Here is a 115,343-nt window from a genome sequence, read left to right as displayed (position 1 = left end):
ACATACTATTTCCCGGGAAATAGTTATATCAAACAAGAAATTGCAAAACGATCCCTTAACAGTGTAAAATATTGTGTGAATCGATATTGATTTATCGTATCGTCCAATTTATAAAAGGATGTGATTAGGGTGGGATATGAAAAGTATTTACCAGCTACTACAAGAACTCATGCAAAGCCTTTTAATAATAATTTGGCGATTCTTTGCATGGGGTGATTAAAGTATCATCGCCGTTGCATGTCATATTATTCATTGAAATGCTTTGCCCTTAACTTCAATTATGATAGTGGAGGAGCGAGTTCCAATGAGATATGTAAATGCACAAGATATTATTCCGCAAAAACTGTTAGCTGAACTTCAGCAGTATGTACAAGGAGATTTACTCTATATCCCCAAGCCAGAAAAAAACAGGGTCAAATGGGGAGTTCATTCTGGTGAGCGTAAACGGCTATCTATACGCAATGCACAGATACGAGATGCATTCCGAAGTGGATCATCTTTAACAAACTTAGCTGAGGAATATAATTTATCTGTGGAAACTATAAAAAAAATCATCTATACAAAATAAGTCGTAATAGCTGCTATGATAACTAGCAGCTATTTTTATGTAGAGTTTAATTATAAAAATAATCCCCAATTGTAAACCTGAAATATATATAGTAAGTTGAATAAAAAGGAAGTGATACGAATGGAACGCTTTATGAATGTAGAACAATACCAGTTCGTCAAGAAGCAGGCTAAGAAAATAGCTAATGCTTATGCGAACACTAATGATAAGAATGTCCTTCAGGCAGTACAGGCGCTAGTAATGGAGAGTATTAATGAGAAACTCATTGGATTAGATGAAGATAGCAGTAGCATTGTGAAGCAAATCATAACTATACAAACGAAGGAGCAGCTTGAAAATTTTATTGAAAAAATAAAAGGTTACGTTACTCCATTTGAAAAGTTAACTGAAAAGGAACTGAAAAAGCTCTTCCCAAAGGATAAAAAATTGAAAGTCCCAGATTTGAAAAATGTAGATTGGACTGAAGTTTCTTATTTAAGTTGGTTCGATTCAGGAACTAACCGTAAATATATTGTTTATAGAAATGATAACAACATTAAAAGTATCCGAGGAGTCTTTAGTCAATCTAGTAAAAAGGGAATATGTACTATTTGTAACCAGCATCAATCAGTTGGAATGTTCATGAGCTCTAAAAAGGGTAAAGCAGTAGGCACATATGTAAAAAGAGGAAACTATATTTGCGTAGATAGCACGGTTTGTAATGAAAATTTAACAGATTTTACGAGGCTAACTGATTTCATTGAAACGATTAATGACTAAATTTTAACTAAAGCAAATTATCTAATTTAGATGATTTGCTTTTTTTATACTTAAGAAGATATGTGTTAGGGTATAGGTATTTCTAAAAAACCTTAATTTAATAAGCTGTTATTTGAAGCGAGGCTATCTCGATACAGATACGAATATTAAACCGAGAGGCAAGAAAATAATTATGGTACAATCAAGTAAATCCATTATTAATATACCGTTGTAAGAAAAGAAGGTGACAATATGTCAAACCCGTCAGAAGAAGTAAAAATTACACATCGATCAACAAAGGAAAAAGATGATATTTTAAATCGACTTAAACGAATTGAAGGACAAGTTCGTGGTATTCAAAATATGGTTGAAAACGATCGTTACTGCGTAGATATCTTAATTCAAGTATCTGCTATCAATGCAGCATTGAAGAAAGTAAACATGAATTTATTAGAAAAGCATACTAGCCATTGTGTATCGGATGCGATTAAGAATGGTGAAGGGGAAGAAGCGATTAAAGAATTAATGGACGTTTTCAAACAATTTGCAAAGTCCTAATGAGTGATAGTCAGCTATGTATGCTGGCTTTTTATCTCCTTATTGACATACCTAACGGGGGTATGGTAAATTGTTTGTAGGGAGTACTTAAACTCCAACGAAGATTTGGAAGGAGAGATAAAAGAATTAGCCGAGTTATGAAAACTGATAGTAATTATGCTGGAATGCCAAGTTTTCAATATAGATGGATAAAAAAATGATTATAAGAAAAACTTAAAGTGAAACTCAGATTTAGAACACTTTAATTATTTGAACAGTAATAGTTTTTCATGTAGCTATTAGTACAGTAGAAGTATAGATAAGAGTACAAACAAGGTGAAAGAGTTTTGTAGTATTTTTAGTTAGATAAATAAAAGTTTTATTTTACCCTACGAGGGTATAGTAAATTTTTAAAGTAAATGAAAACACATTAGGAGGAATTATTTATGCAACAAGTAACTTTAAACGTACAAGGAATGTCTTGCGGACATTGTGTTAATTCAATTGAAGGAAATGTAGGTAAGTTAAATGGAGTTGAATTAGTAAAAGTACATCTTGATACAGCAAAAGTAGATATATCATTAGATCCAAATGTAATCAGTTTAAAGGAAATTAAAGGTGAAATTGAAGATCAAGGCTATGATGTAGAGTAATCTACATCAAGAAAAAGTGCCAATAAAAAATCGTGCTGGGTTCAGCACGATTTCTTTTAAAAACAAAGCATTTATAATTGCAGTGAAGTAAGGAGTGAGAAATGATGAGTCAAAAGAAAGCGACTCTACAAATAACAGGTATGACATGTTCTGCCTGTGCAAATAGGATTGAAAGAGGTTTGTCCAAAATAGAAGGTGTTGAAGAGGCGAATGTAAACTTTGCACTCGAAAAAACACAAATTGTCTACGATTCAGAAAAAACTGATGCTTCGAAATTTAAGGAGAAAGTAAAAGCGTTAGGATATGACGTAGTAAGTGAAAAAGTTGATTTTAATGTCACTGGGATGACTTGTGCAGCCTGTGCAAATAAAGTTGAAAAACGCTTAAACAAATTTGACGGAGTTGAACTAGCAACGGTTAACTTTGCTTTAGAATCAGTTCACGTGGAATATAACTCGGAACAAGTGAATATCTCCGAAATGCAAGAGGCGATAAAAAAACTTGGTTACTCTCTTGAAGAAAAACAAGAAAAAGCTGGTGATCATATTGACCATCGCCAAAGGGAAATTCAAAAACAACAAGGGAAATTTATTTTCTCGCTTATTTTGTCTATCCCTTTATTATGGGCAATGGTAAGTCACTTCGAATTTACAAGCTTCATCTGGTTACCGGATATGTTGATGAATCCGTGGGTTCAATTCGCTCTAGCAACACCCGTTCAATTTATTGTTGGTAAACAATTTTATGTTGGCGCTTATAAGTCATTAAGAAATAAGAGTGCAAACATGGATGTACTTGTGGCATTAGGGACATCCGCTGCTTATTTCTATAGTTTGTATTTAAGTATCAAGTCAATTGGATCAAATGCTCATATGGTGGAGTTATATTATGAAACAAGTGCGGTTCTTATCACCTTAATTATTTTAGGTAAGCTATTTGAAGCCAAAGCAAAAGGTCGTTCCTCTGAAGCTATTAAGAAATTAATGGGGCTACAAGCGAAAAACGCTACTGTTTTCCGTGACGGCAAAGAGATAATTATTCCTATTGAAGAAGTATTAAAAGGCGATATTGTCTACATTAAACCGGGCGAGAAAGTACCTGTTGACGGTGAAATTGTGGAAGGTCAATCAGCACTTGATGAAGCTATGTTAACAGGTGAAAGTATTCCTGTAGATAAAACAGTGGGCGATACAGTTATTGGTTCAACGATTAATAAAAATGGTTTCTTGAAAATTAAAGCAACCAACGTTGGGAAAGATACAGCTTTAGCGCAAATTATTAAAGTTGTTGAAGAGGCACAAGGCTCAAAAGCACCGATTCAACGTTTAGCTGATGTGATTTCAGGTATATTTGTTCCGATTGTAGTAGGTATAGCTATAATTACGTTCCTAGTTTGGTACTTCATGGTGAGTCCAGGAGATTTTGCAGAAGCGCTCGAAAAATTCATCGCAGTATTAGTTATTGCTTGCCCATGTGCACTTGGCTTAGCGACACCTACTTCAATCATGGCTGGGTCCGGGCGTGCAGCAGAATTTGGGATATTGTTTAAGGGTGGCGAACATCTTGAAACAACACACCGTTTAGATACGATTATCCTTGATAAAACAGGAACTGTTACAAATGGTAAACCATCATTAACAGATGTTTTGTTAGCACAAGGTGTTGATGAGGCAAACTTCCTTAAGCTTGTTGGTACGGCGGAGAAAAACTCTGAACACCCACTTGCAGAAGCAATTGTTTTAGGAATTAAAGAAAAAGGTATTGAACTTGGGTCTTCTGAGATATTTGAAGCAGTCCCTGGTTACGGTATTCAGTCTAAAGTGGATGGTAAACAATTATTGATTGGTACACGTAAACTAATGGCGAAACACAACATTCAAGTGCAAGATGTATTAGTACAAATGGAGAATTTAGAGAAGCAAGGTAAAACTGCTATGTTAGTTGCTATCGATGGTCAATACGCGGGTCTAGTAGCTGTAGCAGATACAATTAAAGAAACGTCAAGTGATGCTATTGCTCGTTTACACAAATTAGGGTTAGACGTAGTAATGATTACAGGAGATAACACTCAAACAGCAAAAACAATTGCGGCTCAAGTTGGTATTAAGCATGTCATTGCTGAAGTTTTACCAGAAGGAAAAGCAGATGAAGTAAAAAAACTTCAAGCTGCTGGGAAAATTGTTGCGATGGTAGGAGATGGTATCAATGATGCTCCAGCATTAGCGACAGCTAATATTGGGATGGCAATTGGTACAGGTACGGATGTAGCAATGGAAGCGGCAGATATCACGCTAATTCGAGGCGATTTAAACAGTATTGCCGACGCAATTTTCATGAGTAAGAAGACCATTTTGAATATTAAACAAAACCTTTTTTGGGCACTTGCATATAACAGCTTAGGTGTACCAATAGCCGCAGTCGGTTTATTAGCTCCGTGGTTAGCCGGAGCAGCAATGGCGTTTAGTTCTGTTTCTGTTGTTCTAAATGCTTTAAGACTACAACGTATTAAGCTAAAAGCTTAGAGGAGGCAATATATATGAAACGTAGTACTGCAACTTGGGCTATTTCTGCAATTGTCTACTTAGGAATTATCATAATAGGTTACAGTGTATATGCCAATATGAACCCAAAAACAGAAGTAACAGACGATCATAATAGCAAAAAGTCAGATCAACATAATAGTAAAAATGAACATACAGATCATGAGGAAAGTGACATGAGTGAAGTTATCCCTAAAGTAGCTTACGCTAATGGAATCACAACAGTAGAATTAAAAGACAAGAACAATAATGCACCAGAATTAGATGTTTCTCATGAAAAGCTAATGCATTTAATCGTTGTTAGTTCAGACTTAGAAGAATATCATCATTTTCATCCCGAGGAAGCGAATGAAGGAATCTATCAAAATAAGTTTGACTTAGTTGATAGTTCTTATAAAGCATTCGTAGATATAAAACCAAAAGGGCTTTCGTATTCAGTGCAACCAATTGAATTTCACGTTGGTAAAATACATCAAAAGAACAATGGAAATAATCTTGTTGTAGATAAAAATTTTACAAAAACGATTAACAATCAACCAGTGGAACTTAAGACTACAGAATTTGATGTAAATAAGGAAATAACTTTAGATTTCGATTTAAAAGGTGCTAAACCTGAACCATATTTAGGTGCTTTAGGTCATGTCGTCATTTTAGATGAAAACGCAGAGAACTTTATTCATGTACATCCTGTTTCGGATGACCAAACAGTTTTTAAAACAGAATTCACTAAGCCTGGTGTATATAAAATGTGGGCTGAATTTAAGTTTGGTGAACAAGTAAATGCGTATCCATTTGTAATCGAAGTAAAATAAGAGTTTGAAAAGGGGGTATTTCTAAGTCAGAAAAACGACTTACGAGAAACCCCTTTTGATCAGGAAGCGAAAGCATTCCTTGCAAACAATAACATTTCATATATAAATTATGATCTAACGCAACAACCGTCAAAGGAAAAAGAGTTAATCAAGCTAAGCGGCGCAAGAATGGTTCCTACCCTTGTGTTCAAAAATAAATCTTTGTTTGGCCTGGCTAGCAAACCAACAGTAATGATTGGCTTTGAACAAAATATTGATGAAGTAAAAAGATTATTAATGATTAATAACTAAAAATCGAGAACCTGTTGCAAAAGTAAGCAGGTTCTTTTTTACATCCAAATATAAAGGTTAATCTTTTCATATACAAAGATATTTAAATTCTACATCAATGATGGGGGAGGAAGAGTAAAGAACATAAATCATTGTATCAAGCAAAATGAGTATAGAATTTCTATATAGTTGAGATAGCTTAAATAGAAAAAATGCACACGCTTCATTCAGTGTGAAATGAAGCGTGTGCAAGTGGAATTACAGTGTAACTTATAAATATTGATATATTACTCTTGAATTTTAAGTTTCCTATATTTAATGAACAAGTTGCGATTTAAGATTGTCTAATCCAAAGCGTTTAATGAATTTAAATAGCGGTTCACGCTTTTTACCATTCTCAGCATAAATATCAACGATTTTCTCTACAACCTCATACAGTTTTTCAGGAGTAAGTTGCTCCATTAGTAAAGTACCAATTTGAGCATCAAAACCTTTTGCTTTTCCTCCTATATATAAATCATAGCCATTTTTGCTTTTCATGACGCCGATATCATTGACTAAAGGTTCACCACAGCCGATGGGGCAACCTGTATAGGCTGGGCGAAGCGTAAAGGGAACTGTTTTCCCTGCAATACGTTTATTTAGCTCAATGGCAACGGGCATACCTTCTTGTTCTGACCCTTTGCAGAAATTACAAGTTCTTAGGCTTTTGACGAAATTTCCTACAGGTTAGCAGGACAGGCCAACTTCTTTAAATTTCTCTTTTACGAATTCCACATTACTTTCAAGTACATCGATGTAAAGCTGCTGGAAAGTTGTCAATTCCAGTTCATCCCCGTCATTCATGTACTGAGCAATGACAGCCAACTGTTTGGCATTTAGTTTAGCACCAAATGAAATGCCCCCATTAACAGCTAATTTCACTGTACTTTCATTTTGAGTCATATCTATTTTCACAACCTTCTAATCTTTTATAATATGGATTATACATTTATATAATACCATACCACGGGAGGGTATAATAAAGTTAAATAAAATAATTCCTCGGATAATTTTTCACGAAATTATTTTCCATTAGGAAACAGGATAGAATTGATTCATTTTATAGAACCTCTCTAAAATGAACGAGTTCTTAATACCTTCTACATTTCTAGACTTTCATATTTCCATGTTGTAGCATGGATTTTTCAACTTGAATAGTAGTGTGTCCAATATGGAATTCTTTTTCGATTACATGAATAGCTTTTTGAAGAATCACTTGTTCATTCTCTTCATCTTTAATTAGTAAATGAGAACTTAAAGAATGTAATCCAGATGTTATTGTCCAGATATGGAGATCGTGTACATTGATAACACCATCTATACTCTCTAATGCTCTTTTTACCTCTTGTTGATCAATTGCAGCAGGTGTCCCCTCCATTAAAATATGAACGGTATGCTTAATAATTCCCCATGCACCTTTTAGGATTAATAATGCAACAACAACACTAATAATCGGATCAGCAATGTACCAGTCGAAGAAATACATGACAATACCAGCAATGATAGCTCCGACAGAACCTAATGCATCTCCAAGAACATGAAGATAAGCACTTCGAAGATTAACATTATCTTTTACGTCACCTTTACTCATTAAAGACCATGCGCTAATAAGGTTTGCTAATAATCCAACTAGAGCGATTAACATCATAGAACCACTAGCAACAGTTGGAGGTTCAAAGAATCTTCCATAAGCTTCATAGATGATGAAACCTGCAATTAAGAATAAAGTGATACCGTTAAAAAAGGCTGCTAAAATCTCAAATCGATGGTAACCAAATGTTCTCTTTGGAGAAGCGGCTTTAGCAGCAAATCCTATCGCGACTAAGCTTAGAATTAAAGAAGCTGTATCACTCAACATATGTCCAGAATCTGCGAGTAAAGCTAAGCTATTTGTAATTAAGCCTCCAAAAAACTCTAAAATCATTATTCCTGCTGTAATTGTCAGGGCCATAATGAGCCCTTTTTTATTGCCCTCTCTACCATGATCATGCCCGTGGTCGTGTCCGTGATGATGCATATAAATTCCTCCTAATCATGTAATGAGTGGTCAATTACTTGTTTGAGTACTCCAATAACATGCTCGTCATCATAGCTATAAAATAATGATTTACCCTGACGACGTGATTTCACTAAACGTAAATTTTTCAGAAAGGATAGTTGATGGGATACAGCAGATTGAGTCATGTTCAGAACATCTGCAATATGTCCAACTGAACATTCTTCCTGAGAGAGTAAATATAAAATTTTCACTCTTGTAGGATCTGCTAATGCTTTGAAAGTTCTTGCTACATCTTCAACTGTAGATTCATTTAAAAAGTGATGTTCACTTTGCTCCAATTAATTGACCTCCTAATATTATTATATGAACACATGCTCATATGTTGATATTACAATAGTATATGTGGTTTGTAAACTACGTGTTCATTATTTTGCATTAATTTATGAATTTAATTCGTCTAAATATAATAATCCATCATCCATCAATATTATAAGTGCAGAAGATGTTTAATTTAATATCACAGTAAATATATTCTCTTCACAATAAAGCTCTAGCCCTTTTCCAAAAAAGAGTCATATAATAATTACTTGTATAATTAGTTATTTAAAAGAATTTATTTCTTTAGCGTGCTAGTGGTTGTTAGGTGATGTTTTATGATTTCTAGAATCAAAATGGCTATCGGTTTGGATTTAAGGAAATTTTGTTATAATAAAAGATTAGAAAGAGTGGTGAATTTACAGAATGTCGAATTGGTATAGTATTTTTCCGAAAAATCCATTGCTTAGTATTTCGACTTGGGTTCTTTTCTGTTTAGTCCCTCTTTACTTCGTTTTTCGTACAAAATCTACACTAATTGTATCTATTGCAGTCGCTATTTTGATTGTATATATCATTTGTTTTCGTTTTTCTTATAGTACTAATAATGCTCTGGTTTATGTGTGCATTTCCTTAGAGATGGTTATAAATGCAGTGATGACAGTTCTTTTTGGCTACATTTATTTTGCCTTTTTCACTGCTTTCTTTATTGGCCGAATTCGCCATACTGTTGGGTTTTATATTATGTATGGACTCCATATTGCAATGACTGTTGGTTCAATTATAGGTGGTTTCTTTATCGAGACAGAGCTATTTATTAAAGAGATTCCTTTTATCGTTATTGTCGTATTTGGTGTGATTTTAGGGCCCTTTTATATTTATAGCACGAACAAACGTGATAAATTACAAGGACAATTAGCAACTGCTAATGAGCGTATTTCTGAACTTAGTGTTTATGAAGAACGCCAACGAATTGCTAGAGATTTACACGATACTCTAGGGCAAAAGCTTTCAATGGTTGGTTTGAAGAGTGATTTAGCTATTCGTTTAGTAAAAAAAGATCAAGATGCTGCAATAGAAGAGCTTCGCGATATTCGTCAAACAGCTAGCATTGCATTAAAAGAAGTGCGGGAAATGGTGTCGAATATGAAGGCTGTGAAATTACAGGATGAACTACAACATGTAGAAAAAATTTTAACAGCAGCAGATATAAAAATGATTATTGAAGGTAATTCGGAATTCGATCATATTCCTGCAATTACTGGAAATACATTAAGTATGTGTTTGAAAGAGGCTGTTAATAACGTTGTAAGACATAGCAAAGCGACTGAATGTAAAATTATCATTATACAAAAATCCGATGTCATCCAATTGACTGTATTAGATAATGGTATAGGTATTTCTAATATGAATAGGAAACCATCGAGTAACGGTTTGAATGGTATGAAGGAAAGAGTCGAGTTTGTAAATGGTGACCTAGAGATTTCTGGACAAAATGGTACGTTAGTGAAGGTTACTTTGCCAAATGTGATTATGTATCAAAAGGAAGTTTCTCAATACGAGTAGATTATATAAAAAAGCGCCATAGCAGCCAAGTGCTTTGCTTCAATTAATTAATCCATTTTAATTTTATTATTTGAGAGATTATTCATATATTGATTATACAATGTAATAATTTACTTATAGGTACAAATGATTAAAAAGTATAAATATTCTGAATTTATATTGGAAAATATTTAAATAAAAGTTATAATATATTAAATCAACTTGTAATATATGGAGTTGGTTTGGAAAGGGGAGGAAAAATATGAAGAATCAAATGTTTGATTTAGATTTAAAAGTATCTTTAGAAACTTCTAAACATCGCGAGGAAATGCATGTAAACGGGAAATCCCAACAAGGACAATACCAGCCACAAGCACTGCCTAGTACTAAACAGGCTGGTTGTTCATTTATTCCGCCTTGTCCTATATCTATTTAGAATAGGGTCCAAATTTGCGATGAAGGAAATGAAACTTTCCTTCATCGCATTTTAAGTATGAAAAGATGTAATAAATAAGAGAGATATAAAATGTATATTGAGAGGTTTATATATGAATAATAAATGGAATGTTTTAGATATTTCTGTATTAAGAAGCCCACTTTTACCCCTTTCCTTCTTTTTAGAAAATTTATTAGAAGAAACAAATCCAGAGGAAATTATTAGTTTCGTATTAGGGAATTCTGCCATCAAAGAAGCAATATATTTTGCTAATCCTCAATTTATTATTGAATTAGAACAGTATTCAAACAAAAATAACAAAAAAAAGAATAATATTATAGCCACTTTGTATAAATATTTATCTAGAATTTCTACACGGGCAACTCCTTTTGGATTATTTTCAGGAATACAAGAAGTGTATTTTGCGACGGATTCAAAAGAGATAGATAAACAATATAAAAAGGAATTTGAAAAAAGAATTAGAGTAGACTCTATGTGGTTATTAGGGGTAATAAAAAAAATCGAACAACAAGAAGAACTATGGGCGTATATTACGGTGAAATTTTCTAAATTAGTATTAGAAGAGGGTAATAGAATCGTTTTCCCATATAGAGCAATGTATGGGCAATTTAATACATATAAAGAGCAAAAGGGAGCTTTCGAGTTTTCTGTAAAAAACACAACAGTTCTGCAAGAGATAAGGGAATTTACTACAGAACATATATCTATTACAAAATTAGTATCAAAATTAGAGGAACTATATCCTGATATACAAAGAGAGGAGTTCTCTTCTTATATAAAAGAGATTATTTCTCTAGAAATTCTTCAAAGTAATCTTCGGCCACAACTAACTAGCATTAATCATTTAGATGATTTACTTGTTTTATTTCAAAATATGGATTTAATCGATCATCCGTTCTATATAAAACTTTTTGACATAAAAGAACTGATTAAATCCTATTCAGAAGTTCAGTTAGGAGAAGATATTGGAATTCTCTTATTAGATAAAATTAAAAGAAGTATGAATGAGATTTATGAATCTAAGGACTTTTTACATATTGATCTAAAATCTTCTGAAGAAGCGTACTTACCAAAAGAAATAAAGGCTAGTATTTACAAATCTATTGAAATTTTAAGATTGTTTTTAGTGAATTTTTTTGGTTCTACTAATTTAAAATCGTATAGAAAAGAGTTTATCGAAAAATATGGATATAATTCAGAGGTTAATGTAATTGAATTGTTGTATTCATTAGAATTTGGGTCGCCTAAAAATTATGAATTTCCTCAAGGGAGAGTGGGGGAAATTCACAATAACGAGCAAATTCATAATGAAGCACTAAAATATATAGAAGCGTTAATTTCTGAAGCTTTGTTTAATGGAAGCGAAGAAATTGTAATCACAGATGAACAACTAAATAAGTATAAGAAAAATCATACAATAAAAGATGAAAACTTAAATGAATCGTTTGATATGTTGTTTACTATTGTGCAAAATGAGACCGGTTTTTATTTGAATGTTAATAATGATATAATGACTGACTCTGCTGGACAATTAATCGGTAGATTTGCTTATACTTTAAATGATAGATATCAGGATGGTTATAAAGAAATCGGTATTTTTGAAAAAGAATTATACGGACCAGATTATTCTATAGCTGAATTGTCATGCCAAAGTGTTTATGGACGTGCATCAAATATTAGCACGACGATCAATATTAGAGATTACGAAATCCCCATAATGAGTAGTTCTTCAAATTGTAAAGAACAAATAGATATTAATGCAATTTTATGTGGCGTTAATAATAATGGGCATTTTTACTTGAAAAATAAAAATACGGGGAAATTAATAATTCCTAAAACGACAGATATGCTACACGGAAATAATTACTTTCCTAATATATATAGATTTTTATTAGATGTTGAAAAAGAAGGAAAATTTCCATTCCAAACCTTTTTTTATTTCTTTTATAATAAGAATCCATATACACCTAGAATAAGGTATAAAGATATCATTTTATCTAAGAGACATTGGAATATAGATAAATTTATTCTTAATTTAGAAGATACTTTCACATTAAAAGAATGGATTCTTTCCATTAAAACTTGGAGAAATACTTATAACGTGCCAAATATTATAGAGATGAAGCAGTTGGATTCTACAATAACTTTTAATCTAAACAATGATCTGCATTTAGAAATTCTAAAAAAAGAATTTTTGAAGAATAGAAAACTACAATTTATTGAATTGGACTATGGCATTAATCAAGAAATCATGAGTAATGGGATTTATAAAGAAGAGGTTACAGTTACCATTTTAAATAATAGCAGTATAAAAAAAGAATATATGGTTCCTAAGAATAATGAAATCGCAAAAAGAAAAATAGTTCCTGGTGATGGATGGATATATTATAAGTTGTATATAAAAAGTAACAATCAAGATAATTTTTTAACAGATATTATTGGAACATCTATGAGTGATTTGTTAAAAGAGAAAAAAATAAATTCCTTCTTCTACGTGAGGTATGAAGATGTATATCCCCATATTAGACTTAGAATAAAGGTGGATCAGTCTCAATTAGCTTTTGTATTTGATTATATGATTAATTTAACAAAGAAATTAACGGATTCAAATGTTCTATCAGATATAACAATAGATACCTATTATCCTGAATATAGCAGATACGGTGGACCAGAGTTAGGGGAGATTATTCATTCATATTTTTTCCTTGATAGTCAAGTTAGTATAGATTTATTGAATTATAAAGAAAAAACAAAAGAATCAATAGAAAAAATAATTTCACATTCTATTTATAGACTATTACGTGATATGGGTATTGATAAAAGTGAACAAATAAATCTTATAAATAAATATATAAAAAACCACGGTTTAAGTAAGAAAATTTTAAAAAGACTTACGCATGACATGGATAAAAATTTGATGAATGAGAGTGAAGGGGAACTAAAAGGGATTTTAGATGTACGAGTCACTATATTACGAGAATTATATACAGAAATAGAAACAAAAACAAATAAAGATAGATATGAGTATATGGATGACATTGTGTTATCTTTGGTTCACATGAATGTAAATAGATTAATGGTTATTGATAGAGAGAAAGAACATAAACTGATGTATTGTTTATTACAAGCTTTAGAAAAAAACTAATAAATTGCTTTTACTATTAACACTAAATATGATGTGCTTACATGAGAGATACTTTTCGAATAAATGTTTGTTCTCACTTTCATTTAACAAAAAGTATCTCTTTTATTAGTCTACGAATACCTTTAATCTATCAAGTGATATTCAATAGTTTTTTACTTTTTTATACAGAATAAAGGAGGGGACATTATTGATACAAATCTTAGAACTGAGAGAAAAATGTACAACGCTGTTTGAAAAGGATGTTATCAATTTTGCAAAACAACAATCAGATATCGAGTTTGATTCTAGTATTGAGCATACTTTAAGTTATGGAGTACCAGGTCTATGCGTGTTGTTTTCCAGTTTACATAAATTAGACCCTTCCGGCGAGTGGGATATATTAGCACATGGACATTTAGAGAAACTGAACAGTAAAATGGAACTTAATCATTTAGATATCTCTTTATTTCAAGGACTCTGTGGACTAGGAGCTTCTGTTTTAACTATGTCTAGTGAGGGCGGGTATAACAAATATTTAACATCATTAAATGATTTAATAGAATTTCGAAGTGTAGCGCTATTAAAGAATTTTGATGGTAATCAGCATCTTTCAAATGAATCTAAATACGATATTTTCTCGGGTATAGTGGGTATTATTAGGTACATGCTGCACTTTAAAAATCATAAAAATTTTGCAACACTGATCAATAAATTAATTGTTAAAGTAATTGCATATGCAAATTCGGAGATGAAAAAAGCATCTTGTTTACCATCAAAAAGTTCTGATTATGTAAATCTAGGAACTGCTCATGGTTTATCTGGAATACTTTCTATTTTGTCTATAGCAAAATTAGAGTTGATAGAGGTAGAGGATTTAGATCTTACAATATTAAAGTTAATTTCTTTTTTCGAAGATCATTCATTTGTCACAATGGGTGTTACGACGTTTCCCGAGCGTTTACCTTTCACCCACAATAATCAATATAATGTATCGATTAACTCATCTTGGTGTTATGGACTGACTGGTGTTAATAGATCATTAATTTTAGCAGCAGAAGCTACAGAAAATTTTGAGATGAAGAATTTTTATATAAATAATTATTTGGCATTTCTAAAGGCATTTAGAATCACAAGTAAAAGGACATCGACAATTTTTTGCCATGGAATTGCTGGGATTATGTATGAAGCGTTTTTACTATATAAAGATAGTAAAGAAGATGAATTTATAACTCATATTAACGTGCTATTAGATTGTCTCATTGATAATGTAAACTGGGATAATGCAAATCATTTTCCAGATTGTACTTCGGATTTAACATACTTAAAATATGAAACTGGTATAGTAGACGGAGCTATTAGCGTATATTTGGTTTTATTGAGTCTTATGAACAATAAACGATTTGATATAGATTGGATTTTTTTGAAACGTTAATATTTACCTGTAGAAATATACTAACTATGATTGATTATTAAATGATAGTGAAAATGAATATATTAGATAAATGTAAGGGTGTAAAAAAATCCCATGAGCCACATCTATCCATTGTAATTAACTCATGGGACTTGTACTTTTATTTCACTGTAAATGTTTTTTCTTCATGGAAATGAAGCTCTTTGCCTTTTTCAACATGCAGAGTCACTTTATAAGTACCTGCATCATTGAATGTATTTTTGACTTCGTAAGTACCGTCTGCTTTTTCCTTTAGAGTTAACCATCCTGCTTCTTCAGTAGCATTATTAGTAATTTGGAAACGAACTCTTGCATCTGTCAGTGCTTTACCGTCATGCTGTATAGTGACACTAAAATTAGTGTTCTCACCTTTTTTAGCAGTTGTTTGAGAGAAAGTAGCAGTAGTATCTCCATGTGCATGTTCATGTGCTTCTGTTGAATCGTGATCATTGTCTTTAGTTTTTGCAACTTCTCCTGCAACCTTCATATCTGCATCGACCATTTCATGACCCTCGCCATTTGTTACATGTGCTGTAATTTCATAATTACCAGCTTCTTTAACTGTCATTTCAGCTACATAGTCATTATCTTTGTTTACTTTAGTTTCTAACATTTTATCTGAATGGGTATCAGCATTTTCTACTTCGAACGTTACTTCTGAAGCATTTGTTATAACTTTTCCATCTTCTGTTACTTTTACTTTAAATTCAACTTTGTCACCGACTTCAGCTTTTTTAGGAACAGTTACATCAGCTTTAAGAACAGCAGCTTTAACCTCCTGTTTTTCGACTTTATCTGTATTTTTTTCTTCATTGTCATTACAAGCTACAAGTGCAACACTTGAAATTAATGCTAATGCTGTTAGTGCAATTTTGCGCATAAAAAAAGCTCCCTTCTATTCAATACGATTGATTGTACCAAAAAAGAAGAGAGAGTTTGCAAAATAAGTGTGAAGTTTTGTCTAAATTGCTTTATTTCTTGTCAATAGAGTAGGTAAAGTCATACCGATTAATACTAGAATAATCCCTATAATTTGTATCCAAGTTAAAGATTCATGTAGCACAACAACCGAAACGGTAATTGCTACAGGTAGTTCCATAGCACTTAGAATAGAAGCCATACCACCACCTACTTTAGGGACAGCGATTGTGAATAATAAAATCGGTAAAATTATACCAAATACCCCAAGTAGTAAGCCGAATTTCCAAAGTCCAGCACCAAATAATTGTCCATTCCAAACAATTTCAGGTGATAAGAAAATAGATATTAAAACAAGTGCAAAGAATGACATAATCAACATCCGTGCAATTGTTGAAATTTCTTCAGTTGGTCTTGAATTGATTTGGATGAAAATAGAGAAGCTGACTGCAGCAGCAAAACCAAATACCCAACCTTGCCAAGCAATACCGCTTAAATCAACGTCCAAAATCCCGGCTGCTAAAATTGTTCCCGCGAAGAGGAAAATAAGAGAAATGACTTCCTCACGCTTTGGTAAGCGACGATGTAGTAAACAATCGATCAGCATGCCAACCCAAGTGAATTGGAATAACATAACAACTGCTAAAGAAGCAGGTAAATAATTTAAAGATTTTCCGTAAACAATCCCTGTCGTACCAGTGAAAATTCCGGCTAAAAGTAATATAATCAGACTTTTTTTAGATAGTCTAGGTAACTTACGTTGTGTAAAAATAAAGAGCAGCAAGGCTAGTGAAAATCCAACAACATATTGGCTAGTAACTGCCTCAGCTGAATCAAATCCGTGTTGCATAGCTACCTTTATAATAGTGGACAATATTCCGTAACTACTAGCCGCAAGTACAACTAATAGTGAGTAAAATAAATTTTTATTCATATAAACAACTCCTATTATTGGCCAGATTAGAATCAACCAAGAGGATAGTATAACATTTTTTTTGAATTTGTGAAGAGGGAAGTTTACTATGTAGTATTAATTTTTACACAAAAAACATGAGCATCTTTTAAAGAAACTCATGTTTTTATTTTAGTTGTAGTGATAAGGAAATTTTAAGAATACAAATTGTATTTGTATGGCATCTTGAAAGACAATAGAAAGTCGATAATTTAGGCTATCCAGCTTCAGCAGCCAGCCCCTCGAGGTCACTTCAGTCTCTCGGTCAAAGTCAAAAAGCGACTTTGATTCGAGCCTTGCTTGTCGGGGTTAAGCTGACCGCTTCAGCATTAAGTGTATCCAGCTTCAGGCGCTAGACTCTTAGGTCGTTTCGGTCTCTCGGCACAAGACAAAAAGCGTCTTGTGTTCGAGCCCTCCAACGCCAGTCGAGTCTGGACGAGCGCCTTCAGCATTAAAGTGTTTTAACCATATGGTGGAATGGTTCGTCTATGATTGTCCATGGTTCTGTGACGACGTATCCCATACGTTCGTATAGTTTGCGCGCTTTTTCTTTTTGAGTTTCTACGTTTAATGATATTTTTTTATAACCTTTTTCACGTGCTAGTTGTTCGGAGAATTCTAGAAGAATTGTTCCAATTCCTTTACCACGGAAGTCAGGATTGATGCAAATTGTGTCGACGTAATATTCGTCTTCATGAGCTTCTTTATCCACTTTTGGTATTTCAGCACCTTTTTCTTGTAGCCATGTTTCTAAGTTGGCATCCATTTGCGGTGCGGCATCGCCTGAATAAATTACTAGAGTACCGACTACTTGACCATTATGTTCTGCAACATATGTATTGAGGTATGAGTGACGGTTATCTGTGCGCTCAAATAAGGTAATTAATTCGCTTTCGATAGCTTTAGGTTCTGTTTCCCCTGTCATACGATTTGCGATATCTCCTATTGCCTCAATAATAAGTGGTGCGACAAATTTGCCGTCAGCTAGTTCAGCATTTCTTACAGTAATCATCATTTTTTATCAAACTCCTTCGGCTTAAGTATAGCAAATAGAGGCGTTAATTTCCGATTATAAGTGTTTGTGCCTATGACGAATTAAAGGTTGAAAGGGAGCTTCTCCTTAATTTGACGAAAAATGTCGAAAAATACGGAAAGAAACTTTTTCGATGGGTGATTTCATGGTACGCTAGGGGTAAGATATTTTGTGGAGGAGTTTGTGAATGTTAGACTCAAAAAAAGAATTCGTTCTCGTATATGGAGATGCGTTTGTAGATTTTATTGCCAATGATATGACTAACACGTCGTTTACTAAGTTTTTAGGTGGTGCTACTGTAAATGTAGCTGCAGGAATTAGTCGCATCGGTGCGCCTTCTGCATTAATCACTATAACAGGGGATGATGAAACATCTGAATTCGTCCGTAATGAGTTAGACAAAGAGGGCGTAAACATGAATTATGCTAAAATTGTCCCTGAAAAACGTGTAAGTGGTGTACATGTCCATCTAACTGAAGGAAATGATCGCATTTTCACGAATTATATTGATGAAACACCTGATTTACAAGTAGAGCCTGAGCATTTACAAGAAGAAGCATTTAAACGTGCTTCTATATTTAATATCTGTTCAAATACTATGTTCCATCCGACTGCACTTGAAACAACTCGTGCAGCAGTAGCATTAGCTAAAAAACATAATGCATTACTTGCGATGGATGCCAATATTCGCCCATTACGTTGGGAAAGCCAAAAAGTTTGTTATGATACTATAAATACATTTTTACAAAGTGTGGATATGCTAAAGTTGGCTGATGAAGAATTGCTCTTCTTAACAGAAACCACAACACTAGAAGAGGGAATTGTAGCGTTAGCAAAATACAATATTTCTTTTATAATGATTACGGTTGGTGCGCAAGGCACATATGTCGTATTGAATGGTGAAGTGAAACATGTACCGTCAATCCCTATTACATGTGTGGATTCTACTGGTGCTGGTGATGCCTTTATGGCAGGTGTTTTACGACATGCACATTTATATGGAATACCGAAAACAATGGAAGATGCTTACAACTGTGTATTCTTTGCCAATCAATTAGGCGCAATGGCTGCTACAAAAGCAGGTGCGATTACAGCAATGCCACGTTTCGAGGAGATAAAATCACTTATTAAAGAAGGTGTTTAATGGTGGAGAAAAAATATCAGGCTTTATTAGGTGATCGAATTTTCTTCGGAGGAGCAGCAGATGCAGAAGAAGCTGTTATGAATGAAAAAATTGATGTTGTCATCGATTTACGTGTGAAAGAACCAGAAAAAGTTACTTATAATAGAGTACATGCCCCAATTGCAGAAGAAGCGGAGAGGATTGAAGCTTCAATTCAGCATGCAGTTGATGAAGTATTATCTGCTTATCAAGATGGCAAAAGGGTGTTTTTCCATTGTGGCGGTGGTGGGGGCCGTGCAGGTACCGTAGCGGTTGGTACGCTAATTGAACTAGGGCAAGCATCCACTATCGAAGCAGCTGAGCAAAAAGCAAAGGCTATTCGCGAAAAGGTAAATGTCCGAGAGCCGATGAGGAAAGCATTGCAAAATATATATGAAAAATAAACGACATTCAGATCCTTGTTGCATTAGCAGCAAGGTTTTTTATTTATTTTCTTGAATGAAAATATACATTTCGGTATATCAGATAAAAGGAGTTATATTTTTGATATGTGAGTTTGTTAAAACAAGATGAACTTCTACTTTGAAGATAATTTCTAAATGAATAAAAAGCTGCGTTTTTTTAGGAAGTAAAAGTCGCAGCTTCATATATATTGTAAATTAAGTATTTGAATTGAGAAAGAAATGTTCCTTTTACAAAAATGACGCAAAGAGCAATAGAAAGTAGACACTGAATTGAAGTACTTCCTATGACAGAGCATGGTAAACGAAAGCTACTAGGTATCGTCACGCCACTTGATTTTATGCAAATTGAATAACAGATTACTTCAATTTATTGAGTAAATTCGAGTTTTAGTTATAGTTTTAGCAAGGAGTTCAGTTTTCATGGATATGGCTTTTATAAATCCTTATCACGGACGCAAATATATAAAGAGCCATTGGGTTGTAGCTGAGCATAATAGACATCTTGAACAGCTTCAACTTCTTTTTTACGAAGCTTTTTCATAAGCCATTCCTCCGACAAGTTTAATTCCTCCATAGTGTTCCAAACGATCGCCCCATCTGCAATTACTTCCATTGGCATATGCGGGGGAATCGATACATCTGCTTTCACATCTTGCTTGGTCGACCCTTGCTCTGCAGGTTTCTTCAATACGCTCAACTGCCCGTTTGTCTCCAAAATAGCATATTGTACATCTTGAATTGAAAAGATGGATTGTTCTCGTAGCATCATGACTAAATCATCCATGTGTAAACGTGCTGATTTCAATGCCTGCACAGATAGTTCCCCGTTTTTTATAATGACAGTTGATGAGTCATTAATGAGTACACGCATTTTAGGAGATTTGAGTGCAATGTAACTCATAATCATCGTCAAGACTGCCCACCATATAAGCGAAATCAGACCGTCAATAAAGGGTGTTTCATGCTGTGCGGCAATCTCCGCTGCGGTTGATCCAATTGTAATGCCGGTAATGTAATGGAAAAACGTTAACTGGCCCAACTGTTTTTTTCCGAGCCAACGAGCTAATAAGAGCAATACAATAAATGATGTTGTAGTTCTTAGCATCATCTCCCAAAAATGAATTTCGATAACTTTATCCATTTAAATCAAGCTCCTTTTCAAATCATATCCGTTAGTGTTCCCTAGAAGATTAGAGATATTCTCGAAAATTTTGAAACCTATTGGATGATTATTGTTATAATGAATAAATTGATTATTTCGTAAACAGAAGGAGTTGTAATGAAAGAATATGACAGTAAATAAAACGCACTCATTAGGGAATCCAGTGTATCCGATAATGTTTGCAATAGGGCTTTGTCATTTGTTCAACGATACTTTACAAGCTGTTATTCCAGCTATGTTTCCAGTATTAGAAAGTGAGCGAGGTTTAACATTTACTCAACTTGGTTTTATAGCATTCGCATTAAATATGGTGGCTTCGGTTTTACAGCCGGTTGTTGGTTATTTTAGCGATAAAAAGCAAAAACCATATGCATTACCACTTGGTATGACTAGCTCATTTATTGGTATGGCAGGTTTAGCCTTTGCCGCAGATTACTGGATGATCTTAGTTTCAGTAATATTTTTAGGATTTGGTTCGGCTATTTTCCACCCAGAAGGCTCACGTGTTTCTTTTATGGCTGCAGGTTCAAAACGTGGTTTGTCCCAGTCTATATATCAAGTTGGCGGTAATTCAGGACAAGCGCTTGCGCCTTTAATTAGTGGCTTTATTTTAGTGCCATTTGGTCAAAAAGGAGCAGCCTGGTTTTTAATTGTTGCCGCTATAGGAATTATTGTTTTATCGAAAATTTCAGCATGGTATAAAAAACAGTTAGAGGAAGAGCGTTTATCTAAAAAGAAAAGAGGGATTGTTTCTTCTTTACCACAAATGACGAAAAAGCAAGTAGGAATAGCACTTGGCTTATTAATGATGGTCATATTTGTTCGCTCATTTTATGTGACGAATATAACAAGTTTTTATATCTTTCATTTGATGGATAAGTATGGTTTAACAATACAAAAAGGACAGCTAATTATTTTTGTATTCCTAGCAATAGGAGCAGTAGGGACTTTCTTTGGGGGACCGATGGCAGACAAGTTGGGGCGTAAAAATATCATCTTATTATCGGTGCTTGTACCGATGCCACTTGCCTTAATATTGCCTTATGTTCCGTTGTGGGGTGTTATTGTGCTACTTATTTTAATAGGGTTTTTCATTATGCTAAGTTTCTCTGTGACAGTAGTTTACGCCCAAGAGTTAGTGCCAAGTAAAATTGGCACTATGGCAGGATTAACGGTTGGATTAGCTTTTGGGATGGGAGCGATCGGAGCAGTAGTTATTGGTATTATGATGGACCATTATGGAATTTTTAAAACAATGGTTGTAATATCTGTATTGCCAATATTTGCTTTAGTTGCTTTTGCATTACCGACAGATCGTAAATGGAAATTGAAAAGTTAAAGGTGTTTATAAGTGAAAAAGCTGTCTAATGGGTCATTAAATAACCAGTTAGACAGCTTTTATTATTGGCGAGATTTACTTGGGATTTTCGTTGAATCTGTTACATGATTTTCAGAAATATGAACCTCATGCATTTTGTTGTCATGCATAAACTTGAATATACCATTGTCAAAATCAGTACCAACTTCTTTGAAGAAAATACCTTCGTAATAAATGTTTTTAGAGCATGTAAAGCTTACTTTATAATCGTTACCGTCTTCTAGTAAATATGCTCGAACACCTTTTTCGAACATCGCATCTTCTTCATTACGGACGTGACGTTCAACAGAAACGACATGTAAATCGACAAAGGAGATTGTTTTAAGAAGTAAGTTCATAAATGAACCTTTCGTAATTTCCTCCCAGCGACTTTGTGCAGTTTGTCCAATAACGACTTGTGTAATATTGTATTGGTGTGCAATCTCTGCAATAACATTTTGTATTGGCTTTTTTTCGTTGTCGCGAATGATAAATTCCTCTACCTCTAGCTCTTCCGCAAGTTGTTGCCAATTGTTAAGATATTCAACCTTCTCAGCATCGAAATTATCAAATGGCTGAGGATCAACCGTTAGAATATAGAGTGGACAATCTAGCATTTTAGCCATTTTATGCCCTCTGCGAATCAATCTTTCTCCATTTGCTCCGTAGTATGCACATACTAAAATACTCTCGTCCATACGTCCTCTTAAATGTTTCACGGCAGTTCACACCTCGTGTTTAGTATTTTGTTCCTTTATATGAAAGTGTTTAAATTTTATACGATTAGTTGAAGCATGAATATAAATGGCAGACTGTGTCAGTGCAATGATTTCACAAATAGTTTATACAGAAAATCTTTGTTTAACAGCATAGTTAATATAATCGTCTTATTACTTATCCTACGTTTCTTTACTCATATAGGAATAATCCGTTATTTATCACTTATAGAGTTGACTCTTTTTGTTCGAAAAAATCACGAATACCTAATATGCATCCATATGGCTTCTTATTATGATGCCACATACATTTATAGTCAAGTGCCCAAATATGTAAAAAATTATTATTGAATAAGAGGTTTTAAGGAATGGACCTCTCTTGATAAGAAACATAGACAATAAATTTAGTTGAAAATTATCTAGGCAATAAATCTTTATATTTTATGCAATATGGTTGTATCGTAAATGAGCTTGAACAAGAATGTTCAACAATCGATGAACTGAAAAAAGTAATCTTTGTAGGTAGATATTCGATTGAGGTATCTTCAGAACTATATGATAAGGTTAAAACAGCAAAAGAAATGAAAGAAATAGAGAAGAGAAAGATGGAAAAGTTAATCAGAAATTAAGATAAAGAGGATTTATTATTACGGCGGGTTTTTTATGACATGATGGAGGTTATGTCTATAGAAAATTCGTCTTTTTTTAATATTGATAAAGAAAAATTAACAATTTTATGACTATTTATCGTGTTAAGGTTGTCTATTATGATGATTCGAGTAGCATAAAAGTGAAATAACCGAGAAAATATTGTATAATTTACAGGTAATCTCGTTATATCCTTTTAAATATATTATCGCCATAATATGCGTTCATAGATATTAAATAGATGTAATATTAGTTTTTTACCACGTATTGTTTTACCTCTAATTCTGCATTCTTTCATTAATAAAGCACTATAAGAGCCTTAGTCGGCCTCTTAATATGGTGGTATGTATTTTGCCATCGATTAATCATTTCAAGTTAAAATTCACATGATTTTAGAATACTGCAACAAGGAGGTTTGGAATTTTGACAATAAATTTGGCAATTGTAATACCGTTTTTGATGGCAATACTTATTCCAATACTATATAGGCGTTTTACAAAACTACATATAGGCTGGCTTGTATTAGCTGTACCTGTCATTATTTTTATAATGCTAGTTCGATTAATCCCATTTGTGGCGGAAGGTCATACTTATTCTCATACGTATAACTGGATTCCTTCTTTAGATATAAACTTTACAACATATTTAGATGGATTAAGTATGATTTTTGGACTTCTTATTACTGGTGTAGGTAGCTTAGTTATTTTATATTCCATTTTCTATTTATCTGCTAAAGAATCCCTTCAACATTTTTACTGCTATTTACTCCTTTTTATGGGCGCTATGCTTGGCGTCGTATTTTCCGATAATTTAATGGTGTTGTATGCTTTTTGGGAGCTTACAAGTGTTTCTTCATTCCTGCTAATTGCGTTTTGGCATCATCGTAAAGCTTCGCGTGCTGGTGCACAAAAAGCGATGCTCATTACAGTTACTGGCGGCGTTTCAATGCTTGTTGGTTTTATTATGTTGCATATGATGACTGGTTCATATAGTGTGCATGAAATCATACGTAATGTAAGTCAATTCACGGACCATCAGCTGTTTGTTCCTGCAATGATATTAATATTATTTGGAGCATTTACAAAATCTGCACAGTTCCCATTCCATATATGGTTGCCAGATGCAATGGAAGCCCCAACGCCCGTTAGTGCATATTTACATTCAGCTACGATGGTGAAAGCTGGAATATACTTAGTTGCACGGTTAACTCCTATTTTCGGTGGAGATGCGATATGGTTTTGGCTTGTAACTGTAGCTGGGCTTGTGACGTTGTTCTGGGGTTCGTTTAATGCGGTGAAACAAACGGATTTAAAAGCATTACTCGCATTTTCAACCGTCAGTCAATTAGGACTTATTATGAGTTTGTTTGGTATGGGATCAGTCGCCTTTAAGCTGGGTTATTCGGACTCTACTATTATTTATACACAAGCAACTTTTGCTGCACTTTTCCATTTAGTAAACCACTCAACCTTTAAAGGTGCATTATTTATGATGGTAGGAATAGTGGATCACGAGTTAGGTACACGTGATGTGCGGAGGCTTGGAGGCTTGATGTCACTAATGCCTCTGACGTTTACGGTGGCTGTCATTGGTAGTCTGTCGATGGCTGGAATGCCACCATTTAATGGCTTCTTAAGTAAAGAGATGTTCTTTGCGGCAGCGATTCATATGCGAGATCTTGATATCTTTTCAATCAGTAGCATAGGGATTTTATTCCCTGTTGTAGCATGGGTAGCGAGTATTTTCACCTTTGTATATTGCATGATCATCATCTTCAAAACATTCTTCGGTAAACCTTATGAGAAAAGTGAGGGTAAACCTATTCACGAGGCACCAATAGGAATGCTTGTCTCTCCAATTATTTTATGTGTATTTGTTGTAGGAATTTTCATTTTCCCAAATGTTCTTGGTCAATATATTTTGAAACCTGCAATGGCAAGTATTTATCCAGGATTTGCTCCTGCTGAAGTACTGACACCTAAAATCCATGCTTGGCATGGTATTAATATGGAATTACTCATGACGATTGGAGTCGTTATTGTTGGGGTAATGTTGTACAGAAAATTAAAAACGTGGAAGCCTGTGTATCGTTTATTCCCATATCGTTTTTCGTTTAATGAGCTATTCAGGCATTTATTAGAGGGACTAGAAAGTGGTTCAAATAAGGTGACAACTAGTTATATGACGGGTTCATTAAGGAAATATGTCCTTTATATCTATTTATTTTTCATTGTAGCGGTTGGAGGTTATTTCTTATTTAGTGGTGGATTTGCGTATAGTAGTGCAAATGATGCACCAGTTGAGATTTATGAATTGATGTTAATCATTGTGATGTTGTTAGCTGGCATATCTATGCTTTTTGTGAAGTCACGATTAACGGCTACTTTATTAAACGGGGTTATTGGCTTCGGTGTATCCATTTTCTTCGTTATATTCAGAGCACCAGATCTTGCTTTGACACAGCTTATTGTGGAGTCCGTGACGACAGTGTTATTTTTACTTTGCTTTTCATTCTTACCTGAATGGAAACGAGAAGATTCTCCAAAATCAGTGAAGATAAGTAATGCAGTAATCGCTGGTGCAGTAGGCGCGCTTGTTGTGGTGATGTCATTTGCTGTAATGTACTATGATGAATTTGATTCAATTTCTTCATATTTTGAGAATGCATACGAGCTAGCCGGCGGCGCCAATATCGTTAATACGATCTTAGGTGATTTCCGTGGTTTTGATACGATGCTTGAAGTGGTTGTTCTCTTTATTGCCGGCTTAGGTGTTTATACACTGATTAAACTGAAGGCGAGAAAGGAGGATACAGACAATGAAAATTAATGACGTAATTTTGCGGACGGTAACAAAAATTGTCGTCTTTATCATTTTGACATTGTCCGTTTATCTATTCTTCTCAGGACATTATTCTCCAGGTGGAGGATTTATCGGGGGGCTAGTACTTGCATCTGCAATTGTATTAATGTACTTAACTTCAGATATTGAGACAGTCCATAAAGGCATGCCGTTTGATTTTAAATTAGTTGCGGCATTGGGCGTGTTGATAGCTACAGGGACGGGTTTTGCCTCAGTCATTTTCGGCAAAGATTTCATGACACAGGCTGCTATGAAATTGAATTTACCAATTTTTGGTGAAACAGAATTAGCCTCTGTTGTGTTATTTGAAGCAGGTGTGGCAATGACCGTTATTGGTGTCGTTGTTACCATAATTTTAAGCATAAGTGAGGATGAGTAGACGATGGAAACATTAATGATTTTATTAATCGGTGTGCTAATTGCAGTCGCTACGTATTTAATCCTCTCGAAAAATTTGATCCGAGTGATTTTAGGAACTGCTGTATTATCGCATGCAGTCCATTTATTAATATTAACAATTGCAGGTGTTAAAAAGGGTAATGTACCGCTGTTGAAAGAAGCTGAAGCTCCGTATACAGATGCTTTGCCACAGGCATTAATTTTAACAGCGATTGTTATTAGCTTTGCTGTAACAGCTTTTGTTTTGGTACTAGCTTATCGCACATATCAATCCAATGGAACAGATGACTTGGAAGGATTGCGAGGGCAAGAGAATGAATAACATTGTAGTAATTCCTTTAATTTTACCAATTATGCTTGGTATCGCACTCGTGTTTTTACGTCCATATGTGAAGACACAACGTGTGATTAGTCTGTTGACGATGGTAGCAATTGCTGTTGTAAGTGTGATAATGCTTGGAAGAATTCAAGAGACGGGTATTATGCGACTCGATTTTGGTGGTTGGAAGCCACCGTTCGGTATTTTGTTTGTTGCAGATTCATTTGCTGTGTTACTTGTATTAACAACGAGTATTGTAACAGCCATTTGTTTGCTTTATGCGTTTTCGTCTATTGGTGAGAAGCGAGAAAATATGTTTTTTTATCCATTCGTACTATTGCTAGTAGCGGGTGTAAATGGTTCGTTTTTAACAGGAGATATTTTTAACTTATTTGTTTGCTTTGAAGTGATGTTGTTAGCATCGTACGTGCTTATTACGCTTGGTGGGGAAAAGGCACAGCTACGTGAGTCATTGAAATATGTACTGATAAATGTATTGGCTTCTTGGTTTTTCTTAGTAGCACTTGCTTATTTATATGGCACATTAGGAACATTGAATATGGCACATTTGGCTGAACGAGTTGCTGAAGCTGGGCAAGATCCTATTTTGACGACAATCGCTTTACTGTTTCTAGTTGTCTTCGCATTAAAAGCTGGTCTACTTTTATTTTTCTGGTTGCCAGGTTCATATAGTGTGCCTCCTACTGCTGTAGCAGCTTTGTTTGGAGCTCTTCTAACGAAGGTTGGGATTTATGCATTGTTCCGTATGTTTACACTTATTTTCATACATCAGCCGGAAGTGACGCATATGCTCATAAAAGGTATGGCTGCAGTGACGATCATTGCTGGTTGTTTAGGTGCTTTAGCGTATAAAGATATACGTCAAATTGTTGCGTATAATGTTGTGATTGCTGTGGGCTTCGTATTAATTGGGCTTAGCGTTTCGACAGAAGCTGCTTTTGAAGGGGCTATTTATTATTTAATGCACGATATGATAGCGAAGGCTATGCTGTTCTTACTTGCTGGTACGATGATTTATTTAACTGGAGAGACGCGTTTTGACAAGATGAGTGGTTTGATAAGAAATTACCCCGTCTTTGGTTGGATGTTCTTTGTTGTAATGGTATCACTTGCTGGGATTCCGCCCCTTAGCGGCTTTGTAGGAAAGGTACTTATTGGACAAGGACTGATTGAGACAGGTTCTTACGTATTATTAGCACTGGCGTTTATATCGAGTGTCGTTGTGTTGTATTCTTTATTGCGTATTTTCTTAAATGCTATTTTTGGCGAAACAATTATAAGTATTGAAGATGAAACGCCTTTGCCGAAAAGAATGCTTACTCCAATTGTATTGTTTGCAATTTGTACGATCGCACTAGGCTTTGGAGCAGAGGGGTTGTCCAGTTATGTAAGTGATGCGGCAAATACTTTAGCTAACCCATCAATTTATATTGATGCAGTGCTCGGCGGAAAATAAGAAGGAAAGAGGTGAGACGTGATGCCCGCACAGTTTTTATTGAATATATTTATCGCGGTGCTATGGATGTTATTGAAAGATGAAGATGCCCCGTATTTCTCTACATTTATGACGGGATTTGTTGTTGGAATCGGAATATTGTATTTGATGCATCGCTTTTTTGGAACTCAATTTTACTTAAAAAGGCTATTTGCACTCATTAAATTACTGTTTCTTTTTATATGGGAACTGTTATTATCTAGCGAGCTTGTTTTGAAACAGATTTGTAGTCCGAAGTTGAAGATAAAGCCTGGGATTTTCACATATAAAACAGCCTTAAATGGTGATCTGGAAATTACAACTCTTTCAATTTTATTAACGCTGACACCTGGTTCGGTTGTGATGGAAATATCGCCAGAAGGGGACCTTTTCTACATTCATGCGATGGATTTGGAGAAGTCAAAGGCAGATGTATTACGCTCAATTGGTAACTTTGAGAAAGCAATTATGGAGGTGACACGCTAATGAAGGAGACAATATTACTCATTTCACTAACATTATTTGCATTGACGATTATGGTTGCGTTTTTCAGAGTTTTACGTGGTCCTTCAATGCCAGATCGCGTAGTAGGTCTTGATATGATTGGTGTTAATTTGCTTTCGATGATAGCGATTATTTCAATTGTATTGAAGACGAAGGCGTTTCTAGAGGTTATTTTGATTTTGGGGATTTTGTCGTTCATTGGGACGATTGCATTTTCAAAATATCTAGAGAGGGGCACTATAGTTGAACGTAAATCCGATCATTGAGTGGGCAGGTGTGTTATTGATCTTAGGTGGTAGTCTGATGAGTTTAATTAGCGCATTTGGTTTGCTTCGCTTGCCAGATGTGTATACTCGTTCACATGCCGCCACGAAGAGTTCAACATTAGCTGTACTACTATCGCTTCTTGGTGCGTTCTTATACTTTTGGGCGCATGAAGGCTATATAAGTGTTCGTTTAATACTTGGTATTGTATTTGTGTTTTTAACAGCTCCTGTAGCAGGGCATTTGATTACTCGTGCTGCGTATCGTTCCGGTGTTGAGTTATCGGAGTCTTCGGATGATGATGAACTTGAGGAGGTCTTGTTCCCTGAAGGGCGTAATAAGGGGAGTTAGGAATTGAGTTTTATAGGGAGCAAAAGGCTATCTGATTAAGTGGAATTACTTAATTAGATGGCCTTTTTAATGTATTAGATGCTAAAGCTCTACCTATAGATTAAATGTTTTCTCTACATTATTCTTCCTCATAACGAAGCATTCGGTATCCGACCCGTACATGAGTTTGAATATACTTTGGATTTGCAGGGTTCTCTTCAATTTTCTTACGTAAAGTTGCCATGAAAACCCGCAAACTGGGTACATCAGATGGTAATACTTGTTGCCAAACTTCTTTCAACAGAAAATTGTGCGTCAATACTTTTCCAACATGTTTGGCCAATACGACCAATAATTTATACTCAATCGGTGTAAGATGTACTTCTTCTCCACGAATAAATACGGTATTCGCTAAATAGTCAATTTTTAAATTACCATTAGTAAATATGGGAAGTTCCATATCTAGAAGACTGTCTTTTTTTACTCTCCTAAGAGCTACCCGAATTCGAGCAAGTAGTTCATCTACGCTAAATGGTTTCGTCACATAATCATCTGCCCCTGCATCGAGAGCGTGAATTTTATCATGCTCCTCGCCACGCGCGCTGACAATAATAATTGGAGTTTGGGACCATCCACGAATTTTATTAATCACTTCAATGCCATCCATATCTGGTAGGCCAAGATCAAGAATAATTACATCAGGTGGCATTGAAAGTACCTTTTGCAATGCTGATTTACCGTCAATAGCAATATCGTATTCATAGCCTTGCGTACTCAATGTCATTTTAATCAAATTTCCAATAGCTTTATCATCTTCTATAACAAGAATTCGGTTATTCATCGACATTGACAACTCCTTTTTGAAGTACAAAACTAAAAACGGTACCTTTTGGTTCATTGTCTGAAACAGTTAATTTACTATCGTGTACTCTTAGGATAGTTTGGCATAGTGCTAAGCCGAGCCCTAGACCTCGTCGGCTATCACTCCGATAATTTTTACCTATTGTAAAAGGTTCAAATAGTCGTGTTTTTAGAGCATCATTAATGCCAGGGCCATTATCGCTAATACTTATATGCACATAGTCTCCCTGTTCCTTTGCAGATAAGATAATCTCACTTCCTGCTGGAGTATATGTCAGTGCATTATCAATAATATTGATAATCACTTGAATGATAAGTCGTGCATCCATCACAGCGAATAACAAATCTGGCTCGACATGACAATGAATTTGATGTGTATGTTCATTACGAACTACATGCATTAGCGACTCTTGTATAATATCTTCAACAAGTTCTGGCCTCATCTCAATCGCAAGTTGCCCATCATCTAGCTTTGAAACGGCAAGCAGATTCTCCACCATTTGTACAAGCCATTTTGAGTTGCTATAAATATCTTGGTATAGTTGTTTTTTTTGCATATCGTCAATTTGGCCGCTTTTGGTCAATAGTATATCGGCATTGCCTGAAATACTCGTAAGTGGCGTCCTTAAATCGTGGGAGATGGCACGTAAAAAATTTGCTCGCATTTGCTCAAGTTCAGCTTCTCGTGAAACTTGCTCATTGGATTTCTGTAAATACCATTTATCAATAGCAAACGAAAAATCATTCATAATCGCATGCAGAATATGTCGTTCAAAGGCAGGGAGTGGTGTTTCTTTCGACAACATAATACCAATTACTCCTTTGACGTCATCACCAGAAAGAACTGGTAAATAATAAGAACTTGCTCCAGGAAACGTATCAGTAGATACACCAGCTACCTGCTTATTATTGGAGACCCATGCTACTACAGCACGCTCGTTTCGATTATTAAATAGATTTTCCAACTCTTTATTTTTTGAATTAGTCATCACATCAGTTGGGAAAAATGATGTTTTCATAATCTGTTGATTGTTTATCTCAAAAAACATCGCTGGCTTTTCGACAAGCTTTACAACTTGTGACATACCCTCTGTAACAATTTCTTGTAACGATTTTGCTTGTTGTAGCTTACGGTTAGTTTCAAGCAAAACCTCCATTCGGTAAGACTTCTGTACAGCACTTAGAGCTTGTTTTTTTACTTTCCTAGTCAAACTGCTTGTGATTATCCCAGAGATGAACATGATGAAAAATGTCATAGGATAATCTCTGTTGTACGCTTCAAATGAGAACCTTGGTTCAGTGAAAATAAAATTGAAAATAAGAACAGCCATCAATGAACTAATTATGCTAAATATCCAGCTTGTCGACCAAATGGCAAGTATTAACACGCCTAAAATGTATATTGTTATGATATTGGCTTCACTTACGCCTATTCTTGCAAAGAACAAACCAATTAAGGATGCCAAGCTAAAAACGAATAGCATTTTTAGTAAGTCATACCAATTAAATTTTAGTTGTGATCGTACATCTGGGAAACGTATTGATTCGTTTTCTTGGTCAGGTACGATATACATGGCTAAATTAGGCACAAATTCGTTGAGCCGATCTCCGATTTTAGAATTAGGTTTCCACCACTGTTTTTTTGTAGTTGTTCTACCGATAACGAGTTTTGTAACACCACTCATTTGAGCATAATTGGCTAGCGCTGCAGCAACGTCATCTTCTTGTACAGTCACTATATGACCTCCAAGTTGCTCCGTTAGTTTAATATGCTGCTGTAACCTTTCTAAATTAACCTCGTTTTCATCCTTCATATCTTTGTTATGTACATAAAGTGCAGTGAATTTCCCGTGTAAGGCTTGAGCAAGTCTCGCTGCAGTTCGGATTACTTTTGCATTTGTAGGTGAACTGCTGATACCTACTAAAATATGCTCCTCAATTTGAGAGGTATGGAATAGTGAACAGCTTTCTTGCGTTTTCTGATAATCAATTGTATCGGCTGTCCTACGCAAAGCTATTTCACGGAGTGCTATTAAGTTCGCTTTTTGAAAAAAATGTTGCATGGCTTTTTCGGCCTGTTGAGTGTAATAAATTTTGCCTTCTTTTAATCTTTGAATTAGATCATCAGGTTCAATATCTACGAGTTTAATTTGTGTAGCATTATCAATCAGATAATCTGGAATACGTTCATTTACTTTCACACCCGTAATTTCTTCAACCAAATCATGGAGACTCTCAATATGTTGGATATTAACAGTTGTATAAACATGAATTCCTTTTGCTAATAATTCTTGAACATCACCAAATCTTTTTAAATGGCGCATTGTTGGAACATTTGTATGCGCTAGTTCATCAATCAGTACAAGATCAGGTTTACGTTCAAGCACTGCATCTATATCCAATTCTTCAAATGACTTTCCTTTATAGTTAATTTTTTTAGTGGGAATCATCTCAAGTCCGTCGAGTAAAGCAGCTGTTTCTGGTCGGGGGTGTGGTTCAACATAGCCAACAACTACATCCAAACCTAGCTTTTTGACTTGATGGGCAGTATCGAGCATTGAATACGTTTTACCTACTCCAGCAGCATACCCAAGAAATATCTTTAGGCTTCCCGATGCTTCTTTTGATTCCAGTCTTTTTACCTTAGCTAAAATAGCATCAGGATTAGGTCGCATGTATTCCATCAATCTTCACCTCCTTCTTATTATAGCCTCAACTAGCATTAAGACAGTATTAAGATTGAATCTTAATACCATTTTAATACAATTAGCTCCTTTTCTAACACTACATTAATTTTAACTGCATTATGATTATCCATGAAATCAATAGAAGGAGTGATTGACTTGATGGATTTATATATGGTCATTGCATTAATCCTAAGTTTTGCTAGTCTCTATTGGCTAACGGCTTGGTGTTATAAGCAAGTAGATAATTAAGGGGGTCTTATTATGTGGGTTGTAATAGGTATCATTATTGTTTCATTGTTTGGTTATTTAGGTTATGCATTGCTCTATCCAGAAAACTATTAATAAACCTATAGGGGGAAATAAATATGTGGCAGATTGCCTTAGTGCTAGTCATTTATTTACCGCTTGTCATTGTAGCAGGTCATTATTTGTATCAAGTGACGATGCAGCAAAAGACATGGCTTGATCCGGTAATGAATCGGGTGGATAACATTATCTATAAATTTTGTGGAATCAAGCAAGTTGATATGACCGGTAAACAATATGTAATAGCGCTCATTCTATCAAACGCAATTATGATATTCATCGGCTATTTGATATTACGGATTCAGTCGACTTTATTTCTTAATCCAAATGATATCGATAACATGGAAGCCACGTTGTCATTCAATACGATTATTTCATTTATGACAAACACAAATTTGCAACACTATAGCGGAGAATCAGGGTTAAGCTATTTGGCTCAGATGCTTGTCATTACATTCATGATGTTCACATCGGCTGCGACAGGTTATGTTGCATGCATGGCATTCTGTCGTAGATTGGTAGCAAAATCGGATACAATCGGAAACTTCTTTGTGGATTTTGTACGTGTGATAACACGCTTATTAATACCTCTTTCATTTATAGTGGCGTTAATTTTAGTAGCCCAAGGTTCGCCACAAACTTTAAAGGGTAACGAAACAGTTCATACAATAGAAGGGAAAATGCAGGATATTGCACTAGGCCCTATTGCATCGCTTGAATCGATTAAGCACATCGGTACAAATGGTGGAGGTTTTAACGGAGCCAATTCAAGCACGCCATTTGAAAATCCAACAGTCATTTCAAACATTGTGGAGATGCTATCTATGATGTTATTGCCTGGTGCTTGTGTTGTGACATTCGGTTTAATGGTAGCAAAGCGACGTCAGAAAACGCTATTTGGCAAACAAGGCTTGGTTATTTTTGCAGCAATGAGCATTCTTCTCCTCATTGGTTTAGTTACTTGTTACATAGCAGAAAGTGCAGGTAACCCCATAATTAATAATCTAGGTATCTCTCAAGATATAGGTAGTATGGAAGGAAAGGAAATGCGCTTTGGTATCCCCCAATCTGTGTTGTTTACAGTGGTAACTACGGCCTTTACGACAGGTTCAATAAATAATATGCATGATTCTTTAACGCCGCTTGGTGGTATGGTGCCAATGTTTAATATGATGCTGAATGTCGTGTTTGGGGGTAAGGGTGTTGGATTAATGAACATGATGATGTATGTCATGTTAACTATTTTCATCGCGTGTTTAATGATCGGACGTACCCCACAATTTTTGGGCAAAAAAATCGAAGAGAAAGAAATGAAATTAATTGCACTATGCATTTTAATCCACCCGGCACTTATATTGTTATTCTCAGCTCTTGCTGTAGCGACGACTGCTGGTATCGCAGGAATTACAAATCCGGGAGCACATGGATTATCACAGGTTTTATATGAATATGCCTCATCCTCAGCAAATAATGGTTCAGGGTTTGAAGGTTTAGCTGATAACTCGCCATTTTGGAACATGACCACTGGCTTTGCTATGTTCTTTGGACGCTATCTATCTATCATTATTCAACTAGCCATTGCGTCGCTTCTAGCGAAAAAGTTATGGCACAGTGATTCGGTGGGGACATTGAAAACCGACAATCCGATGTTCACATTCTTGCTTATTGCTATTGTCTTGATGATTGGTGCATTGACCTTCCTGCCAGCCTTAGCATTAGGCCCGATTACAGAACATTTACAAATACGTTCTTAATGAGGAGAGACATAAATGGAAACCGTAACGAAAAAGAGTTTTATAAATCGTGATATTATGAAGAGTTCAATTTTAGGCGCATTTAAAAAATTAAATCCTTTATATATGATAAAAAATCCGGTTATGTTCGTAGTGGAAGTAGGTTTTGTTTTTGTCGTTTTGTTAACCATTTTCCCGAATATGATGGGTGATGTCACAGAAGAGTCGGCCCGACTTTATAATGCGATAGTAGCTTTCATCTTGTTCATTACAATCTTATTTGCGAATTTCGCTGAATCCATTGCAGAAGGGCGTGGAAAAGCGCAAGTTCAGTCACTTAAGAAAACAAAAACAGTGACAGAGGCTTGCGTTTTACTTGCTGATGGAACGCAGGTCAAAAAACAAGCCGATGAACTTAAGAAAGGTGATATTGTCTTAGTTCAGGCAGGAGAAGTTATCCCAAATGACGGGGAAGTAATTGATGGAATTGCAACAGTTGATGAATCTGCAATCACTGGCGAATCAGCGCCGGTTGTGAAAGAACGAGGAGGAGACTTTTCATCAGTTACAGGTGGAACAACGGTGACGAGTGATTGGCTGGAAATCGAAATCACCTCACTTCCTGGGGAATCATTCTTAGATAAAATGATTGCTCTTATTGAAGGGGCTAGTCGAAAAAAAACACCGAATGAAATTGCCCTAAATACGTTATTAGTCAGTTTAACGATCATCTTTTTACTTGTTGTTGTTACACTTTATCCTATGACTACTTATCTACAAGTGCATATTCCAATCGCCACACTTGTTGCTTTAATCGTCTGTTTAATCCCAACAACAATTGGAGGGTTGTTATCGGCAATTGGAATCGCAGGCATGGATCGTGTAACGCAGTTTAATGTGATTGCTATGTCAGGAAAAGCTGTGGAATCATGCGGTGACGTGGATACATTGATTTTAGATAAAACAGGTACTATCACTTATGGAAATCGTTTTGCTTCCGAATTTTTACCTATCCAAGGTGTTGGGAAGAAAGAATTAATACGTGCGGCATGGTTAAGTTCATTGACAGATGATACGCCTGAAGGGAAATCTATTTTAGCTCTTGCAAGTCAATTAGATGTGGATAGTACTGATGAAAAGAAGATCATTGATACGAGCGAACATATTGCATTTTCAGCATATACTCGCATGAGTGGTCTAGACATGAAGGATGGAACGAAAATACGTAAAGGTGCTTATGATTCGATAAAAAATAAGAGTGTAAATGCTGGTTATGAAGTACCGAAGGATCTAGAAAGTCTAGTTCATCAAGTATCATCTTTAGGTGGTACACCATTAGTAGTAATGAAGAATGAAAAGATTCTTGGCGTTATATATCTCAAAGATATCGTAAAGCCTGGTTTAAAAGAGCGTTTTGAAAAACTTCGTTCAATGGGGATTAAAACCATCATGTGTACAGGTGACAATCCACTCACTGCAGCTACAATAGCAAAAGAATCTGGAGTGGATAGCTTTATTGCTGAAAGCAAACCTGAAGATAAAATCAAGGTGATTAAGGATGAACAATCTCAAGGGAAGATTGTCGCTATGACAGGTGATGGCACGAACGATGCACCCGCTTTGGCACAAGCGAATGTGGGGTTAGCTATGAACTCGGGTACGAATGCTGCGAAAGAAGCAGCAAATATGGTTGATCTAGATTCTAATCCTACAAAAATTATTGAAGTTGTTGAAATAGGGAAGCAATTACTCATGACTAGAGGTGCATTAACGACGTTCAGTATTGCAAATGACGTAGCAAAATATTTCGCTATCATACCCGCTATGCTAATGGTTGCAGTTCCGGAAATGAGTGCTCTAAATATTATGCAGTTAAATTCACCAACAAGTGCAATCATTTCAGCACTAATCTTTAACGCTGTTATTATACCTCTCTTAATCCCAATAGCAATGAGGGGAGTGAAGTATGAGCCAATGAGTGCCTCGAAATTATTAAGAAGAAACTTGCTAGTTTATGGGCTAGGCGGTATTATCGCACCCTTTATAGGTATTAAACTAATCGATTTAATGAGCGGACCAATATTGAATTTAATGGGTTTATAGGAGGGATAACATGAAAGCATTTTTTAGCGATTCTAAACAAGCGCTGAAGGTTACATTATTAATGTTTGTATTGTGTGGCTTACTTTACCCATTTGCTGTCACTGGAATGGCACAAGTGTTATTCAATCATGAGGCGAACGGCAGTTTAATTGAGATGGATGGCAAAATGATAGGCTCGGATAAATTGGGGCAGGCTTTTACTTCACCTGAATTTTTCTGGGGGCGTGTTTCAGCTATCAATTACAACGTTTATACAAAAGAAGATCTTGTACCAAATGCTAAGGGGGAGACAAATTATAATGGCGTCAGTTCAGGTACCTTTAACTATGCACCGTCTAATCCTGAGCTGAAAAAACGAATGGAAGCAGATATTGAAACATTTCTAAAAGCGAACCCAGGGGTACAACGTGAACAAATTCCAGCTGATTTAGTTACGGCATCTGGATCGGGACTTGACCCACATATCAGTGTCGAGTCTGCAAAAATCCAAATAAAACGCATAGCACAAGCAAGCGGTCTCTCTGAAGACGAAGTGAATGACATTGTAAAAGCAAATACTGATAGTCGCACATTTAATGTTTTTGGAGAGGATAAAGTTAACGTCCTTAGCGCAAATTTAGATATTTATAAAAAAATGAAGGGAAAATAATTAGGAAATAATAATTGTGATAAATAGGATGAAATAGCCATTTAGTTAACGTGGTTTATCGGCGCTCGATGGCTAATTCTTTTGTAGTTGATTTGGCTTTTAAGAGTTTGCAATAAACCTTATACAAACAAAAGCTTAATAAAATGAAATTTTTATAAGCAAATTAAAGCAGGTATTTGCCGATCTATCAAGAACAAGTATATGAAACCGAAAAAGGAGGAATTGTATATGGAGATGCAAATTATTAAAGAAAAAAATAAAAGTAGTCACGATTATATAAATGACCAGCTATATAAATATAATTTGGCTCACTTCCCAGTAGATTTAAGAGGCAGGTATCAAGAGATTAGTATTTTTCTTAAAGATGAACACGGCAACGTTCGAGGTGGCATTATAGGTCAAGTGTGTTGGAATTGGTTAGAAATACATTCATTAATCGTTGATGAAGATTTACGTGAATATGGATATGGTACAAAACTTCTATTAGAAATAGAAAAGATTGCAATAGAAACAAAATGTGATTTTATCAAAGTAGATACACTAAGCTTTCAGGCATTAGGCTTTTATGAAAAGCATGGCTATGAGGTATTTGGTAGCATTGATAATGTTGGCAGAGACTATCAGCATTACTATTTGAAAAAGGAATTATAAAAAATACAAAAGAGCTGTCCCAAAGTAGGTTTTTATCGACTTTGGGACAGCTCTTTTATAGCTAAACATATTTTATCACGTTTGGTAAAACCATAAATTATAATATCATCTTCTCCACATAAACTTCCTCATATCTATTGATAGACTCCTAGATAACTTCATACTAGCTCCAGACAAGTGCTATATATTTTAGATATCAAGGAGGTTATGGAAATGAATTTTATTAAACGAGCATTTTTAAGTGTAAGAGCAAGAAAGGGGAAATCCCTTATCCTATTTACTGTATTTTTAGTCGTTGCTAATTTAACCTTAGCAGGTTTCGCCATGCAAAATGTCACAGAGACAGCGAGTGATCTTGCTAGAAAAAAGTTGGGCGTTGACGTAACGCTAGGATTAGATCAAGAAAAGGTTCAAAAACATATAGAAAAACAGTATGAAGAAAATCCAAATGAAAAAATAAATCTTCCAGAAATTTCTACAAAGGAAGCAGATAAGTTTGCTAAATCACCCTATGTAAAAAATTTCAACTATATAAAAGAAGCTTATGGTTTAGCGGATGGCTTTACTCCCATTGAGGTTGATGAAAATGAAAATGAAGGCTCGGTTAGTTTCGTTGGTGGAGGCCAAAATGATAGAGAAATGCCAAATATATCATTGGTCGGCGTGAGAAGCTCTGATTTATTGAAAGGATTTACAGAAGGAACGGAGAAAATCATTGAGGGACGTACCATAACAGCAGAAGATAAAGGTAAGAAAGTAGCCTTGATTGAAAAACAGTTAGCTGAACAAAACAAGCTAAAGGTTGGTGATAAGGTGAAGATCAAAACAGACGATGGAAAATCGAAAATAAAGGTAGAAATAATAGGGATTTATGAAGCATCCGATACAACTGGCCAAAACATGCCAATAGCGTTCTTGAAGCAATCTAACAAAATATATGTTTCGTGCGAATCGTTAAAAGAATTTTCTGGAAATAAGAATATGAAGGGCACACCTATTGATAAAGCCATTTATTACTTAAATGATCCAGATCATATCGATGCTTTTAAAGCACTGGGGAAGAAAACAAACATTGATTTTGACCTATTTAAACTAGATGCTCATGATGCCTTATATAAAAAAATGATCGGCCCTATTGAAAACATGGCAACCACTTCAAAATGGATTGAATATATGGTTTCAATCACTGGATCAATTATTCTTGGTCTTATCATAATGTTGACTATAAAAGAACGTCGGAAGGAGTTAGGTATCTTACTGGCGATTGGTGAGAAGAAAGGGAAATTAATAGGTCAACTCTTAGTAGAAGTATTATGTATAGCTGTTTTAGCATTTAGCCTTTCTATATTTACGGGTGGGGCAGTTTCTCAAAAAATGGGAGACAGTTTATTACAGAAAGAAATTACGGCTTCTGAAGAGCAAGAAAATAATCCAGAGGAACAAGGAAAAGCGGTGATGATTACGAGTGCGATGGATGGCGATCTAGGTAAAGATGTAGATCCTATTGATAATATTGATGTAAGTGTAACATCACAAGATATTTTGAATTTAGGTGGGTTCGGTCTATTAATTGCAATTTTAGCAACACTTCTTCCGGCATTATCGATTCTTCGATTGAATCCAAAAGACATTTTATTAAAAGACGAATAGAGGGATAGACATGGATACTATATTACAATTCAAAAATCTAAATTATTGCTATCACAGCAATAATAAAAAAATCAATATTTTAGATAATGTAAACTTCTCGTTTCAAACTGGCTGCTTATATACCATTTTAGGACCATCAGGATCCGGGAAAACAACTACCCTTAGTTTAGCAAGTGGATTAGATGTTCCAAAAGGTGGTTATGTATTATACAACGGAAGAGATATACGGAAGATAGGTCTAGATACTTATCGAAACAAACATGTTTCGATTATCTTTCAATCTTATAATCTTATAACGTATATGACTGCTCTTCAAAATGTAGTCACCGCGATGGAGATTACAGGGGTCGATGTAAAAGACAAAAAAGAAAGAGCACTTGAGTTATTAAGTAAGGTAGGATTAACAGAAGTAGAAGCAAAAAGAAAAGTATTACAGCTTAGCGGTGGTCAGCAACAGCGTGTAGCGATTGCTCGCGCACTATCTTGTAACGTAGATTTATTAATTGCTGATGAACCAACTGGAAATCTAGATCAAGAAACTTCTATGGAAATTATCGACCTATTTAAAGAACTTGCTCATAAAGAAAATAAATGTATCATTGTCGTTACTCATTCCCAAGAAGTGGCCAAGCAATCAGATAAAGCGTTGTATCTAGAAAAAAGAAATTTAGTACTTAAACAATTATAGGGAAAACGAGTATTAAAAGCTAAAAAATATGACGGTAACGCTATAAAAAAAGAAAAAAACCATGTAAACTAGTCAGCAATTTTACATAGAAAAATCCATTTTGAATTATCTCTTTCAAAATGGATTTTTTCTTCTTCTTAAAAATGATCTTTTGAAAAAAATTATAGAAATTTCTTTCAAAACTAAAATCTAAACTATTTTGTTGTTCACTTTGTGGATAAAGGAATGGTAACTAAAAATTGTACGCCATGTTCAGTGTTATTTAAAGAATAGGTAATAGAGAGGGTTTCAAAAACTTGTTTTACAATATATAACCCTAAGCCACTTCCACCAGTATTTCGATTTCGTGATTTTTCGATTCTATAAAACGGTTCGAAAATTTGCTGTAAATCCTCTTCTTTAATTTTAATACCTGTATTAATGACTTTAATTTGAATGTGTTGTTTTGAGTCCGCAGTTAAAGTTATATATACTTTCTCTCCATGAGGTGAGTACATAATTGCATTATGAACAATATTTTTGCAGGCTTTTTCTAAAAGAACCCGGTCTGTATAAATAAGATGGTGAGAACCAATTTGTTTTATCATTTGAATGTCTTTTTGAGAAGCAAAAAATTCAAGATCTTTTGTGATTGTATTAATTAATTCCGAAAGATTTACTTCTTCCAATTGTAGTTTAAAAGTATGTTGCTCTAATTTTGACATGCTTAAAATCTCGCGAACAAGTTGTTCCATACTTTCGATAATTTGGTGATTCTTCTTTAAGTATTGGTCACGATTTTGATACGGGCCAATATTATAAATCATTCCTTCTAAGTATCCTTTCATGACGGTGAGAGGAGTTTTTAATTCATGTGCTACTATTGAGAAAAATTCCCTGCGTTTTTGTTCTATTTTTCTTTCTTTTTCAATATCGCTTTTTAACTGTTGATTTGCTTTCTTTAAATCATGCATAGTATGTTGTAAATTAACTGACATATCATTTAAGCTATTGGATAATTCCGCTAGCTCATCATTGGATCGAACCTCGATCTTTTCAGAGAAATCCAAGTTCGCCATCTTTTGTGCTCCTTGATTAATATAAATGAGAGGTTTTGTGATGAATCGTGAATATAAATAAGCACTACCTAAACCAATAACAATCACAATAATACTAATATAAGGAAGGAAAAGGGCCAATACCTGTGAAGCTTCATTAATAGGTTGAAATGTTGCGAACACCACAAGTGTTAAGTTAACGTTTAGGAATTGAATAGGTATGGTAGCATTATACGAATTAGAAAGGTTGTCTGAATTCTCCAATGGACCTTTAGTAGTAGCTGGCGTTACTGCTACACCTTTACTATTACTACCGGTAAAGGAAAAAGTAGGAGAATAAATAATTCTTCCTTCTTGATCTTGAAGGTAGATTATTGCGTTATTTTTTTGTGCATATTTATCAAGAAGCGGTATTGCATTTTGAAAAGTAAGATCCTTGGATTTATCAATTATTTCTTCTATTCCTGTTTGAAGTTGATCTGTTTTATACTGTTCATAAAACGCAGGTAGAAAGAAGTATAAAGTTAGATACATAACTAATGCAAAGGCTAACAAAATAAGTGAAGTAATCCAAAAGAGTTTATAAGTAATTCGATTCATCTTTGTGATTTTTAATATTTTATTCATCTATTTTGTAACCAATGCCTTTTACTGTTTTAATATAAGGTATATCCAATTTTTTTCGTATGTTTTTAATATGTGTATCGATAATACGTGTTTCACTACAATATTCGTAGCCCCAAGCCTTTTCTATAATTCGCTCTCTTGTAAGTACTTTTTTTTCATTTTGAAGTAGTAGTTGCAGAATTTCGAATTCTTTTGTAGTTAATAGTATTTCAACCTCATTAACATATACTTTATATGCATCACAATCAACATGGACTTCTTTAAATACTAAATGATTATCCGTACTTTGATCATAGCTTCTTCTCAGTACTGCTTCGACTCGTCTAATCAGAACATGGAAAGAAAAAGGTTTAGTAATATAATCATCGATTCCAATATCAAAGCCTTTCATTTGATGTTGTTCTTCTTCTAATGCGGTTAGCATAATAATTGGTACATTAGACTGTTCTCGTATCATTTGTGCCATTTCAAATCCCCTAAGGTTTGGCATCATCACATCCAAAAGAATTAAATCATAGGATTGCTTATTAAATTTTCTCATTCCTTCTAATCCATCTGATGCAGTTTCAACAATATAGTTTTGTGTCATTAAAAATTGTTTTATTAACTCTTGAATTTCTTTGTCATCCTCTACTACAAGAATTTGATAGTTTCTCACTATATCACCTCTTAAAGCATTATAACCGTGTTATCTGGAGTTTATGTGAAGAAACATTGGTATGATACTTAGAGACAATATAGAAAATATAGAAAATTAATAGGGAAACTATGTTTATTTCTATACTAACTCTCCAAAACCCGTATACGAATGTATGGAAATCTTCGTATACGGGTTAATTTATGTTTCTTAGAAAGTATCTTATTGATCATTACTTTTAAGAGCTTAAATGCTCATGAACTAGAAGCCATTTATCCGCTTCTTTTACAAAAATATTAGTGGCTCTTCCTTTGCCACATAAATACTCATCATTAATATATCCCTCATAGAAATATGTATAAATACAAGTTGCAGAGCTTTCTTTTTGATCTAACCATACAACATCATGTGCTTCGTAATTTTCATTCTTTACTATTGACCAAGCATTTTCAAAGTATTGTTGGATTTCTTCGTGACATGTGCAAGTCTGGTCTGAGAAGAAATATACAGCATTAGGATGTAACAATTTTTTTACTTGTTTAAAATCGTGCGTATTTGTAGCTTGAATATAATTATCTAATATTTGCATGTAAGCCCTCCTATAGATTGTTAAAAATAGTATACTAACCCCTAAATCTCTTGTCTAATTTACACAAATAAAATTCCCCATCGTAGAGCATTCTATTATTTCGAACAAAACAAACAATGCTAAACTATAAAGAAGACGAAAAAATAATAAACCATCTCATAAATCACCAATTATCAAAAAGGGAGCCTTACCATATGAAAATCACAATCTTCGGTGCAACCGGACGCGTAGGAAATGAAGTATTACAACGTACCTTAGCTGAAGGGCATGAAGTTAAGGTACTCGTACGTTCACTAGAAAAATTGCCAGCACATCCAAATCTCCAAAAGATTAAAGGTGATGTTAAAAATTTTGAAGATACTGTCCAAGCTATGGAGCAGGCAGATGCAGTAATAAGTGCCATTGGTACGGACAAATCGACAACATTATCAGAAGGCGTCCCAAATATTATTAGGGCGATGGAGCAACTAAATGTAAAAAGAATCGTCACAATCGGTACAGCCGGCATTTTAGATAGCCGCGCTGAAAGAGGAAAACTACGCTTCCAATCATCTGAATCTAAACGAAAGCTTACTTTTGCGGCAGAGGAACATGCGAAAGCATTTCGTGCATTAGAAGCATCGGATTTAGATTGGACAATTGCTTGTCCAACCTATTTACCTGATGGATCAGCTATTGGTGTATATCGTACAGAAAGAAATATGCTACCACTAAACGGTGAGAAAATTACAGTTGGTGACACCGCTCACTTCGTTTATAAGGAATTATTCCAAAATGAATTTAAACACTCACGTGTCGGTTTGGCATACTAATTTGGAAAAATAGTTTCACAAAGAGGAATGGTGAAATCATATGGGAATGCGTAATAAAGCAATTTTTGCGGCTGTATCATTAGGGTTAGCGTTTGCAGGTTATGTGACAGTTAAGAAAGTAGGGGTACAGATGTCATTATTTGAAGCTGTTGAGAAACAAGATAGTAATGCTGTAAAAAAAGCGCTGAAATCTGAACAAGATATTAATACACAAGATAGTAAAGGACGCACAGCGCTAATGATTGCGACATATAATAACGACGTGAAATCGGCGAAATTTCTAATTGAAGCAGGAGCCGATGTAAATATTCAAGATGATATGCAAAACTCGCCATTTTTATATGCAGGAGCAGAAGGTTATTTGGATATTTTAAAGCTAACTACAAAAGCCGGTGCGGATCCTAAAATTACCAATCGCTATGGTGGTATTGCTTTAATTCCAGCTTCTGAGCACGGCTATGTTGATGTTGTGAAATTTTTATTAACAGAAACAAATAGTGATGTGAATCATATTAATAACCTTGGGTGGACGGCATTATTAGAAGCAATTATCTTAGGCGATGGCGGTAAAAAACAACAAGAAACTGTTCGTATTTTGTTAGAGCATGGAGCTAATCCAAACCTTGCTGATAGAGATGGTGTCACACCACTTGAGCATGCAGAAAAGCTGGGCTACAAAGAGATTGAAAAACTATTAAGAAAAGCTCGATATTAATATATTTATTTCGATTAAGTAAGACTCGTCATAATGACGGGTCTTTTTTTATTTTTACAAATACTTGTTTACTTTACCTAAATAATCCAGTATAGTACATTACAACAGTAATGTACTGATGAGCATTGAAGGAAGGAGGGCTTCGATTTGCAATTAAATAGTGATGGCACAAAGCCGATTTATGTACAAATAGCTGAGTGGCTTGAAAATGAAATCATTGCGGACCATTTAAAGACGGATGATAAAGTGTACTCTCAATACCAGTTGGCAGAACTATTCAACATCAATCCAGCAACGGCTGGTAAAGGCTTAACCTTACTTTTGGAAGAACAAATAGTGTACAAGAAGAGGGGGCTTGGCATGTTTGTAACAGCAGAAGCGAAGAAAATGATTTTAGAGAAACGACGTAATGAACGACTAACATTAATGATCCAAGAGATTGTGTTAGAAGCGAAGCGCCTCATGGTATCAGAGGATGAGTTAATCACTTTAATAAAACGAGCGAGTAGTAAAGAGGAGGGAAAATAATGTCGGTTATCCAATGCGAAAATATAGAAAAGAAATTCCGTAAAAAGAAGGCCTTACAAAATATTACTTTCCAAATTGAGGATGAGAAGATTACTGGACTAGTTGGCCGCAATGGGACGGGAAAAACAACATTGTTGCGTATTTTAGCTGGTTTTACGAAGCAAACTTCGGGCACAGTTACAGTCTTTGATAAAACACCGTTCAATAACCTCTTTGTTTCAGCAAATAGCATTCTCATCAATGATCAAATGCAATTCCCTGGTTCATTTAATCTACAAGACATTCTGAACTATGCAACCGAATTTTACGGGAAATGGGATGCAGAGCTAGCAGCTCGTTTACTACAATACTTCCGTTTAAACCCACAATCCTATCATTCGGATTTATCAAAAGGGATGAAAAATACCTTCAATTTTATATTTGGTTTAGCTACACGCTGTGATGTGACGTTATTCGATGAGCCGATCAATGGTATGGATGAAGCAGTTCGCAAGGACGTTTATCGTGCATTATTAAAAGATTATCTGGCTTATCCAAGAACGATAATTATTTCGAGTCACTTCCTTGATGAAATGGAGCATTTACTTGAAGATATTTTACTTCTTGATGAAGGAAAAGTGGCTTTGCATAAATCTTTAGATGAGCTGCGTGAGTATGCAGTAGGTTTGCTAGGACCAACAGAAGCAATAAAGAGGTGGACAGCTGGACTTGAAGTATTACATGAAAAGCAAGTAGTTAGTAATCAGATGTACACCGTTCTAAAAGCACAGGATTGCACGTTTAATGAACAGCAACTACTGCAAGAAGGAATTGCATTTATGCCTGTATCTGCAAATGACCTTTGCTTGTATTTAACGAACTCACGAACGGGGGATATTGACGATGTCTTTAACGAATAAAACCTTTGCAGAGACGCTACAGGTTCAAGTGAAATTTAAACTCCATGCTTATTTAGGGATGATCGTATACTTAATCATGGTGCAAATTGTTGGCATACTAATGTCACTTATGGGTCCAACAGGGATGTCGTCTGTCTCAAGTTTTATTGATATCAATGCTGAGATGTATACACCAACTGTTTTGATTTTTCTATCCAATTTATGGGCGTTTTATGTAGGGTTACTTATGACACGCCATGATCAACGTGCAGATATAATGCCATTTGTTTCGACACGTATTATGAGCAGTATAGGCGATGTAGTTGTATTGGTAGCGTTGGCAGTTTACGCGGGTATTACGGCAATGCTATCTAATTATGTTGTACGAATAGTAATCTTGTTGAAATCGAATAAGCATATGCTATCTGATGAAAATATGTTCAGTGCACCAGAAGTATTTATAGAAAATTTAGTGGCTTTTATATTCTTCATTTTATGTTTTGCTGCAGTCGGTTATTTTTTAGGTATGATAGCTCAGAAATCTAAAAAAGTGTTGTTTATAATCGTAGCTGTATTCTTTTCAATGTTGTTTACATCATTTGGTCAAGAGATTCTACTAGGTACTATTAAGATTGCCCAATTTGGTTTGTTCTCATTTATGGGTGTGATGATTATATTGAGTGCTTCTTGCTTTATAGTAGCAACATTTTTGGCGGGGAATTTGGAGGTGAAGGGATGACTAACTTTGGTATACTTTCAATCCTATTTCTACTTTTAATTATTTTTATAGTGGTGTTATTTATAAAATCAATGTCTAAACATATGAGATTAAATCAAAGGCCACTTAAAATTTTTATCGCGTTTTATACTACTGTTCTTATTATTGCACCAATCATTTATCTTGTTTTGCCAAAAACAGAGGTGACAATACTAACAGATAAAATGCAAAAAAAGTTAAGTTTAGAAAACCAAATGCTGTACAATGCACTATTCGAGAATAAAACTGCAGAATTTGATGAGAAATTTTTAGTTAATGAATGGTCTCGTGAGATTAAAGAAAAAGAAATATTTTTGAAGATGATGAATCCAGAAGAAGGCTCTCAAGTAGGTATCATAGTACAACAATCAGATGCATTAAGTAATCAAATAACCGGGAAATTATACCGGAAAAATTATTTTGTCGAAGAAATACATTTAAGAAATTTTGATTCAGTAAATATCAATATTGTAGATACATTAAACGAACCAATAATAACATGGGAAGATGCAACAACATTGGTTGTTAAAAATCCACCAAACAAAAAGTTATCTTTTGTCTCAGTGAGTGATGCGACTGATATAATCGCATTTAATAATGAGGATAGTAGGAAAAATGAGTCGACAGTAGTAAAGATAAAAGAGTGGGAATATGCAGGTCCGTATTATTTACTTATTACTGTCCCTAAAAATATAAAAGTGTGGTCGGACGAAGGACTACGCATCTATAAATAAGTTTGTAAGAAGGGGGAATCGTAATGACTTTGACGACGAAGGCTATCAAGAATCAAATAAAGTTGAAGCTTACTGTCCATGCTGACATGCTTGTCTATTTAATTGTATTACAAATAATAGGTATGATACTTTTCGCGTTTAGTGGTTCTGGCTCGATGGGGAGGGGATCAGTAAATTTCTCGTTAAAATTTATTATTTATTCACCTGCTGGACTTTTCATGCTTTCTGCACTCTGGATATTCTATGTAGCAATCACATTAACACGAAAGGAAACACGTCGTGAAATATTGCCTTATATACGAACTCCGAAGATCAATAGCATAACGGATATTATTATTTTAATATATATGAGCGCATTTTTAACTTTTACAATTATGTTATCAAATTATCTTTTATATGCCATATTAATTTTATTTACTAAGAAAGAATTTGTTGAAGGTATGACTATCTTTAATGAGCCGAAAGTGTTCTTTATCAATACAGTTGCTGTTTTTATAGTGAGTATGGTTATTGCAGCTATCGGATATTTAATCGGAACACTGATACAAATTTCGAAGCTTTTTATCTTAGTATTTATCGCGCTTTTTATTGGTTATAATAGTTCGAAACTTAGCATGTTCATCGTTAATTATTTTTACGAGCAAAATCCAACCTTTTTTCCATTTGCCATTTTTAATATTGTTATCATCACTTTTTGCTTATTCATAGCAAATGTCATCGGTTCTCGTATGGAGGTGAAGGGAACATGAGTTTATGGTTTATAACAATGATGCCGTTTATTATCTATTTGCTAATTACGATTATAGTAGTTCGTTTTATTTTCAAAAAAGCGAAACATTTCCAGTTAACCAAACGTCCTACGAAAATAATCATAGGTATATATATTGTATTACTCGTTGCATCCGTAGCTTTATATCCAGCTCTTACATCATCAAATTCTTTATATTTAACAGATGAAAAGGCGAAAAAACAGCTCAAGTTAAATAAAGTTTTCGAACAAAATGCTTTAGCAAATAAGCTAACCGAGGAAGACGAAAAATATTTAGTAGATAAGTGGACGTATATTTTAAAAGGGGGAGAATTGTACTTAAAACAAGTATCTCCTGACGAATATATTAATGAACAAGTAATTGTTCATTGGACTGATAATCGAAAACAGCAAATTGAAGGTAAGGTCTATAAAACACGGAATATCCTGAGCAATATGGATTTTTCAGAGAAAGTTAAACCAACTATGATTAGCTGGTCAGATGAGCATACATTAAATTTTGAAAATCCTGATTCATATACATTCGAAGGTAATCTTTTCACAGATGAAATTGGTCTTTTCCCATTTGCTAACAGAGGTTTTGACCCATTTGATTTTGATAAAAATATCGGTGCTGATGGTTCTACTTATGTTATTCTGAAAGTTCCGAAACATATTAATGTAATAGACGAAAATGGTTTGAGAATGTACCCACCAGTTGAATATTGATGCCAAGTGAATACAGTTGATAGTGTTGTGGTAATAATTGTAATGAAGAAACAAGAAATTAAAGAAACGAGCGATGACCATTGAAAAAGATTTTACGTATTATTATCGGATTAGTACTGGTTGTGATTTTTTGTATTATAAACAATAAATGGCTAGTCACAACAACGTATAAAATAGAGTCTAAGAAATTACCAAAATCTTTTGATGGTATGCGTATCGTTCAAGTTTCTGATTTACATGATGCTACATTTGGCAATAAGCAGGATCGCCTTATTAAAAAAGTTCAAAATGCAAAGCCTGATGCTATTTTCTTAACAGGAGATGTCATTGACCGCAATCGCTATGATTTAGAGGGCAGCATACATGCTGTCGCTGGTTTTGTGGAAATAGCGCCGGTTTATTATGTTACAGGTAATCATGAAATAGCTGTAAATAAAGTTTCTGAAATTAAAGGAGCTCTTACTGAACTGGGCGTTAATGTATTATCAAACGGTACCCTGCCATTTGAAAAAGATGGAGAAATAATTCAAATTGTAGGCATTGAAGACCCACTAGCTGGAACAGATACACAAGCAATGTTAGATACTGCACTTCTCCAACAATCAAAGGGTAGTTTTAAGCTTTTACTAGCTCATCGACCTGAATACATGAAAATCTATGCTGAAAATAATATTGATATAGCTTTTTCCGGCCATGCACATGGCGGACAATTCCGTTTGCCAGGTGTTGGTGGTCTTATCGCACCAGGGCAAGGATTCTTTCCGAAATATACAGCTGGTACAGTTGAGGTCGATCATATGACACAAGTTATTAGTCGGGGACTTGGTAATAGTCTAATGCCTGTTCGCTTACTAAATTTACCTGAGATTGTTGTGGTGGAATTACATTCGATATAATAAAAAAATTGCTAGGTACTGATAAGCATTTCAGCGCTTAGCGATTTTTTTATTTTAATTTCACATCAAATAGGAATTTTAATCTCCACAGTAAAGCCTTTGACGGTATAAATGGAAAGGCTATATCTCGTGCTTTAGCTAAAATCGGGGAAGAAAATTGAGCGCTCCAACCAATTTGACGCGAAAGTGAGATTACTTTTGCTGTACGAGCTACGCGTTCGTTTTCATAGTGTTGGAGAGCGTCTTTAAAATCAGTGAATTCAGCAAGAGCTGTCGATAAAACAAGTGCATCCTCAATCGATTGCCCAGCACCTTGGCCCATATTTGGCGTTGTAGCATGTGCAGCATCTCCCAACAAAACAATACGTCCATAAGCGAACTTCTTCAGAGGACGGATATCTTTTAAATCATGATGTAAAATAACATCTGGCTTTGTATCAAGTATAAGGTCAGCTACGTGAGCAGGAAATTTTTCAAACAAACGAGCGATTTCTTTCCGACCTAAGGTGTGATAAAAAGTATCATTTTCGTGTGCATTGACACAGGCAAACCAGTAAACTTGTCCATTTTTCAAGGGGGCATAGCCAAAACGTCCAGAAGTTGCCCATATTTCACAAGATGTATGTTCATCAACACCCCCATTGTTTTCAGCTACACCACGCCAGCACATATAACCGGCATAACGTGGAGCAGAGTCAGGTATAAGTTTTTGCCGAATAGGTGAGTGAATGCCATCTGCCGCAATGAGCAAATCAGCTGTCACATATGTTCCATCTTCAAAAAAAGCTGTTACTTGAGTATCTTCAGACACAACGTCTATACATTTCTTACTATATTGCACTGTTCCTTCAACTAAAGTTTCTAATAAAGTACTATGTAAATCAGACCGTTGAATCGTAATGTTTTCCTGTCCGTAAAGTCGTTTAATAGCACTAAAATCAATTGTGTTCAATATCTTTCCACTGCTGTTTTGAAACACTTGAGTTGTCAAAGTCGTCCCATTTGTATAAACCTTTTCTCCAACGCCCATTTTCATAAGTGCCTGCATGGCATTTGAACCAATGCCAATACCGGCACCAACGGGTAGGAAAGTAGGTGCGGCTTCGAAAACTTCAACTTCAATTTGTCTTTTTTGAAGACCAACTGCAGCACATAAACCTCCGATGCCGCCACCAATGATTGCAATTTTCAACTATACTCAGACCTTTCAGAAAAGAATTATGTACTATAATTATAGGTTATAACAGAGACAGTTGTACCTATTATGCTTTCGTTTCATAAATAGGACTAGTCGCAACTACATTAAATTGTTAAAATATTCATACAGATGGAGTCGGTAGTTATACGTTCACATAACCGATAATTACTACTAAAAGGAGGGCGACATGTAAAGTGAACAATTATTATGTACAAAATAGAGTGTCCCTACCTGAACAACACCCAAATCAAACTGGTGAAAATAACATATTAGAGCCTTTTTTAGATGTGGAAACGGTAAAACACTTAAAGAAAAAATATATTGCGGAAGTACAGGAGCGTTTACCAATGTATTTTTCTGCAGATAAGAGAATGAAAATGCAATCGCTTACAGAAGAGCAATTTCAACAACAGGGGCTGCCAAAAGAAATTTTTTGGAAGATGGTCGAATTTAATGTGAGTACAAAAGGTGGGATTTCTTTTGAGCGACTTCCTGCTATTGGCGAGCATCTCGATTATTTAGCTTCCGAATATATCACATATAAAATGCGCATCGAACGTGATTTTGAAAGCGAAGACCAAGTAGCACAGCTTGCTAAACTGGATGAAATTTTTGGCCGTGGGTTTACAAGAATGTCGAATGCTTTTATTGATTATGTCGGCGCTTTTTTTGAAAAAAATGAAGTAGTAGGAGAATCAGCTTTAATGGAGCAATCGATTAAAGGGATTTATCAATATAAACTTGCTAAATACGGAAATTTTGTCGTAGCAAATCCGGATTACGCATTTATTAAAGGTACACCAGATGCGTGGTTGGAAAGAGACTCATATTTTATGGGGGATATTCTACGATTAGTGATAGCTAAAATAGATGAGAATCGTATTAAAATTAAAGAAAACCCGTATACAACATTGGAATTAAATGCAGTAGCGACTTTTTATCAAGCAGTTCAACGCAGGTTAGCTAACCAAAAATCAACTTCCGTTAGCGAGGAGCAACTAGGAATAGAGCTTGGATTTTTAGGTATGAAATTAGAACTGCTGATTCAAAAAGACGGCGTATCTCCTGAGTTAGCAAGTAAAATGGAGACTGCGTATGTATCATTTTTCAACTACAAAATAGAAGACATAAATCAACGTCAAGAAGAGACGAAAAATAATCCGTATACTAGAAATCGAGAAGCATTTAGCGAGTTGAATTGTGAAATGGTTGAGAATTGGGCAAAACGTTTGCGTAATAGCTTACAAGAAGAAAGTCCTCAGCAAGTATTTGAAGCAACAGTTTTATCAGCCTACAATGTATTCCAAGAGAAAGTGCAACAAGTGAGTAAATTAGAACGCTACCAAGAGCAAAATGATTGGAATACGTTTTATGAGGAATCGCCAACGAATAATTACCAAGTTGCGCTACCAGATGTATTTTGTTATAACGCATTAATAGCCGATTGGAATAAATTCATATCTGAAATAATCGTCGATCAGAAGATGCTTTTCATTAAAGATAAAATTAAAAAATAGTCGTTTCTCTTTGTAGATTTTTTATTTGAAAAAAGTTTAGGAATTTGAACTAGAGGGTAGTTGTTAATTACCCATTTAAAAAATTCCTTTTGCCAATCGTTAAGTTTTAAGTAAATAGTTAGTTAAAATGCCCGCATGTGAAAATAGTCAACTCTATATCACAGCGGGCATTTTCTATAATTTTTATTTAGAAGTTTGTATTCCATTAAATGAGGAGGGAAAAAGATGAAGCTAGCTCGTAATATTATTATTGCTCTCATATTAGGTGCGTTAGTTGGTATAGGGATGAATATGTGGGCTGAGGATATCTTTCCTAAGGTCGATCAATACTTCTTTAGCCCATTAGGTACCATTTTCTTGAGTCTTATTAAAATGCTTGTAGTGCCACTTGTGTTTTTCTCCATTATTTTAGGAACTGCGAATATTGGTGATCCGAAGAAATTGGGTCGTATAGGTATTAAAACGATAGTCTTTTTCTTATTGACCACAGCAATAGCTATTATTTTAGCGATTGGCTTAGCATCGATAATTCAACCAGGGAATATCGGGCAGTTCGAAACAACAGGCTTAGAATATAAAGCAGACAAAGCCCCGCCTATATCAGAAACGTTTCTTTCTATTATTCCAACAAACCCTATACAAGCAATGGTAGAAGGAAATATGCTGCAAATTATTTTTTTCGCTGTCTTTGTAGGTATAGCTATTAGCTACCTTGGAAGCAAAGCAAATACTTTATTGAAAGTGATAAACCAGGGAAATGAAGTCATGATGACTTTAGTGAACATCGTGATGAAGTTTGCTCCATACGGTACATTTGGTTTACTTGCTTCTGCCATCGGTAAACAAGGGTTAGGTGCCATCAAAGCTATGGGACTTTATATGATTGTGGTTATACTCGCACTTATTTTGCATATGATCATTGTTTATGGTACAGCTATATCGTTATTAAGTCGTAGAAATCCGGTTCAATTTTTCAAAGACTTCTTCCCAGCTATGACCGTGGCCTTCAGTACATCAAGTAGTAGTGCAACATTGCCTGTATCAATGGAGATAGCTCAGAAGAAGATGGGGATTCCTAAGGCTATTAGTAGTTTTGTCCAACCTTTAGGTGCGACAGTGAATATGGATGGCACCGCTATAATGCAAGGGGTAGCAACGATCTTTATCGCTCAAGTATTCAACGTGGATTTAACTTTTGGTCAACTTGTGACGGTCGTTATTATTGCTGTACTAGCGAGTGTTGGAACCGCAGCTGTACCTGGAGCGGGACTGATTATGCTGGCAATGGTTTTACAATCTGTTGGGCTTCCAGTTGAAGGAATAGCTCTTATTATTGGTATCGACCGTTTGCTCGATATGGCACGAACCGCAGTTAATACAACAGGTGATATTACTTGTGCAGCTTATATAACAGAAAGTGAAAAGCGTAAAGGTGAAAATTTTGAAGACAGCAATTCAAATGAAGAGGATTCCTTTGAATTAGAGGGTAATAGCTCATATTAAAATGAATGGTCATCCTATGGGTGGCCATTTAATATTTACATTTATTGTTATGGCGACTTCGTATAAAATGGAAGTAGGTTGATAAGATGGAAGAAGGGGTCTTGTGTCATTTTTTATCTTCATTGTGATTGGCTTTGCTGGAAACTTTATTGGCACATTAAGCGGGGGAGGTGGATTGATTTCTTTACCTACGATGCTTCTTTATGGTTTACCCGTGCATTCTGCTATTGGAGCAAATAAAGTAGCGAATACAGTTAGTTCATTTACTAGCTTTCTAGTAATCTTTAAAGAAAAGGAAATTACATTAAAGGAAGCAGCCATCGTACTAGTCACTTGTTTATTAGGCGGAGCAACAGGAGGACTGGTTGCATCGTTGATGAGTGGAGATACATTGACCATAGTAGCCATTTTTTTATTAGGCTTTGCTTTTGTAACTTCATTATTAAAGAAAAGTAATTTTGAAGGGGAAGAACAATTTAAGCTGAATATTAAAACAGGTTCATCGTTATTTGGAATTGGTATGTATGATGGGATGTTTGGACCCGGCAGTGGTACGTTACAGATGTATTTATATGCAAGTCAGAAAATCGCTTATATCCGTGCAGTAGGCTTAAATAGGGTAGGTGTTTTTGCAGGGTGCTTTGGTAGTTCTATCACATACATTTCGACGGGGAAAATTGAATGGCCGCTGACAATTGCTTTAATGTTTGGTGGGATAATTGGTGCACAAGTTGGCATTAAAGTGGCACGTAAAATGAATGTGAAATATGTTAATCCGCTATTACGGGCTATTACGCTCTTATTAATCGTACAAATTGTTGTTAATTATTATAAGTAATTACTAAATTCATAAGTTATTTCTAATTTGCGCGGAGTGGCTATTAATCTATTAATTGGTTTAACCTATAATATAAATCCACCTCTTTATAGAAAGAGGTGGATTATTTTAATTGTAAAAAAGTGAGCTAACCGATTACCTGTTTATATAATATTGCTCATCTTCTCTAGTAATTCAGAACCCGTCATCGTATGATCGCCGCCGCCCTGTACGAAGGCATCGCTACCGCCACCTTTGCCATTTAATAGTGGTAGAACTGCTGAAGATATATCTTTCATACTCATATCAACTGCATTTGTACCACGAGCAGCGACAAACTGTAATTTCTCTCCTTGCTCAGCAACGAGAAGCACTACAGTATTTTCATTTTCAGCTATTACTAGTCGAGCTAATTTTTGCAATTCTTGAATGGAACGCTCTGCATAAACAGCACCAGTTACACCGTTGTTAGTAGCTGCTGCAAGTTCTAATGCTTCATAGGATAGTATTTGTTCTTTTGCTGCGGCTAAAGCTTTCTCTAACCCTTTTTGGACAGTTAATAGTTTAGAAACTGTATCAGCCGATTCATTTTCAGGCGTACTTGCAAGTTTAGCTACTTTGTTTAGTTCATTTTTGCGCCAGTGTAGTTCACTAAGTACGCGCCCTCCGCAAACGAAATGCACGCGTATTTTCCTTTTTTGTTTTTCAGTATGCATAATTTTAATGGCGCTAACTTGTCCAGTTGAAGTGGGATGAATACCGCCACAGCCATTATAATCGTAATTTGGAATGATAACTAGACGAATTTCCTCTGTCACACTAAGTTCTTTACGTAAGTTATATTGTTCTAATTCATCTTCTGTGACCCATTTTGTTTCAATTGGTCGATTTTCTAAAATAATTTTGTTGGCTAGAGCTTCTACTGCTACAAGTTCGTCTTCACTAATGTTTTCAATATCCAAATCAATTGTTACAGTTCCTCGCCCTAGATGGAAGCTAATGGTTTGGTAGCCGAATAGCTCAACAAATGCAGCAGTCAAAATATGCTGACCTGCATGTTGCTGCATATGATCGAATCGTCGTTCCCAATCGAGTACGCCCATTACCAATTCATCATCGTTAGGTAAAGACTCTGCAATATAATGACGAATTTCGTCGTCTACTTTCTCTACATCTACTACGGCGATACCATTTAAAGTACCTGTATCATGAGGTTGACCGCCACCAGTAGGATAGAATGCGGTATTATCAAGCACGATAAATTCGCGTCCGTCATCTTCAATCCCTTTTCTTATAATTTTTGCTGGAAACTCTTTCATCATCGCATTTTGATAGTAAAATAATGTCTGCAACGTCACCACTCCTAAATTTTTTATCGAAAAGTACAGGTAAATCAGCTAAAAACTTTACTAATCGCATTTTTGCTTTAATATTAATGATTGATACATGCAAAAGAGGAGCGATTCTTTATGGACATTTTAGCATATACAATGGATGAAATTTTAGATCCGACAAATATTATTGAAGGACAACGCTTTGAATTCTTATTAGATATCGAAGTAGATGAAGAAGACGAACTATTTGTAGAAGGTGGTCTTGAAATTCGCGCAATCGTAGGAAAAAAAGAGGACGACTATAAACTTGCGAATTACTTCATCATCGATAAAGGTACTGAAAAAATGCTTGAATTTGGATTAGAAGAAGATGAAGAAGAATTGATTTTGAGTTTTTGTAAAGAGCGTATTATAGCGGGCCAATAACAAATTGATTATGTAGCAGAAGGCATTCGATTATAGTTTAAATACTTTTAATCTGAGTGCCTTTTTTGATATGATGAGAATTATTTTAAGAATTAATGACGAAAGAGGTAGGAGCATGTCAGCATATACACAGCCAATTTACGTCGCAATGATAGTATTTCTCCTTTTGGCCGTTATTATTTTTGTACCATGGCTGATTTACACATATCGTAAATATGGATACTTGCCATTATCAACGACGCTAATTGCATTTTCATTTATTTTTTATTTTATTAGCGCATTATTTTTAGTTCTACTACCATTGCCAGAATCACGTAATACTTGTATTACACAACAACCAGGTACACAGCATTATTCATTGATGCCGTTTACCTTTATCTCAGACATGTTTAAAAATAGTGGTGTGGTTTTATCTCAGCCAAGTACATATGCATTATTGGTTAAACAGTCTGCCTTTTATCAAGCCTTTTTTAATTTCTTATTACTATTACCGTTTGGGGTATACTTACGTTATTTCTTTCAACAAAGAAAGTACTGGAAAAGGGCACTTGGTTTAACTTTTGCATTAACATTATTTTATGAAATCACACAAGTGACAGGGATTTACGGTATTTATAATTGTGCGTATCGTATTTTTGATGTGGATGATTTAATGCTTAATACATTAGGCGGCATACTTGGCTTCTTCATCGCACCTGCTATTTTGGCGATGTTCCCTTCAAAAGAGAGCATTAATGCAAAAGCGGAAAGATTGATTGCGCTTGATGATGTTCGTGCAATGTCTGTATTAATCGCATTACTTATTGATATTTTCATTATTAATCTGGTTGGGCAATTTAGCACCGCATTTACAGAATCAAATTTAATTGTGAATTTCTTAATTAATTCTATAATTATTTTTATCGCATTTTTTGCCATTCCGATTGTTTGGAATGGACATACAATAGGTTCAAAAATTATGCGCTTCCGCTATGATAGTAAAATAAGCACTATAGATACAAATAAACGTTTGTTCAAACGCTTTGGTGCTATTTATCTCACATACTTTTCTTTCTTTATACTAAGCATTTTCGCTCAAATGAACTTACAAATTGGTTCACCGTATTATAAATTAAAGGTATTTTTAGCACTGGGTACTAATTTACTTGAAATAGTATTAATAGTTGCTTTGTTCTTCCATGCATTACTAGTCGCATTTGGTAAAGGTAAAAGACGATTTTACTTTGATGAAGCATCAGACTTATACACAACGAGAAAATAAAGATAGAAAAAGACTTTCTGTAATTCGGGAAAGTCTTTTTTTATTTGAGAAAATAACAATTAATAATACCCGAAAAAGATTTAAGGTTCCTGTAAGGTTACGACAATTATGCTGTAAGGATGAGGAGATATAGTATGTATATCAACAAATGACAGCAGAGGTGACGCAAATGGAATCATTATTAAAAGTAGAAAACGTCAAAAAAATATATGGCAAAGCATCAAATGAATACACAGCGTTAGAAAATATATCATTTCAAATTGAGCATGGTGAATTCGTTGGGGTTATGGGCCCATCAGGAGCAGGGAAATCTACATTATTAAACCTTCTTGCAACAATAGATTCTCCAACAGAAGGCAAAATCTTTATGAATGATAAGGGTATTCATGATATGAAGGAAGCCGAGCTTTCAGATTTTAGACGCGATAATCTTGGTTTTATCTTTCAAGATTACAACTTGCTAGATTCACTAACTGTAAAAGAAAATATTTTATTACCGTTAGCAATTGCAAAAGTACCTGCAAAAGAAATTGAGCAACGCGTTCAAAAAATAGCTAAAGTTTTTGGAATTGAATTATTGCTTAGTCAATATCCATATCAAATTTCAGGTGGTCAAAAGCAACGTACAGCTGCAGCAAGAGCAATTGTGACAGAGCCGGCGCTCATTTTAGCTGACGAGCCAACAGGTGCATTAGATTCAAAATCCGCAACCGACTTACTAGAAAGCTTAAGTTCGCTTAATGAGAATAACGAATCAACGATTATGATGGTTACGCATGATGCATTCGCTGCAAGTTTTTGTCGCCGTATTATATTCATTAAGGATGGCCGACTTTCAAAGGAAATCTACCGTCGCAATCAAACGCGGAAAGAATTTTTCCAAGAAATTTTAGATACTTTATCTGCAATTGGGGGTAAGGTTGATGACATTATTTAGTTTAGCGAGAAAAAATATAGCACGAAATTTCTCGCAATACTTTTTGTATATAGCATCGATGGTATTCAGTATCGTCATTTACTTTACCTTCGTTACTTTAAAATATAGCGATATTGTCTCTGAGATGACGAAGTCTTCACAGAAGATGGGGTCTCTTATGAGTGGAGCGGCAGTAGTACTAATTTTCTTTGTCGCTATTTTCATCGCATATTCAAATTCATTTTTCATGAAAAAGAGAAAAAAGGAAGTAGCACTTTATGCATTATTAGGTGTTAGAAAACGTCAAATTGGTTTCATGTTATTCTTTGAAAATTTATTGCTTGGTGTATTTTCATTAGTGATAGGTGTTTTCCTAGGATTCCTTAGCTCGAAATTGTTCGTTACCGTTTTAATTCGTTTAATGGGTTATGATGTTGTCGCTCCATTTACGTTCTCAACGGAAGCAGTTATAAATACAGCATCTGTTTTCCTAATTATCTTCTTCATCACTTCATTCCAAGGATATCGTTTAATCTATCAATTTAAATTAATCGATTTATTCCATGCATCGAAAAAGGGTGAAGTAGCACCCAAACCTTCATGGGTTATAGCCATATTAGGAGTAATAAGCATTGGAACGGGTTATTGGTTAGCTTTACAGAATTTATTAACATCCGAGGCATGGCGTATTTTAGGAATGTTTACACCGCTTATTATATTAGCAACAGTTATTATAGGAACATTCCTTTTGTTCCATAGTGTTACAGGCTTTGTCTTAACTTTATTCAAACGTCGTGAAAAATGGCTTTGGAAAGGTCTACATTTAATGACCATTTCACAATTGCTTTACCGGGTTCGAGGTAACGCCCGTACATTAACTGTTATCGCTATTTTGAGTGCAACAACAGTAACTGCTGGAGGAGCGGTCTACAGTCTTTATTACAATATTAATGACAATGTAAAGCTTACTGATCCAAATACGTTTATGTACGAGCAAACAGCGAATGTCGATAACGACAAAGTAACATCTTTACTACCAACTACAAAATATGATGAAAATATCTCAGCATTATTTGTTACATTTGAAGCAAAGCAGCTAGAATCTGCAATGAGCATAGACGAAGATAAACGTATTTACACAGTAATCAATGAAACAACATACAACAAGTTAGCGAGACTTCAACAAAAAGAGGAGCTCAATTTAAAAGGCAATAAAGCGACTATTATTGATGTTCAATATCATGAAAGTCTATCGCCGAAATATGCGGGTAAGACGATTACATCGAAAAAAGGAACCGCAATTACATTAGAAGGATATCATGAAGTTCCAGTCTTAAATCTAATGGCAGGTATGACACTTGTAGTTACAGATGCGCAATATAAAGAACTTGAAAAACAAGGTGAGAGTGTGCAATTCCGTGCAATTGGAGTAGATAATGCAACAACTGATCTATCGAAGAAAATTGCTAGTGCATTACCTGAGAAAGCTCAGTTTTCAAGCGCACCAGAAGATTATCAAAGCGGTATTGAAGGAATGGGTTCACTATTATTCATTGGTAGTTTCCTTGGCCTTGTATTCTTAGCAGCTACAGGTAGTATTATCTATTTCAAAGTACTAACAGAAGCAGAGGAAGATAAGTCACAATACAATATGCTTTATAAAATGGGTGTTGGTGCTAGAGAAATGAGAAAAACAGTGGCATCTCAAGTATTTGTTATTTTCGCTGTGCCACTTGTCATCGGCCTTGCGCATAGTGCGGTAGCATTAACAGCATTTTCAAAGTTATTTTCAATGGATTTCACTAAGCCTGTCATCATATGGATGCTCGCTTATACAGCTATTTATGGAATCTATTATGTATTAACGGTTTATTCATATAATCGAATTATTACCCAAAATAATAAAAGAGAAGGATGATAATAATGAAGAAATTTTTAATTGCAATTGGCGCACTGATCCTAATTGGTGTTATAGGCATTGTAGTATTAGGGAAAATTGATTTTAATCGTATGAATGCAGATAACTATTATGTGCATATTACAGAAGATGGTTTGAAAAAAGAAGAGAAGCAATCTGATGGGAAAATATTTGTAACTTATATTTATAACTTAGAAGGTGTAAATGCAAAAGGTGAAGCAAAAACATTTGAATTTACAGCAAGTAAAAACTTACGTAAAGATGCATATTTAATGCTTTATGTAAAAGACAAAAAGGGCGTTTCTTCATATGATGAAGTTAAGCTTTCGGATATTCCAAAAGAAGCACAAGCGAAATTAAAATAACTATTTAAATAGGTTGCCACCAAATTCTAACTCACAGAATTGGTGGCAACCTTTTCATATGGTCAAAGAGAGGGGAATTAGATAAAACTTTAATATGAAATAGGTTTAAATAATTTATATGAAAATAATTTCCCGGGACATATTAATCCCTTTGTACAAATAGAATTCTTTATAAAGAAGGGGTACTCAGTTGTAGATTTATATTACTTAGAAAAAAACCTTTTATGTTTATAGGAAAATATTGTACATTTAATATGTGAAATAAGTTTCTTATCTATATAAATATCAGAATATTCTTACCTTTTTTCTTTCGAGAATATTTTCCTATATTGATTAAATGCTAGATAAAAAAATATAGGATATTATAATGGTGATGAGAATGGAGATAACAAATAGTAAAGATAAATGATATTAAAACAATAAAGTTCAACACACAAAATTCCAAGGAGTTTGCCAAATCCACCAATAGGCTGTTCATTCCATACAAGATATCCAGTATTAAAAGATATATGTACAACAGAAAAACCACAGTGGGAAGAATATACAAGCGGTCACTTCGTAGCATGTCATTATGCAGTGACTAGTATTGTGTCAGGGAGAGGTATATAAATGGATCATTTATTTCACCCGTTTACGGGAAAACGCCATACCGTATTTGGAAGAAAGGGTATGGTGGCAACTTCACAACCATTAGCTGCTCAAGCAGGACTAGAAATCTTACAAAAAGGCGGGAATGCGATTGATGCTGCCATTGCAACTGCGGCTGCATTAACAGTTGTAGAACCAACTTCAAATGGTATTGGAGGAGATGCCTTTGCATTAGTTTGGACTAAGGATCAATTACATGGTCTAAATGCATCGGGGGCAGCTCCAAAATCAATCTCAGTTGAGAAGTTACGAGAAAAAGGGTATAAAAAAATCCCTACATATGGGGTATTACCAGTTACAGTTCCAGGTGTACCAGCTGGTTGGGTAGAGCTATCTAAAAAATTTGGTAAGCTACCGTTTAAAGAAGTACTTGAACCTGCCATTCGATATGCTGAAGAGGGATATCCGGTTTCACCAGTATTAGGTAAGTTTTGGGATTCTGCGTATCGTAAATTCAAAGAAACATGTACATCAGAGGAGTTTACTAGTTGGTTTGATACATTTGCTCCGAATAATCGTGCACCGCATATCGGAGAGATGTGGTCATCTCCTGGACACGCTTCAACGTTAAGACAAATAGCAGAAACCGATGGACATGCATTTTACCATGGAGAATTAGCAGAGAAAATGGATGCATTTATGAAACAACATGGTGGCTATTTATCGAAAGAAGATTTAGCTGATTATAAAGTGGAATGGGTAGATCCAATTTCGACTACTTATAATGGTTATGATGTGTGGGAAATTCCTCCGAATGGTCAAGGGTTAATTGCGCTAATGGCTTTAAATATTTTCAAACAGACTGGAGATTCTAAGTGGCAAGATGCTGAAACAATTCATCGCCAAATTGAAGCTATGAAACTAGCATTTACTGATGGAAAGGCATTCGTGACAGAACTTGATGAAATGCCAATAGATGTACCGCATTTATTGGCAGATGAATATGCTACAAAACGAGCGGCGTTAATAGGTAAGCAGGCCATCAATCCAGAACCTTATGATTTACCTAAAGGTGGAACAGTCTATTTAGCTGCAGCTGATGAAGAGGGAAACATGATTTCATATATTCAAAGTAACTATATGGGTTTTGGCTCAGGAATTGTGATTCCCGATACGGGAATTGCATTACAAAATCGTGGGCACGATTTTTCATTGGATAAAGAACACCCCAATGTTCTTAAGCCAGAAAAACGTACATATCATACAATTATTCCGGGGTTTTTAACAAAAGAAGGACAAGCAATCGGACCATTTGGCGTGATGGGAGGATATATGCAACCACAAGGCCATTTCCAAGTGGTAACTAACACAGTTGATCATCAATTAAATCCACAAGCTACATTAGATATGCCGCGTTGGCAGTGGGTAGGAGGAAAAACTGTACATGTTGAACCAGAGTTCCCTAATTACATCGCTCAATCACTTATACGAAAAGGTCATAATGTGCAAGTGATGTCAGACGGAGGAAGTTTTGGGCGTGGACAAATTATTTGGCGAGATCCTGAAACGGGCGTATTGCAGGGTGGAACAGAATCACGTACAGATGGGGCTATTGCTACTTGGTGAAAAAAAATGAAGTGAAGTCTCAAAACAAGCGCCCTAATTTGCGACTTCATAGAGATATTGCATCCGCATTTTTTAGAGTAGGTATGCTAGGATTTGGTGGTGGACCTTCTGCTATCCCACTTGTTCATCAGGAAGTAGTGAAAAAGTATAAGTGGATGGAAGATGATGAGTTTAGTGATGTAGTAGCTCTTGCTAATACTATGCCGGGGCCAATTGGCACAAAGCTGGCGGGCTATATAGGATATAGAATAGCTGGAGTGGCAGGCGCAATAAATGCAATTTTAGTCAGCGTAGTTCCAACGATTATATTAATGATTGTATTGCTATTTTTATTGCAAACGAATAAAGATATACCTGCTGTTCAGGCAATGGCTTCAGCGGTTGTACCAGTCGTAGCTGTAATGCTTGGTATATTGGCTCTAGATTTCGTGAAAAAGTCTGGAGAATCTATGGGGTGGAAGAAAACACTCATTATTCTTTTGCTTTCATTAATTGCTATGTCTTTATTAAATATACACCCAGCTTTTGTCATCTTATCGGTCTTTATAATCGTTTTTGCTCCTCTAGTAAAAAGGAGGAATAATAAATGATTTATTGGCATATTTTTATGGCATTTTTTATTCCGGGTATTTTAGGTTATGGAGGGGGTCCATCTTCTATTCCGCTTGTACAGCAAGAGGTAGTTGAGCACTATGGATGGATGACCAATCAAGAGTTTTCAGAAATGGTCGCTGCAGGTAATGCATTACCAGGGCCTATTGCAACAAAAATGGCTGGTTTTGTTGGATATGACCAAGCCGGTATTTTAGGCATTATTGTTGCAGTTTTTGCTACAGTTGCGCCTTCTTTAATCCTAATGATAGCGTTGTTGAGCGTCTTAATGAAATACAAAGAATCACCATACGTTAAAAATTTAACGAAATATATTCGCCCAATCATAGCTGTATTATTATTAGTGATGACTTTCGATTTTGCCAAAGATGCTTGGCTAAGTATAGGTTGGATATCGACATTAATAATAATGATTGGCGCATACTTGTTATTAGAAAAGTTTAAAATACATCCAGCTTTTGTTATTTGTATTGCATTGATATATGGGATGGTATCTACACTTTTTTAAAAATTGATTCAACGAGTAATTGATTCACTATTGCTAGTTATTGTTATCGGCAAATCCAAACGAATGCAAATAATTATTATGTACTTAATACATTGGATGACGTGAAAGATAAAGAGAAGTTGTCTGATGGTAAAATATTTGTATCTTAAGTTTACAAGCAAGAAGAGAAAAATACCAAATTTGAATTAAAACGTTTGAATTCATTAAAATGCCTATAAAAAGGGTTATTCTCTAAGTCAAAATATTCGCTTGAGGAATAACTTTTTTTTAAGTTGTTTTTAATTCTAAACGTCTTGCAATTATAGACAAAGTATAGTTCACTATAAAATACATTAATGCTACTAGAATAAAGATCGGCATTACAAATTTATCACCACCTGGTTGGTTGTTAATTACGTTTGCATTATGCATAAGCTCTGGTAATGATATTACTACAGCAAGTGAAGTATCTTTTAGTAATGAAATAAACTGACTAACAATAGGAGGTACCATTCTCCGTAAAGCTTGAGGTAAAACGATATGCCACAAAGTTTGAATATAAGAAAGCCCTGAAGATCTTCCGGCTTCAATTTGCCCTTTATGAATCGAAGTTAATCCACTTCGAATCACTTCTGATAGCATCGCTGATTCAAAGATAGTTAAGGCTATAATAGCCGACATTATAATACTGAACTTTATTCCAACTTCAGGTAGGGCGAAGTGGATAAAGAAAATAATTAGTAGTAATGGTAAATTTCTAATAAGTTCAACTAACACACCAAGTATTTGCGCGAGCACTGGAATCTTTGCATAACGAATGATACCGATGACTGCAGCAATAATAAAACTGAATACAATTGCAATACTAGCAACTTGTAATGTTACTAAAAATCCTTCTAACAAAAATTTTAAATGATCTGGAGTAAATGCACCTGTAAAATTCATGTACCCAACCTCCTTTTAATTGCTCTTCGCTAGACGCTTTTCTAAATAGTTAACGCCATAACTAAGAGGCAGAGTAATAACTAAGTAAAATAAAGCAACGATAATGTAAACATCAAAAACAACATATGTACGAGCTGAAATTAAATCTGCTTGATACATTAGTTCACCAGCAGCAATAACACTTAAAATAGAAGAATTTTTGACGAGATTAATAAATTGATTACCTAGTGGTGGAATTACAATCTTTATTGCTTGAGGTAGTACAACGTAGCGCATTGTTTCGATATAAGTTAGACCTGATGAACGTGCTGCTTCTGTTTGCCCTTTATGTACCGATAAAATCCCAGCACGAACTGCTTCGGATATAAATGCAGAGGTATAAATAATCAGTGCAATTGTACCCGCTTGAAATCCATCTAACTCTATACCTAGAGTAGGGAAACCGGCATATAAAGTAAATGCAATGATTAATAGCGGAATGTTTCGGAAAAATTCAACATAAATAGTACCAATCCAATTCAAAGACTTAATTGGAGCAATTCGGAATACAGCTAGAAGAGTACCGAATAAAAAACTACCAATTAGCGCTAACAAACTAGTAAGTAGTGTGTTTTTAAATCCTTCAACATACATATCCCAGTTATTGGTCAATATCGTAAAATCCAGCATAATGAATCACTCCTTTTAATACTTGAGTGTATTATTTAAATTTTATGATCTTAATAATGAATAAAGAACGGACAGTATATACCAAATGTCTAAATAAAAGCCCAAAGGTTAACTGCCCGTTAAAAACTAATTACATTATTTTTAACAAGTAGTTATTAAAGAAATAATTGGTTAATTAGTTCAGTTTAATCCATTGCTTATAAATTTCATCGTAGCGGCCACTATCTTTCATTTCCGTTAGAGCTTTATTGATTGCCTCTACTAATTCAGTATTTCCTTTTTTTACTGCGATTCCATAAGGCTCGTCAGTGAATAAATCTCCTACAACATTATAGTTACTGTCTTCATCAGCCATACCGTAAAGAATCGAGTTATCAGTTGTTAAAGTATCACCTTTACCAGCTTTTAAAGCTGTAAATGCTTCGGCATAGTTTTCGAATTCTAAAACTTGAGCTTCTGGAGCCTTTTCACGAATATTTTGAGTTGAAGTAGAACCTTTTACTGCGATAACTTTTGTCTTTTTAGTAATATCATCGATTGATTTGATTGAGCTACCTTTTTTAACAAGTAGAGCTTGACCGGCTTTGAAGTATACATCAGAGAAATCTACTTCTTTTTTACGTTCGTCAGTGATTGTCATAGTCGCAACGATTGCATTAATATCACCATTTTGTAGCATCGGAATACGCGTTTTAGAAGTTACTTCTTTAAACTCAGCTTTAGATGCATCCCCTAAAATGCTTTTTGCAATTTCTTTTGCGATATCGATGTCGAAACCTTCAATATCACCAGTACTTGGATTTTTTAACCCAAATAAATTCGTATCATTTTTTACTCCAAAAACGATTTTGTCATTGTCCTTAATGGTTTGCAGTGCATCTTTACCTTTGCTGTCATTTCCAGTTGACTCTTCATCTTTTTTGTCCCCACATGCGGTTAACATGAATACAGCCGTGAAGGCTAAAAGTAAAATTGAAAGTATTCTTTTTTTTCGTTTGAACATATTGACGTCCCCCTAAATTGTATTAGTGATTTAAAATCCGACTGAGGAATAGTTTCGCTCGTTCTTCTTTAGGTGCTTTATAAAACTCAGCTGGATCTGCATCCTCAAGTATTTGACCTTTATCGATGAAAATAATTCGATCGGCTACTTCTCTAGCAAAACCCATCTCATGTGTTACGACAACCATTGTCATACCTTCTTTTGCTAATGATTTCATAACATCTAAAACTTCCCCAATCATTTCAGGGTCAAGTGCAGATGTAGGTTCATCAAATAACATAACTTCAGGATGCATTGCCAATCCTCTTGCAATGGCGACACGCTGTTGCTGCCCACCAGAAATCTGTGAAGGGAAAGAATTTGCTTTATCAGGGATACCTACTTTTTTTAGATACGCATGTGCGATCTTTTGTGCTTCTTCTTTAGATTTTCCCAATGCTTTTATAGGAGCTAACGTAATATTGTCTAAAACCGTTTTATGTGGGTATAGGTAAAAATGTTGGAAAACCATTCCAATTTCTCTGCGGAGCTTATTAACATCTGTATTTTTATTGTTTACTTCAATACCGTTAACAGTAAGAGAACCTTCTGAAATAGTCTCTAACCGATTGATACAGCGAAGTAAAGTACTTTTACCAGAGCCAGATGGACCGATAATCACAACTACTTCACCTTTGTTAATTGTCAAATTGATGTCTTTTAAAACCTGAAAATCACCGAAATACTTATTAGCATGTTTAAACTCTATCATTGGACTCCCCCAATCCTCGAAAATCATGAAGTTTTAATTCATATAAACATAGATTAATGCTGTATCCACTTTTTAGAATTAATGTAATTTTGTATATCATAACGCATTGTATATTTAATTAGCAATAAGTTGTCAGAAAATACAGTTTAATTAAGGCGCTAATTTGCTCTATAAATATATATTAAAATAATTAAATGGGTACTTAATAACTTAAAAATAGTTAAAATTTATAATATTTTATGTCTTTTAAATATATTGAAATAATTTAAAGTGGAAATAAAAAATTATTATTTAACTGGGATGTATTATTCAATAACTTAATACAATTGAAATATAAAACTTGAAGTGTATGAATATATAATCAAGCGAAGCGAGGTATATGAGGATAACGAAAAAACGGAGAGTAAAATTTCACTCTCCGCTTTTTTCGTTAATTTATTCAAAAATTATTTCATTTTTTCAAGTTGTGCATTTAACTCTTGAACACTTTTTACTTCATCTTGAACAGATGTTTTTAGTAATTTTTCCTGTCTTTCAAGAGCTGCATTTAGAGTTGATAATTCTTTAGAAACATCAGCATTCTTTTGATCACGCTTCTTTTTCAATGATGCTACTGTGTCATATAAGTCTTCGTGCCCCATAATACGACCCGCACCCCACATTAAACGATCTGCAGGTTGATCCAGTACATAATCTGTGAAGTAATCGAAAACTTCTTTGTCAAAATCATAAGTGTACCAGTTGTTATCAATTAACCATAAATAATCATCTAGTGCTTTACCCGCATTGCCTTTCTCAAGAGCTTTAATTGCGCCTTGTAAGTTAGGGATATTATTTTGTGCATGTTCGTGAGGGAAAATTGGTTCGTCTTCCCAAGTCAAACGTACAAATTGATCTTGAGCATATTTATAAGTAGCTAATAAACTACTATTTAAAGAGCGACTGTCATCATAAAGCTTTTTCACTTCTTTTTCATCACCAGCTACTAATGCTTTTGTATAGTCCGCATTAATTTTTTCAACTTGAGCATTAATCTCTTTAGCTGTTTTAGCCGTTTCTTCAATTGCTGCTGTTAATTCATTTGAAGAAACATTTGCAGATTTAAAGACATCAGACTTAACAGATTTAGCTAACGCATCTAATCTTGTTGTGAAATCAAGCGGTGTTACAGCTGTTTGATCATAGTGCATAGCTAGTAAACCATATAAATTCAAATGGAATTCTAAAGCTTGACCGTTATACGTATCTTCATTATCGTACTGTGTATGATAATGCGAATGCATGAATTCGCTATCTTGGAAATCATTTCGTAATGATGGAACACCTGCAATAGAGAATGAAAAATCATCCGACCAAGTACGTAATGGTGACACAACAGAAATACCGTCTTTATATACGCCATTAACTGATGGCACAGACTTCGTGAACTTAGTTAAGAAGTTTTTCAACTCATAATCTGCACGGATTTCATTTGTTGTAGTGTGCTCATAAGCTGGAAGCTCGAAGTTCATGTCTGCAAATGCTTTTCCAACCCATTCTGGATGGATGCGGAAAATCTGATTGTAAGCACCAGTAGACCAGTCGTAACGCGTATTTGAAACGCCCCATTCTTCGGCAGCTAATGCATTAAAGATAATTGTTTTCTCGGGTTTATAGCCACTATCTACTAAACCTTTCGCTACTCCCATCATTAAGGCAATCGCAGCATTATCATCTTGGAAACCATCAAAGTAAGAATCATAATGTGCTGAAAGGATAATATATGATTCTGGGTCCTTACCTTCGATTTTTCCATAGTAATTGTAAGTTGGTTGATCGAATTTAACTGTAGATTTGGCATCAAAGTTAACAGTCAGTTTATTATTATTTGCTTTTAGTGATTTTTTTAACTCTTTAGCATCATTTTGAGACATAGAAAATGCAGGCGCATCATCAGGTCCACAAATATCCTGTGCGTTTAAAGCGTCGCCATCTACTTCGCTATAACCTTCACTTTGCACGGCTATAACTGCAGCTGCCCCTTTTAAATGAGCTTGATAGGCAGGGTAGTTAACCCACCAGTCTTCTCGCTGGTTTACATCTATAAGTACGAGCTTGCCTTTAATATCAAGGTTTTTCAAATCATCTGATGTTCCGCGATTTGCATAAACAACATCAAATTCTTTTGTTCCCTTTGTATCAAAATTCGTTTGATATGCCCCTAAAACAGCTAATTTTTCTTTACCATCAACTGTATTAAATGTCATATCTGCTTTTTCGAATGTCCAGCTATCAACTGTAAATTCATCTTTTGATACGTCGGTAAGCCCAATTTTCTTCATTTCATCTGCAATTTTTTCGCCAGTTTTTAGTTCTGCTTCAGATCCTGCCGAACGATATCCTAGCTTTTCATTTGTTTTAAATTCTTCAAGACTTTTGGCGAAATCAAATGAATAATCAGCACTTACTTTTGATAAATAATTATCGGAGTATTGTTTTACTGCTGCTAAATCATCGCTTTCCTTTACCTCTGTCTTTTTGTCTGCTGGTGTACAAGCCGCAAGTGATGATGCAATTAGAACTGTTGCTATTGCACCACGAAAAAATCTGTTCAATTAACCAGATTCCTTTACAATAATTTTTTTCAAGCAGAACTAATTAAACGATAGTTTTAATAAAATAGCAATATTTTTTTGAATTCTTAGAAAGAATATTTTTCGACAAGTAGAGGGGACAAGTATCATTAACTTGTATATCGATTTATAAAATATTATTTAAAAATTAATGATCTAGATATATATAAAATAAAAAAATACAAAAAAACCAGCATACGCTGGTTCTAAAGTAATATTGTAATAGTTGTACCTTCATTTAATGCACTAGTTAATTGCAGATCACCGTTGTGAGCGAAAATAATATCCCGAGCAATTGCCATTCCAAGCCCGGTACCGTGTGTATTTTTTGTATTTGATCCACGATAATAACGATCAAATACTTGTTTAATATCTTCAGGTGAAATCCCTCTACCATTATCAATTATCATTATTTGTGTTTTATAAAGGTTAGGCTGTGAATCTTCCGCTTGTCCACATTGTGGATAAATATCATCAATTTTTATTGTTACACACACATTTTCATCGTTATGCACAAGTGCATTGTAGATAAAGTTCAAAATGGCCCTTTTTAATAATTTTTTATCCACTTTATGCACGATTTTATTCACATTACTAACAAACTCTACCTGACGTTCTCCAAATTGAGGGTCATTTAACAATTCAATCGTCAGCTCGCGTATAAAACTTACTATATTAATATCTTCAAAATGCAGAGGTAGCTGTTGATTACGTAAACGAGTCGTTAAATTTAAATCATCGAGTAAATCTTTCATATAAATAGATTTTTTTTCAATAATAGTTGAGAATTCTTGTACTTCGTCAGCAGTGAGATTATCAGCATCATCCTTCATCAGTTCAGCATATCCTTGAATTGATGCAAGGGGAGTTTTCATATCATGTGATACATTACTAATCCACTCTTCGCGCATTTGATCTAGGCGATTCCGTTCTTTCTCATGTTCACTTAATTTTATTGAAAGCTCATTTACATTGAGAAAAACGTCCTTATACACACCATTTGGTACGTTTATTTTCTTGAATTGGCGGTTACGTAATTGTCCGATGAAATCGATTAATATGTGAATTGGTTTCGTTAAATGTCGTGTAAACAACACCCCGATGACCAAAGCTATCAGCACATCTACTATTAAAAATGCTATCAGAAGTAGGTTAATAAATTTGAAAAATTGGTCATAATCATAGGTCAAAACATAACGTCCAACCCCGTAATTCTTAACACCGATAAAATAATCTAAATCGTCTATTGTACTAACATAAACCGTCGTATTGCCATCAACTTCTTTATATTTGTACATTTGCACTACTTCAGCAGGGGAGTAGCTCTTTGCAAGATTATCAGGTGTCTCATAAGCAGCAACTTGATTTCCTTTAGAATCTAAAAATTGAACCCAAGCATGCATATCTTGCAATGCCTTTACACCTTCATCATTTACAATAGGTAAGCCATTTTTAATTTCGACATATTTAGAGAAGGAACGTGTGAATTCTTCAGCAGATGTATCAGAAGTATTTAAAGCTGGAATAGTTGATCGGTAAAGGAGTAGTCCAACTAATAGCACAGTATTGATAATACCGACAATAATAACAATCATTACAACAGACCATAAAAAACGCCCAGTTATTCTCCACCGCATTCTATCATCACCCCATACTGTTCAATTTATAGCCTAGACCTTTAACGGTGATCAAAAATGTTGGATTAGATGGAGTATCCTCAATTTTTTCACGTAATCGACGTATATGCACCATGACTGTATTATCTGATCCAAAAAAGTCCTCTCCCCAAACCCTTTCGAAAAGTGTTTCTTTACTTAATATTTGATTGGGATGATGGATAAAACAATTCATCAAGCCAATTTCTTTAGCAGTAAGCTCGATTATGTTGCCATTTTTCTTCAATTCAGTACCGTCCATATTCATTTCAAAAGGGCCAACAGTAATATTGTTTATAGCTGTTTTTTCCTCTGAAAAACTTGCTCGTCTTAGTTGTGCTTTCACTCGATAAGCTACTTCCTTAGGGCTAAATGGTTTTGTAATATAATCATCCCCACCAATTGCTAGGCCTAAGAGCTTATCTATCTCTTCATCTTTTGCGGACATAAATAAGATAGGTACATTTGAGATTTCACGAATCTGTTTACACAAATCATACCCTTCACCGTCAGGAAGCATAACATCTAGTAGCACTAATTCGGGTTTTACTTCCTGAAATTTAGCCCAGCCATCCTGAATTGTGCCAGCCGTTATCACATTTGAAAAGCCTTCCTTATGTAATACTGTTTGTAGCAAATTTGCTAAATCTTCTTCATCATCTATTAATAAAATACATTGTGTGTTCATTAGAATGCCTCCTCCATATAAAATTTCCATATCGTAAGTATAGTATACGTATTCATTTTTCACTGTATATAACAATTTCAATCACTCACCTATTATGTTAAAATAGCCCACACTACACTGGCGGAAAAAATTACAAGGAGATGATTGATTTGATTGAAGTAAAGGGATTGCATACAAATGCCAAAATTTTCTCCCACATCCAGCAGGACAAAGCGGTAGAACAAGTCCAAGAGTTATGTGACCAACCATTTCTACACGATGCGAAAATCCGTATTATGCCGGATTATCATGCTGGTAAAGGTTGTGTCATAGGTACAACTATCGTATTAAAGGATAAAGTAGTACCAAATCTAGTAGGAGTGGATGTTGGCTGTGGAGTACACGTGACAAAGCTTGCACCAATTGATATCGATTTTCAAAAACTTGATGATACTATAAAAAAATACGTTCCATCAGGTACTAATTTACACGATTCCGACAGTATTCGATACGTCACAGACAATTTCCCTAAAGCACAGCAATTTATAGCTTCTCATATTTTAAATGATGAAAGAAGTAAGCTTAGTCTAGGTACATTAGGGGGCGGTAATCATTTCATCGAAATGTCTCAAGATGAGGATGGCTATTTGTATTTATGCATTCACACAGGGAGCCGCTCAGTAGGTGCTAAAATTGCTACTTATTATCAAAAGTTAGCATATGAAAAGATACAACGCCGTGATGTATCTGAAATAGTAGCTACTTTAAAAGTGCAGGGGCGCTTTCAAGAAATCCAACCTGCCCTTAAGCAATATCAAAAAGAAACACCACCTATTCCAAAGGATCTTGCTTATGTACAAGGTGAAGATTTTCAAAATTACATTCATGATATGAAGCTAGCACAGCAATTTGCAAAAGAAAACCGTCTCCAGATTGCTCGCTCTATTATTGAACATTTAGATTTTGAAAAATATATCATTGAAGAATTTGATTCTATTCACAACTATATCGATACTGACAATATGATTTTAAGAAAAGGTGCCATTTCTGCACAAAAAGGGGAACAGCTCATTATCCCAATTAATATGCGTGACGGCTCCATTATCGCTTATGGGCAGGGAAATGAAGATTGGAACTATTCAGCCCCACACGGTGCAGGGCGTATAATGAGCCGTACTCAAGCGAATAAAGTTTTAAATCTTGAGGAATATCAAAAAACAATGGCTGGTATTTGGACATCATCAGTTAATAAGGAAACGCTTGATGAAGCGCCAATGGCTTACAAATCAATGGAAGAAATTCTTGAAAATATCCGTAATACTGTAGATATAAAAACGATCATTAAGCCTGTTTATAACTTTAAAGCAAGTGAGAATGAGTGGCCATCTTATCGCCGAAAGAAAAGTTCTAAGTAATTTTTAATCAGAAATGGAACTTGTACTAATGTTACTTCGTATAAAGAGAAGATAGAATAAAATCTTACCATTAGTGGAGGAACAAAATATGCTTAAAAAATTTGCCTCAGATGCACTAGGTCTTTCTGATATTGGGATTGTCATACCAAAGGAAAATTTCGACAAAACAGAAGCCGACGATTTCGTTCTACACGAATCAGGTGAAGTTGTTTACTTTCTAATTAAAACGAAAGCAGACGAATATTGCTTCACAAATAAAGCACTGATTCACGTAGACGGCGAGAATGCGATTAGTAAAAAACGTCTATTAAAGCGCTATGACTATCAACACAGCACAATTACAGATGTTATGTTAGAAACTGCAGGCACAATCGATTTAGATATTGAAATTAAATTCACTATTAACAATATTCCTATGTCCATCGACATTCACAAAAAATTCGACACAGAAATTAAAGATTTATATAAAGCACTTCATGCAATTTCAGTAGAGATGAAAAACAACACACAATATTTTGAAATCGCTCAAAATAGTTTAACGTATGCAGCAGAGTCCATCGGCAAAGTAGAGAGTAATGCAGTAACACCAGCTCAATCATTTGAACAAATTGCTCGCTTCGCTAACGATTGGGTTCTTCAAAGCAAAAAGCAATATGTTAAAGAAGATTACAGAGAAGTATTTGAATTATATACTAATCACTAATAAAAAGAAGTTATCCACTTTAGTGGATAACTTCTTTTTATAGATAAGTAAAAGTCTTTCTAACAATATAATTTAAATATTATAACTCCTTAATTATTCACTTAGTTGTAGTAAAGTAAATAAATTAGGAGGGAAACAACGTGTCACAAATTGCATCACCAAAACAAAAATCAAAAACGCTATCTTACATCGCAAAAATGAGAGGTAAAGGCCAATCACCGCTGAAAACAAATTGGAAAGATATATTGACGGCTTTAATTGGTTGCTATATCACGATATTTGTTCTCCTTGAACTAACGAAAGTAACTAATACGATATGGTTTATGGCCCCATTTGGTTCCAGTTGCATACTAGCTTTTGCGCTTTGGAACGGACCACTATCACAGCCACGTAATATTATTGGAAGTCATGTATTAACAAGTGCAGTTGGTGTCATTATGCTAAAACTTTTTGGTAACGAACCTTGGGCAATTGCTCTAGCAGTAGCATTAGCTATAGCACTTATTATGATTACTAAGACAACACATCCACCAGCAGGAGCCAATCCTGTTATTATTATGCTGGGAAACTATAGCTGGCATTATATCATTACTCCTGTATTGATAGGTTCACTAATCATTGTTATTTTCGCACTCATAATAAATAACTTGAGAAGCACAAGAAAATATCCAACTTTTTGGTGGTGACAAAGTCTACCCAAAATTGGTTAATAATTTTTAGATTAAAACAGCTAACTTAGAAATATCTGTTTTAATTCATAAAATTATTGTTCAATAAAATCCGACATCGCTAAGTTATTGGCTGGTTGTCGGATTTTTAATTAAATGAATGCAAAAAAAGAGCACCTAACCGAGTGTTAGAAGCTCAAAAACAAGTTTATACTCACATGAAGTCCGAACTTTACCAAATAAAAAACGATAAAATTACCGAACGATTGAAATCTTATCAAATTTTAGTCATTGAGTCAACCTTTGGATATATTATATTTTCCAAAAATAAAAGAGCTTCTTTTAAAGAAGCTCTAATTACATTCACTCATTTTTAGCTTGCTCTGGTTTTTCATAACTAAAAACGGCCACAATAATATATAAAAGTACAAATATAATAATAGAACCCGTCCATGTTACATCAATGCGACTAAAGCTCATTACTATTAAACTTTTAAAAAGGATAGCACAAACAGCAGTTTGTATGGCATAACTAATTACTGCTACTGGTTTTGACCAAAGTAGGTTAAAACTCGCAACGACAAATAAATTTATGAAGTCCACTATGAACATCATTGCGGCAATCAATAATAAAAACCATCCGTAATATAATCCATTTCTATACCACTGTTCGAAAATTTGTATAGATGCTAAATCATACTTAGCTAATAAATTATACAAACCAAAAAATCCGAAGAGCGGTACAGTCACTACTAAAAAAAGTCCAAGAATTAATATCATTATCAAAATCAGAAGTGCTGACCATCCAGATACACGGATTTTTATTTTTCTATTTTTAAACATAAAACCCTTCTTCACCTACTCATGACGCAACTTATGCGCCTCTCTTTAACCCCAAATTAATACTCTCTATTCATGTCATACATTTCATTATAAATCAGGAATGCTCACAATGCACCTGAATGCTATATCAGAGTACTAGAAGACAATAGAAAGTGGCTAGTGAACAATGGAAGAGCAAAGAGGTAAAAGAATTATTAGCTGCTTATTTAAGAAAATCTTCATCCACGTATTCTTTTATACGTTTGAATAAAATGAGTAGGATCCACTTCGATTTCGAACATAAATACCCCTTGGTTTGTATGCAAATAAAATAATCCGGATCCACTAGAGAAAGGTTTATATGACATGTCATGAACATGTTCTAATTTAAAGACGTTTTTAGCAGTTGAAACTGAATCGGCATACAAGTGAATGTGGTGAGTAGTACGATTTGTTGTTTGTTCAAACCAACCAGTAATCCGTTCAACTAAATGATATTTAATTGCGCATATAGCTGTGTTATTTTGTTTAGTCATGACGATACCTCCAATCATAAGATGCCCATGATAGAAAATCTATACGCATATCTTAACAGTTTTCAAATAACATAGTGTTATTTGAACCCTCAAATTTTAATGAATTCATAATGTATTTTAATACCTCCGAGATTATATAACATATAAATAAATAGTATTTGGGGAACAATTCTTGACTGGAAATGGTCATAACACTACAATGAGTAATGTGAGGTGATCAAGTCATGAGAATTCGAAAATTCAAAATGAACGAAAGTGGGTTGAATCGCTTTTTTGGCCCTCTAGAAGCCAAGATTATGGACATTTTATGGAACGATGTAGAAATGACCATCAAAGATGTTCAACAAGTGCTTGATCAAGAAAAGTTGACAAATTTTAACACAGTCATGACAGTCATGAATCGATTAGTCGACAAGGGAATTCTTCAAAAGAGAACTGAAGGTAGATCATCTTTATATAAGCCAGTACTCTCGAGAGAAGACTTTTTGAATACACAATCTAAAGAAATGACTAATGAGTTAATGGACGAGTTTGGTAATGTTGTAGTTAGCCATATGCTTGATGCATTAGAAGATGTCGATGATGATCTCGTAGCTATGCTTGAGAAAAAAATTAAAGAACTAAAAAAGGATACGTAACGTATGTACAAACGTCACTCGTCTATCACCCTCATCGTATCGCTCATTATTTCGGGAATTATTTTTTTAGAAATGGGTTTATATTTTGTCGCAAAGATAGCTGGTTGGACTGTTCAATACAATCTTGTAGTCGTCTGTCATAGCTGGTTGAGAATAATAGGATTGTCTTCACTGGGCTATATACTTGATGTACTTGTCGGCTATACACTAATTTTGACTATATGGAAAATAGGATCTCAATTTTATCATGCTATTCGTATGAAAAAGAGATTTAAGCAATATAGAGAGAATGTGCTTACGCTCAATATGAATTGTGCATATAGCCAAGGTAAAGAGGTACTGCTAGTCATTTCGCATCCTACACCATTAGCACTTACGATGGGGTTTATAAAACCCAAGATCGTCTTATCAACAGGTTTGATAAATCTGATATCTGACGAAGAGTTAGAAGCTGTTATTTCTCATGAGATGTACCATAAGGAAAATCGAGATCCACTTAAGATATTTTTAATGGAACTCTGTTCATCTACAATGTGGTATATTCCGATTTTAGATTGGTGTAATCAGAAATATAAAATCATGAAAGAATTGCTAGCAGATGAATATGCCATTGGAAAACAGCAGACATCTGTACACTTAGGCAGTGCCTTGTTGAAAATGCTAAAAGTAAGTAAGTATGAAAAAATGCCTTTTTCTTATGCATCATTTGCAGATACATCTGTTAATTATCGAATTGGCTTTATTTTAGACCCGTTAAGAGAAATTCAATGGAATTTACCAGTGAAAATGTTATTAATCTCTTTAGCGATTTTTAGTTTTATTTGTTCTTTATTTATTTACGCCTTGGCGTAAATTTTTTACCCAATACACTACGCAATGTAGTCTCGATTAGGAGTGCTTATTAATGTCTAAGAAAATATTTTGGTTTGTAGGTGTCATAGCAATTTGTATCATAGGTATTATAGTTTTAACGAATTCCACAGAAAAGTCAGCTGAAAACGAAAATTCAGCTGAAATCGATTATAAGGGACAACCTTTTTTAGGTGAAGCATCAGCACCTGTAGAAATTGTTGAATTTGGTGATTATAAATGCCCAAGTTGTAAAGATTTCAATGATCGACTGTTTCCTATTATTAATAAAGATTTAGTAGAAACAGGGAAAGCGAAATTTTATTTTGTAAATTATTCTTTTATTAATGTTGACTCGAATCGCTCAGCTCAATTTGCTGAAACGGTTTATAAAGAACTAGGAAATGAAAAGTTTTGGGCGTTCCATGAATTAATGTTTAGTAAACAACCAGCGGATTTAAAGTATGAAAAAGTAGATTTATATACTGAGGACTTTTTAGAAGAAGCATTAGCGGAAATAGCTACTGAGAAAGAAACGCAGAAGGTAATGAAAGCTTTTGGTGAAAATGCAGGGCAAGAAGCATGGGATAAAGATATGCAAATGGCAAAAAATCTCGGTGTCCACTCAACACCAACTATCTATATTGATGGCAAGCAATTTACTGGAACCACATACGATGATTTTGTGAAAATGGTAGAAGAGGCGACTGCTAATGGTAAATAAAGCGCTCCTCTTTGGCTGGATAACGTCGATTATAGCCATGATGGGTAGTTTGTTTTTTAGTGAACAAATGGGTTTTATCCCATGTACACTTTGTTGGTATCAGCGCATATTAATGTACCCACTTGTCTTTTTGTTAGGGATGGCTTTTTACAGAAATGATAAAGAGATTTATAAATATGTGCTTCCGATGTCGGTTTTTGGGATGCTGCTCTCTGGCTATCATTATGCATTGCAAAAGATACCATCAATGCATGAGTTCAGTACGTGCACTAGTGGTGTACCTTGCTCGGGGCAGTATATAAATTGGCTTGGTTTCGTAACGATTCCATTTTTATCTTTTATCGGTTTTACAGTGATTACAATTTCGATGTTAGTACTATGGAAACGTAAATAAGTGAAATAGAAAGCGCCCACCTCTTATAAAAATTTAGAGGTGGGCGTTTATGAATTTAAATAAAGAATGAATAATCTTCTGGTAGCACACGTTTTAAAAATTTCTTCGTACGTTCTTCTTTAGGTTTGACAAAAATTTCATGAGGATTACCTTCCTCAACGACAACGCCACCATCCATAAAGATAACGCGGTTAGCTACATCTTTAGCAAAGGACATCTCATGGGTAACTACAAGCATTGTTGTGCCCTCATTGGCGATATTCTTCATAACAGCTAGTACTTCACCAACAAGCTCTGGATCTAGAGCAGATGTAGGTTCATCAAAAAGAATAATATCTGGATTCAAAGCAACTGCACGTGCAATACCGACTCGTTGTTGTTGTCCACCTGATAGTTGGCTTGGATAAGCATCATATTTGTCGGTAAGACCAACTTTACTTAAAGCTTTTTTTCCGATTTCAATAGCTTCATTTTTTGGTACTTTACGTCCAATAATAAGGCCTTCTATGACGTTTTCAAGTGCAGTTTTATTGTTAAATAGATTATAGTTTTGAAAGACAAATGCAATTTTCTGGCGTATAGCATGAATGTCTTTTTTCTTTGCATCATGTAAATTTACATCAATTTCTCCGAAAGTAGCATGACCTTGATCGGCCTTTTCTAAAAAGTTAAGGCAACGGAGTAAAGTTGTTTTACCGGAACCACTAGGACCTAAGATGACAACAACATCCCCCTTATCAATGGATAAGTCGACACCCTTTAATATTTCATTATTGCCAAATGATTTATGCACATTTTTTATACTTAACATTTCATCACACCCCAGTTTTAAGCATCTGCTAATTTATATTTGTGTAAGTGTTTCTCGTACAATTTGAAGCCGTATTCGACAACACTACATAAGATTAAGTACACGATGAATATATCTATATATGCTTCAACATAGTTGTAACCTACGTTTGCAGCAACCTTAGCTTTCAAGGTGATTTCCTGTAAAGACATTGCGTAACCAAGAGAAGTAGCTTTGATGAGGTTAACGGTTGCTGTACAAATATTCGGTAGTGCTACTACAAGTGCTTGTGGAATGATGATGCGTTGGTATGCTTGATAAGTCGTTAAACCAACCGAATGTGCAGCTTCTAACTGTCCTTTGTTGACTGTACTTAGCGCAGAACGGAAAACCTCGATTAAAATGGCAGTAGTGCTAAATGAAAAGACGATAAAGGCGTACCAAATTGGATGAATTTTATAGACATCCATAGCAATATCATATTTTTTTAATAGTGCTGTTAAAATTAATGGAACGCTACTATAGACGATGAAAATTTGAATAATAATAGGTGTACCTCGTACAAAAGATACGTAAACTTGAGCTAAGCGTTGTATAAAAGGTATTCGATAAATACGTGTTAAAGCGAGTAAAAACGCAAGCGGTATAGCAATCAGTAAAGAAACGATAGTCACAAGTAAGGCCACTGGTACGCCAGACAATGCAATGAAAAATGTATCAATCAAAAATTTATAATTTAATCCTTCAGACATGTGGGTACCTCCTTATGTTGTCTCCAACGTTTTTTTACCTTTACTAAAGAATTTTTCAAGAATTGAGAAGACTTTTTCGATGATCAATGACAATACCCAGTAGATGATCGCTAAAGCGATAAAAATTTCAAGAGCATGTGCATTGATATTGCTGGCGATAATGAGATTGGCTTTTCCAACGACATCAATAAGCCCAATAGTATAAGCAAGTGCACCTTCTTGTAATAAGGCAATCATACCGTTACCAAGGTTGGGTAAAGCTACAACTAAAGCTTGTGGAAAAATAATGCGGCGATAGGCTTGAAAAGGTGTTAGGCCGACACTAACAGCGGCTTCGTATTGGCCCTTGTCAATTGAACCATAAGAAGAACGAATTACTTCGGACATAATGGCTGCAAATTGTAGTGTGAAAGTTACGATAACGAATATGGCTGTATCAATATCGTGCAAATTGAGGCCAAAATTTTCAGCTAATGCGGGTACACCATAATAAACGAGAAATAGTAACACAATCGAAGGTGTACAACGCATGATAGTTGTATAACCGTTTGCAAGTTTTTGAGCAATTCTACTGCTGCTCAATTTGGCTATTGCAAGTAATAAACCCAAAAAGGAACCTAGTAAAATGGACAGTCCTGCTATCATAAATGTCACCTTTAGAAAGGGGAGTAAAATAGGAAGTGACTCCCAGATGTAAGATGCATCAAAATATTTTTCCATATGCTCACCATTTTCATTTTGTATTGGAAAGGCTGTTGAGTTTAATGACTCAACAGCCTAAGGACGTTACTTATGCATAAGCAATTAACGTTCCGCTTGCTCAAGTACTTCAAATAAATCACGATCGTAGAATTTTTTACTCAGTTCATTTGTTTTTTGTTGTTCTTTAATTTGTTTTATAGCTTTGTCATATGCGTCTGCAAATTTCTGTTCTTTTTTGTTGTATAGCGGCCATGTTTTAATTACAGCAAATTCGTTGTACACAATGTCATTTGCTAATTTGTGATAAGCGCCGTCTTTGGCTGTAACTTGTTGGTTAAAAGGACCTTCGATCATTACACCACCATCTACTCGGCCTTCATTGACCCATTGAACAATATCGATAGTGAAAGCATCTCCAGCTTTTAGTTTTACTTTGTTATTTGGATTTTTTTTGTTGTATTCATCGATGACTGTATATTGAGCATTATTTGCGGCAATTGGTGCTAAAGAGTAGCCGGCTGTTGCAAAGTCTTTTAGCGATTTAATATTTTCATCCTCTTTACGTAATACTAAACCTGCACTACTTAAGCCAAGGAATTCTTTAGGGTAGATGAATTTTTCTGTACGCTCTTCTGTGAAGAAGGCGTTTTTGACACCAACTTGGTATTTACCTTGTTCGACACCAATTAATAAGTCGTCACTAGTCGTGCCTACATATTCAAATTTATAGTCTGGTAATAATTCATCCACTAGTTTCATCACTTCTACATCGTATCCAGTTGGATTACCTTGGTCGTCAATATATGAAATCGGCTTACTCGCTTGGTCAAAGGCAACTTTCACGGTACGTACTTTTGAGGAATCTCCTTTACCTTTAGAATCAGAAGCCTCGCTAGTAGAGCAACCAGCTAAAATTGCGATTGAAGTAATACCGACTGCTGCAAATTTTAATAGTTTTTTACTGAACATATCTTAAAACCCCTTTTTAAGTTAAATTTTTATTATTAATTCACAATCGAATTCTTTTTCTTTTGTTCTTCAATAGCTGTTAATGCTAATTTTGTTATAGTCATATCATCCATTGGAGGATTGTGTAGACCCGCGCGTACATTGCGGTAATACCTTTGCAATGGATTAGCGTTTTGTAAACTTTTTGCGCCTACTACTCGCATTGCTTTGTCAACGATATCAATGGCTGTATTAGTCACTGTATGTTTGGCAACAGCGATTTCATTGCTCAAAGAATCTCTTCGTTTTGGGTCGTCATAAGCTTCAGCTGTTCCATATAAGACAAATCTAGATTGCTGAAGTTTTAATTCAATTTCACCTAATAGATTCTGCACATTTGGTAATGAACTGATCGGTGCATTTAAACTATTTGGTTGATGGTGATTTGCAAAGTGAACGGCATAATCACGAGCTGCTTGTGCTATGCCTAAATAAGTTGCAGGAATATGCAATAACCAGCCGTTGATTTTACCTCCGCTTGGATGATTTGGTAATTCGACTAAATCCGAGTCACTTACTTTAACGTTTTGTAATATTAAGTCGTGACTTGATGTGCCACGCATCGACATTACATCCCACGTTTCTTCGATAGATACTCCTGCTGTATCTTTATGAATTAAAAAGAACCCAACTTGTTGTTTTTCCTCAATCCAAGCAGAAGTTAAAAAATAATCCAAAACAGGGGAAGCAGTTGTAAAAATTTTACGTCCATTTATAAGCCACTCATTATTTGAGCGAATGGCATTTGTTCCAGGACGTCCACCGCGAGTGGGGCTTCCAGTACGCGCCTCACTTACAGAACGATTTACAATAGCGCCATTTTGTACTTCATTTGCAAAGAAATTAAGTTTGTCATCTGTCCACAATTTTTGCTCATACAATTCTCCAACAACACCTAAAGTCCAGCCCATAGAAAGGGAAGTATTTTCATCGTAACTAGCAAGTGTTTCTTGCAAGAGGACCATATCGTAAACTGAAAATCCTCCTCCACCGAATTCTGTTGGTAAAGTGATAGCTGGATAGCCAATTTCTCGGAGTAGGCTAAAACTCTCTTTTGGAAAAATCGATAATTCATCTACTATTGCAGCGCCCTCAGTGATTTTTACTTTTAGTAACGCTAATTTATCTAACCATTGACGTTGTAGTTCTGTTTTTATAAATATCTCTTTCACAAAAAATCCCCTCATATCCCTCTAAAATTATAATTCTTATAGAATTACTATGCATTAAAGTTATAAAAAATCCCTCATTAATAAAAGAGGGAGCTTAAAAGTTGAGTATGCAATCTTATCTGTCAAGATTTCTCTTGCTGGAAGTAGCACCATTCCGTCAGACAGTGGTTGCTGAAGCTTCATCGGACCAGTCCCTTAGCTTCTCATGATAAGTAATTTTCTAATGTTTCAATTATCTTACTTTTTCTAAAGGTGAAAGTCAATATGAAAAACAAAGTATTTTTGTAGGGATTAAAAGTTATAGAAAAGAACCTAAGATTAGAGATGGAATTTATTGTGAATAAATGAAGTGTTTTAATTATCAATGATCAGCAGAGTGCAAGGAATCAATGCATTTATCGTATTGAAGCTAGCACATACATATAGCTTGCAATTGCAACGATTTATACAATAAAGTAAATATTTTCAATATTTTAGTTTTTTGAGGTTTAATGTCTACCGATAGGGGGTAAAAGAACTTAGGTTATAAAATTTGAGGGGGAATACTTATGCTAAAGATAGAGAATTTATCGAAAGTATATAGGGGTGGAAAGAAAGCCGTTGATGATATGAATATTGAAATAGAACGCGGTGAATTTGTTGCCTTTATCGGTACTAGTGGAAGTGGGAAAACGACTGCCATGCGTATGATTAATAGAATGATAGAACCAACCAAAGGCACCATTTATTTAGAAGGGGAAGATTTAGCGAAAAAGAACCCCGTAGCACTTCGTAGGAGTATTGGATATGTTATTCAACAAATCGGTCTTATGCCACATATGACCATTCGTGAAAATATTACGCTTGTACCTAAATTGTTGAAATGGACAAAAGACAAGAAAGATCAAACAGCAGAACGCCTCATTGAACTTGTAAATTTACCTCAAAGCTATCTCGATCTATATCCCGCGCAATTATCTGGTGGTCAGCAACAGCGTATCGGCGTGCTCCGGGCATTAGCCGCAGACCAAGACATTATCTTAATGGATGAACCATTCGGCGCATTAGACCCTATTACTCGTGACACGTTACAAGACTTGATGAAAGATTTACAGCAACGTCTTGGTAAAACTGTTATTTTCGTCACGCACGATATGGATGAAGCGATTAAATTGGCAGATCGCATTTGTATAATGCATAGTGGCCAAGTTATCCAATTTGATACTCCTGACAATATCCTATCTAACCCTGCTAACGAATTTGTTCGTGAATTTATTGGCTCTCACCGTTTAATGCAAGAAAAGCCAAGTGCAAAAATTGTTGATGATGTAATGATTAAACCAATCTCTATTACGTTAGAAAAAAGTATTAATGATGCTTTTCGTTTGATGGTAACAAAGCGTGTCGACACATTATTTGTTGTTGACGGCCAAAATCATTTGAAAGGTTATATCGATGTAGAGGGATTAACTAAAGCACGACATACCACTTCTAGCATTTCTGAAGCAGTAGAAAAAGACGTCTTTTATGTTAGTAATGGTACAAAATTACAAGATTCAGTACGACGTATTTTAAAGCGGAATTTAAAACATATTCCTGTTGTAGATGAAGAGCATCGTTTAATTGGACTTGTTACTCGTGCAAATATTGTGGATATGGTATATGACACTATTTGGGGTGATGAGGAAATAAATGAGGATGCAAATGATATTAATCTAGAGCAACAAAGTGTATCTAATAAACAACTTAACTAAATACTAACTAAATAGAAAGGACGTGAGTAGATGATTGACTTTATAACACAAAACGGCGGAGATATTGTACAAAAAACATGGGAACATTTTTATATATCTGCCATAGCTTTAATTTTAGGCATTGTCGTTGCAGTTCCTTTGGGTATTTTATTATCAAAACTACAGAGAACCGCCAAAATCGTTTTAGGCATTACAAGTGTTCTGCAAACACTACCATCATTAGCTATTTTAGCAATTATGATTCCATTCTTAGGAGTCGGGAAAATCCCTGCAATTATTGCTCTATTTATCTACACACTATTACCTATTTTAAATAATACGTATATTGGTATGAATTCTGTTAATTCAGGTCTGAAATCAGCCGGAATTAGTATGGGAATGACAAAAATTCAATCCATCGGGATGGTCGAGCTGCCATTAGCTATCCCTGTCATTATGTCGGGGATTAGATTATCAGCAGTCTATGCCATCTCATGGGCAACTTTAGCATCTTACATAGGAGCAGGTGGCTTAGGTGATTTTATTTTTAATGGACTGAACCTTTATCAACCGGAATTTATTATTGGCGGCGCTGTGTTAGTAACTATTTTGGCATTAATTACTGACTTTATATTATCTAAAGTAGAAAAGTGGGCTACACCAAGAGGTTTAAAAATTGAACGATAGGAGGGGAACATGCTTATGAAATATAAACAAATAATTACGATTAGCTTGATTATGACAGTGTTATTTTTATCTGCTTGTTCGCTGACTGGTTCAAGTGATGATAATGATGTGAAAATTGCTTCAATGACAACAACAGAAAGTAAGATTATGGCTAATATGCTGAAATTAATGATTGAACATGAAACGGATGAAAAGGTAGAACTGATTAATAACCTAGGATCAAGTGTCGTCCTGCATCAAGCAATGATTAATGGCGATGCAAATATTTCTTCAACACGTTATACAGGAACAGACCTTACTGGGGCTTTAAAAGAAGATCCTGTTAAAGACCCGAAAAAAGCGATGGATAATGTACAAAAAATATTCCAAGAGCGCTACGACCAAACCTTCTTCGACACATATGGTTTTGCAAATACTTATGCATTTATGGTCACGCGTGAAATGGCTGAAAAATATCATTTGAAAAAAGTGAGTGACTTAAAAGATATCGCAAAAGATTTACAGGCAGGCGTCGACAACTCATGGGTCAATCGTGTCGGGGATGGCTATAAAGACTTTGTGAAAACGTATGGCTTTGATTTTAAAGACGTATACCCTATGCAGATTGGGCTTGTCTACGATGCTGTAGAAGCAGGCAAAATGGATGTGATTCTTGGTTATACAACAGATGGTCGTATTGCAAGTTATGATCTTGTTGTATTAGAGGATGACCGACAATTTTTCCCACCGTATGATGCAAGTACTCTTGCAGTAAATGAATTATTAGAAGCAAAACCAAAAGTAAAAGAAGCGATTGAAAAACTAATAGGTAAAATTTCAACAGAGCAAATGCAAAAGCTTAACTATGAAGCTGATAACAATCTAGTTGAACCAGCTATTGTAGCCGAAAAATTCTTAGAAGAACATAATTATTTTGAGGATGAAGAAGGAGGGAAAAAGGATGACTGATTTAAATACATTCCAACAATTCTTTTACTACTTCTCTGAAAATGGTTCTTATGTATTTGAGCAATTTATAACACATTTTCTTATCTCAATTTATGGTGTAATCTTAGCAGCCATAGTCGGTATTCCACTGGGCATACTTATTTCGAAATACGCTAAATTATCAGGGTTCATCATTACGATAGCGAATATTATACAGACTATACCGGCGCTTGCATTACTGGCGATTCTTATGCTAGGCATGGGGCTTGGCAAAACGACAGTAATTATTACTGTATTCTTATATTCACTACTTCCGATTATTAAAAACACATACACAGGCATTAATAATATTAACAAAGACCTTACTGATTCCGGTAGAGGAATGGGTATGACACGCATACAAGTGCTGTATATGATTGAGTTGCCACTCTCACTCTCTGTAATTATTGCAGGAATTCGTATAGCCCTTGTTGTTGCAATCGGTATTACAGCAATCGGTGCTTTCATTGGGGCAGGTGGACTCGGGGATATTATTATCCGTGGTACAAATGCTACAGATGGTACAGCGATTATTCTAGCAGGTGCCATTCCAACAGCACTGATGGCTGTTATAACAGATTTGATACTTGGTTTCATAGAGCGCAAGTTGGACCCAGTAAAACGTCATAAAAATTTAGCTACACCAACAGTACAAAGCTTGAATGAGTAATGGAAAAGCCTTGAAACCAAAACTATTTGGTATCAAGGCTTTTATTGTTACTCGTTAATCATTTTCATATAATCGAACATTAGAGATACATTCGAAAACCTTTCCAAAGAGGCAAGGTCAGCAGATATGCTTTGCCAACTTTCCATATATTTTTCTTCTAATGTCATACTAGTTGAAATGGGTAAAAAATTTGAAAGAAATTCTTCTATCGGCTTTTGTTCATTTTCTAAAAACTCCTCAACCTCACGCACTTTATAACGTGTTTCCGGATTGGCTTCGTTAAACAAAATATGTTCAAGTGCTCTAGAAAAATAATAAATTTGATAATTCACTTTGCCAGATAAAATTGAATTGAGCGTTCGCATAGTATGAATGTTTTTGCTTTTTAATTTGTTTCTTTCAATAATTTTGCTTTGTTGATTACTATTGGGAACACTGATGTTTTTAGCGTTATAGAGTGTTAATCTATCTTGATTTTCATCAATAATTACGGCGGATTCATCAATAAAGCAGCCGTCTGTATCGGCTATTTGGATAATTGCCAATAAATCTTTAGGGCCTAATTTCATTTTGTTAATATAGCTTTTAACGCGATCTCCAATTAGGTTTTTTATATTGGAGCTCTTTTGATTTAAATCCCCCATAATGTCCCCTTTAATAATATCGAATCTAATTTCATTATTATTAAATAATGTACGTATTCGATCGTATAATAAAGCTTCTTCACAGGCACCTTCTACTAGTAACAAGACGACTTTTTTCGCTTTATTACTCATTTATAATAGCCGCTTTTCTAAATGCTCGTTTCATATCATAAGCATTCGTTTCCTTGTAAATTGCTTCGTCTTGACCACCTAACTGAATTGCACGCAAATAGACATCTCTAGGATTATTAAGCTTTTTGACACCCTTTAATTGCATATAGCGATTCTCTTCATTCGTAGTAGTGAACCATAAATTATGGATTGGTAGTACTTCAAGTATACGTAAATTATGAGAAGTGAATATCAATTGGCCCGCTCCGTTTTCATGGATAATTTCAAGTAGTTCACCTAATAAGTACTCAAATACACCAGCATCTAATTCATCAATAATAACGCATGCATTGGGATTGTTATAAACAGCGATAAGTGTACTTAAGATAGAAATTATCTTCAATGTACCCTCGGATTCACATTTCAATGGTAGCTCAATGTCGCCTTTTCGGGAGAGAAACTCAACGAGCACACCATCAGATCCGTCATTCAATTTTTGGGTATGAAGAACATGAATTTTAATCTGTAAACCAGGAATAAGCATTTTAAGGACAATGTTTGTTTGTTCTATTAATTCTTTCATTGCATTGAACATGTCTTTTGGTAGTAAAGTAGTATCTTCTAATTTGGAAGGAATCACACCACGTTTATTTTCGAGATGTATATTAAAAGGCATCGTAATATTAGAGATTAAGTTACCAAATTGCGTATTATCAATGATATGCAAGTCTCTTTTGAAGTCAAAAATAATATTTTGAATGAGTGCCATTTCCACTTCATCTAAATAATTGGGAAGAATATTTCTAACTTCTTTTCTGAAAATAAAAGAAGAATGATTTTCTTTAGAAAGATGGTTTGCTACTAATACTTTAACTCGATCATTTTGGTTTAAAGAGGTGAGATTGGTTGTGCGGATAGTAACTTCCTCTCCGTTTTTTGAAAGTATATTTTTAAAGCGTTTACCCCGTTTATTTTCTCGATAATTTAAGCTTTCTGCTATAACATTTAACCTTTGTTCACCAACTACAAGTGAAACAGCGTATTTTAAGAAGTACTCGCCAAATTTATTTTTGATGATGAATTGGAAATTTAGTTGTAAAGATGATTCACCGTAGTATATATGTAGGTGATGAACATGGGGAAGTTTTTTATTTATCCCACCATCTAAGAGTGCCGATAAAATTTGAAATGCTTGTACAACAGCAGTCTTACCTGAACCATTTTGACCATAGAATCCAATAACATTAGCTTCTTCTAATTTGTTAAAGTTTGTATCGATATGAAATGTTCCGTATTTGACGTTTTTTAGGTTGTTTAATGTGACATCTAGAACTTTAATAATCGGTTTCATGTACTTCCTCCTAAAAACGAACTGTTTATATTATTTAGATAAAGGAAGAAAAATATACTAAATTTAATAATAAACTCGAAGTTGTTAGGCATTATTCATGACATTTACTTCACTAGTATTCTATCCATTTATTTACACTAATACTAAATTCATCTTATTAAAAACAGTGGAAATATAAATAATTGTCCAAATTAATAATTGATTTTGAAAAATCTATCCTTTATAATTTCACTAAACCGGTTTAGTAACTATATTACATTAATACTAAACCGATTTATTATCTATAAATACCTAAATTAGCTACATAGAACGACAAAATTCTACAAAGTAAAAAAATTGATTGATATAAGTAATGTGAATTCTAATTAGAATCTATGAATTTACATCTAAATTAGAAAAACTACTTAGAACTATTAGATTTTAAAGAAGGGGTGTTGAAAATGAAAGCGCTTCAAGTATTAGGGCCATATGAATTAGTGATGCAAGATATGGAAAAACCACAAGTAAAAGAAGGTACAGATGTACTTGTAAAAGTTAAGCGTGTTGGGATATGCGGGTCAGATATGCATATTTATCATGGGACAAATCCACTTGCTACATTACCTAGAGTTGTTGGTCATGAGGTAACAGGAGAAGTAGTAGAGATTGGTTCCGAAGTGACGAATTTAAAAGTAGGAGACCATGTCGTTGTAGAACCAATTAGTTACTGTGGAAAATGTTATGCGTGCCGTAAAGGTCAACCTAATGTATGTGAGCAATTGTCTGTTTTCGGTGTTCATGAAGATGGCGGTATGCGTGAGTGGATCGTACTGCCGGAGAAGCAACTTCATGCAGTAGATTCAGCACTACCATGGGAAGAAGTAGTGTTGGCGGAACCATATACAATTGGTGCGCAAGCTGTTTGGAGAGGCGGAGTAGAAAAAGGAGATACCGTTTTAATCCAAGGAGCAGGTCCGATTGGAATTTGTATTTTGAAACTAGCGAAAATTCAAGGGGCAAAAGTTTTTATTACCGATTTAAGTGAAGAACGTCTTGCCTATGCAAAACAATTAGGGGCAGATGAAATCATACAAGTAGGTTCAGAAGATGTGAAGGAACGTGTGATGGAAATAACAGACGGTGAAGGAGCCAATATTGTGATTGATGCAGTATGTTTACCTTCAACTTTCGAATTGTCATTTGAAGTAGTGTCTGCAGCAGGTAACATTGTCGTGTTAGGTTTTGACGAGCGTCCAGCGGCTATTTCACAATTACCAATTACAAAAAAACAAATTACAGTAACTGGATCACGTTTACAAACCTACCAGTTCCCTAAAATCGTTCAATTATTGAATGAAGGAAAGTTACGTCATGATGGTTTAATTACACATACATTTACAGTCGATCAAGTCCAAGAGGCTTTTGATTTTATCGAGAAACACCCAGATCAAGTTAGAAAAGCGATTATTACATTTGATTAATATAAAAATGTCGGAGGTGCTTTATGAATATTACATTTAGATGGTATGGACGAGGAAATGACACAGTTACTTTAGAACATGTAAAGCAAATCCCAGGTGTACAGGGAATTGTTTGGGCATTACATCAAAAACCGGTCGGTGAAGTTTGGGAAAAAGAAGAGATTCAGAGTGAAGTAGATTATATTCAAAGTTTTGGATTCCATACAGATGTAGTGGAAAGTGTGAATGTCCACGAATCGATTAAATTAGGTATTTCTGAACGCGATCAGTACATCGAAAATTATAAGCAAACAATACGTAATCTTGCAGCAGTCGGAGTTAATACAATCTGTTATAATTTCATGCCGATTTTCGACTGGACACGTACAGAAATGTTCCATCCTTTAGAAGATGGTTCAACAGCATTATTCTTCGAAAAAGCTAAAGTGGAAAATTTAGATCCAAAAGAACTTATTAACACTGTAGCTGCAGCGTCAGATTTAACACTTCCAGGTTGGGAACCAGAAAAAATGGCGAAGATTTCTGAACTATTCGAAGCATATAAAGAAATCGACGAACAACGTTTATGGGAAAACCTAGAGTATTTCCTTAAAGCTATTCTACCAGTAGCTGAAGAGTGCGATGTGAAAATGGCAATTCACCCGGATGATCCACCATATTCAATTTTTGGCTTACCGCGTATTATCACAGGTGACCAAAGCTATGAAAAATTAATCGAAATTTCCGATTCTCCTTCAAATGCATTTACATTCTGCTCGGGTTCTATGGGAGCAAGTCCTGAAAACGATATGGTGAAAATTGCAGAAAAATATGCATACCGCTCGCCATTTGCTCATATTCGCAACGTGAAAATCTATGACAATGGTGACTTTGTTGAAACATCCCACTATACACAAGATGGCTCAATCGATGTCAAAGGTATTGTAAACGTATTGTATAAACAAAATTATGCAGGTTATGTAAGACCAGACCATGGGCGTCATATTTGGGGAGAAAAATGTAGACCAGGTTACGGTTTATATGATCGTGCATTAGGAATTATGTATTTACTTGGCCTTTGGGATGCTTACAAAACAGCTGAGGAAGGTAATACGAAATGATACCAATTCACGAAAATTTAACTGATAGAGTGGCTGTAATTACTGGAGGGAGCGGTGTTTTATGCTCCCGTATGGCAATTGAGCTTGCTCGTCATGGGATGAAAATAGCTATCTTGAATAGAACAGCTGCAAAGGGACAAGTCATTGTTGATGAAATAGTATCAGCAGGTGGGACGGCTATTTCAGTTGTAACAGATGTCCTGAGTCGTGGTGAGTTAGTACAAGCGAAAGAACAAGTTTTGAAGCAATTTGGTCGTATCGATTTATTAATTAACGGAGCTGGCGGAAATGATGATGATGCTATAACATCAACTGAAATTTATGAAGAAGAAACAGAGTGGAAAAGTTTCTTTGATTTAAAAGAAGAAGGATTTTATAAAGTTTTTTCTAGCAATTTCACAGGAAGCTTTTTGGCTAGTCAAGTATTTGGGGAAGTACTTTTAAAAAGTGAATCACCTTCAATTATTAATATTTCTTCTATGAGCGCTTACTCTCCAATGACTAAAGTACCAGCGTATAGTGCTGCAAAAGCGTCTATTAATAATTTTACTCAATGGATGGCTGTTCATTTTGCTGAAGCGGGGTTACGTGTAAATGCAATCGCCCCAGGTTTTTTCTTAACAAAACAAAATCATAATTTATTGATCAACGAAGAGGGTGGCTATACACCACGTTCTAAAAAAATATTAACCGCGACTCCGATGAAACGTTTCGGTCAGCCAGAAGATTTACTTGGCACATTATTATGGCTTTCTGATGAAGCTTATTCAGGCTTTGTAACAGGAATAACAGTACCTGTAGATGGCGGTTTTATTGCTTACTCAGGAGTGTAAGAGAAATGTGAATTTTGTACGATTTTACTAAATCGGTTTATTAAAATGACAATTGGGGTGATTTTATGTTTTCACAAGGCAGAGGCGTTGTAATAGCATTTTTATTTTTAGCTGGTGTGATTAACTATCTTGACCGTTCTGCACTATCGATTGCAGCACCGTTCATTAAAGATGATTTATCGTTAACAGCAACGCAAATGGGGATTATTTTCAGTAGTTTCTCTGTTGGATATGCGTTATTCAACTTTTTCGGAGGTATGGCTTCAGATAAATTCGGCGCAAAAATGACGCTTTTTGTAGCGATGATTGTTTGGTCATTATTTAGCGGAGCATTAGTTTTAGCAGTTGGATTTGTTAGTATGATTGTTATCCGTGTGTTATTTGGTATGGGTGAAGGACCGTTATCAGCCACCATAAATAAGATGGTCAATAACTGGTTCCCGCCAAATCAACGTGCATCAGTTGTCGGATTAACCAATAGTGGTACACCACTTGGTGGAGCAATTTCAGGACCAATCGTTGGTTATATTGCTATAGCATATGGTTGGAGAATTTCATTTGTCGCAATTATGATTATTGGTTTAATCTGGGCTGCTTTCTGGTGGAAATTCGTGAAGGAAAAGCCTGAAAAAGCTGCAGACAATGTTCAAAAAGATGATATGGGTTTAATAAAAGAAAGCAAATTAAAATTTACCTTCTATATTAAACAAAAAACTGTTTTATTTACTGCATTTGCATTTTTTGCTTATAACTATATTTTATTTTTCTTCTTAACATGGTTCCCGAGTTATTTAGTAAGTGCACGAGGATTGAGTGTTAAGGATATGAGTATTATAACAGTTATTCCTTGGGTATTAGGTTTTATTGGTCTTGCAATGGGTGGTTTTGTTTCAGACTTTATTTATAAAAAGTTTTTACAAAAAGGTGTTTTGTTCTCTCGTAAATTAATACTTGTATCGTGTCTATTCCTTTCAGCATTATGTATTGGATTTGCGGGTTTAGTAACAACAACTGTAAGTGCAGTTGCTTTAGTAGCGGCATCTGTCTTCTTCTTATACTTAACTGGTGCAATTTACTGGGCAATTATTAATGATGTAGTAGATCAAAGTAATGTAGGTTCAGTAGGAGGTTTCATGCACTTCTTAGCAAATACTGCAGGGATTATTGGACCAACTTTAACAGGTTATCTTGTAGATACTACAGGAACATATACTGCAGCATTTTTATTAGCAGGGGGCTTAGCAATAGTTGCTTCACTAGCGGTAATTCGTTTCGTCAAACCTATTATTAAGCCAAATGAAGAGACATTAGCTTAAGTGGATTAAAATATCTTCATGCATAGGGAATCATTTTTCACTTTCGGTCTTCAATAAATTGTAAAAATTGTACTGGAAGTGATAATACCCTATAATTTTAATAAATAACTAAACCGATTTATTAAAAATGGAGAGATGACAAATGGAGCGAGTGACAATGGCTGATGTAGCCAACAAAGCAAATGTTTCGAAAAGTACGGTATCACAGTATATTAATAACCGTTTTGAATATATGAGTTTGGAAACTAAGAAGAGAATTGAATGTGCGATAGAAGAGTTGAATTATCAACCAAACATTATTGCACGTAGTTTAAAACAAAAAAAGACATATACAATCGGTGTTATAGTCGCGAATATCTTGCACACATTTTCAACACAAGTTATTCGAGCAATTGAAGATGAGTGCCAGCGCAAAAATGTAAATGTCATAGTTTGTAATGCAGATGATCAACCTTCTAAAGAAAGAAAGTATATAGAAACACTTAGAGCAAAACAGGTGGATGGATTAATAATTTTCCCGACAGGCGGCAATTTAGACTTATATAAAAAGTTAGAGAAAAGTGGGTATCCTCTCGTTTTTGTTGATAGAACTGTAGAAAACACTGACATAACTTCAGTGTTATTAGACAACGAGAAAGCCTCATCTCTTGCTGTTGATCATTTAGTGGGAAAAGGTTATCGAAATATCGCATTTTTAACAACCTCTATTGAGATGAATATTACCCCTCGTATAGAGCGGATGGACGGATTTAAAAAAGCATTACAAAAACACAACTTACCACTATTAGAACAGTTATTCGCAGGTGAGGAGATTCATAAAATGCAGGAAAAAATGCATTTTATGTTTTCACAAGACAAAGTACCTGATGCAATTATTTGTGGGAATGACCTGACATTACTTGAAGTTTTAAAGTTTTGTCGAAAAAAGGCGTTAACAATTCCTACAGATGTTGCTTTGGTCAGTATAGATGAAGTTAGCTTCTCAGAAATATATAATCCTCCAATCACAGTTGTAACACAGCCATCTTATGAAATTGGCACATATGCTGCACAGCAGTTATTACAAAAAGCAGATGAACATGAAAAAACAGAAGAAACTATTATCCGTTTTGAACCAAAATTAGTAGTACGTTCTTCAACGTAAAAACAAAAAGAATGGGAGCGAATATATTGGATGTACTAACAATAGGTGACGCACTCATCACGATGAATCCTATGTCTAATGGCCCTTTAAGATTTGTAAATTCCTTTGAAAGAAAAGTTGGAGGAGCAGAGCTTAATGTAGCTATCGGCTGTTCAAGATTAGGATTGAAAACAGGTTGGATTAGCCGTTTAGGACAGGATGAATTCGGCAGGCATATTTATTCATTTGCTCGAGGAGAAGGTATTGATGTTGAGCATGTGAAGCTAGTGGAAGGTTATCCAACGTCAGTGTATTTTAAAGAAATTTTAAATGGCAATCGTATCAACTCATATTACTATAGAGGGAATTCTCCTACAGAAACATTGAAAACTACTGATATAGATGAAGAATACGTAAAGCAATTCAAAGTCATTCACATAAGTGGCGTATTTTCAGCCATTCATAAAAACAACCGAGAAATTATTTTAGCATTATTAAAAATAGCTAAAAAAAATAATGTTTATGTTACTCTTGATCCTAATATTCGCCTGAAATTATGGAGCGCTGAAGAAGCACGCAATACATTATGTTCTTATTTACCATATGTAGACATGATAATGATGGGCGAAGAAGAAGCAGAAATATTATTTTCAACAAGTAAAATGGATGAACTAACTCAACTTTTAGAAGAAACTTATAGCATCAAGAATTTTGTTTTAAAGCGTGGAGCTAAAGGTGCAGTTGGTTACGAAGACGACCAAATCACTTCATCACCAGCCTTAGAAAATTTAGAAATTGTCGACGAAATTGGTGCAGGAGATGCCTTTGCATCTGGTTATATTTACGGCATTATTAACGGTTGGACGATGGAGAAACGTTTAAGCTTTGCAAACTCTGTGGCAGCATTCGTATTAACAGTACCAGGAGATAATGAAGGTTTACCTTATATGGAGGATCTAGAAAAATTCCTAGGTTTAAAGAAAGATATACAACGATAGTATAGACGCAAATCGAATAGGACAAAAAAATGCATGTAATATTTTTCATTAACTTAATTGTATATTGAAATAATACATGCATCTTTTATTTTAGTGGACTATTTAATCTTTCAAGAAGGGATTGTTACTAAGTGGAATCTCAAAAAACTACGCAAATCAATATAGCTGATAATGTTGCCATTGCATTGGAAGATTTAGAAAAGTGCTATGTAATTCGATTACAAGATAGGGAAATTGCTTTGAATGAAGATATAAAACGTGGACATAAAATCGCCATTCAACCAATTCAAAAAGGAAGCAATATTATAAAGTATGGCTATCCAATTGGTAGCGCAACAGTAGATATTGCTATCGGAGATTTTGTCCATAGTCATAATTTAAAAACCAATCTAGCAGGCGAATTGAGCTATACATACGAAGGCGAAAAAGTATTAGCACAAAAAGCAGAAGTCATTTCAGTTCCAACATTTAAAGGCTACCGTAGGGAAGATGGAAATGTTGGAATTCGAAATGAGATTTGGATTATCAACACTGTTGGCTGTATTAATAAAGTAGCTGAAAATCTTGCTAGATTATGTAATAACAGCTTAAAAGCAGCTAACTTTGATGGTGTTTATCACTTTGCACATCCATATGGTTGCTCTCAACTTGGTGATGATTTGAAATACACGCAGAAAATTCTTGCAGACTTAATCCACCATCCAAATGCAGGAGGCATCGTTGTACTTGGTCTAGGCTGTGAAAACAATTACATCGATTTATTCAAAGATGCTGTTGGAGATTACAATCCAAAACGAGTGAAATTTCTTAGCGTGCAACAAGTAGATGATGAAATGGAAAGTGGCATGGAATTAGTAGAAGAGGTATTTGAGTACGTTTCAACATTCCATCGTGAAGAAGTGCCTGTTTCAGAGCTAAAAATAGGGTTGAAATGTGGAGGTAGTGATGGGTTATCAGGCATTACTGCAAATCCACTTTTAGGTTCATTTTCAGATAAATTAATCCAGTTTGGGGGCTCAACACTCCTTACAGAAGTACCAGAAATGTTTGGTGCTGAAACGATTTTAATGGATCGTGCAAAAGATCGATCAACATTCGATGATATCGTCAATTTAATCAATGATTTTAAACACTATTTTATAAAATATGACCAACCTGTTTATGAGAATCCATCCCCTGGAAACAAAGAAGGCGGTATTACAACGTTAGAAGAAAAATCGTTAGGTTGTGTTCAAAAGGGTGGCTTTGCCACAGTTCAAGACGTATTAGAGTACGGCGATTTACTTCAATCTAAAGGATTATCCTTATTGCAAGGACCAGGAAATGATCTAGTTTCTGTAACCGCATTAGGTGCGAGTGGGTGTCAAATTGTTCTTTTTACAACAGGACGTGGTACACCATTTGGTGGTCCAACTCCAACAGTTAAAATCTCAACAAATACACCGCTTTTCAATCGCAAAAAGAATTGGATAGATTTTAATGCTGGAAAATTAGTTGAAAATACTGAAATGGAACAGCTCACAAATGAATTCTTCGATTACATTATTCAAGTAGCATCAGGAGAAGTGCATACAAAAAATGAAGTAAATGGCTTTAAAGAAATTGCGATCTTCAAAGATGGAGTAACAATGTAAGGAGGTGCAATATGCAAAGCACATATAAGCTTTTATGTAATGAAATAGTAGAAGCAGAGAGTAATAGAAAAGTTCTTCCTATTAAAGCGCTGCAAATAGGTGATGGAAATTTCATACGTGCTTTTCTCGATTGGATATTCTATGAATTAAACAATAAAGCAAATTTTGAAGGTGGTATTGTTTCTGTACAGTCAACATCAAGAGGCCAAGGTAATCGCAAATTACAACAACAAGACAATTTGTTTACCGTGCATAGTAGAGGGCTAGTCGATGGTAAAGCAAGTGAACAGACGACAGTAATTGACACCATTCAAGAAAGTATCAATCCATATGAGGACTGGACAGCTGTATTAAAACAAATGGAAAACCCCGAATTACAGTTTATTTTCTCGAATACAACTGAAGCTGGGTTGCAGTACACAATGGAAAAACGGTCAGCACATACTGCACAAAACTCTTTCCCTGGAAAGCTTGTTCAGTTATTATTCCATCGTTTCACCTTCTTTGACGGGGAAAAAGAGCGTGGTCTATATATTTTGCCATTAGAGTTAGTTGAAGAAAATGGACAAAAGCTGCAACAAATTTGTATGAAAGTATCCCAAGATTGGGAGCTGTCATCTGAATTCAAAAACTGGATGAAAGATTCGTGTTTCTTCTGTAATACGCTAGTGGATCGCATTGTACCGGGGTTTCCTGAGGAATCGGCAGATCTATTCCAACGCTATGGTTATAAAGATGAGTTGTTAACAATTTGCGAACCTTATCATTTATTTGTTATAGAAGGTCCAGAGAAATTACAGCAATTGCTACCTTATAAAGAAGCAAATTTAAATATTAAATTTGAAGATATTAAAAAGTATAGAGAGTTAAAAGTGAAAATTTTAAATGGTATACATACCATCTTAGCTTCCCAGGGTTTACTAATGGATTTGCATACAGTCAAAGAGGCTATAGAGCATCCAGTTATAAAGCCATTCATTATTCAAATTGTAGAAGGCGAATTGTGTGGGCATTTACATCGTGAAGAAAAAGAACAGACATTAGCGTATATGAATATTGTATTCGAACGTTTCCAAAATCCATTTATTCATCATAAGCTTGCAGATATTCGTTTGAACTCTTTCAGTAAGTTGAAAACGCGCATTTGGCCAAGCATTGAGCAGTATATAGAAATTAACAATAAGCTACCGAAGAACTTAATGTTTGCAATGACTATCGCTTTATTTGGCTTAAATCCACAACGTTTCACAGTGCGTGATTCAGAAGAAAATATCGCAACTTTAAGTGTATTTCAGCGTGAAATGTTAACAGAGAGAAAGCTAACTGTTATGGGCGATTTGCTTGATAAAGAATTTGGATGTCCGCCATTACAGCTAGCAGATATGGCTTTCCAAATGGTCTCTTATTGGAAGAATCTCGAACAAAATGATTTACAAACACTACTCTTGAAAACGAAAGGTGACGTTAAGTTATGAAGCAAATCGTCTGTCAACAACCATATGAAATGGCATTAGTTGATGTGCCAAAACCAACTATTCAGCAAGCAGATGATGTGTTGATTCACATAAAACGAATTGGAATTTGCGGTACAGATATTCATGCATATGGGGGTAATCAACCATTTTTCTCTTATCCACGTGTATTAGGTCATGAACTTGCTGGTGAAGTATCAGAGATTGGTCGCAATGTAGAGCATCTACAAGTAGGTGACCTAGTAACTATTATTCCATATGTTAATTGTGGACAATGTGCGCCATGTACAGCGGGTAAGACAAATTGCTGTACGAATATCCAAGTAATAGGAGTCCATGCAGATGGCGGTATGGGTGAATACTTAACAGTACCTTCAAAGTATGTCATTAAAACAAATGGTTTGTCTTTGGATGATGCAGCAATTGTAGAGCCACTGAGCATTGGTGCGCATGCAGTAAGACGTGCAAGTTTAACTGATGGAGAATCAGTTTTAGTCATTGGTGCTGGTCCAATTGGTATTGGCGTAGCCAGATTTGCAAAGCTGCAAGGTGCTACAACTTTCCTAATGGATTTAAGCGAAGAACGTCTTAACTTTAGTAAAGACTGGACAGATGCAGATGCTGTATTTCAACCAAGTGAGCAAGTATTAGATGAATTAAGAGAAAAAAATAATGGTCAATTGCCAACGATTGTTTTTGATGCTACTGGTAATAAGCATTCAATGATGAAAGCGTTCGAATATGCAGAGCATGGAGGAAAAGTAGTCTATGTTGGTTTAGTGAAAGATACAATTAGCTTCTTTGATCCAGATTTCCATGCTAAAGAGATGACATTACTAGGAAGTAGAAATGCTACTTTAGAAGATTTCCAATATGTTATTGATTCTATGCAAAACGGATCGGTAAAAGAGGGCTATGTTACAAAGAAAATCACATTCGAGCAAACACCTGAATACTTCCAACAAGGTGATTTCCGAACAAATAAAGCACAAATCACTTTAGAGAAGTAATGGAGGAATTCAAATGAATAAAGAACAAGCGCTTTTACGTATGAAAGAAGCCGGTGTCATCCCTGTTATGCGCGGTATGAAAACAGCTACAGTTATTGACCTACTACAAGCATTATATGAGGGTGGTTTAAAGGCAGTTGAAATTACAATCGAAGGCGATGAAGGCTTAGATTCTATTAAAGTTGCAAAAGAACATTTTAAGGAAAAATTACTTGTTGGTGCAGGCACAATTTTAAGTGGAGCAGATGCACAAGCTTCAATCGATGCAGGAGCAGATTTTATCGTTACACCAATCGTTGTGGAAGATGCCATTACAGTAGCAAAGGAAAATAACTGCTTTGTCGCAATTGGAGCATTCTCACCAACTGAAATTGCCACAGCATATTCATTAGGTGCAGATATCGTAAAAGTATTCCCGGCGAACACACTTGGGGCTGATTATTTAAAAAATGTTAAAGGTCCACTTCCACAAATTCCGTTAATGCCAACTGGTGGCATCGACTTAAGTAATATTCAGTCGTATTTCAACAATGGCGCAATTTGCGTAGGTGTAGGCAGTGCTATTTATAAATTCAACACAGCAGCTGAAATTACAGCTGCAGCTCGTGAATATGTTCAAGCATTTGAATCTGCTAAAAACTAATGAATTTTTTAAAAAAAGAGGTTGCTCATAGTCAATTATATTGGCTTATGAGCAACCTCTTTTTGCATAGTAATATTATTTTGAGTTTTTTCGTAATAAACTTTGCCATCTTCTGAAATCTCCCAATAACCATACTGAGAATCTTTGCGGATAAAGTTTTTAATATTCAGCTGTTGGCTAGCCCAACGAACATTGTTTTTCCATTGAGGTTCTTGACCATCACGCACAGTAATACGTGCTTCATCCTCAGTGATTTCGAATAGCTCACGCATTTCCTCGTATGCATCATTAATTGCTACGGGTTCATTGCGATTGTATAAATAAGCTAGTAAATTTGGCTCTATGTCTGTAGAGGTAGGAAGGATAGGACGTTTGTTTTTAATCTCCAAAGACAAATCCTTAAACCCGTTTCTCTGTATCTCTTGCTCGATTAGGAACCGTATAGAATCTCCGATTTCAGATTGAGCACCGGCCCATCTCATAATGCCCTCATCACTTTTTCGTAATCGTAAAGTTAATGAGTTTCCGGCATGATATTGCTCCTTTGACATATGTTATCCCCCTGGAAGCCGATTATATCGATTGATTAATTGAATTTTTTTAGACGAGAATGGAGATAAACTTTTTTTCCTTTTTCACTAATGCTCCAAAATCCTCGTTTTGCAGTACTCGTAGTATATTCCTTTTTCTTTAATTCAGTATGAGCATTTCTTACTTCATTTTCGAAAAGGCTTGCCCCGCTTTTTAGGGTTAGTTTTTGTTGTGCAGTAGTCAGTTGAAAAACATTGGCCATGGCTGTATATACATCTTGAATAGGTACCTGTCTTTCTTTTAAATAAAGAAATTCGAAAAGACGATTTGTGATAATTTTACGCTCCGGTAAGCCGACCTCTGGAGTTACAACGTTGACATTTGACATAATGTAAAGCCCCCTTAGTTAGTAGAAGCAATTGTAAGTAGCTGCTAATATATTCATTGTAACACAACGGAGTACATTAGTCGACAATGCAATGCATTGTATTATGTTTCCATGCGTTTGTGTTAACCTGTGTATTTTAATAGGTTGACACAAGGTGGTTTTTTTTTTACTATATTTATAAATACAAAAATATAAAGGGGTCTAGTATGACAACAAGTACAGTGAATTCTAAAAGTAAATTGAGAACAGTCGATTTAGTCTATTGTGCATTATTTGCAACACTTATGATGATTGGAGCGAATATTACTTCTTTTGCACCGTTTATGGTAGTCGGTGGCGTACCGATTACATTGCAGGCATTCTTCGCAATATTGGCTGGACTCGTTTTGGGAAGCCGACTAGGTGCCCTTTCAATTACGGTGTATATGTTAATCGGTTTAGCAGGTGCACCTGTTTTCGCACGTTTCGGAGGAGGCTTTTCCCAAATATTAAGTCCGACATTTGGTTTTGTTGTTGCATTTATACTAGTTGCATTTATTGTCGGTAAAATTGTAGAAAATAATCGTTCGAAAAAAATGTACATCACAGCAGCGATAATAGGGGTAATCGTGAGCTATTTGATTGGTACTAACTGGATGTATGCAGCATATATGTTATGGTTTAGCGCACCAGAAGCCTTCACTTATAAAATGGCGTGGCTTTGGATGATACCACCATTACCAAAAGATTTAATATTAGCTGTATTTGCAGGTGTATTTGGTCATCGAATACAAAAAGTGTTGAAGGTGAGGTAATCACGATGAATTATGAAGTTTTAGCACAGCAAGTTCTAGATGGATATCAACTGACAGATACCGAAGCATTAGCAATATTGAAAAGTCCAGATGAAGATTTATTACCTTTATTACACTCAGCTTATAAAATTCGAAATTATTATTATGGTAATAAAGTGAAATTAAATATGATTATTAACACGAAATCAGGTCTATGCCCAGAAAATTGTGGATACTGCTCACAGTCCATTATTTCAAAAGCACCAATTGAAAAATATGCGATGATGAAACAAGATGAAATTGTAGCAGGAGCGGACCGAGCTGCATCACTAAATGTAGGTACATATTGTATCGTAGCGAGCGGACGTGGTCCTGTTAATCGAGAAATTGATATTGTCGTAGATTCTGTAAAGGCTATAAAAGAAAAACATAGTGATATGACCATCTGTGCGTGCTTAGGTATTCTAAAGCCAGAACAAGCACAGAAGTTAAAGGAAGCGGGCGTTGATCGTTATAATCACAATATCAATACATCTGCTAATCATCACGAGAACATTACGACGTCACATACATATGATGATCGTGTAAGAACCGTTGAACTAGCTAAAGAAGCGGGTATTTCACCTTGCTCTGGTGTTATCGTCGGTATGAGAGAGACACAACAAGATGTGATTGCAATGGCGCGCAGCCTATATGCATTGGATGCAGATTCTATTCCAGTTAACTTTCTAAATGCAGTAGACGGTACACCATTGGAGGGTACACATGAACTTAACCCTCGTTATTGTCTAAAAGTATTATGCCTATTCCGTTTTATCAACCCATCTAAAGAAATTAGGGTATCAGGGGGTAGAGAAGTGAATCTTGGTACACTTCAACCACTCAGCTTATACCCAGCAAACTCTATTTTCCTAGGTGACTACTTAACAACGGAAGGACAAGCAGGAGAAAAAGATCGTCAAATGCTTGAAGATTTAGGGTTTGAAGTCGATTTGGAGCCCTTACAACATGAATTAAAAGTTAATTAAAAAATACCCTGTCGTAGATTATTACGGCAGGGTATTTGTGTGTACTGTATTTCTATAATATGAATTTATCTTAGAATACACATTCTTTAGGGATCCATCCAATCTCACCAATTGAATTTTTAATCAGGATATATCCATCTGTAGAATCATTTAAGAGCCATACTTTTTCTAATTCTTGAACTGAAAGAAATGTTGTACTAATTCCTCGGGTACATGTTGCTTTTCCATCAACAATTTGTAAATATTCGTTTTTGATCCATTGTTGTTGATGGAGATTTATATTTTCACAAAGCGTGAAATATTGATCTTGTTGAATGATTTGCATTTCATAATACGGATATGTAACAGTACCTATTCGATTTGTTGTATCGAAATGGTCTTTTTTTATAATGACTTCATTTGTTAAATCGTCAACATAATATGACGTATATTGATTATCCTGGATGATTAAAGCATTTATTTGACCGTCTTCTTTGATTCGATTTCCTCCATCTATTGCCGTTATTTTCTTATCCCAATCGATTAATGGGAGATGTGAAGTTTTTTTGTTAAATCTATAGTTTACAACCGGCCAATGTCCAACAATCACCATTTTGTCAGCTTGATGATTTTTTTCATAAAATGCACCTGCTTGTAAAGCGAATGCCTCCTCTGTTTGTTGCCAATCTTCTTTATTTTCAATTCCTGCATGAATCACTATGAATTCCTCTGTTTCGATTGCATGTGGTAGTTGTTCAAGCCAAGTTAATATTTCTCCAAAATGTAGACGATAATATTGGGTTAGTTGCTCTAAATTTTCAAAATCATTTAAGGGTTTATGATTGGTAGCTAGCATGTCATTTAAAATGGAATTTTTCCTTTTTTCAATATAGGGGAGAATACTTTGGTCACCATTTTCTACATAACGGAACAATACATCGCAATTACCTTTAGTGACATACACGTTACTAGAGTGATTACATAGTGTTCTAATGTATTCTACAACTTCTAAACTATTCTCACCTTTCTCACACATATCACCATTAATGATTAAATAATCATTTGTTGTGTAAGTAACTTTATGAAGCAATCTTTTAAATAAATCCAAGCTTGCATGAATATCTGAAACAATAATGACTCGCTTTTCTTTTTCTACATGAACTTTCTTCACTTTCATCGTGGTTGATCCCTCATTTATGTATAAGTAATAACAGTTCTTAATAATTCAATAAAATAAGTTGAAAATCCTGCTTGAATGGAAACAAATTTTTCCTTTACTATACGAAATAACGTAGAAATGTTGATTTGGCCTTTAGTATTTGTTATTGAAGAGTTCTATAATGTAGAGCATTTAAACATAACGATTTGCACTCATTTGAACATGTTAAACAAAATTATGCAGAACTTATAATAGGTGTTGACACTTTGTATATTAAGGGTTATATTGGTAAAAGTTATTGATATTGATAATCATTATCAATCGTTTAGCTGTAAATAAGTAGGCCTGCTTATATTAACTAATACATAAAGGAGATTTAATAAATGAAAATGAATAGATTTTGGATATTTGGATTAGCAGTATTTTTAGTAGCTTGTGGAGGGAATGAAACACCTCCAAAAAAAGAGGGAAATAAAGCTGTAGGAACGGAAGAAGCTGCTTCAAAAGAACAAACAATTACTTATTTGGATAAATCATATACTTTACCATCTAAAGTAAACAATATTATCGCTGCAAGTTTAGAATCTATGGAAGACGCAGCAATGCTTAATGTAAAACCACTCGGAGCGGTAACAACTGCTGGTAAACTACCAGAATACCTTGCTAGTGATTTGGAAGGTGCAACTTCTATCGGTGAAAAAATGCAACCGAACTATGAAACTATTTTAAAATTAAAGCCAGATGTTATTTTAGGTTCGTCAAAATATCCAGATGAAGTGGCTGAGCAGTTAAATAAAATTGGAACGATGATCCCTGTATCACATATTTCTACGGATTGGGAAGATAATCTACTTTTAATGGGTAAGTTGACAGGTAAAGAATCTGAAGCGGAAAAAATTATTAATGATTACAAAACAAAAGCAGAAGCTGCAAAAACTAAAGTAGCTGAAAAAGTGAAAGACAAAAATGTATTTGTAATCCGTATCCGTGCCAATAGCATGTTTGTGTATCCATCGGGTGTGTATTTAAATCCTGTTATATATGAAGATCTGGGAATAAAAGTTCCTGAATTAATTACTAAAACTGCTGCTCAAGAAGAGATATCAATTGAAACTTTGGCAGAAGTAAATCCAGATATTATTTTCTTACAATTCGAGGAAAGTGAGAATGATAAGAAAACTGCTGCATTAGATGACGTTTTGAAAAATCCTATCTTCAAAAGCATTAACGCTGCTAAAAACGACAAAGTATTTGTGAACGTAGTAGAACCTATGGCACAAGGTGGTACAGCTTGGAGTAAAGAAAAATTCTTAAATGCAGCTGTTGAAAATCTATCGAAATAATGTGTGAGTCTATGATAAATAAAATGAAGAAACCTAAATTTGTACCAATCCTAATTATGGGTACTGCGCCTCTCTTCATCGTATTTACAATTGCGTTATCGATCTTATACGGCACAAAGGATATTGATGTAACTACAATTTGGCTGGCGATTACACAATTCGATTCGGGTAATGTTGATCATAATATTATCATGCAATCTCGTTTGCCACGTGTTTTAGCTGCTCTTCTTGTAGGAGCATTTCTTGCAATATCAGGAGCTATAATGCAGGGGATGACAAGAAACTATCTTGCTTCCCCTTCTATTATGGGGGTAACCGATGGTTCAGCATTTGTAATCACGATTTGTATGATTTTTTACCCTGGCATGTCTAACTTTAATCTAATCATTTGCTCTATGATTGGTTCAGCTTTTGGGGCGGGGATTGTATTTGGTTTTGGTTCATTAATGAGAAATGGCCTATCTCCTGTAAGATTAGCCATTATTGGTACAGTTATTGGAACTTTTTTAAGTAGTATATCAGCAGCACTTTCTACATACTTTCAAATTTCACAAGATATGAGTTTTTGGTATAACGCTAAAATTCACAAAGTTGATCCCGAAGTTCTTTTACTTGCTTTACCATTTGGGTTAGTTGGTCTTTTTCTTGCTTTATACATTGCTAAATCAATTACTATTTTATCAATTGGCGAGGATATTTCGATTAGTCTTGGTCAGCGTACAAAATGGGTTAAGGCCATTAGTATATTAATAGTCGTTTGTTTAACCGGTACTGCTGTGGCTCTTGTTGGGAAAATTGGTTTCGTAGGATTAATTATTCCTCATATTACGAGATTTCTTGTTGGAGTTGATTACCGATTTGTCATCCCTTGTTCAGCGATTATTGGTGGGGTCTTTTTAGCACTTTGTGATGTTGGCAGTCGATTTATTAACTTTCCGTTTGAAACGCCAGTTGGTGTTGTTACATCGTTAATTGGTGTACCTTTCTTCCTCTATTTAATTCGTACGAGAGGGGGAGAACGACGTGCATAAACAACGTTTTATGATGAAAATTACAGCCGCTATTTTGCTTATTTTTATAGCTATGTACATTCATATCACCAATGGCACTTTCGATATGTCGATTAAAGATGTAATTACAACATTGTTACGAATTAATCCAAATGATGATTTTGATCTAGTTATTTTTCAATTCCGACTTCCTCGAATTGTTATTGCGGCTCTTGTAGGTCTAGGGCTAGGTATAGCGGGTACGGTTATTCAAGGAATAACAAGAAATGGTTTAGCCGATCCTGGAATATTAGGTATCAACGCTGGTGCGGGTACTTCTATCGTAGTATTTATGTTTCTTCTACAGATGCAGTTAGTTGCATCTGGTAGCTCTAACTGGGTATCGATATTAATCATGCCTTTATTTGGCTTTGTAGGTGGATTAGTTGCTGCGATTGTTATATATAGCTTTTCATGGCGTAATGGCAAATTAGATACGCAGCGTCTAATTTTAACGGGTATTGCCATTAGTTCAGGATTTGGTGCACTTTCAATGTTCATTTCTCTTAAAATGCGTGAAAGCGACTTTGAAATGGCGACTGTTTGGATGACTGGAAGTATCTATAATGCAAACTGGATTTTCATCGTTGCTATGTTACCTTGGCTTCTGATTTTGATACCTATAATCTACAGAAAAGCGTATTTACTAGATTATTTACAGCTTGAAGAAGCAAGCGTTAAAAGCCTTGGAATTGAAATTGAAAAAGAGAAATCGATACTGCTTTTATGTAGCATCGGTGTGATAAGTGCATGTGTAGCAGTATCAGGTAGTATATCCTTCATTGGATTAATGGCTCCTCATATCGCAAGACAACTTGTAGGTATACAACATCGGTATGTCATTCCTATGAGTGCTGCAGTAGGAATGCTACTAGTCATCTTCTCTGATTATATTGCAAAAACAGTATTTGCCCCTGCAGAAATTCCCGTAGGTATCATAGTAGCAATTTTAGGTGTACCTTATTTTCTATATTTATTAGTTAAATCAAAAGCGTAAAAGGAGAACCGATAAATGGTGACTAGTGTTATTAGAGCGAAACAATTGACGGCGGGATATGAAAAAGTTACGGTTTTCTCAGATTTGAATACGACAATTAAAGAAGGGAAAATAACAACAATTATCGGTCCAAATGGATGTGGTAAATCGACATTATTAAAAACAATTGGACGAATCCTAAAACAACAAAGTGGTAATGTATTTTTACAGGAACAAGACATGAAGACGATTTCGACGAAGGAGATTGCAAAGCAATTGGCACTCTTATCTCAAAACCCAGAAGCACCTTTACAATTAAAAGTAGAGGAGCTTATTTCTTACGGTCGCTTCCCACATCGAAAAAATGTAGGTACTTTATCAAATAAAGATATTGAAGTAATTGAATGGGCTATGGATATAACGAAAACGACTGCTTTTCGTGATCGAGAAATCGCTCAACTTTCAGGTGGTCAACGCCAAAAAGTGTGGCTAGCAATGGCTCTTGCACAAGAGACAAGTATTTTACTGTTGGATGAACCGACGACTTATTTAGATCTTGCTCACCAACTTGAAGTGCTGAAGATTGTAGAACGTCTAAACAAAGAACATCATTGCACAATAATAATGGTATTACATGATATCAACCATGCAGCCCGTTTTTCGCATGAAATTATCGCAATGAAAGATGGAGAAATTATTACCGTCGGCACACCTAAGGAAATTTTAGAAAAAGGTACTCTAAAGCAAGTGTTCAATATCGATGCACGCATAATGATTGATCCAGATAATGGGGCACCAGTGTGTTTTGGATATGATACTTTTCTAGAGCAGGAATTGGGGGAGAAGTAGTGAAAGTAATAAATAAAGTCACTCAAGACAATACAGAACAATGGCTATACTATTCTGATGAAATGGATTATTCATATGATATAAAAGTGTCATTACCTAGTTCACCCCCACCTGTAGATGGCTATCCCGTTATTTATATATTAGATGGGAACTCATACTTTCAATTTGCTCAAGGCATAGTAAGTTTGCAATCTAGAAATGCACCGAAAACATTGGTGAATGAGGCGATTATTGTAGGTATTGGGCATCAAGGTGAGGGGAAGGATGCATCCAAAAGAAGATTTTATGACTTTACTGCACCTGCAAATAAGTATGTTTATCCAGATCGGCTAAAGGGTTTTGATGTTGGTATCCACGGAGGAGCGCAGAAATTTCTTAATTTTATTGAGTTAGAGTTAAAACCAAAAATAGAAAGACGCTATTCTATTAATAAGGAAAAACAAGCTCTGTTCGGACATTCTCTCAGCGGTCTTTTTACATTATGGACACTTTTTACAAAACCAAAAGCTTTTCAAACTTATCTAGCTTTAAGTCCTTCAATCTGGTGGAATGATCATGAAATTTTAACATACATGGATGTATTTCTGAGACAATCTGAAGCGTATGAGAAGAAGAACCTTTACATTGCAGTAGGTGAGTGTGAGGGCTTTATGGTTGCCGATGCAAAACAAGTGTTCAGCCGATTAAGTACTGATCAACAAAAGTATGTGGAATGTGAATTTTACTGTGCTCCAGAAGAAAATCATGCGTCTGTCGTGCCTACAGTCATGAGTAGAGCAATTCGCTTTGCAAATAAGAAATAGAAAAGTTCTGATATAATGGATTATTACGAGGCTATGGCGCTTGGAGTAACATGCTGTTAGTTAGCCCAAATGATGAAGTTATTAAAGTACAAAGGAGTTAGAGTAAATGGCAGAACTAAAATACGAAATCGTAGAAAACATTGCGGTACTTTCTGAAGGTGCTAAAGGTTGGCAGAAAGAATTAAATTTAATCAGTTGGAATGATCGTGCACCTAAGTATGATCTACGAGATTGGTCTGAGGATCATACGAAGATGGGTAAGGGTGTAACGTTAAGTTCGGAAGAGGTTCAGAAATTGAAAAAGGCGTTGCAAGAATTGACATTATAATCAAGTGCAGTTTTTATGTAAAGATTGACTGTAAAGAGTTATCCGCTAATATGACGGATAGCTCTTTTTCTATTTGTATACTTTCTGTAAAAAAATTTCAGAAATTCGCTTATTATTTGTTATTTAATTTCATATCGTAATAATACGGAAAATCTAAAAAAATACAAGGGTGTTGTCATGATAGATGAGTATATCAAACAAATAATTCAACAAAAATTACTTCCGGGTGCAGTTATTAGTGTACAGCAGAATTCGAAGCATTTAATAACCAAGAGCTATGGACATTTCATAGGGAAGGATTTGCAATTGCATGCAATCACAGAGAATACCCTTTTTGATTTGGCTTCTTTAACGAAGGTCGTTGCTACATTACCAGCTACCTTATATTTATTAAGCAGAAATGAACTTCAACTTGATAGAAGTGTATCGGAAATTATACCAGCATTTCGTTTTCCAAAGGTAACGATTCGACATTTGTTACAACATAGTTCAGGATTGCCAGCAGGGTTAGTACCAAAAGTAGAAAGACATCATACCAGGGATGTAATGAGTGAAATATTAGCATGTGATTTAGTCTATATTCCAGGGCGATTTGTCGCTTATAGCGATCTAGGGATGATTTTATTAGGAAAAATAGTAGAAAAAGTGACAGGTGAATTGTTAAATCAATTTGTGAAACGACATTTTTTTAATCCGTGGAATATGCATAATACACAATTTTTATTGCCGGATAACCAAAAATATAACGCGGCTACTACTGAACTAGTTAGAGGGAAATATGTCCAAGGAGATGTACATGATGAGAAAGCGCTTTTACTAGGCGGTGTATCTGGTAGTGCGGGCTTATTTTCAAGTGCAAAGGATTTACTTTTGTTTTCAGAGTATTGGTTAGGTATTCGACATCAGTCGGTTATTCCATTCAATTGGATGGAGTCAGCATATAAGAATACGTTTTTAGGAAGGGGTTTTGGGTTTGAAGTGCGGACTGGTGAAGAACCATCAGTATCCTTTGGAAAGAGGGTGAGTGTAGGCGCTTTTGGACATACAGGATTTACAGGAACTAGTATTTGCATGGATCCTGTAAAAAAATCTTCTATCATATTATTAACGAATGCAGTGCATTATGGAAGAAATAGCTCGATTCGAGAAATAAGAAGGCAGATTCACGACCTGGTTTATGAGGAATTTCTTAACTAATATTGGGGTGGAGGAACAAACATGAAGGTATTGAATAGGTGGTTCTTTTTATTTGTACTTTTGTTGACAATCGTATTAGCTGGCTGTGGCTCAAAAGACAAATCTGATGACACTAGTAAGGGAGATAAAGAATCCGAATCTTCAAAGGAAGTGTCACTGACAATTGGTAGCTGGCGTACAGAAGATGTAGCAAAATATGAAAAAGTAATCGCATTATTCAACAAGGAACATCCAGATATTAAAGTCACTTTCAGTCCAACAAAAAACACAGAATATAACACAGTATTAAACACAGCGTTACAAGCGGGAGAAGGTCCGGATATTATTCATTTACGTCCATACGCTGCTGGTTTAAAACTAGCAGAATCAGGATTCATAGAAAAAATAAACGATCTGAATGGATTAAATGTATTCTCGGAAGAAGCACTACAAGCTTCTCGAGATGCAGAAGGTAATCAGTATGGAGTACCAATTAATTTGAGTTCTACTCAATTCTTCTATAATAAGAAGATTTTCAAAGAGCAAGGTTTAGATGTTCCGAATACTTGGGATGAATTCATTCAATTAAATGACAAACTTCTAGCAAAAGGTATTACACCTATCGCGATGGGAACAAAGGAAAGTTGGCTATTATCTCTACTTCACGGCATTGTAGGGCCAGGTGTCTATGAGAGGAATGATTTCTACAAGTCAGTTTTAGCTGGTGAAAAAGATTTCACAGATGCAAAGTTTAAAGAATCTATTCAAGTGATGAAAGATTTGAAGAAATACTTTCCTAAAAACTCAGAAGGTCTAGGAATGGATGATATTAGAACTGAGTTTGCATTAGAAAAAGCAGCCATGTTCCCATTAGGTAGTTGGGAAATCCCTGTTGTCTCGGAAATGAATCCAGATTTAGATTTTGGCTTTTTCCCCATGCCGTCTAAAGCAGGCAATAAGACTGTGACAACATGGGTTGATGGTTCATTTGCTATGAATGCCAACTCAAAAAATAAAGAGGCAGCTAAGGTGTTTTTAGAGTTTTTAACTACAAAAGAATTTGGTGAACTATTTGTAAAAGAGTTCTCAATGATTAGTGCAATGCCTGGCATTTCTTCGGATCATGCTCTATTAAGTGATCTTAGTAAAGCAGTAGAATCTAACGCAACACCTTATATGTGGGTTACAAATTTTACAGGTGGCGATCCAACAACGAAAACAGTACTTGAAACTGAACTTCAAGGAATGTATTTAGGTGATGTGAAGGTTGATGATGTAGCAAAAAAAGTGCAAGAAAATGCTAAAACATGGTTTAAGCCGTTTCAATAAATAATAATTGCCCTCACTGAAAAGAGGTGAGGGCTTATTGTTTCAATTTTACATAAAGGAGGCTTTGGTATATGACAAATGCGACAGCTCCATCGAAAAAAAAGAAACGGAGTTGGTCAAAATGGACAATTCACTTATTCCCTATACCGGCATTAATCATTTATGGAATGTTCGTGTTATATCCAATAATTGCTGCCCTTTCCTATAGTTTTTTTGAATTTAATGGGATGAACAGAGGCAATTTTGTAGGGCTTCAAAACTTCGTTACGCTTTTTACAAAAGAGCCTTATGGGTCTATGTTTTGGAATGCTTTTAAGCATAATGGAGTTTACTTTATTATACAGATGGTTGTGATGAATGGTCTGGCTTTCTTTTTAGCCTTTATCATCTATAAAAGAATCCGAGGTTCAGAGTTTTTCAAAGCTGCTTTCTTTTTACCAAGGGTACTCTCTGTTATTGTAGTCGGCTTTTTATGGAAACTTATCTTAAATCCAAACTATGGTACAGTGAATGTTTTACTTGAAAAGCTAGGCCTAGAAAGTTTGCAAAGAGCATGGTTAGGTGATCCGGATACAGCTCTTATTGTTATTATTCTAGTGAATTGTTGGTTTGGTATTGGATTTGGTGTTCTTATTTTCTTGGCCGGTTTTCAGGGGATTTCAAGTGAACTTATTGAAGCAGCCAGATTAGATGGAGCAAAGGGATTTAAAATGTTGTCTAGAATCTATTTACCATTAATGATTCCCTCCATTATGATCATGGGCGTACTCACGTTCATTCAATCGTTTGAAGCTTTTGAACTTATATATGCTATGCAGGGATCGATGGGTGAACCCTATTATTCTACAGATACATTAGCAGTGTTTTTTTATAGGTTAGCATTTGGCAGTTCGACTGCTTCAGGAAGTACCTCTATTGGATTAGGCTCGGCTTTAGCGACATGCTTATTCTGCTTTATTTTAATATGTACTTCGGTTTTCTTACGTATGATGAACAAAAAAGACGTTGAGATGTGAGAGGTGAAGATATGAAGCAAGGCACTATTTGGACTAAACCTTTCTATTATATTGTTGTTTTTGTAGTAGCGACAATTAGTTTGTATCCGATTTTGTTAATGATTCTTTCTTCATTCAAAACGAGTGCAGAAATTTTTAAAAATCCTTTAGGTCTGCCGACAAGTATTAGTTTAGATACTTATCGGACGTTATTATCAAAAGTTCCTTTTACTACCTACTTTATGAATAGTGT

Annotated in this window: 115 protein-coding genes, 2 pseudogenes and 1 riboswitch (1 of these 118 only partly in view); of the genes and pseudogenes, 83 read left to right on the top strand and 34 right to left on the bottom strand. The window is 35.0% G+C overall.

Annotation, left to right across the window (positions count from 1 at the left end; translation table 11 throughout):
- Positions 1-304 precede the first annotated feature (304 nt).
- The 7 genes and pseudogenes from AMD00_RS17435 to AMD00_RS22950 all read left to right on the top strand — a co-directional run.
- On the top strand, positions 305-568 hold the full coding sequence (locus tag AMD00_RS17435) for a CD3324 family protein (RefSeq protein ID WP_053418248.1): 264 nt from the start codon (positions 305-307) through the stop codon (positions 566-568).
- 120 nt (positions 569-688) lie between these two features.
- A complete protein-coding gene (locus AMD00_RS17430; RefSeq protein ID WP_053418247.1) occupies positions 689-1,327 on the top strand; it encodes a FusB/FusC family EF-G-binding protein in 639 nt (212 codons plus the stop codon).
- 231 nt (positions 1,328-1,558) lie between these two features.
- Positions 1,559-1,864 carry a metal-sensing transcriptional repressor gene (locus tag AMD00_RS17425; RefSeq protein WP_038180847.1) on the top strand — a complete coding sequence of 102 codons (306 nt, stop codon included), beginning with the start codon at positions 1,559-1,561 and terminating at the stop codon, positions 1,862-1,864.
- A 425-nt stretch (positions 1,865-2,289) separates the two neighbouring features.
- Entirely contained in the window at positions 2,290-2,496 is a 207-nt protein-coding gene (gene copZ / locus AMD00_RS17420) for a copper chaperone CopZ (protein WP_053418246.1), read from the top strand.
- Between the two features lie 101 nt (positions 2,497-2,597).
- Positions 2,598-5,018 (top strand): heavy metal translocating P-type ATPase, encoded by a 2,421-nt coding sequence (locus tag AMD00_RS17415; protein ID WP_053418245.1) that lies wholly within the window; start codon positions 2,598-2,600, stop codon positions 5,016-5,018.
- 14 nt (positions 5,019-5,032) lie between these two features.
- Positions 5,033-5,848, top strand: coding sequence for a hypothetical protein (locus AMD00_RS17410; protein WP_083446270.1), 816 nt, complete (start codon positions 5,033-5,035; stop codon positions 5,846-5,848).
- A 75-nt stretch (positions 5,849-5,923) separates the two neighbouring features.
- Positions 5,924-6,139: pseudogene (locus AMD00_RS22950) on the top strand (glutaredoxin family protein); the annotation flags it as partial.
- 294 nt (positions 6,140-6,433) lie between these two features.
- Here AMD00_RS22950 and AMD00_RS17405 read toward each other — a convergent pair.
- The 3 genes and pseudogenes from AMD00_RS17405 to AMD00_RS17395 form a co-directional block, all read right to left on the bottom strand.
- Positions 6,434-7,063: pseudogene (locus AMD00_RS17405) on the bottom strand (nitrite reductase).
- A gap of 205 nt (positions 7,064-7,268) precedes the next feature.
- Positions 7,269-8,177 (bottom strand): cation diffusion facilitator family transporter, encoded by a 909-nt coding sequence (locus tag AMD00_RS17400; protein WP_053418244.1) that lies wholly within the window; start codon positions 8,175-8,177, stop codon positions 7,269-7,271.
- Positions 8,178-8,188: 11 nt separating this feature from the next.
- On the bottom strand, positions 8,189-8,497 hold the full coding sequence (locus tag AMD00_RS17395) for an ArsR/SmtB family transcription factor (RefSeq protein WP_053418243.1): 309 nt from the start codon (positions 8,495-8,497) through the stop codon (positions 8,189-8,191).
- 403 nt (positions 8,498-8,900) lie between these two features.
- On the opposite strand from AMD00_RS17395, the gene AMD00_RS17390 reads away from it, so the two are divergent.
- The 4 genes from AMD00_RS17390 (at position 8,901) to AMD00_RS17380 (ending at position 15,032) form a co-directional block, all read left to right on the top strand.
- Positions 8,901-10,040, top strand: coding sequence for a sensor histidine kinase (locus tag AMD00_RS17390; RefSeq protein ID WP_053418242.1), 1,140 nt, complete (start codon positions 8,901-8,903; stop codon positions 10,038-10,040).
- A gap of 241 nt (positions 10,041-10,281) precedes the next feature.
- The gene (locus AMD00_RS23330) at positions 10,282-10,455 is read left to right on the top strand and encodes a hypothetical protein (RefSeq protein WP_157059280.1); all 174 of its coding nucleotides are present in this window, start codon (positions 10,282-10,284) and stop codon (positions 10,453-10,455) included.
- Positions 10,456-10,567: 112 nt separating this feature from the next.
- Entirely contained in the window at positions 10,568-13,621 is a 3,054-nt protein-coding gene (locus tag AMD00_RS17385) for a lantibiotic dehydratase (RefSeq protein ID WP_053418241.1), read from the top strand.
- A gap of 187 nt (positions 13,622-13,808) precedes the next feature.
- Positions 13,809-15,032 (top strand): lanthionine synthetase C family protein, encoded by a 1,224-nt coding sequence (locus AMD00_RS17380; RefSeq protein ID WP_053418240.1) that lies wholly within the window; start codon positions 13,809-13,811, stop codon positions 15,030-15,032.
- Positions 15,033-15,171: 139 nt separating this feature from the next.
- Here the strand turns inward: AMD00_RS17380 and AMD00_RS17375 are convergent, their stop codons facing one another.
- From AMD00_RS17375 to AMD00_RS17365, 3 genes are all read right to left on the bottom strand, one after another.
- On the bottom strand, positions 15,172-15,930 hold the full coding sequence (locus tag AMD00_RS17375; RefSeq protein WP_053418239.1) for a FixH family protein: 759 nt from the start codon (positions 15,928-15,930) through the stop codon (positions 15,172-15,174).
- 81 nt (positions 15,931-16,011) lie between these two features.
- Positions 16,012-16,902: an EamA family transporter gene (locus tag AMD00_RS17370; protein ID WP_053418238.1), complete on the bottom strand. Its 891-nt coding sequence runs from the start codon at positions 16,900-16,902 to the stop codon at positions 16,012-16,014.
- A gap of 469 nt (positions 16,903-17,371) precedes the next feature.
- On the bottom strand, positions 17,372-17,935 hold the full coding sequence (locus AMD00_RS17365; protein WP_053418237.1) for a GNAT family N-acetyltransferase: 564 nt from the start codon (positions 17,933-17,935) through the stop codon (positions 17,372-17,374).
- 205 nt (positions 17,936-18,140) lie between these two features.
- Between AMD00_RS17365 and AMD00_RS17360 the strand changes: the two genes are divergently transcribed.
- Positions 18,141-19,097, top strand: coding sequence for a carbohydrate kinase family protein (locus AMD00_RS17360; RefSeq protein WP_053418236.1), 957 nt, complete (start codon positions 18,141-18,143; stop codon positions 19,095-19,097).
- On the top strand, positions 19,097-19,519 hold the full coding sequence (locus AMD00_RS17355; protein ID WP_053418235.1) for a protein-tyrosine phosphatase family protein: 423 nt from the start codon (positions 19,097-19,099) through the stop codon (positions 19,517-19,519). Before AMD00_RS17360 ends, AMD00_RS17355 begins: the two co-directional genes overlap by 1 nt.
- Before the next feature lie 454 nt (positions 19,520-19,973).
- Here AMD00_RS17355 and AMD00_RS17350 read toward each other — a convergent pair whose 3' ends face one another.
- The gene (locus AMD00_RS17350; protein WP_083446267.1) at positions 19,974-20,681 is read right to left on the bottom strand and encodes a DUF421 domain-containing protein; all 708 of its coding nucleotides are present in this window, start codon (positions 20,679-20,681) and stop codon (positions 19,974-19,976) included.
- Between the two features lie 148 nt (positions 20,682-20,829).
- Between AMD00_RS17350 and AMD00_RS17345 the strand changes: the two genes are divergently transcribed.
- Positions 20,830-22,041, top strand: coding sequence for an MFS transporter (locus tag AMD00_RS17345; protein ID WP_053418234.1), 1,212 nt, complete (start codon positions 20,830-20,832; stop codon positions 22,039-22,041).
- A gap of 62 nt (positions 22,042-22,103) precedes the next feature.
- Here AMD00_RS17345 and AMD00_RS17340 read toward each other — a convergent pair whose 3' ends face one another.
- Positions 22,104-22,778: an adenine nucleotide alpha hydrolase family protein gene (locus AMD00_RS17340; RefSeq protein ID WP_053418233.1), complete on the bottom strand. Its 675-nt coding sequence runs from the start codon at positions 22,776-22,778 to the stop codon at positions 22,104-22,106.
- Between the two features lie 440 nt (positions 22,779-23,218).
- On the opposite strand from AMD00_RS17340, the gene AMD00_RS23600 reads away from it, so the two are divergent.
- The 8 genes from AMD00_RS23600 to AMD00_RS17300 all read left to right on the top strand — a co-directional run bounded on the left by AMD00_RS23600 (position 23,219) and on the right by AMD00_RS17300 (position 29,617).
- Complete coding sequence (locus tag AMD00_RS23600) at positions 23,219-23,404, top strand: hypothetical protein (protein WP_053418232.1); 186 nt, start codon at positions 23,219-23,221, stop codon at positions 23,402-23,404.
- Between the two features lie 439 nt (positions 23,405-23,843).
- Complete coding sequence (locus tag AMD00_RS17330) at positions 23,844-26,252, top strand: Na+/H+ antiporter subunit A (protein ID WP_211258669.1); 2,409 nt, start codon at positions 23,844-23,846, stop codon at positions 26,250-26,252.
- Entirely contained in the window at positions 26,242-26,664 is a 423-nt protein-coding gene (locus AMD00_RS17325) for a Na(+)/H(+) antiporter subunit B (RefSeq protein WP_038180798.1), read from the top strand. Before AMD00_RS17330 ends, AMD00_RS17325 begins: the two co-directional genes overlap by 11 nt.
- Before the next feature lie 3 nt (positions 26,665-26,667).
- Entirely contained in the window at positions 26,668-27,006 is a 339-nt protein-coding gene (locus AMD00_RS17320) for a Na(+)/H(+) antiporter subunit C (RefSeq protein ID WP_053418230.1), read from the top strand.
- Positions 26,999-28,480, top strand: a complete 1,482-nt coding sequence (locus AMD00_RS17315; protein ID WP_053418229.1) for a Na+/H+ antiporter subunit D — start codon at positions 26,999-27,001, stop codon at positions 28,478-28,480. Before AMD00_RS17320 ends, AMD00_RS17315 begins: the two co-directional genes overlap by 8 nt.
- Positions 28,481-28,501: 21 nt before the next feature.
- Positions 28,502-28,984, top strand: coding sequence for a Na+/H+ antiporter subunit E (locus AMD00_RS17310; RefSeq protein ID WP_038180789.1), 483 nt, complete (start codon positions 28,502-28,504; stop codon positions 28,982-28,984).
- Positions 28,984-29,268 carry a Na(+)/H(+) antiporter subunit F1 gene (locus tag AMD00_RS17305; RefSeq protein ID WP_053418228.1) on the top strand — a complete coding sequence of 95 codons (285 nt, stop codon included), beginning with the start codon at positions 28,984-28,986 and terminating at the stop codon, positions 29,266-29,268. Before AMD00_RS17310 ends, AMD00_RS17305 begins: the two co-directional genes overlap by 1 nt.
- Positions 29,246-29,617, top strand: coding sequence for a Na+/H+ antiporter subunit G (locus AMD00_RS17300; RefSeq protein WP_053418227.1), 372 nt, complete (start codon positions 29,246-29,248; stop codon positions 29,615-29,617). The genes AMD00_RS17305 and AMD00_RS17300 overlap by 23 nt, the downstream gene beginning before the upstream one ends.
- A gap of 118 nt (positions 29,618-29,735) precedes the next feature.
- Here AMD00_RS17300 and AMD00_RS17295 read toward each other — a convergent pair whose 3' ends face one another.
- Both AMD00_RS17295 and AMD00_RS17290 read right to left on the bottom strand, forming a co-directional pair.
- Positions 29,736-30,437 carry a response regulator transcription factor gene (locus AMD00_RS17295; protein WP_053418226.1) on the bottom strand — a complete coding sequence of 234 codons (702 nt, stop codon included), beginning with the start codon at positions 30,435-30,437 and terminating at the stop codon, positions 29,736-29,738.
- On the bottom strand, positions 30,430-33,141 hold the full coding sequence (locus AMD00_RS17290; protein ID WP_053418225.1) for a sensor histidine kinase: 2,712 nt from the start codon (positions 33,139-33,141) through the stop codon (positions 30,430-30,432). The genes AMD00_RS17295 and AMD00_RS17290 overlap by 8 nt, the downstream gene beginning before the upstream one ends.
- Positions 33,142-33,405: 264 nt before the next feature.
- Here AMD00_RS17290 and kdpF point away from each other — a divergent pair, with 264 nt between their 5' ends.
- The 7 genes from kdpF to AMD00_RS17260 all read left to right on the top strand — a co-directional run bounded on the left by kdpF (position 33,406) and on the right by AMD00_RS17260 (position 40,924).
- On the top strand, positions 33,406-33,486 hold the full coding sequence (gene kdpF / locus AMD00_RS24345) for a K(+)-transporting ATPase subunit F (protein ID WP_076034203.1): 81 nt from the start codon (positions 33,406-33,408) through the stop codon (positions 33,484-33,486).
- 23 nt (positions 33,487-33,509) lie between these two features.
- A complete protein-coding gene (kdpA, locus tag AMD00_RS17285) occupies positions 33,510-35,204 on the top strand; it encodes a potassium-transporting ATPase subunit KdpA (protein WP_053418224.1) in 1,695 nt (564 codons plus the stop codon).
- Between the two features lie 15 nt (positions 35,205-35,219).
- On the top strand, positions 35,220-37,286 hold the full coding sequence (gene kdpB / locus AMD00_RS17280) for a potassium-transporting ATPase subunit KdpB (RefSeq protein WP_053418223.1): 2,067 nt from the start codon (positions 35,220-35,222) through the stop codon (positions 37,284-37,286).
- Positions 37,287-37,296: 10 nt separating this feature from the next.
- Positions 37,297-37,935 (top strand): K(+)-transporting ATPase subunit C, encoded by a 639-nt coding sequence (gene kdpC, locus AMD00_RS17275; protein WP_053418222.1) that lies wholly within the window; start codon positions 37,297-37,299, stop codon positions 37,933-37,935.
- Positions 37,936-38,163: 228 nt separating this feature from the next.
- Complete coding sequence (locus AMD00_RS17270; protein ID WP_053418221.1) at positions 38,164-38,586, top strand: GNAT family N-acetyltransferase; 423 nt, start codon at positions 38,164-38,166, stop codon at positions 38,584-38,586.
- A gap of 213 nt (positions 38,587-38,799) precedes the next feature.
- Positions 38,800-40,236 (top strand): ABC transporter permease, encoded by a 1,437-nt coding sequence (locus tag AMD00_RS17265; RefSeq protein ID WP_053418220.1) that lies wholly within the window; start codon positions 38,800-38,802, stop codon positions 40,234-40,236.
- Between the two features lie 10 nt (positions 40,237-40,246).
- Positions 40,247-40,924 (top strand): ABC transporter ATP-binding protein, encoded by a 678-nt coding sequence (locus AMD00_RS17260; RefSeq protein ID WP_053418219.1) that lies wholly within the window; start codon positions 40,247-40,249, stop codon positions 40,922-40,924.
- A gap of 206 nt (positions 40,925-41,130) precedes the next feature.
- Here AMD00_RS17260 and AMD00_RS17255 read toward each other — a convergent pair whose 3' ends face one another.
- From AMD00_RS17255 to AMD00_RS17245, 3 genes are all read right to left on the bottom strand, one after another.
- On the bottom strand, positions 41,131-42,588 hold the full coding sequence (locus AMD00_RS17255; RefSeq protein ID WP_053418218.1) for a sensor histidine kinase: 1,458 nt from the start codon (positions 42,586-42,588) through the stop codon (positions 41,131-41,133).
- Positions 42,581-43,246, bottom strand: a complete 666-nt coding sequence (locus tag AMD00_RS17250; protein WP_053418217.1) for a response regulator transcription factor — start codon at positions 43,244-43,246, stop codon at positions 42,581-42,583. Before AMD00_RS17250 ends, AMD00_RS17255 begins: the two co-directional genes overlap by 8 nt.
- A gap of 217 nt (positions 43,247-43,463) precedes the next feature.
- Positions 43,464-43,814: a YybH family protein gene (locus tag AMD00_RS17245; protein ID WP_053418216.1), complete on the bottom strand. Its 351-nt coding sequence runs from the start codon at positions 43,812-43,814 to the stop codon at positions 43,464-43,466.
- 194 nt (positions 43,815-44,008) lie between these two features.
- On the opposite strand from AMD00_RS17245, the gene AMD00_RS17240 reads away from it, so the two are divergent.
- The 9 genes from AMD00_RS17240 (at position 44,009) to AMD00_RS17200 (ending at position 50,611) form a co-directional block, all read left to right on the top strand.
- Positions 44,009-44,626, top strand: a complete 618-nt coding sequence (locus AMD00_RS17240; RefSeq protein WP_053418215.1) for an NAD(P)-dependent oxidoreductase — start codon at positions 44,009-44,011, stop codon at positions 44,624-44,626.
- 40 nt (positions 44,627-44,666) lie between these two features.
- Positions 44,667-45,341 (top strand): ankyrin repeat domain-containing protein, encoded by a 675-nt coding sequence (locus tag AMD00_RS17235; protein ID WP_083446266.1) that lies wholly within the window; start codon positions 44,667-44,669, stop codon positions 45,339-45,341.
- Positions 45,342-45,488: 147 nt separating this feature from the next.
- The gene (locus tag AMD00_RS17230; RefSeq protein WP_053418214.1) at positions 45,489-45,869 is read left to right on the top strand and encodes a GntR family transcriptional regulator; all 381 of its coding nucleotides are present in this window, start codon (positions 45,489-45,491) and stop codon (positions 45,867-45,869) included.
- Entirely contained in the window at positions 45,869-46,768 is a 900-nt protein-coding gene (locus AMD00_RS17225; protein WP_053418213.1) for an ATP-binding cassette domain-containing protein, read from the top strand. Before AMD00_RS17230 ends, AMD00_RS17225 begins: the two co-directional genes overlap by 1 nt.
- Positions 46,752-47,486, top strand: coding sequence for a hypothetical protein (locus AMD00_RS17220; protein ID WP_053418212.1), 735 nt, complete (start codon positions 46,752-46,754; stop codon positions 47,484-47,486). The genes AMD00_RS17225 and AMD00_RS17220 overlap by 17 nt, the downstream gene beginning before the upstream one ends.
- On the top strand, positions 47,483-48,238 hold the full coding sequence (locus AMD00_RS17215) for a hypothetical protein (RefSeq protein WP_053418211.1): 756 nt from the start codon (positions 47,483-47,485) through the stop codon (positions 48,236-48,238). Before AMD00_RS17220 ends, AMD00_RS17215 begins: the two co-directional genes overlap by 4 nt.
- Before the next feature lie 23 nt (positions 48,239-48,261).
- Complete coding sequence (locus AMD00_RS17210; RefSeq protein ID WP_053418210.1) at positions 48,262-48,987, top strand: hypothetical protein; 726 nt, start codon at positions 48,262-48,264, stop codon at positions 48,985-48,987.
- Entirely contained in the window at positions 48,984-49,715 is a 732-nt protein-coding gene (locus AMD00_RS17205; RefSeq protein ID WP_053418209.1) for a hypothetical protein, read from the top strand. Before AMD00_RS17210 ends, AMD00_RS17205 begins: the two co-directional genes overlap by 4 nt.
- Before the next feature lie 80 nt (positions 49,716-49,795).
- Positions 49,796-50,611, top strand: a complete 816-nt coding sequence (locus AMD00_RS17200) for a metallophosphoesterase (RefSeq protein WP_053418208.1) — start codon at positions 49,796-49,798, stop codon at positions 50,609-50,611.
- Positions 50,612-50,660: 49 nt separating this feature from the next.
- Here the strand turns inward: AMD00_RS17200 and AMD00_RS17195 are convergent, their stop codons facing one another.
- On the bottom strand, positions 50,661-51,803 hold the full coding sequence (locus tag AMD00_RS17195; protein WP_053418207.1) for an FAD-dependent monooxygenase: 1,143 nt from the start codon (positions 51,801-51,803) through the stop codon (positions 50,661-50,663).
- Positions 51,804-52,003: 200 nt separating this feature from the next.
- Between AMD00_RS17195 and AMD00_RS17190 the strand changes: the two genes are divergently transcribed.
- The 3 genes from AMD00_RS17190 (at position 52,004) to AMD00_RS17180 (ending at position 55,667) form a co-directional block, all read left to right on the top strand.
- Positions 52,004-53,326: a hypothetical protein gene (locus AMD00_RS17190; protein ID WP_053418206.1), complete on the top strand. Its 1,323-nt coding sequence runs from the start codon at positions 52,004-52,006 to the stop codon at positions 53,324-53,326.
- A 225-nt stretch (positions 53,327-53,551) separates the two neighbouring features.
- The gene (locus AMD00_RS17185) at positions 53,552-54,829 is read left to right on the top strand and encodes a dicarboxylate/amino acid:cation symporter (protein WP_053418205.1); all 1,278 of its coding nucleotides are present in this window, start codon (positions 53,552-53,554) and stop codon (positions 54,827-54,829) included.
- 103 nt (positions 54,830-54,932) lie between these two features.
- On the top strand, positions 54,933-55,667 hold the full coding sequence (locus tag AMD00_RS17180; protein ID WP_053418204.1) for a sulfite exporter TauE/SafE family protein: 735 nt from the start codon (positions 54,933-54,935) through the stop codon (positions 55,665-55,667).
- A gap of 143 nt (positions 55,668-55,810) precedes the next feature.
- Here AMD00_RS17180 and AMD00_RS17175 read toward each other — a convergent pair whose 3' ends face one another.
- Positions 55,811-56,998 carry a serine-tRNA(Ala) deacylase AlaX gene (locus AMD00_RS17175; RefSeq protein ID WP_053418203.1) on the bottom strand — a complete coding sequence of 396 codons (1,188 nt, stop codon included), beginning with the start codon at positions 56,996-56,998 and terminating at the stop codon, positions 55,811-55,813.
- Positions 56,999-57,115: 117 nt separating this feature from the next.
- On the opposite strand from AMD00_RS17175, the gene AMD00_RS17170 reads away from it, so the two are divergent.
- From AMD00_RS17170 to AMD00_RS17135, 9 genes are all read left to right on the top strand, one after another.
- Positions 57,116-57,406, top strand: a complete 291-nt coding sequence (locus AMD00_RS17170; protein ID WP_053418202.1) for a DUF6509 family protein — start codon at positions 57,116-57,118, stop codon at positions 57,404-57,406.
- 115 nt (positions 57,407-57,521) lie between these two features.
- On the top strand, positions 57,522-58,667 hold the full coding sequence (locus tag AMD00_RS17165) for a VanZ family protein (protein WP_053418201.1): 1,146 nt from the start codon (positions 57,522-57,524) through the stop codon (positions 58,665-58,667).
- Positions 58,668-58,836: 169 nt separating this feature from the next.
- Positions 58,837-59,604 carry an ABC transporter ATP-binding protein gene (locus tag AMD00_RS17160; protein ID WP_053418344.1) on the top strand — a complete coding sequence of 256 codons (768 nt, stop codon included), beginning with the start codon at positions 58,837-58,839 and terminating at the stop codon, positions 59,602-59,604.
- The gene (locus AMD00_RS17155; RefSeq protein WP_053418200.1) at positions 59,591-61,501 is read left to right on the top strand and encodes an ABC transporter permease; all 1,911 of its coding nucleotides are present in this window, start codon (positions 59,591-59,593) and stop codon (positions 61,499-61,501) included. The genes AMD00_RS17160 and AMD00_RS17155 overlap by 14 nt, the downstream gene beginning before the upstream one ends.
- Positions 61,502-61,506: 5 nt before the next feature.
- Entirely contained in the window at positions 61,507-61,866 is a 360-nt protein-coding gene (locus AMD00_RS17150) for a YxeA family protein (RefSeq protein ID WP_053418199.1), read from the top strand.
- Positions 61,867-62,316: 450 nt separating this feature from the next.
- Positions 62,317-62,475, top strand: coding sequence for a hypothetical protein (locus AMD00_RS23325; protein ID WP_245639546.1), 159 nt, complete (start codon positions 62,317-62,319; stop codon positions 62,473-62,475).
- Positions 62,476-64,080, top strand: coding sequence for a gamma-glutamyltransferase family protein (locus tag AMD00_RS17145; protein WP_053418198.1), 1,605 nt, complete (start codon positions 62,476-62,478; stop codon positions 64,078-64,080).
- Entirely contained in the window at positions 64,077-64,670 is a 594-nt protein-coding gene (locus AMD00_RS17140) for a chromate transporter (RefSeq protein WP_407701125.1), read from the top strand. The genes AMD00_RS17145 and AMD00_RS17140 overlap by 4 nt, the downstream gene beginning before the upstream one ends.
- The gene (locus AMD00_RS17135) at positions 64,667-65,200 is read left to right on the top strand and encodes a chromate transporter (RefSeq protein WP_053418197.1); all 534 of its coding nucleotides are present in this window, start codon (positions 64,667-64,669) and stop codon (positions 65,198-65,200) included. Before AMD00_RS17140 ends, AMD00_RS17135 begins: the two co-directional genes overlap by 4 nt.
- A 267-nt stretch (positions 65,201-65,467) precedes the next feature.
- Here AMD00_RS17135 and AMD00_RS17130 read toward each other — a convergent pair whose 3' ends face one another.
- The 7 genes from AMD00_RS17130 to AMD00_RS17100 form a co-directional block, all read right to left on the bottom strand.
- Positions 65,468-66,124, bottom strand: a complete 657-nt coding sequence (locus tag AMD00_RS17130; RefSeq protein ID WP_053418196.1) for an amino acid ABC transporter permease — start codon at positions 66,122-66,124, stop codon at positions 65,468-65,470.
- Between the two features lie 15 nt (positions 66,125-66,139).
- Positions 66,140-66,793, bottom strand: a complete 654-nt coding sequence (locus tag AMD00_RS17125; protein WP_053418195.1) for an amino acid ABC transporter permease — start codon at positions 66,791-66,793, stop codon at positions 66,140-66,142.
- Between the two features lie 175 nt (positions 66,794-66,968).
- Positions 66,969-67,796, bottom strand: coding sequence for a transporter substrate-binding domain-containing protein (locus AMD00_RS17120; protein ID WP_053418194.1), 828 nt, complete (start codon positions 67,794-67,796; stop codon positions 66,969-66,971).
- Positions 67,797-67,818: 22 nt separating this feature from the next.
- Positions 67,819-68,547, bottom strand: coding sequence for an amino acid ABC transporter ATP-binding protein (locus AMD00_RS17115; protein WP_053418193.1), 729 nt, complete (start codon positions 68,545-68,547; stop codon positions 67,819-67,821).
- A gap of 446 nt (positions 68,548-68,993) precedes the next feature.
- Positions 68,994-71,141: a M28 family peptidase gene (locus AMD00_RS17110; protein ID WP_211258657.1), complete on the bottom strand. Its 2,148-nt coding sequence runs from the start codon at positions 71,139-71,141 to the stop codon at positions 68,994-68,996.
- A gap of 224 nt (positions 71,142-71,365) precedes the next feature.
- The gene (locus tag AMD00_RS17105; RefSeq protein WP_053418192.1) at positions 71,366-72,796 is read right to left on the bottom strand and encodes a sensor histidine kinase; all 1,431 of its coding nucleotides are present in this window, start codon (positions 72,794-72,796) and stop codon (positions 71,366-71,368) included.
- 7 nt (positions 72,797-72,803) lie between these two features.
- Entirely contained in the window at positions 72,804-73,502 is a 699-nt protein-coding gene (locus tag AMD00_RS17100) for a response regulator transcription factor (RefSeq protein ID WP_053418191.1), read from the bottom strand.
- A gap of 149 nt (positions 73,503-73,651) precedes the next feature.
- On the opposite strand from AMD00_RS17100, the gene AMD00_RS17095 reads away from it, so the two are divergent.
- From AMD00_RS17095 to AMD00_RS17085, 3 genes are all read left to right on the top strand, one after another.
- Positions 73,652-74,896: an RNA-splicing ligase RtcB gene (locus AMD00_RS17095; protein WP_053418190.1), complete on the top strand. Its 1,245-nt coding sequence runs from the start codon at positions 73,652-73,654 to the stop codon at positions 74,894-74,896.
- Positions 74,897-74,984: 88 nt separating this feature from the next.
- Positions 74,985-75,599, top strand: a complete 615-nt coding sequence (locus AMD00_RS17090) for a PH domain-containing protein (protein WP_053418189.1) — start codon at positions 74,985-74,987, stop codon at positions 75,597-75,599.
- Between the two features lie 140 nt (positions 75,600-75,739).
- Entirely contained in the window at positions 75,740-76,285 is a 546-nt protein-coding gene (locus AMD00_RS17085) for an HPP family protein (protein ID WP_322787050.1), read from the top strand.
- Positions 76,286-76,630: 345 nt separating this feature from the next.
- On the opposite strand, the gene AMD00_RS17075 is transcribed toward AMD00_RS17085, so the two are convergent.
- Both AMD00_RS17075 and AMD00_RS17070 read right to left on the bottom strand, forming a co-directional pair.
- Complete coding sequence (locus AMD00_RS17075) at positions 76,631-77,125, bottom strand: hypothetical protein (RefSeq protein WP_169786369.1); 495 nt, start codon at positions 77,123-77,125, stop codon at positions 76,631-76,633.
- A 203-nt stretch (positions 77,126-77,328) separates the two neighbouring features.
- Positions 77,329-77,625 carry a hypothetical protein gene (locus AMD00_RS17070; protein ID WP_053418186.1) on the bottom strand — a complete coding sequence of 99 codons (297 nt, stop codon included), beginning with the start codon at positions 77,623-77,625 and terminating at the stop codon, positions 77,329-77,331.
- 224 nt (positions 77,626-77,849) lie between these two features.
- Here AMD00_RS17070 and AMD00_RS17065 point away from each other — a divergent pair, with 224 nt between their 5' ends.
- From AMD00_RS17065 to AMD00_RS17050, 4 genes are read left to right on the top strand one after another with little or no spacing between them, the layout of a single operon-like run.
- Positions 77,850-78,263: a BlaI/MecI/CopY family transcriptional regulator gene (locus tag AMD00_RS17065; protein WP_053418185.1), complete on the top strand. Its 414-nt coding sequence runs from the start codon at positions 77,850-77,852 to the stop codon at positions 78,261-78,263.
- Positions 78,264-78,266: 3 nt separating this feature from the next.
- Positions 78,267-79,115 carry a M56 family metallopeptidase gene (locus tag AMD00_RS17060; protein WP_053418184.1) on the top strand — a complete coding sequence of 283 codons (849 nt, stop codon included), beginning with the start codon at positions 78,267-78,269 and terminating at the stop codon, positions 79,113-79,115.
- Positions 79,116-79,167: 52 nt separating this feature from the next.
- Positions 79,168-79,836 (top strand): DsbA family protein, encoded by a 669-nt coding sequence (locus tag AMD00_RS17055; protein ID WP_053418183.1) that lies wholly within the window; start codon positions 79,168-79,170, stop codon positions 79,834-79,836.
- Entirely contained in the window at positions 79,826-80,230 is a 405-nt protein-coding gene (locus AMD00_RS17050; RefSeq protein WP_053418182.1) for a disulfide oxidoreductase, read from the top strand. The genes AMD00_RS17055 and AMD00_RS17050 overlap by 11 nt, the downstream gene beginning before the upstream one ends.
- A 55-nt stretch (positions 80,231-80,285) precedes the next feature.
- Here the strand turns inward: AMD00_RS17050 and AMD00_RS17045 are convergent, their stop codons facing one another.
- The 5 genes from AMD00_RS17045 to AMD00_RS17025 form a co-directional block, all read right to left on the bottom strand.
- Positions 80,286-81,041 (bottom strand): amino acid ABC transporter ATP-binding protein, encoded by a 756-nt coding sequence (locus AMD00_RS17045; RefSeq protein WP_053418181.1) that lies wholly within the window; start codon positions 81,039-81,041, stop codon positions 80,286-80,288.
- A gap of 17 nt (positions 81,042-81,058) precedes the next feature.
- A complete protein-coding gene (locus tag AMD00_RS17040) occupies positions 81,059-81,772 on the bottom strand; it encodes an amino acid ABC transporter permease (protein WP_053418180.1) in 714 nt (237 codons plus the stop codon).
- A gap of 12 nt (positions 81,773-81,784) precedes the next feature.
- The gene (locus tag AMD00_RS17035; protein ID WP_053418179.1) at positions 81,785-82,492 is read right to left on the bottom strand and encodes an amino acid ABC transporter permease; all 708 of its coding nucleotides are present in this window, start codon (positions 82,490-82,492) and stop codon (positions 81,785-81,787) included.
- A gap of 84 nt (positions 82,493-82,576) precedes the next feature.
- Complete coding sequence (locus tag AMD00_RS17030) at positions 82,577-83,443, bottom strand: transporter substrate-binding domain-containing protein (RefSeq protein ID WP_053418178.1); 867 nt, start codon at positions 83,441-83,443, stop codon at positions 82,577-82,579.
- 35 nt (positions 83,444-83,478) lie between these two features.
- Positions 83,479-84,654, bottom strand: coding sequence for an acyl-CoA dehydrogenase family protein (locus AMD00_RS17025; RefSeq protein ID WP_053418177.1), 1,176 nt, complete (start codon positions 84,652-84,654; stop codon positions 83,479-83,481).
- A 112-nt stretch (positions 84,655-84,766) separates the two neighbouring features.
- A riboswitch (SAM riboswitch) is annotated at positions 84,767-84,869 on the bottom strand.
- Between the two features lie 333 nt (positions 84,870-85,202).
- On the opposite strand from AMD00_RS17025, the gene AMD00_RS17020 reads away from it, so the two are divergent.
- The 4 genes from AMD00_RS17020 to AMD00_RS17005 are packed head-to-tail and all read left to right on the top strand — an operon-like array spanning position 85,203 to position 88,689.
- Positions 85,203-86,387, top strand: coding sequence for a betaine/proline/choline family ABC transporter ATP-binding protein (locus AMD00_RS17020; protein ID WP_053418176.1), 1,185 nt, complete (start codon positions 85,203-85,205; stop codon positions 86,385-86,387).
- 30 nt (positions 86,388-86,417) lie between these two features.
- Positions 86,418-87,053: an ABC transporter permease gene (locus tag AMD00_RS17015; RefSeq protein ID WP_038180651.1), complete on the top strand. Its 636-nt coding sequence runs from the start codon at positions 86,418-86,420 to the stop codon at positions 87,051-87,053.
- A gap of 15 nt (positions 87,054-87,068) precedes the next feature.
- A complete protein-coding gene (locus AMD00_RS17010) occupies positions 87,069-88,001 on the top strand; it encodes an osmoprotectant ABC transporter substrate-binding protein (protein ID WP_053418341.1) in 933 nt (310 codons plus the stop codon).
- A complete protein-coding gene (locus tag AMD00_RS17005) occupies positions 87,994-88,689 on the top strand; it encodes an ABC transporter permease (RefSeq protein WP_053418175.1) in 696 nt (231 codons plus the stop codon). The genes AMD00_RS17010 and AMD00_RS17005 overlap by 8 nt, the downstream gene beginning before the upstream one ends.
- 47 nt (positions 88,690-88,736) lie before the next feature.
- On the opposite strand, the gene AMD00_RS17000 is transcribed toward AMD00_RS17005, so the two are convergent.
- Both AMD00_RS17000 and AMD00_RS16995 read right to left on the bottom strand, forming a co-directional pair.
- Positions 88,737-89,465 (bottom strand): hypothetical protein, encoded by a 729-nt coding sequence (locus AMD00_RS17000; RefSeq protein WP_053418174.1) that lies wholly within the window; start codon positions 89,463-89,465, stop codon positions 88,737-88,739.
- Entirely contained in the window at positions 89,458-90,795 is a 1,338-nt protein-coding gene (locus tag AMD00_RS16995; protein WP_053418173.1) for an AAA family ATPase, read from the bottom strand. Before AMD00_RS16995 ends, AMD00_RS17000 begins: the two co-directional genes overlap by 8 nt.
- Before the next feature lie 440 nt (positions 90,796-91,235).
- Between AMD00_RS16995 and AMD00_RS16990 the strand changes: the two genes are divergently transcribed.
- The 10 genes from AMD00_RS16990 (at position 91,236) to AMD00_RS16945 (ending at position 102,384) form a co-directional block, all read left to right on the top strand.
- Entirely contained in the window at positions 91,236-92,255 is a 1,020-nt protein-coding gene (locus AMD00_RS16990; RefSeq protein WP_053418172.1) for a zinc-binding alcohol dehydrogenase family protein, read from the top strand.
- Between the two features lie 23 nt (positions 92,256-92,278).
- Positions 92,279-93,355: a mannonate dehydratase gene (gene uxuA, locus AMD00_RS16985; RefSeq protein ID WP_053418171.1), complete on the top strand. Its 1,077-nt coding sequence runs from the start codon at positions 92,279-92,281 to the stop codon at positions 93,353-93,355.
- Positions 93,352-94,188 (top strand): SDR family oxidoreductase, encoded by an 837-nt coding sequence (locus AMD00_RS16980; protein WP_053418170.1) that lies wholly within the window; start codon positions 93,352-93,354, stop codon positions 94,186-94,188. The genes uxuA and AMD00_RS16980 overlap by 4 nt, the downstream gene beginning before the upstream one ends.
- Positions 94,189-94,253: 65 nt before the next feature.
- Positions 94,254-95,504, top strand: coding sequence for an MFS transporter (locus tag AMD00_RS16975; RefSeq protein ID WP_053418169.1), 1,251 nt, complete (start codon positions 94,254-94,256; stop codon positions 95,502-95,504).
- A gap of 142 nt (positions 95,505-95,646) precedes the next feature.
- The gene (locus AMD00_RS16970; protein ID WP_053418168.1) at positions 95,647-96,648 is read left to right on the top strand and encodes a LacI family DNA-binding transcriptional regulator; all 1,002 of its coding nucleotides are present in this window, start codon (positions 95,647-95,649) and stop codon (positions 96,646-96,648) included.
- Between the two features lie 26 nt (positions 96,649-96,674).
- The gene (locus tag AMD00_RS16965) at positions 96,675-97,625 is read left to right on the top strand and encodes a sugar kinase (RefSeq protein ID WP_053418167.1); all 951 of its coding nucleotides are present in this window, start codon (positions 96,675-96,677) and stop codon (positions 97,623-97,625) included.
- Between the two features lie 131 nt (positions 97,626-97,756).
- Positions 97,757-99,259, top strand: a complete 1,503-nt coding sequence (locus tag AMD00_RS16960) for a UxaA family hydrolase (RefSeq protein ID WP_053418166.1) — start codon at positions 97,757-97,759, stop codon at positions 99,257-99,259.
- 11 nt (positions 99,260-99,270) lie between these two features.
- On the top strand, positions 99,271-100,734 hold the full coding sequence (locus tag AMD00_RS16955; protein WP_053418165.1) for a tagaturonate reductase: 1,464 nt from the start codon (positions 99,271-99,273) through the stop codon (positions 100,732-100,734).
- A complete protein-coding gene (locus AMD00_RS16950) occupies positions 100,731-101,741 on the top strand; it encodes a zinc-binding alcohol dehydrogenase family protein (protein ID WP_053418164.1) in 1,011 nt (336 codons plus the stop codon). The genes AMD00_RS16955 and AMD00_RS16950 overlap by 4 nt, the downstream gene beginning before the upstream one ends.
- 13 nt (positions 101,742-101,754) lie before the next feature.
- The gene (locus AMD00_RS16945; RefSeq protein WP_053418163.1) at positions 101,755-102,384 is read left to right on the top strand and encodes a bifunctional 4-hydroxy-2-oxoglutarate aldolase/2-dehydro-3-deoxy-phosphogluconate aldolase; all 630 of its coding nucleotides are present in this window, start codon (positions 101,755-101,757) and stop codon (positions 102,382-102,384) included.
- 35 nt (positions 102,385-102,419) lie between these two features.
- On the opposite strand, the gene AMD00_RS16940 is transcribed toward AMD00_RS16945, so the two are convergent.
- Positions 102,420-102,935 (bottom strand): winged helix-turn-helix domain-containing protein, encoded by a 516-nt coding sequence (locus tag AMD00_RS16940; RefSeq protein ID WP_053418162.1) that lies wholly within the window; start codon positions 102,933-102,935, stop codon positions 102,420-102,422.
- 35 nt (positions 102,936-102,970) lie between these two features.
- On the bottom strand, positions 102,971-103,303 hold the full coding sequence (locus AMD00_RS16935) for a winged helix-turn-helix domain-containing protein (RefSeq protein ID WP_053418161.1): 333 nt from the start codon (positions 103,301-103,303) through the stop codon (positions 102,971-102,973).
- A gap of 206 nt (positions 103,304-103,509) precedes the next feature.
- On the opposite strand from AMD00_RS16935, the gene AMD00_RS16930 reads away from it, so the two are divergent.
- Both AMD00_RS16930 and bioB read left to right on the top strand, forming a co-directional pair.
- A complete protein-coding gene (locus AMD00_RS16930) occupies positions 103,510-104,097 on the top strand; it encodes a biotin transporter BioY (RefSeq protein WP_053418160.1) in 588 nt (195 codons plus the stop codon).
- Between the two features lie 5 nt (positions 104,098-104,102).
- Complete coding sequence (bioB, locus tag AMD00_RS16925) at positions 104,103-105,104, top strand: biotin synthase BioB (protein WP_053418159.1); 1,002 nt, start codon at positions 104,103-104,105, stop codon at positions 105,102-105,104.
- Positions 105,105-105,174: 70 nt separating this feature from the next.
- Here bioB and AMD00_RS16920 read toward each other — a convergent pair whose 3' ends face one another.
- Complete coding sequence (locus AMD00_RS16920) at positions 105,175-106,260, bottom strand: metallophosphoesterase (RefSeq protein ID WP_053418158.1); 1,086 nt, start codon at positions 106,258-106,260, stop codon at positions 105,175-105,177.
- Positions 106,261-106,625: 365 nt separating this feature from the next.
- Between AMD00_RS16920 and AMD00_RS16915 the strand changes: the two genes are divergently transcribed.
- The 10 genes from AMD00_RS16915 to AMD00_RS16870 all read left to right on the top strand — a co-directional run.
- Positions 106,626-107,585 (top strand): ABC transporter substrate-binding protein, encoded by a 960-nt coding sequence (locus AMD00_RS16915; protein ID WP_157059278.1) that lies wholly within the window; start codon positions 106,626-106,628, stop codon positions 107,583-107,585.
- A gap of 23 nt (positions 107,586-107,608) precedes the next feature.
- A complete protein-coding gene (locus AMD00_RS16910) occupies positions 107,609-108,616 on the top strand; it encodes a FecCD family ABC transporter permease (RefSeq protein ID WP_053418339.1) in 1,008 nt (335 codons plus the stop codon).
- A 10-nt stretch (positions 108,617-108,626) separates the two neighbouring features.
- The gene (locus AMD00_RS16905) at positions 108,627-109,631 is read left to right on the top strand and encodes a FecCD family ABC transporter permease (RefSeq protein ID WP_157059298.1); all 1,005 of its coding nucleotides are present in this window, start codon (positions 108,627-108,629) and stop codon (positions 109,629-109,631) included.
- 15 nt (positions 109,632-109,646) lie between these two features.
- Entirely contained in the window at positions 109,647-110,459 is an 813-nt protein-coding gene (locus AMD00_RS16900) for an ABC transporter ATP-binding protein (RefSeq protein WP_053418157.1), read from the top strand.
- Positions 110,459-111,262 (top strand): alpha/beta hydrolase, encoded by an 804-nt coding sequence (locus tag AMD00_RS16895; RefSeq protein ID WP_245639545.1) that lies wholly within the window; start codon positions 110,459-110,461, stop codon positions 111,260-111,262. The genes AMD00_RS16900 and AMD00_RS16895 overlap by 1 nt, the downstream gene beginning before the upstream one ends.
- 106 nt (positions 111,263-111,368) lie before the next feature.
- Entirely contained in the window at positions 111,369-111,590 is a 222-nt protein-coding gene (locus tag AMD00_RS16890; RefSeq protein ID WP_053418156.1) for a YdbC family protein, read from the top strand.
- Positions 111,591-111,767: 177 nt separating this feature from the next.
- Positions 111,768-112,787 carry a serine hydrolase domain-containing protein gene (locus AMD00_RS16885; protein WP_053418155.1) on the top strand — a complete coding sequence of 340 codons (1,020 nt, stop codon included), beginning with the start codon at positions 111,768-111,770 and terminating at the stop codon, positions 112,785-112,787.
- Positions 112,788-112,808: 21 nt separating this feature from the next.
- Positions 112,809-114,095, top strand: a complete 1,287-nt coding sequence (locus AMD00_RS16880) for an ABC transporter substrate-binding protein (protein ID WP_053418154.1) — start codon at positions 112,809-112,811, stop codon at positions 114,093-114,095.
- A gap of 71 nt (positions 114,096-114,166) precedes the next feature.
- A complete protein-coding gene (locus AMD00_RS16875) occupies positions 114,167-115,111 on the top strand; it encodes a carbohydrate ABC transporter permease (RefSeq protein WP_053418153.1) in 945 nt (314 codons plus the stop codon).
- Between the two features lie 11 nt (positions 115,112-115,122).
- Positions 115,123-115,343 carry the start of a carbohydrate ABC transporter permease gene (locus AMD00_RS16870; RefSeq protein ID WP_053418152.1) on the top strand. It continues 607 nt past the right edge of the window, so only the first 221 of its 828 coding nucleotides appear in the window; the start codon lies at positions 115,123-115,125; its stop codon lies off the right edge, out of view.

The sequence above is a fragment of the Viridibacillus arvi genome, assembly GCF_001274945.1.
Lineage (GTDB): Bacteria > Bacillota > Bacilli > Bacillales_A > Planococcaceae > Viridibacillus > Viridibacillus arvi.
The sequence above is the reverse complement of the archived record's forward strand: the minus strand, read 5'-3'. Positions and strand labels throughout refer to the sequence as shown.

Bases quoted from the DNA above. Each gene is read 5' to 3' on its own strand.
- AMD00_RS17435 (WP_053418248.1), top strand. From the start codon at position 305: ATGAGATATGTAAATGCACAAGATATTATTCCGCAAAAACTGTTAGCT.
- AMD00_RS17430 (WP_053418247.1), top strand. From the start codon at position 689: ATGGAACGCTTTATGAATGTAGAACAATACCAGTTCGTCAAGAAGCAG.
- AMD00_RS17425 (WP_038180847.1), top strand. From the start codon at position 1,559: ATGTCAAACCCGTCAGAAGAAGTAAAAATTACACATCGATCAACAAAG.
- copZ (WP_053418246.1), top strand. From the start codon at position 2,290: ATGCAACAAGTAACTTTAAACGTACAAGGAATGTCTTGCGGACATTGT.
- AMD00_RS17415 (WP_053418245.1), top strand. From the start codon at position 2,598: ATGATGAGTCAAAAGAAAGCGACTCTACAAATAACAGGTATGACATGT.
- AMD00_RS17410 (WP_083446270.1), top strand. From the start codon at position 5,033: ATGAAACGTAGTACTGCAACTTGGGCTATTTCTGCAATTGTCTACTTA.
- AMD00_RS17400 (WP_053418244.1), bottom strand. From the start codon at position 8,177: ATGCATCATCACGGACACGACCACGGGCATGATCATGGTAGAGAGGGC.
- AMD00_RS17390 (WP_053418242.1), top strand. From the start codon at position 8,901: ATGTCGAATTGGTATAGTATTTTTCCGAAAAATCCATTGCTTAGTATT.
- AMD00_RS23330 (WP_157059280.1), top strand. From the start codon at position 10,282: ATGAAGAATCAAATGTTTGATTTAGATTTAAAAGTATCTTTAGAAACT.
- AMD00_RS17385 (WP_053418241.1), top strand. From the start codon at position 10,568: ATGAATAATAAATGGAATGTTTTAGATATTTCTGTATTAAGAAGCCCA.
- AMD00_RS17375 (WP_053418239.1), bottom strand. From the start codon at position 15,930: ATGCGCAAAATTGCACTAACAGCATTAGCATTAATTTCAAGTGTTGCA.
- AMD00_RS17370 (WP_053418238.1), bottom strand. From the start codon at position 16,902: ATGAATAAAAATTTATTTTACTCACTATTAGTTGTACTTGCGGCTAGT.
- AMD00_RS17365 (WP_053418237.1), bottom strand. From the start codon at position 17,935: ATGATGATTACTGTAAGAAATGCTGAACTAGCTGACGGCAAATTTGTC.
- AMD00_RS17360 (WP_053418236.1), top strand. From the start codon at position 18,141: ATGTTAGACTCAAAAAAAGAATTCGTTCTCGTATATGGAGATGCGTTT.
- AMD00_RS17355 (WP_053418235.1), top strand. From the start codon at position 19,097: ATGGTGGAGAAAAAATATCAGGCTTTATTAGGTGATCGAATTTTCTTC.
- AMD00_RS17350 (WP_083446267.1), bottom strand. From the start codon at position 20,681: ATGGATAAAGTTATCGAAATTCATTTTTGGGAGATGATGCTAAGAACT.
- AMD00_RS17345 (WP_053418234.1), top strand. From the start codon at position 20,830: ATGACAGTAAATAAAACGCACTCATTAGGGAATCCAGTGTATCCGATA.
- AMD00_RS23600 (WP_053418232.1), top strand. From the start codon at position 23,219: ATGCAATATGGTTGTATCGTAAATGAGCTTGAACAAGAATGTTCAACA.
- AMD00_RS17325 (WP_038180798.1), top strand. From the start codon at position 26,242: ATGAAAATTAATGACGTAATTTTGCGGACGGTAACAAAAATTGTCGTC.
- AMD00_RS17320 (WP_053418230.1), top strand. From the start codon at position 26,668: ATGGAAACATTAATGATTTTATTAATCGGTGTGCTAATTGCAGTCGCT.
- AMD00_RS17315 (WP_053418229.1), top strand. From the start codon at position 26,999: ATGAATAACATTGTAGTAATTCCTTTAATTTTACCAATTATGCTTGGT.
- AMD00_RS17310 (WP_038180789.1), top strand. From the start codon at position 28,502: ATGCCCGCACAGTTTTTATTGAATATATTTATCGCGGTGCTATGGATG.
- AMD00_RS17305 (WP_053418228.1), top strand. From the start codon at position 28,984: ATGAAGGAGACAATATTACTCATTTCACTAACATTATTTGCATTGACG.
- AMD00_RS17295 (WP_053418226.1), bottom strand. From the start codon at position 30,437: ATGAATAACCGAATTCTTGTTATAGAAGATGATAAAGCTATTGGAAAT.
- AMD00_RS17290 (WP_053418225.1), bottom strand. From the start codon at position 33,141: ATGGAATACATGCGACCTAATCCTGATGCTATTTTAGCTAAGGTAAAA.
- kdpF (WP_076034203.1), top strand. From the start codon at position 33,406: ATGTGGGTTGTAATAGGTATCATTATTGTTTCATTGTTTGGTTATTTA.
- kdpA (WP_053418224.1), top strand. From the start codon at position 33,510: ATGTGGCAGATTGCCTTAGTGCTAGTCATTTATTTACCGCTTGTCATT.
- kdpB (WP_053418223.1), top strand. From the start codon at position 35,220: ATGGAAACCGTAACGAAAAAGAGTTTTATAAATCGTGATATTATGAAG.
- kdpC (WP_053418222.1), top strand. From the start codon at position 37,297: ATGAAAGCATTTTTTAGCGATTCTAAACAAGCGCTGAAGGTTACATTA.
- AMD00_RS17270 (WP_053418221.1), top strand. From the start codon at position 38,164: ATGGAGATGCAAATTATTAAAGAAAAAAATAAAAGTAGTCACGATTAT.
- AMD00_RS17265 (WP_053418220.1), top strand. From the start codon at position 38,800: ATGAATTTTATTAAACGAGCATTTTTAAGTGTAAGAGCAAGAAAGGGG.
- AMD00_RS17260 (WP_053418219.1), top strand. From the start codon at position 40,247: ATGGATACTATATTACAATTCAAAAATCTAAATTATTGCTATCACAGC.
- AMD00_RS17255 (WP_053418218.1), bottom strand. From the start codon at position 42,588: ATGAATAAAATATTAAAAATCACAAAGATGAATCGAATTACTTATAAA.
- AMD00_RS17245 (WP_053418216.1), bottom strand. From the start codon at position 43,814: ATGCAAATATTAGATAATTATATTCAAGCTACAAATACGCACGATTTT.
- AMD00_RS17240 (WP_053418215.1), top strand. From the start codon at position 44,009: ATGAAAATCACAATCTTCGGTGCAACCGGACGCGTAGGAAATGAAGTA.
- AMD00_RS17235 (WP_083446266.1), top strand. From the start codon at position 44,667: ATGGGAATGCGTAATAAAGCAATTTTTGCGGCTGTATCATTAGGGTTA.
- AMD00_RS17225 (WP_053418213.1), top strand. From the start codon at position 45,869: ATGTCGGTTATCCAATGCGAAAATATAGAAAAGAAATTCCGTAAAAAG.
- AMD00_RS17220 (WP_053418212.1), top strand. From the start codon at position 46,752: ATGTCTTTAACGAATAAAACCTTTGCAGAGACGCTACAGGTTCAAGTG.
- AMD00_RS17215 (WP_053418211.1), top strand. From the start codon at position 47,483: ATGACTAACTTTGGTATACTTTCAATCCTATTTCTACTTTTAATTATT.
- AMD00_RS17210 (WP_053418210.1), top strand. From the start codon at position 48,262: ATGACTTTGACGACGAAGGCTATCAAGAATCAAATAAAGTTGAAGCTT.
- AMD00_RS17205 (WP_053418209.1), top strand. From the start codon at position 48,984: ATGAGTTTATGGTTTATAACAATGATGCCGTTTATTATCTATTTGCTA.
- AMD00_RS17185 (WP_053418205.1), top strand. From the start codon at position 53,552: ATGAAGCTAGCTCGTAATATTATTATTGCTCTCATATTAGGTGCGTTA.
- AMD00_RS17170 (WP_053418202.1), top strand. From the start codon at position 57,116: ATGGACATTTTAGCATATACAATGGATGAAATTTTAGATCCGACAAAT.
- AMD00_RS17165 (WP_053418201.1), top strand. From the start codon at position 57,522: ATGTCAGCATATACACAGCCAATTTACGTCGCAATGATAGTATTTCTC.
- AMD00_RS17160 (WP_053418344.1), top strand. From the start codon at position 58,837: ATGGAATCATTATTAAAAGTAGAAAACGTCAAAAAAATATATGGCAAA.
- AMD00_RS17155 (WP_053418200.1), top strand. From the start codon at position 59,591: ATGACATTATTTAGTTTAGCGAGAAAAAATATAGCACGAAATTTCTCG.
- AMD00_RS17150 (WP_053418199.1), top strand. From the start codon at position 61,507: ATGAAGAAATTTTTAATTGCAATTGGCGCACTGATCCTAATTGGTGTT.
- AMD00_RS17145 (WP_053418198.1), top strand. From the start codon at position 62,476: ATGGATCATTTATTTCACCCGTTTACGGGAAAACGCCATACCGTATTT.
- AMD00_RS17135 (WP_053418197.1), top strand. From the start codon at position 64,667: ATGATTTATTGGCATATTTTTATGGCATTTTTTATTCCGGGTATTTTA.
- AMD00_RS17130 (WP_053418196.1), bottom strand. From the start codon at position 66,124: ATGAATTTTACAGGTGCATTTACTCCAGATCATTTAAAATTTTTGTTA.
- AMD00_RS17125 (WP_053418195.1), bottom strand. From the start codon at position 66,793: ATGCTGGATTTTACGATATTGACCAATAACTGGGATATGTATGTTGAA.
- AMD00_RS17120 (WP_053418194.1), bottom strand. From the start codon at position 67,796: ATGTTCAAACGAAAAAAAAGAATACTTTCAATTTTACTTTTAGCCTTC.
- AMD00_RS17115 (WP_053418193.1), bottom strand. From the start codon at position 68,547: ATGATAGAGTTTAAACATGCTAATAAGTATTTCGGTGATTTTCAGGTT.
- AMD00_RS17105 (WP_053418192.1), bottom strand. From the start codon at position 72,796: ATGCGGTGGAGAATAACTGGGCGTTTTTTATGGTCTGTTGTAATGATT.
- AMD00_RS17100 (WP_053418191.1), bottom strand. From the start codon at position 73,502: ATGAACACACAATGTATTTTATTAATAGATGATGAAGAAGATTTAGCA.
- AMD00_RS17090 (WP_053418189.1), top strand. From the start codon at position 74,985: ATGCTTAAAAAATTTGCCTCAGATGCACTAGGTCTTTCTGATATTGGG.
- AMD00_RS17070 (WP_053418186.1), bottom strand. From the start codon at position 77,625: ATGACTAAACAAAATAACACAGCTATATGCGCAATTAAATATCATTTA.
- AMD00_RS17065 (WP_053418185.1), top strand. From the start codon at position 77,850: ATGAGAATTCGAAAATTCAAAATGAACGAAAGTGGGTTGAATCGCTTT.
- AMD00_RS17060 (WP_053418184.1), top strand. From the start codon at position 78,267: ATGTACAAACGTCACTCGTCTATCACCCTCATCGTATCGCTCATTATT.
- AMD00_RS17055 (WP_053418183.1), top strand. From the start codon at position 79,168: ATGTCTAAGAAAATATTTTGGTTTGTAGGTGTCATAGCAATTTGTATC.
- AMD00_RS17050 (WP_053418182.1), top strand. From the start codon at position 79,826: ATGGTAAATAAAGCGCTCCTCTTTGGCTGGATAACGTCGATTATAGCC.
- AMD00_RS17045 (WP_053418181.1), bottom strand. From the start codon at position 81,041: ATGTTAAGTATAAAAAATGTGCATAAATCATTTGGCAATAATGAAATA.
- AMD00_RS17040 (WP_053418180.1), bottom strand. From the start codon at position 81,772: ATGTCTGAAGGATTAAATTATAAATTTTTGATTGATACATTTTTCATT.
- AMD00_RS17035 (WP_053418179.1), bottom strand. From the start codon at position 82,492: ATGGAAAAATATTTTGATGCATCTTACATCTGGGAGTCACTTCCTATT.
- AMD00_RS17030 (WP_053418178.1), bottom strand. From the start codon at position 83,443: ATGTTCAGTAAAAAACTATTAAAATTTGCAGCAGTCGGTATTACTTCA.
- AMD00_RS17020 (WP_053418176.1), top strand. From the start codon at position 85,203: ATGCTAAAGATAGAGAATTTATCGAAAGTATATAGGGGTGGAAAGAAA.
- AMD00_RS17015 (WP_038180651.1), top strand. From the start codon at position 86,418: ATGATTGACTTTATAACACAAAACGGCGGAGATATTGTACAAAAAACA.
- AMD00_RS17010 (WP_053418341.1), top strand. From the start codon at position 87,069: ATGAAATATAAACAAATAATTACGATTAGCTTGATTATGACAGTGTTA.
- AMD00_RS17005 (WP_053418175.1), top strand. From the start codon at position 87,994: ATGACTGATTTAAATACATTCCAACAATTCTTTTACTACTTCTCTGAA.
- AMD00_RS17000 (WP_053418174.1), bottom strand. From the start codon at position 89,465: ATGAGTAATAAAGCGAAAAAAGTCGTCTTGTTACTAGTAGAAGGTGCC.
- AMD00_RS16995 (WP_053418173.1), bottom strand. From the start codon at position 90,795: ATGAAACCGATTATTAAAGTTCTAGATGTCACATTAAACAACCTAAAA.
- AMD00_RS16990 (WP_053418172.1), top strand. From the start codon at position 91,236: ATGAAAGCGCTTCAAGTATTAGGGCCATATGAATTAGTGATGCAAGAT.
- uxuA (WP_053418171.1), top strand. From the start codon at position 92,279: ATGAATATTACATTTAGATGGTATGGACGAGGAAATGACACAGTTACT.
- AMD00_RS16980 (WP_053418170.1), top strand. From the start codon at position 93,352: ATGATACCAATTCACGAAAATTTAACTGATAGAGTGGCTGTAATTACT.
- AMD00_RS16975 (WP_053418169.1), top strand. From the start codon at position 94,254: ATGTTTTCACAAGGCAGAGGCGTTGTAATAGCATTTTTATTTTTAGCT.
- AMD00_RS16970 (WP_053418168.1), top strand. From the start codon at position 95,647: ATGGAGCGAGTGACAATGGCTGATGTAGCCAACAAAGCAAATGTTTCG.
- AMD00_RS16955 (WP_053418165.1), top strand. From the start codon at position 99,271: ATGCAAAGCACATATAAGCTTTTATGTAATGAAATAGTAGAAGCAGAG.
- AMD00_RS16950 (WP_053418164.1), top strand. From the start codon at position 100,731: ATGAAGCAAATCGTCTGTCAACAACCATATGAAATGGCATTAGTTGAT.
- AMD00_RS16945 (WP_053418163.1), top strand. From the start codon at position 101,755: ATGAATAAAGAACAAGCGCTTTTACGTATGAAAGAAGCCGGTGTCATC.
- AMD00_RS16940 (WP_053418162.1), bottom strand. From the start codon at position 102,935: ATGTCAAAGGAGCAATATCATGCCGGAAACTCATTAACTTTACGATTA.
- AMD00_RS16935 (WP_053418161.1), bottom strand. From the start codon at position 103,303: ATGTCAAATGTCAACGTTGTAACTCCAGAGGTCGGCTTACCGGAGCGT.
- AMD00_RS16930 (WP_053418160.1), top strand. From the start codon at position 103,510: ATGACAACAAGTACAGTGAATTCTAAAAGTAAATTGAGAACAGTCGAT.
- bioB (WP_053418159.1), top strand. From the start codon at position 104,103: ATGAATTATGAAGTTTTAGCACAGCAAGTTCTAGATGGATATCAACTG.
- AMD00_RS16920 (WP_053418158.1), bottom strand. From the start codon at position 106,260: ATGAAAGTGAAGAAAGTTCATGTAGAAAAAGAAAAGCGAGTCATTATT.
- AMD00_RS16915 (WP_157059278.1), top strand. From the start codon at position 106,626: ATGAAAATGAATAGATTTTGGATATTTGGATTAGCAGTATTTTTAGTA.
- AMD00_RS16910 (WP_053418339.1), top strand. From the start codon at position 107,609: ATGAAGAAACCTAAATTTGTACCAATCCTAATTATGGGTACTGCGCCT.
- AMD00_RS16905 (WP_157059298.1), top strand. From the start codon at position 108,627: ATGATGAAAATTACAGCCGCTATTTTGCTTATTTTTATAGCTATGTAC.
- AMD00_RS16900 (WP_053418157.1), top strand. From the start codon at position 109,647: ATGGTGACTAGTGTTATTAGAGCGAAACAATTGACGGCGGGATATGAA.
- AMD00_RS16890 (WP_053418156.1), top strand. From the start codon at position 111,369: ATGGCAGAACTAAAATACGAAATCGTAGAAAACATTGCGGTACTTTCT.
- AMD00_RS16885 (WP_053418155.1), top strand. From the start codon at position 111,768: ATGATAGATGAGTATATCAAACAAATAATTCAACAAAAATTACTTCCG.
- AMD00_RS16880 (WP_053418154.1), top strand. From the start codon at position 112,809: ATGAAGGTATTGAATAGGTGGTTCTTTTTATTTGTACTTTTGTTGACA.
- AMD00_RS16875 (WP_053418153.1), top strand. From the start codon at position 114,167: ATGACAAATGCGACAGCTCCATCGAAAAAAAAGAAACGGAGTTGGTCA.